This is a genomic window from Streptomyces sp. CC0208 (genome assembly GCF_003443735.1).
Taxonomy (GTDB): Bacteria; Actinomycetota; Actinomycetes; order Streptomycetales; family Streptomycetaceae; genus Streptomyces; species Streptomyces sviceus.
In genome coordinates, this window is the sequence record NZ_CP031969.1 from 8,612,879 (window position 1) to 8,727,497 (window position 114,619).

Annotated in this window: 98 protein-coding genes and 9 pseudogenes (1 of these 107 only partly in view); 62 read left to right on the plus strand and 45 right to left on the minus strand. The window is 71.0% G+C overall.

Features of this window, described 5'->3' with window-relative positions:
* Positions 1-55, minus strand: the start of a protein-coding gene (locus D1369_RS39565) for a hypothetical protein (RefSeq protein ID WP_346426747.1). Its footprint begins 509 nt before the window's first position; 55 of the gene's 564 nt are visible here — the first part of the coding sequence; its start codon is at positions 53-55; its stop codon lies off the left edge, out of view.
* 476 nt (positions 56-531) lie between these two features.
* Between D1369_RS39565 and D1369_RS39570 the strand changes: the two genes are divergently transcribed.
* The 7 genes and pseudogenes from D1369_RS39570 (at position 532) to D1369_RS39600 (ending at position 7,393) form a co-directional block, all read left to right on the plus strand.
* A complete protein-coding gene (locus D1369_RS39570; RefSeq protein WP_007379618.1) occupies positions 532-2,250 on the plus strand; it encodes a SpoIIE family protein phosphatase in 1,719 nt (572 codons plus the stop codon).
* Between the two features lie 154 nt (positions 2,251-2,404).
* Entirely contained in the window at positions 2,405-3,526 is a 1,122-nt protein-coding gene (locus D1369_RS39575; protein ID WP_037898710.1) for a DUF475 domain-containing protein, read from the plus strand.
* A gap of 89 nt (positions 3,527-3,615) precedes the next feature.
* On the plus strand, positions 3,616-4,371 hold the full coding sequence (locus D1369_RS39580) for a DUF4097 family beta strand repeat-containing protein (RefSeq protein ID WP_106433578.1): 756 nt from the start codon (positions 3,616-3,618) through the stop codon (positions 4,369-4,371).
* A gap of 227 nt (positions 4,372-4,598) precedes the next feature.
* Positions 4,599-4,829: a DUF5133 domain-containing protein gene (locus D1369_RS39585; protein ID WP_007379615.1), complete on the plus strand. Its 231-nt coding sequence runs from the start codon at positions 4,599-4,601 to the stop codon at positions 4,827-4,829.
* 118 nt (positions 4,830-4,947) lie between these two features.
* Positions 4,948-5,301, plus strand: a pseudogene (locus D1369_RS39590) (catalase); the annotation flags it as partial.
* A gap of 144 nt (positions 5,302-5,445) precedes the next feature.
* Positions 5,446-6,795 carry a diacylglycerol kinase family protein gene (locus tag D1369_RS39595; protein WP_118083017.1) on the plus strand — a complete coding sequence of 450 codons (1,350 nt, stop codon included), beginning with the start codon at positions 5,446-5,448 and terminating at the stop codon, positions 6,793-6,795.
* Entirely contained in the window at positions 6,788-7,393 is a 606-nt protein-coding gene (locus D1369_RS39600) for a phosphatase PAP2 family protein (protein WP_118083019.1), read from the plus strand. Before D1369_RS39595 ends, D1369_RS39600 begins: the two co-directional genes overlap by 8 nt.
* Positions 7,394-7,411: 18 nt before the next feature.
* Here D1369_RS39600 and D1369_RS39605 read toward each other — a convergent pair whose 3' ends face one another.
* A complete protein-coding gene (locus tag D1369_RS39605; RefSeq protein WP_037898703.1) occupies positions 7,412-8,035 on the minus strand; it encodes a hypothetical protein in 624 nt (207 codons plus the stop codon).
* Between the two features lie 241 nt (positions 8,036-8,276).
* Between D1369_RS39605 and D1369_RS39610 the strand changes: the two genes are divergently transcribed.
* The 5 genes from D1369_RS39610 to D1369_RS39630 all read left to right on the plus strand — a co-directional run bounded on the left by D1369_RS39610 (position 8,277) and on the right by D1369_RS39630 (position 15,139).
* On the plus strand, positions 8,277-9,263 hold the full coding sequence (locus D1369_RS39610) for a Rieske (2Fe-2S) protein (protein WP_007379611.1): 987 nt from the start codon (positions 8,277-8,279) through the stop codon (positions 9,261-9,263).
* A complete protein-coding gene (locus tag D1369_RS39615) occupies positions 9,247-9,789 on the plus strand; it encodes a DUF1360 domain-containing protein (protein WP_007379610.1) in 543 nt (180 codons plus the stop codon). Before D1369_RS39610 ends, D1369_RS39615 begins: the two co-directional genes overlap by 17 nt.
* Positions 9,790-9,926: 137 nt before the next feature.
* Positions 9,927-11,099: a glutamate--cysteine ligase gene (locus D1369_RS39620; protein ID WP_118083021.1), complete on the plus strand. Its 1,173-nt coding sequence runs from the start codon at positions 9,927-9,929 to the stop codon at positions 11,097-11,099.
* Between the two features lie 177 nt (positions 11,100-11,276).
* A complete protein-coding gene (locus D1369_RS39625; RefSeq protein ID WP_118083022.1) occupies positions 11,277-13,061 on the plus strand; it encodes an N-acetylglutaminylglutamine amidotransferase in 1,785 nt (594 codons plus the stop codon).
* Positions 13,034-15,139 carry an alpha/beta fold hydrolase gene (locus D1369_RS39630; protein WP_118083023.1) on the plus strand — a complete coding sequence of 702 codons (2,106 nt, stop codon included), beginning with the start codon at positions 13,034-13,036 and terminating at the stop codon, positions 15,137-15,139. The genes D1369_RS39625 and D1369_RS39630 overlap by 28 nt, the downstream gene beginning before the upstream one ends.
* 10 nt (positions 15,140-15,149) lie before the next feature.
* On the opposite strand, the gene D1369_RS39635 is transcribed toward D1369_RS39630, so the two are convergent.
* The 4 genes from D1369_RS39635 to D1369_RS39650 form a co-directional block, all read right to left on the minus strand.
* Complete coding sequence (locus tag D1369_RS39635) at positions 15,150-16,811, minus strand: RecQ family ATP-dependent DNA helicase (RefSeq protein WP_118083024.1); 1,662 nt, start codon at positions 16,809-16,811, stop codon at positions 15,150-15,152.
* A 135-nt stretch (positions 16,812-16,946) separates the two neighbouring features.
* Positions 16,947-19,322 (minus strand): SpoIIE family protein phosphatase, encoded by a 2,376-nt coding sequence (locus D1369_RS39640; protein ID WP_240436196.1) that lies wholly within the window; start codon positions 19,320-19,322, stop codon positions 16,947-16,949.
* Between the two features lie 100 nt (positions 19,323-19,422).
* On the minus strand, positions 19,423-23,697 hold the full coding sequence (locus D1369_RS39645; protein ID WP_007379605.1) for a HAMP domain-containing protein: 4,275 nt from the start codon (positions 23,695-23,697) through the stop codon (positions 19,423-19,425).
* Between the two features lie 244 nt (positions 23,698-23,941).
* Positions 23,942-24,277 (minus strand): STAS domain-containing protein, encoded by a 336-nt coding sequence (locus D1369_RS39650; RefSeq protein ID WP_106433461.1) that lies wholly within the window; start codon positions 24,275-24,277, stop codon positions 23,942-23,944.
* A 262-nt stretch (positions 24,278-24,539) separates the two neighbouring features.
* On the opposite strand from D1369_RS39650, the gene D1369_RS39655 reads away from it, so the two are divergent.
* The gene (locus D1369_RS39655; RefSeq protein ID WP_237557585.1) at positions 24,540-24,959 is read left to right on the plus strand and encodes an ATP-binding protein; all 420 of its coding nucleotides are present in this window, start codon (positions 24,540-24,542) and stop codon (positions 24,957-24,959) included.
* Between the two features lie 34 nt (positions 24,960-24,993).
* On the opposite strand, the gene D1369_RS39660 is transcribed toward D1369_RS39655, so the two are convergent.
* Entirely contained in the window at positions 24,994-25,452 is a 459-nt protein-coding gene (locus tag D1369_RS39660; protein ID WP_007379602.1) for an SRPBCC family protein, read from the minus strand.
* 280 nt (positions 25,453-25,732) lie between these two features.
* Here D1369_RS39660 and D1369_RS39665 point away from each other — a divergent pair, with 280 nt between their 5' ends.
* The 4 genes from D1369_RS39665 (at position 25,733) to D1369_RS43235 (ending at position 28,587) form a co-directional block, all read left to right on the plus strand.
* Positions 25,733-26,233, plus strand: coding sequence for an SRPBCC family protein (locus tag D1369_RS39665; RefSeq protein WP_082319544.1), 501 nt, complete (start codon positions 25,733-25,735; stop codon positions 26,231-26,233).
* Positions 26,226-27,845 (plus strand): NAD(P)/FAD-dependent oxidoreductase, encoded by a 1,620-nt coding sequence (locus tag D1369_RS39670; protein WP_118083026.1) that lies wholly within the window; start codon positions 26,226-26,228, stop codon positions 27,843-27,845. The genes D1369_RS39665 and D1369_RS39670 overlap by 8 nt, the downstream gene beginning before the upstream one ends.
* A gap of 29 nt (positions 27,846-27,874) precedes the next feature.
* Entirely contained in the window at positions 27,875-28,354 is a 480-nt protein-coding gene (locus D1369_RS39675; RefSeq protein WP_118083027.1) for a hypothetical protein, read from the plus strand.
* A 65-nt stretch (positions 28,355-28,419) separates the two neighbouring features.
* Entirely contained in the window at positions 28,420-28,587 is a 168-nt protein-coding gene (locus D1369_RS43235; protein ID WP_240436131.1) for a hypothetical protein, read from the plus strand.
* A 170-nt stretch (positions 28,588-28,757) separates the two neighbouring features.
* Here D1369_RS43235 and D1369_RS39685 read toward each other — a convergent pair whose 3' ends face one another.
* Complete coding sequence (locus D1369_RS39685) at positions 28,758-29,684, minus strand: hypothetical protein (protein ID WP_118083028.1); 927 nt, start codon at positions 29,682-29,684, stop codon at positions 28,758-28,760.
* A gap of 231 nt (positions 29,685-29,915) precedes the next feature.
* Positions 29,916-30,104 (minus strand): annotated as a pseudogene (locus D1369_RS39690) (transposase); the annotation flags it as partial.
* Between the two features lie 639 nt (positions 30,105-30,743).
* Here D1369_RS39690 and D1369_RS39695 point away from each other — a divergent pair.
* The 4 genes from D1369_RS39695 to D1369_RS39710 all read left to right on the plus strand — a co-directional run bounded on the left by D1369_RS39695 (position 30,744) and on the right by D1369_RS39710 (position 35,599).
* Positions 30,744-32,882 (plus strand): MMPL family transporter, encoded by a 2,139-nt coding sequence (locus D1369_RS39695; protein WP_118083029.1) that lies wholly within the window; start codon positions 30,744-30,746, stop codon positions 32,880-32,882.
* Positions 32,883-33,116: 234 nt separating this feature from the next.
* A complete protein-coding gene (locus D1369_RS39700) occupies positions 33,117-34,382 on the plus strand; it encodes a histidine kinase (RefSeq protein ID WP_106433577.1) in 1,266 nt (421 codons plus the stop codon).
* Positions 34,379-35,050: a response regulator transcription factor gene (locus D1369_RS39705; RefSeq protein ID WP_007379596.1), complete on the plus strand. Its 672-nt coding sequence runs from the start codon at positions 34,379-34,381 to the stop codon at positions 35,048-35,050. The genes D1369_RS39700 and D1369_RS39705 overlap by 4 nt, the downstream gene beginning before the upstream one ends.
* 168 nt (positions 35,051-35,218) lie before the next feature.
* Positions 35,219-35,599 (plus strand): AQJ64_40280 family protein, encoded by a 381-nt coding sequence (locus D1369_RS39710; protein WP_007379595.1) that lies wholly within the window; start codon positions 35,219-35,221, stop codon positions 35,597-35,599.
* A 62-nt stretch (positions 35,600-35,661) separates the two neighbouring features.
* Here D1369_RS39710 and D1369_RS39715 read toward each other — a convergent pair whose 3' ends face one another.
* Entirely contained in the window at positions 35,662-36,750 is a 1,089-nt protein-coding gene (locus tag D1369_RS39715) for an alcohol dehydrogenase catalytic domain-containing protein (protein WP_162951049.1), read from the minus strand.
* Positions 36,751-36,852: 102 nt separating this feature from the next.
* Between D1369_RS39715 and D1369_RS39720 the strand changes: the two genes are divergently transcribed.
* The 7 genes and pseudogenes from D1369_RS39720 (at position 36,853) to D1369_RS39750 (ending at position 42,739) form a co-directional block, all read left to right on the plus strand.
* On the plus strand, positions 36,853-37,746 hold the full coding sequence (locus D1369_RS39720; RefSeq protein ID WP_007379592.1) for a LysR family transcriptional regulator: 894 nt from the start codon (positions 36,853-36,855) through the stop codon (positions 37,744-37,746).
* A gap of 249 nt (positions 37,747-37,995) precedes the next feature.
* A pseudogene (locus tag D1369_RS39725) lies at positions 37,996-39,326 on the plus strand (IS1380 family transposase).
* A gap of 644 nt (positions 39,327-39,970) precedes the next feature.
* The gene (locus D1369_RS39730) at positions 39,971-41,107 is read left to right on the plus strand and encodes an amidohydrolase family protein (RefSeq protein ID WP_050789660.1); all 1,137 of its coding nucleotides are present in this window, start codon (positions 39,971-39,973) and stop codon (positions 41,105-41,107) included.
* Between the two features lie 182 nt (positions 41,108-41,289).
* Positions 41,290-41,717: pseudogene (locus D1369_RS39735) on the plus strand (transposase family protein); the annotation flags it as partial.
* Positions 41,718-42,022: 305 nt separating this feature from the next.
* Positions 42,023-42,340 carry a hypothetical protein gene (locus D1369_RS39745; RefSeq protein ID WP_007379586.1) on the plus strand — a complete coding sequence of 106 codons (318 nt, stop codon included), beginning with the start codon at positions 42,023-42,025 and terminating at the stop codon, positions 42,338-42,340.
* 25 nt (positions 42,341-42,365) lie between these two features.
* Positions 42,366-42,497, plus strand: coding sequence for a hypothetical protein (locus D1369_RS44635; protein ID WP_272920809.1), 132 nt, complete (start codon positions 42,366-42,368; stop codon positions 42,495-42,497).
* Between the two features lie 20 nt (positions 42,498-42,517).
* Entirely contained in the window at positions 42,518-42,739 is a 222-nt protein-coding gene (locus tag D1369_RS39750; RefSeq protein WP_007379584.1) for a helix-turn-helix domain-containing protein, read from the plus strand.
* A 439-nt stretch (positions 42,740-43,178) separates the two neighbouring features.
* Here the strand turns inward: D1369_RS39750 and D1369_RS43240 are convergent, their stop codons facing one another.
* Complete coding sequence (locus D1369_RS43240; RefSeq protein ID WP_158680102.1) at positions 43,179-43,328, minus strand: hypothetical protein; 150 nt, start codon at positions 43,326-43,328, stop codon at positions 43,179-43,181.
* A gap of 368 nt (positions 43,329-43,696) precedes the next feature.
* Between D1369_RS43240 and D1369_RS39755 the strand changes: the two genes are divergently transcribed.
* Positions 43,697-43,954: a hypothetical protein gene (locus tag D1369_RS39755; RefSeq protein WP_007379583.1), complete on the plus strand. Its 258-nt coding sequence runs from the start codon at positions 43,697-43,699 to the stop codon at positions 43,952-43,954.
* A pseudogene (locus tag D1369_RS39760) lies at positions 43,945-44,494 on the plus strand (NAD-dependent epimerase); the annotation flags it as partial. The gene D1369_RS39755 and the pseudogene D1369_RS39760, both read left to right, overlap by 10 nt.
* A 35-nt stretch (positions 44,495-44,529) precedes the next feature.
* On the opposite strand, the gene D1369_RS39765 reads toward D1369_RS39760, so the two are convergent.
* Genes D1369_RS39765 through D1369_RS39780 form a run of 4 tightly spaced genes read right to left on the minus strand, consistent with a single transcriptional unit; the run spans position 44,530 to position 49,392 of the window.
* Positions 44,530-45,543 (minus strand): DUF5914 domain-containing protein, encoded by a 1,014-nt coding sequence (locus D1369_RS39765; protein ID WP_118083031.1) that lies wholly within the window; start codon positions 45,541-45,543, stop codon positions 44,530-44,532.
* Positions 45,540-46,547 (minus strand): phytoene/squalene synthase family protein, encoded by a 1,008-nt coding sequence (locus tag D1369_RS39770; RefSeq protein WP_037898687.1) that lies wholly within the window; start codon positions 46,545-46,547, stop codon positions 45,540-45,542. The genes D1369_RS39765 and D1369_RS39770 overlap by 4 nt, the downstream gene beginning before the upstream one ends.
* Positions 46,544-48,082: a phytoene desaturase gene (locus D1369_RS39775; RefSeq protein ID WP_118083032.1), complete on the minus strand. Its 1,539-nt coding sequence runs from the start codon at positions 48,080-48,082 to the stop codon at positions 46,544-46,546. Before D1369_RS39775 ends, D1369_RS39770 begins: the two co-directional genes overlap by 4 nt.
* A complete protein-coding gene (locus D1369_RS39780; protein WP_118083033.1) occupies positions 48,079-49,392 on the minus strand; it encodes a polyprenyl synthetase family protein in 1,314 nt (437 codons plus the stop codon). Before D1369_RS39780 ends, D1369_RS39775 begins: the two co-directional genes overlap by 4 nt.
* A gap of 259 nt (positions 49,393-49,651) precedes the next feature.
* On the opposite strand from D1369_RS39780, the gene D1369_RS39785 reads away from it, so the two are divergent.
* From D1369_RS39785 to D1369_RS39815, 7 genes are all read left to right on the plus strand, one after another.
* Entirely contained in the window at positions 49,652-50,239 is a 588-nt protein-coding gene (locus tag D1369_RS39785) for a sigma-70 family RNA polymerase sigma factor (protein ID WP_118083034.1), read from the plus strand.
* Between the two features lie 142 nt (positions 50,240-50,381).
* Positions 50,382-51,575 carry a lycopene cyclase family protein gene (locus tag D1369_RS39790; protein WP_037898679.1) on the plus strand — a complete coding sequence of 398 codons (1,194 nt, stop codon included), beginning with the start codon at positions 50,382-50,384 and terminating at the stop codon, positions 51,573-51,575.
* 55 nt (positions 51,576-51,630) lie between these two features.
* Positions 51,631-52,362: a methyltransferase domain-containing protein gene (locus D1369_RS39795; RefSeq protein WP_007379577.1), complete on the plus strand. Its 732-nt coding sequence runs from the start codon at positions 51,631-51,633 to the stop codon at positions 52,360-52,362.
* A 124-nt stretch (positions 52,363-52,486) separates the two neighbouring features.
* On the plus strand, positions 52,487-54,046 hold the full coding sequence (locus D1369_RS39800; protein ID WP_205574503.1) for an FAD-dependent oxidoreductase: 1,560 nt from the start codon (positions 52,487-52,489) through the stop codon (positions 54,044-54,046).
* A gap of 57 nt (positions 54,047-54,103) precedes the next feature.
* Positions 54,104-54,904, plus strand: coding sequence for an alpha/beta hydrolase (locus tag D1369_RS39805; RefSeq protein ID WP_007379575.1), 801 nt, complete (start codon positions 54,104-54,106; stop codon positions 54,902-54,904).
* A 2-nt stretch (positions 54,905-54,906) separates the two neighbouring features.
* On the plus strand, positions 54,907-56,196 hold the full coding sequence (locus D1369_RS39810) for a SpoIIE family protein phosphatase (protein ID WP_007379574.1): 1,290 nt from the start codon (positions 54,907-54,909) through the stop codon (positions 56,194-56,196).
* A complete protein-coding gene (locus D1369_RS39815; RefSeq protein WP_007379573.1) occupies positions 56,193-56,531 on the plus strand; it encodes an STAS domain-containing protein in 339 nt (112 codons plus the stop codon). The genes D1369_RS39810 and D1369_RS39815 overlap by 4 nt, the downstream gene beginning before the upstream one ends.
* 57 nt (positions 56,532-56,588) lie before the next feature.
* On the opposite strand, the gene rph is transcribed toward D1369_RS39815, so the two are convergent.
* Positions 56,589-59,186, minus strand: a complete 2,598-nt coding sequence (rph, locus tag D1369_RS39820) for a rifamycin-inactivating phosphotransferase (protein WP_205574546.1) — start codon at positions 59,184-59,186, stop codon at positions 56,589-56,591.
* Positions 59,187-59,442: 256 nt separating this feature from the next.
* Between rph and D1369_RS39825 the strand changes: the two genes are divergently transcribed.
* The gene (locus D1369_RS39825; RefSeq protein ID WP_007379571.1) at positions 59,443-59,946 is read left to right on the plus strand and encodes a MarR family transcriptional regulator; all 504 of its coding nucleotides are present in this window, start codon (positions 59,443-59,445) and stop codon (positions 59,944-59,946) included.
* 8 nt (positions 59,947-59,954) lie between these two features.
* Here the strand turns inward: D1369_RS39825 and D1369_RS39830 are convergent, their stop codons facing one another.
* The 7 genes from D1369_RS39830 to D1369_RS39860 all read right to left on the minus strand — a co-directional run bounded on the left by D1369_RS39830 (position 59,955) and on the right by D1369_RS39860 (position 67,121).
* A complete protein-coding gene (locus tag D1369_RS39830) occupies positions 59,955-61,142 on the minus strand; it encodes a PP2C family protein-serine/threonine phosphatase (RefSeq protein ID WP_007379570.1) in 1,188 nt (395 codons plus the stop codon).
* Positions 61,120-62,982: a GAF domain-containing SpoIIE family protein phosphatase gene (locus D1369_RS39835; protein WP_118083035.1), complete on the minus strand. Its 1,863-nt coding sequence runs from the start codon at positions 62,980-62,982 to the stop codon at positions 61,120-61,122. The genes D1369_RS39830 and D1369_RS39835 overlap by 23 nt, the downstream gene beginning before the upstream one ends.
* Positions 62,966-64,051: a SpoIIE family protein phosphatase gene (locus D1369_RS39840; RefSeq protein ID WP_118083036.1), complete on the minus strand. Its 1,086-nt coding sequence runs from the start codon at positions 64,049-64,051 to the stop codon at positions 62,966-62,968. Before D1369_RS39840 ends, D1369_RS39835 begins: the two co-directional genes overlap by 17 nt.
* Complete coding sequence (locus tag D1369_RS39845) at positions 64,048-64,491, minus strand: anti-sigma regulatory factor (protein WP_007379567.1); 444 nt, start codon at positions 64,489-64,491, stop codon at positions 64,048-64,050. Before D1369_RS39845 ends, D1369_RS39840 begins: the two co-directional genes overlap by 4 nt.
* The gene (locus D1369_RS39850) at positions 64,492-64,917 is read right to left on the minus strand and encodes an STAS domain-containing protein (protein ID WP_007379566.1); all 426 of its coding nucleotides are present in this window, start codon (positions 64,915-64,917) and stop codon (positions 64,492-64,494) included. It abuts the gene before it with no gap.
* A complete protein-coding gene (locus tag D1369_RS39855; protein ID WP_007379565.1) occupies positions 64,914-65,810 on the minus strand; it encodes an STAS domain-containing protein in 897 nt (298 codons plus the stop codon). The genes D1369_RS39850 and D1369_RS39855 overlap by 4 nt, the downstream gene beginning before the upstream one ends.
* A gap of 138 nt (positions 65,811-65,948) precedes the next feature.
* Complete coding sequence (locus D1369_RS39860; RefSeq protein ID WP_118083037.1) at positions 65,949-67,121, minus strand: PP2C family protein-serine/threonine phosphatase; 1,173 nt, start codon at positions 67,119-67,121, stop codon at positions 65,949-65,951.
* Between the two features lie 184 nt (positions 67,122-67,305).
* Between D1369_RS39860 and D1369_RS39865 the strand changes: the two genes are divergently transcribed.
* Positions 67,306-67,740 carry a MarR family transcriptional regulator gene (locus tag D1369_RS39865; protein ID WP_037898673.1) on the plus strand — a complete coding sequence of 145 codons (435 nt, stop codon included), beginning with the start codon at positions 67,306-67,308 and terminating at the stop codon, positions 67,738-67,740.
* Between the two features lie 315 nt (positions 67,741-68,055).
* On the opposite strand, the gene D1369_RS39870 is transcribed toward D1369_RS39865, so the two are convergent.
* The 5 genes from D1369_RS39870 to D1369_RS39890 form a co-directional block, all read right to left on the minus strand.
* Entirely contained in the window at positions 68,056-69,171 is a 1,116-nt protein-coding gene (locus tag D1369_RS39870) for a hypothetical protein (protein WP_118083038.1), read from the minus strand.
* A gap of 2 nt (positions 69,172-69,173) precedes the next feature.
* Complete coding sequence (locus tag D1369_RS39875; RefSeq protein WP_118083039.1) at positions 69,174-70,241, minus strand: hypothetical protein; 1,068 nt, start codon at positions 70,239-70,241, stop codon at positions 69,174-69,176.
* A 179-nt stretch (positions 70,242-70,420) separates the two neighbouring features.
* Positions 70,421-72,754: an FdhF/YdeP family oxidoreductase gene (locus D1369_RS39880; RefSeq protein WP_007379560.1), complete on the minus strand. Its 2,334-nt coding sequence runs from the start codon at positions 72,752-72,754 to the stop codon at positions 70,421-70,423.
* 63 nt (positions 72,755-72,817) lie between these two features.
* Positions 72,818-73,438 (minus strand): SRPBCC family protein, encoded by a 621-nt coding sequence (locus D1369_RS39885; RefSeq protein ID WP_007379559.1) that lies wholly within the window; start codon positions 73,436-73,438, stop codon positions 72,818-72,820.
* 258 nt (positions 73,439-73,696) lie between these two features.
* Positions 73,697-74,614, minus strand: a complete 918-nt coding sequence (locus D1369_RS39890) for an NAD(P)-dependent oxidoreductase (protein ID WP_037898671.1) — start codon at positions 74,612-74,614, stop codon at positions 73,697-73,699.
* Between the two features lie 130 nt (positions 74,615-74,744).
* Here D1369_RS39890 and D1369_RS39895 point away from each other — a divergent pair, with 130 nt between their 5' ends.
* The gene (locus tag D1369_RS39895) at positions 74,745-75,341 is read left to right on the plus strand and encodes a TetR/AcrR family transcriptional regulator (RefSeq protein ID WP_118083040.1); all 597 of its coding nucleotides are present in this window, start codon (positions 74,745-74,747) and stop codon (positions 75,339-75,341) included.
* A gap of 31 nt (positions 75,342-75,372) precedes the next feature.
* On the opposite strand, the pseudogene D1369_RS44245 reads toward D1369_RS39895, so the two are convergent.
* Both D1369_RS44245 and D1369_RS39905 read right to left on the minus strand, forming a co-directional pair.
* Positions 75,373-75,775: pseudogene (locus tag D1369_RS44245) on the minus strand (GNAT family N-acetyltransferase); the annotation flags it as partial.
* Positions 75,776-75,888: 113 nt separating this feature from the next.
* A complete protein-coding gene (locus D1369_RS39905; protein WP_007379555.1) occupies positions 75,889-76,440 on the minus strand; it encodes a TetR/AcrR family transcriptional regulator in 552 nt (183 codons plus the stop codon).
* Positions 76,441-76,552: 112 nt separating this feature from the next.
* Here D1369_RS39905 and D1369_RS39910 point away from each other — a divergent pair, with 112 nt between their 5' ends.
* The 6 genes and pseudogenes from D1369_RS39910 to D1369_RS39930 all read left to right on the plus strand — a co-directional run bounded on the left by D1369_RS39910 (position 76,553) and on the right by D1369_RS39930 (position 79,991).
* Entirely contained in the window at positions 76,553-77,575 is a 1,023-nt protein-coding gene (locus D1369_RS39910) for an NADP-dependent oxidoreductase (protein ID WP_007379554.1), read from the plus strand.
* A gap of 100 nt (positions 77,576-77,675) precedes the next feature.
* Positions 77,676-77,918 carry a DUF5302 domain-containing protein gene (locus D1369_RS39915; protein WP_118083183.1) on the plus strand — a complete coding sequence of 81 codons (243 nt, stop codon included), beginning with the start codon at positions 77,676-77,678 and terminating at the stop codon, positions 77,916-77,918.
* 204 nt (positions 77,919-78,122) lie between these two features.
* Positions 78,123-78,242: pseudogene (locus tag D1369_RS44250) on the plus strand (NAD(P)-dependent alcohol dehydrogenase); the annotation flags it as partial.
* 53 nt (positions 78,243-78,295) lie between these two features.
* Positions 78,296-79,174 carry an LLM class flavin-dependent oxidoreductase gene (locus tag D1369_RS39925; protein WP_007379553.1) on the plus strand — a complete coding sequence of 293 codons (879 nt, stop codon included), beginning with the start codon at positions 78,296-78,298 and terminating at the stop codon, positions 79,172-79,174.
* 309 nt (positions 79,175-79,483) lie between these two features.
* A complete protein-coding gene (locus D1369_RS43245) occupies positions 79,484-79,660 on the plus strand; it encodes a hypothetical protein (RefSeq protein WP_007379552.1) in 177 nt (58 codons plus the stop codon).
* A gap of 10 nt (positions 79,661-79,670) precedes the next feature.
* Positions 79,671-79,991 carry a hypothetical protein gene (locus tag D1369_RS39930; RefSeq protein WP_007379551.1) on the plus strand — a complete coding sequence of 107 codons (321 nt, stop codon included), beginning with the start codon at positions 79,671-79,673 and terminating at the stop codon, positions 79,989-79,991.
* A gap of 69 nt (positions 79,992-80,060) precedes the next feature.
* Here D1369_RS39930 and D1369_RS39935 read toward each other — a convergent pair whose 3' ends face one another.
* The 3 genes from D1369_RS39935 to D1369_RS39945 form a co-directional block, all read right to left on the minus strand.
* Complete coding sequence (locus tag D1369_RS39935) at positions 80,061-82,715, minus strand: glycosyl hydrolase (RefSeq protein WP_118083041.1); 2,655 nt, start codon at positions 82,713-82,715, stop codon at positions 80,061-80,063.
* A gap of 350 nt (positions 82,716-83,065) precedes the next feature.
* On the minus strand, positions 83,066-83,374 hold the full coding sequence (locus D1369_RS44810; RefSeq protein ID WP_162951050.1) for a hypothetical protein: 309 nt from the start codon (positions 83,372-83,374) through the stop codon (positions 83,066-83,068).
* Positions 83,375-83,709: 335 nt separating this feature from the next.
* A complete protein-coding gene (locus tag D1369_RS39945) occupies positions 83,710-84,198 on the minus strand; it encodes a TetR/AcrR family transcriptional regulator (RefSeq protein ID WP_037898669.1) in 489 nt (162 codons plus the stop codon).
* Positions 84,199-84,394: 196 nt separating this feature from the next.
* Between D1369_RS39945 and D1369_RS39950 the strand changes: the two genes are divergently transcribed.
* Both D1369_RS39950 and D1369_RS39955 read left to right on the plus strand, forming a co-directional pair.
* Positions 84,395-85,939 carry an MDR family MFS transporter gene (locus D1369_RS39950; RefSeq protein WP_118083042.1) on the plus strand — a complete coding sequence of 515 codons (1,545 nt, stop codon included), beginning with the start codon at positions 84,395-84,397 and terminating at the stop codon, positions 85,937-85,939.
* Positions 85,940-86,469: 530 nt separating this feature from the next.
* The gene (locus D1369_RS39955; protein ID WP_037898667.1) at positions 86,470-87,270 is read left to right on the plus strand and encodes a GNAT family N-acetyltransferase; all 801 of its coding nucleotides are present in this window, start codon (positions 86,470-86,472) and stop codon (positions 87,268-87,270) included.
* Positions 87,271-87,418: 148 nt separating this feature from the next.
* Here D1369_RS39955 and D1369_RS39960 read toward each other — a convergent pair whose 3' ends face one another.
* The gene (locus tag D1369_RS39960) at positions 87,419-88,279 is read right to left on the minus strand and encodes an alpha/beta hydrolase (RefSeq protein ID WP_037898666.1); all 861 of its coding nucleotides are present in this window, start codon (positions 88,277-88,279) and stop codon (positions 87,419-87,421) included.
* A 282-nt stretch (positions 88,280-88,561) separates the two neighbouring features.
* Positions 88,562-89,638 carry an alpha/beta hydrolase gene (locus D1369_RS39965; RefSeq protein WP_007379545.1) on the minus strand — a complete coding sequence of 359 codons (1,077 nt, stop codon included), beginning with the start codon at positions 89,636-89,638 and terminating at the stop codon, positions 88,562-88,564.
* 292 nt (positions 89,639-89,930) lie between these two features.
* On the opposite strand from D1369_RS39965, the gene D1369_RS39970 reads away from it, so the two are divergent.
* From D1369_RS39970 to D1369_RS39990, 5 genes are all read left to right on the plus strand, one after another.
* On the plus strand, positions 89,931-91,373 hold the full coding sequence (locus D1369_RS39970; protein ID WP_007379544.1) for an aldehyde dehydrogenase: 1,443 nt from the start codon (positions 89,931-89,933) through the stop codon (positions 91,371-91,373).
* A gap of 357 nt (positions 91,374-91,730) precedes the next feature.
* Positions 91,731-91,928: a hypothetical protein gene (locus D1369_RS39975; protein WP_007379543.1), complete on the plus strand. Its 198-nt coding sequence runs from the start codon at positions 91,731-91,733 to the stop codon at positions 91,926-91,928.
* 76 nt (positions 91,929-92,004) lie between these two features.
* Positions 92,005-92,355, plus strand: coding sequence for an Ohr family peroxiredoxin (locus D1369_RS39980; RefSeq protein WP_007379542.1), 351 nt, complete (start codon positions 92,005-92,007; stop codon positions 92,353-92,355).
* Positions 92,356-92,415: 60 nt separating this feature from the next.
* Positions 92,416-92,613 (plus strand): hypothetical protein, encoded by a 198-nt coding sequence (locus tag D1369_RS39985; protein ID WP_007379541.1) that lies wholly within the window; start codon positions 92,416-92,418, stop codon positions 92,611-92,613.
* Between the two features lie 90 nt (positions 92,614-92,703).
* Positions 92,704-93,150, plus strand: a complete 447-nt coding sequence (locus D1369_RS39990) for a VOC family protein (protein WP_037898665.1) — start codon at positions 92,704-92,706, stop codon at positions 93,148-93,150.
* Positions 93,151-93,335: 185 nt separating this feature from the next.
* Here D1369_RS39990 and D1369_RS39995 read toward each other — a convergent pair whose 3' ends face one another.
* From D1369_RS39995 to abc-f, 4 genes are all read right to left on the minus strand, one after another.
* The gene (locus tag D1369_RS39995; protein WP_007379539.1) at positions 93,336-93,899 is read right to left on the minus strand and encodes a hypothetical protein; all 564 of its coding nucleotides are present in this window, start codon (positions 93,897-93,899) and stop codon (positions 93,336-93,338) included.
* Positions 93,900-94,214: 315 nt separating this feature from the next.
* On the minus strand, positions 94,215-94,778 hold the full coding sequence (locus D1369_RS40000; protein WP_118083043.1) for a CGNR zinc finger domain-containing protein: 564 nt from the start codon (positions 94,776-94,778) through the stop codon (positions 94,215-94,217).
* Positions 94,779-94,889: 111 nt separating this feature from the next.
* The gene (locus D1369_RS40005; RefSeq protein ID WP_118083184.1) at positions 94,890-96,584 is read right to left on the minus strand and encodes an ABC-F family ATP-binding cassette domain-containing protein; all 1,695 of its coding nucleotides are present in this window, start codon (positions 96,582-96,584) and stop codon (positions 94,890-94,892) included.
* Between the two features lie 95 nt (positions 96,585-96,679).
* The gene (gene abc-f / locus D1369_RS40010; protein ID WP_007379536.1) at positions 96,680-98,314 is read right to left on the minus strand and encodes a ribosomal protection-like ABC-F family protein; all 1,635 of its coding nucleotides are present in this window, start codon (positions 98,312-98,314) and stop codon (positions 96,680-96,682) included.
* Positions 98,315-98,716: 402 nt separating this feature from the next.
* Between abc-f and D1369_RS40015 the strand changes: the two genes are divergently transcribed.
* The 4 genes and pseudogenes from D1369_RS40015 to D1369_RS40035 form a co-directional block, all read left to right on the plus strand.
* Positions 98,717-99,445, plus strand: coding sequence for a molybdopterin-dependent oxidoreductase (locus tag D1369_RS40015; RefSeq protein ID WP_205574504.1), 729 nt, complete (start codon positions 98,717-98,719; stop codon positions 99,443-99,445).
* On the plus strand, positions 99,393-100,127 hold the full coding sequence (locus tag D1369_RS40020; protein ID WP_082319345.1) for a cytochrome b/b6 domain-containing protein: 735 nt from the start codon (positions 99,393-99,395) through the stop codon (positions 100,125-100,127). Before D1369_RS40015 ends, D1369_RS40020 begins: the two co-directional genes overlap by 53 nt.
* A 169-nt stretch (positions 100,128-100,296) precedes the next feature.
* On the plus strand, positions 100,297-101,919 hold the full coding sequence (locus tag D1369_RS40025) for a tannase/feruloyl esterase family alpha/beta hydrolase (protein ID WP_118083044.1): 1,623 nt from the start codon (positions 100,297-100,299) through the stop codon (positions 101,917-101,919).
* Between the two features lie 335 nt (positions 101,920-102,254).
* Positions 102,255-102,778, plus strand: a pseudogene (locus D1369_RS40035) (alpha/beta hydrolase); the annotation flags it as partial.
* A 106-nt stretch (positions 102,779-102,884) separates the two neighbouring features.
* Here D1369_RS40035 and D1369_RS40040 read toward each other — a convergent pair.
* Positions 102,885-103,313: a hypothetical protein gene (locus tag D1369_RS40040; RefSeq protein ID WP_007379533.1), complete on the minus strand. Its 429-nt coding sequence runs from the start codon at positions 103,311-103,313 to the stop codon at positions 102,885-102,887.
* A 212-nt stretch (positions 103,314-103,525) separates the two neighbouring features.
* Positions 103,526-103,793 (minus strand): annotated as a pseudogene (locus D1369_RS40045) (transposase); the annotation flags it as partial.
* A 208-nt stretch (positions 103,794-104,001) separates the two neighbouring features.
* On the opposite strand from D1369_RS40045, the gene D1369_RS40050 reads away from it, so the two are divergent.
* The 3 genes from D1369_RS40050 to D1369_RS40060 all read left to right on the plus strand — a co-directional run bounded on the left by D1369_RS40050 (position 104,002) and on the right by D1369_RS40060 (position 108,310).
* The gene (locus D1369_RS40050; RefSeq protein WP_007379532.1) at positions 104,002-105,450 is read left to right on the plus strand and encodes an MFS transporter; all 1,449 of its coding nucleotides are present in this window, start codon (positions 104,002-104,004) and stop codon (positions 105,448-105,450) included.
* Complete coding sequence (locus tag D1369_RS40055; protein ID WP_007379531.1) at positions 105,440-106,441, plus strand: RNA polymerase subunit sigma-70; 1,002 nt, start codon at positions 105,440-105,442, stop codon at positions 106,439-106,441. Before D1369_RS40050 ends, D1369_RS40055 begins: the two co-directional genes overlap by 11 nt.
* A 156-nt stretch (positions 106,442-106,597) precedes the next feature.
* On the plus strand, positions 106,598-108,310 hold the full coding sequence (locus D1369_RS40060; protein WP_007379530.1) for a glycosyltransferase: 1,713 nt from the start codon (positions 106,598-106,600) through the stop codon (positions 108,308-108,310).
* Positions 108,311-108,463: 153 nt separating this feature from the next.
* On the opposite strand, the gene D1369_RS40065 is transcribed toward D1369_RS40060, so the two are convergent.
* Positions 108,464-109,453, minus strand: a complete 990-nt coding sequence (locus D1369_RS40065; RefSeq protein ID WP_007379529.1) for an ornithine cyclodeaminase family protein — start codon at positions 109,451-109,453, stop codon at positions 108,464-108,466.
* Between the two features lie 340 nt (positions 109,454-109,793).
* On the opposite strand from D1369_RS40065, the gene D1369_RS40070 reads away from it, so the two are divergent.
* Positions 109,794-110,246, plus strand: a complete 453-nt coding sequence (locus tag D1369_RS40070) for a peptidoglycan-binding domain-containing protein (RefSeq protein WP_037898664.1) — start codon at positions 109,794-109,796, stop codon at positions 110,244-110,246.
* Positions 110,247-110,371: 125 nt separating this feature from the next.
* Here D1369_RS40070 and D1369_RS40075 read toward each other — a convergent pair whose 3' ends face one another.
* From D1369_RS40075 to D1369_RS40085, 3 genes are all read right to left on the minus strand, one after another.
* Positions 110,372-110,785 (minus strand): VOC family protein, encoded by a 414-nt coding sequence (locus tag D1369_RS40075; RefSeq protein WP_007379527.1) that lies wholly within the window; start codon positions 110,783-110,785, stop codon positions 110,372-110,374.
* Positions 110,782-111,366, minus strand: coding sequence for a dihydrofolate reductase family protein (locus D1369_RS40080; protein WP_007379526.1), 585 nt, complete (start codon positions 111,364-111,366; stop codon positions 110,782-110,784). The genes D1369_RS40075 and D1369_RS40080 overlap by 4 nt, the downstream gene beginning before the upstream one ends.
* A 475-nt stretch (positions 111,367-111,841) precedes the next feature.
* On the minus strand, positions 111,842-112,660 hold the full coding sequence (locus D1369_RS40085) for an SAM-dependent methyltransferase (RefSeq protein WP_037902916.1): 819 nt from the start codon (positions 112,658-112,660) through the stop codon (positions 111,842-111,844).
* 375 nt (positions 112,661-113,035) lie between these two features.
* On the opposite strand from D1369_RS40085, the gene D1369_RS43255 reads away from it, so the two are divergent.
* Positions 113,036-113,191, plus strand: coding sequence for a DUF6131 family protein (locus tag D1369_RS43255; RefSeq protein WP_086023186.1), 156 nt, complete (start codon positions 113,036-113,038; stop codon positions 113,189-113,191).
* Positions 113,192-114,619 lie beyond the last annotated feature (1,428 nt).

The window sequence follows — 114,619 nt, forward strand, 5'->3', positions numbered from 1 at the left end:
GCACGGCCGCCACCGCGCACACGGCCACCAGGACACCCGTGAAGGCGGGCAGCACGTCGCGGAGTCTGGGGCCGTAGCGTCCCTGGTCCCGCAGCGCGCGCACCGCGTGCCGTTTGCGCGATCGGCGCGACGGGGAAGGGCCGGACGTCCACGATAGGCGTGCCACAGCCCCAGCCCTCCCCATGCCGCCGGTCCGCACCCGTCACTTCACGGATACCCAGCGCGCCGCCAAGTCCCGTGCGGGCAGGGCGAATTCGGCCACGTTCACCCAGCGCACGGAAGCGTCAGAGGGCGCGTCGGAAAACGCCAGGACGCCCCCGGTCCCCGAGCGCCACGGCCTCCCACGGACCGCTCCGCAGGCAGGGCCGTGTCACGGCCCGGCGCCCGCTCTGTGCCGACCCGGTTGCGAGTGCTCGCTCACAGGCGAGGCTGGATACATGGGCACCGGGGCACACGGGAAGGACAGGACGGCCGAGCGAACACGCCAGGGACCGGCAGCGAGCGTCGGCCGACCGGCGAGGAGAGGAAGCCATGGCAGGGGCGGACGACACGGGGACCGTCGGGAGACGACCCCCGGCTGCACCCGCGGCGGGACTCACCGCGGCGCTGGAGGCCATCGGGACCGCGGCGTACGTCGTGGACGAAGAAGGCCACGTCATCGCCGTGAACACCCGCGCCGAAGAGTTGCTGGTCCGCCCCGCCGAGGAGTTCTTCGGCCGCGACGCGCACGACCTGCTGCACCGGGACGCCCACGGCCACGTCCTGCCGCGCAGCCGGTGCCGCATGCGGCAGGCCTTCCACGCCGGGCGCACCGCCCAGGCCGAGGGGGACCACTTCGAGTGCGGCGACGGCTCCCTGCTGCCGGTCTCGTGGCTGATCACGCCGTACGACGTGGACGGCCGGCAAGTCGGCACGCTCGTGCTCGTCCACGCCCAGTCCCCGCCGGAGACCGAGGGGCCGCCCGAGACGGCTGCCGAGTCGATGCCGGAACTCGAGCGGCTCGCCCTGCTGGCCGAGACCACCACCCGTCTGACGTCCACGCTCGACTTCGAGGAGACGCTGCGGCGACTGGTGGCCCTGGTGGTGCCCCGGCTCGCGGACTGGGCCGTCGTCGACCTGATCACCGAGCGCGACGAGGTGTGGCGCACCGCGGTCGTCCACGCGGAGGGCGACGGCCTGGTGCGTCACGAGGACCTTCAGGGACCGATGCCGCCGATCCCGGAAGAGTCGCCGATGCCGCTGTCCAGGGCGCTGCGCGGGGTCGCCTCCACCCTGGCCGGCCCTCAGACCTACGAGCGGGACCCGGATTCCGGCATAGCGGTGGAACAGCGCCGCCTGTTCGAGGTGACCGGCATCCGCTCCGCCGCCATCGCCCCGATCCGCAGCACCCGCGCCGTCCTGGGCGCCCTGACCCTGGGCCGGGCCAAGGACCCGGTGGACTTCACCACCGTAGATCTCCCGCTGATCGAGGACATCGCCCGCCGGGCCGGCCTGGCCCTGGACAACGCGCGCCTCTACCAGCGCCAGCGCAAGGTCGCCGAGACCATGCAGAACCACCTGCTGCCCCAGATGCCCCGGGTGCCCGGGCTGCAGATGACGGCCCGCTACCTGCCCGCTCCCGACGCCTCACAGGTCGGCGGCGACTGGTACGACGCCTTCACCCTCTCCGACGGCGCCACCGCGCTGGCGGTCGGAGACGTCGTCGGGCACGACCTGGAGGCCGCGGCGGGCATGGCACAACTGCGCAACATGCTGCGCGCCTACGCCTGGGCCCACCAGGAACCGCCGAGCCGGATCGTCGCCCGGCTCGACGCTGCGGTCATGCACATCACCGACGTCACCATGGCCACCATGATCTTCGCCCGGATCGAGGAGCGGGACGACGGACACTGGGAACTGACCTGGACCAATGCCGGCCATCCGCCACCCCTCCTGATCAGCCACGACGGCCTGGCCCACTACCTCACCGACGGCCACGGCATCCTCCTGGGCACCGGCGTGCGCACACCCCGCACCGACGCGACCGCCCTGCTGCCGCCCGGCTCCACGCTGCTGCTGTACACCGACGGCCTGATCGAGGCAGCCGGCCGTTCCCTCGACGAGGGGCTTGGGCATCTGCGCCGGCACGCCGCCGCCCTCGCCCACCGTCCACTGGCCTCCTTCACCGACCAGGTGCTGCGCCGGGTGCGGCACGTCCGCAACGACGACGACGTGGCCCTGCTCGCGGTACGGGCGCCCGGCAGATCGTGACCCGGACCACCGGCCCGGCGCTCGGACAAGGCGCCGCCCGTCAACCCCCCGCGCCACTTCGGCGTCCCCTGACCGTGATAGACAACGCCCGTGGGCCCACGGGCCGTGTGCGCCCGCCATCCGGGCGTCCGCTCGACAACAGGACTTGGTGCCAGTGATTCTGAAGACCTTTCGCTGGGCGTTCGCGGTCACCGCGCTCGGCCTGGCCGCAGGAGTGCTCTACGACGGCTGGGCGGCGTTCGGCATCGTGGCGATCCTGGCCGTGCTGGAGATCTCGCTGTCGTTCGACAACGCGGTGGTCAACGCCGGAATCCTGAAGAAGATGAACACCTTCTGGCAGAAGATCTTCCTCACGGTCGGCGTCCTGATCGCCGTGTTCGGCATGCGGCTGGTCTTCCCGGTCGTGATCGTCGCGATCACCGCGAAGCTCAATCCGTACGACGCCGTCCAGCTCGCCCTGACCGACAAGGACCGCTATCAGCAGCTGGTCACCGACGCGCACCCGGCGATCGCCGCATTCGGTGGCATGTTCCTGCTGATGATCTTCCTGGACTTCATCTTCGAGGACCGCGACATCAAGTGGCTGGCCTGGCTGGAACGGCCGCTGGCCAAGCTCGGCAAGGTCGACATGCTGTCGGTCTGCATCGCCCTGGTCGTCCTGTTGATCACCGCCTTCACCTTCGCGACCCACGCCCACCAGCACGGCGGCGCCCACGCCGACAAGGCGCAGACCGTCCTGATCTCCGGCGTCGCGGGCCTGATCACCTACCTGGTCGTCGGCGGCCTCTCCGGGTACTTCGAGAACAGGCTCGAGGACGAGGAGGAACGCGAGGAAGAAGCCCAACAGTCCGGCGGGACCGGCTCCCCGGTCAAACTGGCAGGGCAGGCCGCGTTCTTCATGTTCCTCTACCTGGAGGTCCTGGACGCCTCGTTCTCCTTCGACGGTGTGATCGGCGCGTTCGCCATCACCAACGACATCGTCCTGATGGCCCTGGGCCTGGGCATCGGCGCGATGTACGTCCGGTCCCTGACCGTGTACCTGGTCCGCCAGGGCACCCTCGACGACTACGTCTACCTGGAGCACGGCGCCCACTACGCGATCGGCGCCCTCGCCGTGATCCTCATGGTCACCATCCAGTACCAGATCAACGAGATCATCACCGGCCTCGTCGGAGTGATCCTGATCGGCTGGTCCTTCTGGTCCTCCGTGCGCCGCAACAAGCAGCTCGCGGCGACCGAGGGGGCGACGGAGACGGACTCGGTCCCCGTGCCGTAGCCCCGAAGGGTCCGCCCCCGCCCTCGGCCCCGCCGTGCGCCTCTGCCATGCCCACGGCGAACCGGGGCATCCGACGGGGTATGAAGGCGATGCCGACACGGCGCGTGACGCGTCTGATGGTGGTGCTGGCGCTGCTGCCCCTCGCCGGGGCGTGCAGCGACGATCACGACGGGGCGTCCGGCGGTCCGTCGGTGGCGGGAACACTCCGCGTCGCGGGCTCCGGCGAACAGGTGGTGATCGCCACCGACAACGGCCTGCGGCTGCGCCCGGCCGACGGCCGCGGCGTCACCGTCGACGACCGCGTCGACGAGCACTGGTCCCACCACGGGAAGGTGTGGACGCTCGACCTGTCGTGCGCCCACCGGACCACGGGCGACGGGGCCTGTCCCCGGATGCCGTACGTGGAGATCCCCGACGGCGTGAGCGTCACGGCCACCGCCCGCAACGCCGGCGTCGACGTGGCGGGCGTCGCCGCCGCCCTGGACATCACGACCGTCAACGGCGATGTGACGGTGACCCGTTCCGGACGCGACGACGCCGACGTACGGCTGTCCACCCGCAACGGCTCGGTGCGCGCGACGAGCGTCGAGGCGCGGCAGGTGCACGCGGCCACCACGAACGGTGACGTCGTCATCGGATGTGCCGCGGTCCCGTCGGGCGTCAGCGCCGCGACCGTCAACGGCTCGGTCGACGTCACCGTGCCCCACGACAGCCCGCCCTACCGGGTCGGCGCCTCCACCGACAACGGCCGCGCCACCGTGGCCGTCCCCGTACGCGGGGCCGACCGGGCCCACAGCATGACGCTGACCACGGTCAACGGGGACGTCGACGCCCGCCGGGACTGACCCTCCGCCGGTCACGGAGGCCAGGCGAATGTGGAAGATGTCAGCACTGGTTTGAGCTTGTTCCGCCAGGGCAGACGGCGGGTCAGGTGCTTGGGATCACAGGCCCACCGCGGAAGCGGCCGATTGCGGCTCTCCTTGGTGCGTGCCGCCGAGGCCTCTCCCGCGACAGTCCGAGTGACGTGGCGGATGCGGACCGCCCTCACTCCCACTGCGTAGAGGAGCGAATCATGCTGATGGCCCACCCCGCCCTTCTCACCGACCTGCTCGAGCGCTACGAGGCTCTGCACGTCCTGCACGCGGAGGACGGCAGCGCCGGAGCGCGTCAGCGCCTTGAGGACGTGTCCTACACCCTGTGCATCGCCACGGGCACCCGCGACATCGAATCCGCCCTGGCAGCGGCCCGCCGTCAGGTGTCCGGCGCCCGCCCCAAGGACGACTCACTGGTGGCGGGCGCATGACGTGAGTGGCGGGACCCGATCGGGTACTCGGGTCAGCCGCCGAACACCGGCCGGAGGCGGTCCGCTGTGCCAGGGGCCGCCCCCGCCGGGAACCCGAGACCCTGAGGAGTCCCTGAACATGACGGACGTGTCCGGCACCGGTCCCGCTCCGGCGGACGACCGCAAGGCGCTCACCAACCGCCAGGGCCACCCGGTCCACGACAACCAGAACCAGCGCACGGTCGGCGCACGCGGGCCCGCCACCCTGGAGAACTACCAGTTCCTGGAGAAGATCAGCCACTTCGACCGGGAGCGCATCCCCGAGCGTGTCGTGCACGCGCGCGGCGTGACCGCCTACGGCTGGTTCGAGTCGTACGGCGCCTGGGGCGACGAACCGATCAGCAGGTTCACCCGGGCCAAACTGTTCCAGGAGCGCGGCAAGCGCACCGACCTCGCCGTCCGCTTCTCCACCGTCATCGGCGGGCGCGACTCCTCCTGGGCCTGACCATGACCCACTCTGTGCCGGACGAACGGCACGTCGTGACCCGCTGAACCAGCGTGCACCAGGCCGGCACCGACGGCGACAACGACGGCATGAGATCGTTGGGCCACCGATCCGTGAGAGGCGACCCGAACGATGAATGAGGTGGAGCCCGACGGCTCCGGCACCGCGCCGCGGACGCTGGCCCGGCTGGCTCTGCTCTGCCTGGCGGGAGTGGTCGCGGCGGTGGTGGCCGCGGGTCAGTGGCTGCTTCCGCTGCTGGGCCTCGTGGGCCTCGGCCTGGCGGGTGCGGGCATCTGGTGGGCGCTGGCCCACCGGGGCCTGGCGCGGCTGTGCGGTGCCCTGCTGGCGGTGGCCGCGCCGGTCGCTGTCCTGGTCCTGTACGCGGTCTCCGGCCTGTGGCCGTTCGCGGCCTCGGCCCTGGGCCTGTGGGCGGCGGCACTGGCCTGTGCCAGAAGCGCCCTGCGCCGCCTGCGGGCACCGCGCGCCACGCACTCGCGTCCGGTCCGGCCGCCCCGCAGGCCGGTCCTGATCATGAATCCGCTGTCCGGCGGCGGCAAGGTCGTCCAGCACGCGCTGGTGGAGCGCGCCGAGGCGCTGGGCGCCCGGGTGGTCCTGCTCGACGTGGACAACAGCCCCGATCCGGCGGCGCTGGCCCGCCAGGCCCTCGCGGAGGGCGCGGACCTGCTCGGCGTGGCGGGCGGGGACGGCACCCAGGCCCTGGTGGCGGGCGTGGCCGCGGACCACGACGTGCCGTTCATGGTCCTCGCCGCCGGGACCCGCAATCACTTCGCGATGGACCTGGGCCTGGACCGCGACGATCCGGCAAGCGGCCTCGACGCTCTCACGCACGGCGTGGAGATCCGCGTCGATCTGGGCGACGTGGCGGGCCGGCCCTTCGTGAACACGGTCTCGTTCGGGACCTACGCGGAGATCGTGCAGAGCCCCGAATACCGCGATGCCAAGGCGTCCACCACGCTGGACCTGCTGCCGGACCTGCTGGTCGGCGGGGCCGGGGCACAGCTGACCGCCACGGCGGACGGCCGGCGGCTCGACGCCCCGCACGCGCTGCTGGTGAGCAACAATCCCTACGCGCAGGCCGGCCCGCTGGGTGTCGGACGCAGGTCGCGCCTCGACGGCGGCCGACTCGGTGTGATCAGCCTGCGGATCGAGGGCGCGGCACAGGCCGCCGAACTCGCGCTGCTGGGGGAGCGGGCCAGCGGGATCACTTCGTCGACCTCGCGCCGGGTGACCGTCACGGCCGACGCGGAGACGATCCCGGTGGCCGTGGACGGCGAAGCGCTGCTGCTGCCCCAGCCGGTCGTGTGCACCGTACGACCCAAGGCCCTGCGGGTGCGGGTACCGAGAAACCGTCCCGGCGCGCCGTACACTGCCCCGTCCGTGGACTGGCGCCGTGTGGTGCGCCTCGCCCTCGAACGGACTCCCCTTCCGGCCGTCAAGAACCAGGAGCAGAGCGATGCTTGACCGACCGCAGCCCGAACAGCCGACCTCCCGAGAGCTGTTGCGGGACCTCGCCGCCCTCGACCAGGCGCTGTACGAGGCCGTCACGGTCACGAAGACACCGGCCCTGGACCACGCCCTGCGGCGGCTGTCGGCCGCGGCGGACCACTCCAAGATCTCGTTCACGATCGCCGGACTGCTCGCCCTGTGCCCCGGCCGGCCGCGGCGCGCCGCGGCCCTCGGAGTCGCGGCCATCGGTGTCGCCTCCGCGACCGCGAACATGCTCGGCAAGCGCCTGGTGCGCCGGCCGCGCCCGCACCGCGCCGAGGACTCGCCGTTTCCGGGGCGGCATGTGCCGATGCCCGAGTCCGCGTCCTTCCCCTCGGGGCACACGGCGTCCGCGGTCGCCTTCGCGGCGGCGGTCGGACCCGCGCTGCCGGTCGCCACGGTGCCGCTGGGCCTGTTGGCCTGCGCGGTGGGCTACTCACGGATCCACACCGGGGTGCACTACCCGGGCGACGTGGTCGCCGGTGCCGTCCTCGGCACCGGAGCGGCCGCCGCGGTCCTCGCGGCCGCCGGACGGAACGGAAACGGTCTCCGTCCCTCACGGCGGGCCGGCTGAACAAGCCCTGGGCGAGCGTCAGTCCGACTGCGGGGAGCTGTCCTCGGAGCGCGCGGCAGGTTCGCCCGCGTCGGGCGTGGTGTAGAAGACCGAGGTTCCCTGCTTGGTGCGCTGGGCCTGGTTCCTCGCCACGAGTCCTTCGAGCGTGGTGCGAACGACGGTGGCCTTGATCGTGCGGTCGGGGTGCTGCCTGCCGAGGGCGGTGGAGACCTCGGCCGCTGAGCGGGGTTCCTTCTGCTCGGCCAGATGGTCCCGGACGAGGTCGACGAGGGTGGGCCCGGACCGTGCGGCCGACGCCTTGGACGCGGCCTTCTTTCCGGTCGGCTTCGCGGCCTGCTTTCCGGCCGGTGCGGCGGATTTCCGGGTGCCCGGCCGCTCCTGCGAGGCGGCCTTCTTGCGCGGAGCGGGCACCGACGCGGTGGGCGAGGTGGTGGACGAGACGGCTGCCGCCTGAGTGCCCAGGACCTGCTGGATGTTCAGCAGGACGGTGTGGTCGTGCCGCAGGGCGTCCAACTGGCCTTGGAGCGCCTCGATTTCCCCGCTGAGGCGCTCTTGTTCCTTGAGGTTGCGTTCGAGGTCACCGGCCACCTGGGTGCTGTACTGCGAGGTCAACTCGGTGGTGGCGGGGGCGGATTCGGACATGGGCTGGCACCTCTTCCTGGGGCATGGGCGTGCTGGGTCGCCTGCTTCCGGATGCGCGGTGACCAACTCCTGCCGCACGCCTATGTCGTAGTGATACTACGCAGGACACCTGTCTTGTTCTGTTCTTGTGCGGCACCTGTACGTCTGAGTGTGCTGACCTTGCCTGGACCTCCCGTCGACGAGCTCCCGTTCGGCCCTGGTGCCTCGTTTGCCGCACCTGCTCGGGGAGACCCGGTGGCGCATGAGCGTGCGACGACGTCATCCCCGTACACGAGAGAACCGGGTCCTGCGGCTGTTGGCCCGTCTGGAGCGGGAACCGCGGCAGGACCCGGTGATCGACGGGCTGCGGGCGGGCATACGGTCCCTGCCGCTGGGACGCGGCCGGGACCTGCTGCACGGCACGTGGCTGGGGCATCCCGTCCACCCGCTCCTGGTGCAGGTGCCGATCGGCAGCTGGCTGTCCGCCGCCGTCCTGGACGTCACGAAGGGCCGCCCTCGTGAGGCGGGCCTGCTGGTGGGCGTCGGCCTGGCCGCGGCCGGTCCCGCCGCACTGACGGGTGCCGTGGACTGGGCGGAGCTGCAGCGCCCGCAGTCGCGTGTCGGGCTGGTGCACGCGGTGTCCAACACGGTGGCCGTCGGCCTGTACACGGCGTCGCTCGTCTGCCGCCTCACCGGCCGTACGCGCGCGGGCCGGACCCTCGGCTTCCTGGGACTCGCGGCGGTGGGATCAGGGGGCATGCTGGGCGGTCACCTGGCCTACCGGCAGGCCGCCGGCGTCAACCACGCCGAGGCCGTACCCCATGTCGTCCGGGACCGCTGGCACCGGATCGGCGCGGTGGACGAGTTCCCGCCCGGGCGGCCGGTGCGGCGCGGTGTGGACGACGTGCCGGTCGTGGTGGTGCGCGAGGCCGACGGGTCGATCCACGCGCTGGCCGACCGATGCAGCCATCTGGCGGGGCCGCTGTCCGAGGGGACGGTCTCCGACGGATGCGTGCGGTGCCCCTGGCACGGCAGCGTCTTCCGCCTCTCGGACGGTCTGAACGTCCGCGGCCCGGCCCTCGCCCCGCAGCCGGCCTTCGACGTACGGGTCACCGACGGACAGGTCGAGCTGCGACTGGTTCGGCGCGACGGGCAGGACGGACGAGAACAGCGAGCCGGAGACGGCCGGGGACCGGATCGGCATCGGAACGAGGCAGGACGGGGATCCGCTCATGACCGCACCCACTGACCACCGCATCGGACGACGGGCCCAGGCCTTCCTGCGGCGCACGGGCCGCGACTACGCGGGCACGGAGGACCGGCCTCTGCGCGGCTACCTCGCGGCGATGGCGGCGTTCGGCGCGTACACGGCGGGGTGGGCAACCGCGGTACGGCTTCGGGGGCGCCAGCTGCCCGACCGGCCGGAACCCTGGGACGTCCTCCTGACCTCGGTGGCCACGTTCCGGCTCAGCCGGCTGATCAGCAAGGCGTCGGTGACCAGCCCGTTGCGCGCCCCCTTCACGACCTACGTGGGACCGCAGGGCCCCGCCGAACTGCACGAGGAGGCGCAGCCCGAGAGCGGCAAGGAGACCGTGGGCGAGCTGATGACCTGCCCGTTCTGCATGAGCGTCTGGGTGGCGTCGACCCTGACCGCCGGTCAGCTGCTGTGGCCGCGGGCGACGCGCGCCGCGATGGGCGCGCTGGCGGCGCTGGCCGGGGCGGACGCGTTGCAGCTGGCCTATGGTGCGCTGGTCGACAGGACCGCCGACGGCTGACCCGACGCCCTGCTCATCTGTGGAGTAACCGCTCAAACGTGCGCAAAGCCACGCTTATCTGTCGTGCTCCTGGGCACTTGGAGGTCACCCTGGAGACAGGGGGACCGTCGGCACCACCCCGAGGAGCGACTGTGGACATGCGCATGGGAGTAGAGGAGGAGTTCCACATCCTGGAAGTGGAAAGCGGACTGCTCGTGCCACGTGCCGACGCGGTCCTGCGACGGCTTCCCCGGCGCACCTTCACCCGGGAGCTCCACCAGTCCACCGTGGAGTCGAACAGCGGGGTGCACGCCTCCCTGGCCGGTCTGTACGCCGACCTCACCAGAACCAGACGGCGGCTCGACGCGGCCGCCTCCTCGCTGGGACTCGCGGTCGCGGCGGCGGGCACCGCACCCCTCGCCCCCGGCGTCTGTGGACACCCCACCGCCGACGCACGCTATCGCCACATGGTCGAGGAGTACCGCCAGGTGGCCGACGAGCAGCTCATCTGCGGCGCCCAGGTCCACGTGGACATACCCGACCGCGACACGGCCGTAGGGGTGATGTGCGCGGTCTCGCCCTGGCTGCCGGTGCTGCTGGCGCTGTCCGCCAGCTCACCGTTCTGGCAGGGCACCGACACCGGCTACGCCAGCTGGCGCACGCTGCTCTGGCAGCGCTGGCCCACCGCGGGCCCCGTCGGCTGCTTCGCCGACGCGGCCGACTACGACGCCGCCGTGGACGACATGGTCCGTACCGGCGTCATCAGCGACCCGGGGATGATCTATTACGACATTCGCCCCTCCGCGCACCTGCCCACGCTGGAACTCCGTATCTGCGACGCCTGTCCGCGGGCGGAGACCGTGGTGCTCGTCGCGGGCCTGTTCCGTGCCCTGGTGACCGAGGCCCTCGAACTGCGAGCGGCCGGTGCGGCGGTGTGCGACGGCCGCCACGAATGGCTGCGCGGCGCCTCCTGGCGAGCTGCCAGGTCCGGCCTGGAGGGTGCCCTGGTCGATCCCGTGACGCACCGGGAGGCTCCCGCCGCCGACGTCGTACGCGGGCTGCTCGCCCGGTTGCGTCCCGCGCTGGAGGCCCACGGCGACTGGGAGACGGTCAGCGATCTGACCGGGGCGGCCCTGGCGGAGGGCAGCGCCGCCGAGCGTATGCGTCGCACAGCGCGGGAAGAGGATCTGCTGGCCTGCACCGACCTGCTGATCGCGGAAACCCGCGGCGAGCGGCGGCGTCGCGGGCAGGCTCCCGTCGCCCGCGGGAAGGTCCCGCGCTTCGTCGCGGGCACGGCGGGTTCCGGTGCACCGGAGGTCCTGGGCAGCTGACCCGATTCCGCGCGGCGCGCGTCCGGGCCGCCCACCCGTCCGTCCTTCACCCGACAAGCCCCGAGGAGAGGTTTCGTCCATGTCCAGCAATTCCGCCCGGGTCGCGACCGGCAGGCGCGACCCGGGGTCCCCGTCCCGAATCGTGGCCGACGGCTCCTGGGAAGGGGGCGGCGCGTCATGTGCGGTCTGAGTGGTGAGATCCGCTTCGACGGCAGCCGACCCGACCTGGCGGCCGTCGGGCGCATGACCGACCGGCTCGCCGCCCGCGGACCCGACGGCCAGGGCATCTGGACACAGGGCGCGGTGGCGCTGGGACACCGACGGCTGAAGATCATCGACCTGTCCGACCTCGGCGCCCAGCCGATGACCGACGCCGACGGCGAGATCACCGGCGTCTTCAACGGCTGCGTCTACAACTACCAGGAGCTGCGCGAGGAACTCCGGCGCCTCGGGCACCGCTTCAGGTCGACGTCCGACACGGAGGTCGTGCTCCACGCCTACCGGCAGTGGGGAACCGCGTGCGTGGAGCACTTCCACGGCATGTTCGCCTTCGCGCTCGTCGAGCACCGCACCGGCCGTCTCGTGCTGGGCCGCGACCGGCTGGGGATCAAGCCGCTGTATCTGGCGCCGACGCCGGACCGGCTGCGGTTCGCCTCCTCCCTGCCCGCCCTCCTGGCCGCCGGGGACGTGGACACCTCCGTCGATCCGGTAGCCGTCCACCAGTACCTGAGCTGGCACGCCACGGTCGCCCCGCCGCGCACCGTCCTGACCGGGGTGCGCAAACTGCCGCCGGCCACCGTACGGGTCGTCGAACCGGACGGCAGCCACCGCGACCACCGCTACTGGCAGCCGTCCTACACGCGGCGGCCCGAGTACGCGGACATGGGGCCCGACGAGTGGCGGGACGCCGTGCTGGAGGCGCTGCGCACGGCCGTACGCCGCCGGATGGTCTCCGACGTGCCGGTCGGCGTCCTGCTCTCCGGCGGCCTGGACTCCAGCCTGATCGTCGCGCTGCTCGCCGAGGAGGGCCAGCGCGGCCTGAAGACGTTCAGCGTGGGGTTCGAGGCCGAGGGCGGCGAGCAGGGCGACGAGTTCCGCTACTCGGACCTGGTCGCCCGGGAGTTCGGCACCGACCACCGCCGGATGATGGTGCCCTCGGACCGGGTCTCGACCGCCCTGGACGACGCCGTCGCCGCGATGAGCGAGCCGATGATCAGCCACGACGTGGTCGCCTTCCACCTGCTGTCCGAGCAGGTGTCCAAGGAAGTGAAGGTCGTGCAGAGCGGGCAGGGCGCCGACGAGGTGTTCGCCGGCTATCACTGGTACCCGGAGCTGGCCGCGGTCGGGCGCGAGGAGGAGCCGCAGAGGTACGCCGAGACGTACTTCGACCGCCCCCACGCCGACCTCGAGGGGATCCTCCAGCCGCACATGCTGCCCGAGGACGACGTGTCGGGCCGTTTCGTCAGGGATCACATGGCACGTCCCGGCGCGCAGACCGCCCTGGACGCGGCGCTGCGGCTGGACACGCACGTCATGCTCGTCGACGACCCGGTGAAGCGGGTCGACAACATGACCATGGCCTGGGGACTGGAAGCTCGCGTGCCGTTCCTCGACCACGAACTGGTGGAGCTGGCCGCGGCCTGCCCACCGGAGCTCAAACTCGCCGACGACGGCAAGGGCATACTGAAGGAAGTCGGCCGCAAGCTCCTGCCGCGGGAGATCGTCGACCGGCCCAAGGGCTACTTCCCGGTCCCCGCCATCCGGCACATGGCCGGGCCCGTCCTGGACCGGGTGCGCGAGGCGCTCGCCGCGCCCGAGGCGAAGAAGCGGGGGATCTTCCAGGAGTCGTATGTGGCCGAACTCCTGGCGGCACCCGACGAGCACCGGACCAAACGCGGCGCCAACGCCCTGTGGCAGGTGGCACTTCTGGAGATATGGCTGCAGACGCACGGAATCACGTGACCGGCGAGCCCTCCACCCGGCCTCCGCACGCGGCGGCGCCCGCAGCGGCGCGGGCCCCCGCCCAGGCCGCGGCACCCGCCCCGATGGCGCTGCCCGAGGCAGAAGGCCCCCGGGACGCCGTGACCCGGCTGCGCGCGCACGGCTGCTGGTATCCCTCCGCCGATCCCGACGGCACCCGGGTGGCCTTCATCTGTGACCGGGGCGGCGTCCCCCAGCTGTGGGCCGGACCCGTGGACGGGGAGGGGATCCGGCTGCTCGACGCCTCCCCGGATCCCGTGAAGGAGGTGTCCTGGTCACCCGACGGCCGCTGGATCGCGTACACCACCGCACCGGGCGGCGGAGAGCACTCACGGGTGCTGTGCGTGCGCCCCGACGGCACCGGTCGCCGCCTGCTGGCCGGTGCCGACCCGGAGAGCTCCGCCTACCTCGGCTGCTGGGCCCACGACGGCTCGGCCGTCGCCGTCACGCTCGCCGCACCGGCCACCGCCCGGAGTGACGGTCTGTGGCGGTCGGCGGACGGGGCCCCGGCCCACTGGACGGCCCGGGACGGCCCGGCGACCCTCCTCGGCGCCACCGCGTACGCCGAGGGGCCGGGCGGGACACCCGTCACCCGGCCCGGCGGCGGCCTGTCCGCCTACCTGGTCGACCCCGACGGTCTGGCCTCTCCCGTGCTGCTCGGGAACGAACCGGACGCCCCCACGCTGCGGGTGTGCGACCTCAGCCGCGACGGCCGGCTCGCGCTGCTGCGCCGGGGGCCGCGCGGACGGCGGGAGGCGGTCGTCCGGCGCCTCTCCGACGCGGTGACGACCTTCACCCTGCGGGTCGCCGACGGGGACCCGTGGATCGGCCGTTTCTCCCCCGACGGGCGGACGCTGTGGCTGCGCAGCGACGCCGACCGGGAGTACGCGGCGCTGTTCGCCGTCGCTCTCGACGCCGACGGCACGCCGCGCGCCAGGACCGTCGTGGCGGAACGCGAGGACAGCGACCTCGAACTGCTGGCGATGGCGCACGACGGCCGGACGGCCGTGCTCGCCTGGAACATGCGGGGCGCCGGCGACCTCGAGATCGTCGAGACCTCCCCGTGGCACGGAGCCCCGGACACCGCCGGACCCGCGCGGCCGGTACCGCTGCCCCACGAGGTCGTCACGCGGATCACGGCGGCCGGGACGGGGCGACTGCTGCTGGCGCTGTCCGGTTCCCAACGCCGCCCCGGCGTGTGGTGGGCCCACGAAGGCGTGTCCCTGCTGCGCACGCCGTGGTCCTCCCGGGACGAGGACGCCGTCCCGCCGGGCCGCCCGCCGGTACGGCCCGTCCTCTCACGCCTCGCCGCCCGGGACGGCCTGCCCCTCAGCGGCTGGTACTACCGCGCCCCGGGACGTGCCCCGAACGAGCCCGCGCCCTGTGTGATCCACCTGCACGGCGGCCCCGAGGACCAGGAACGCCCGGTGTTCGACCCGCTGTACCACGAGCTGCTCGGGCGCGGACTGGACGTCTTCGCCCCCGACGTCCGCGGCTCCGGCGGACACGGCCGGTCCTTCGTCGACGCCGACCTGGGCACCGGCCGCTTCGCCGCCCTCGACGACGTCGCGGACTGCGCGGCGCACGCGGTCACGGCGGGCCCCGCGGACCCGACCCGGCTGGCGGTGATGGGGCGTTCGTACGGCGGCTACCTGACCTTCGCCTCCCTCGTGCGGCACCCGGACCTGTTCCGTACCGGCGTCGCCGTCTGCGGCATGTCCGACCTGCTGACCTTCTTCGCCGGTACCGAGCCCTGGATCGCGGAATCGGCGGCGCACAAGTACGGCCACCCGGAGCGCGACCGCGAGCTGCTGCACGCCCTGTCGCCGATGAGCCGGATCGACGCGCTGCGGGTCCCGCTGCTCGCCGTCCACGGCGAGCACGACACCAACGTGCCGCTGGGGGAGTCGGAACAGTTCGTACGGGCCGCGCGGGAGCGCGGTGTCCCCGCCGAACTCCTCGTCCTGCGTGACGAGGGGCACGACTTCCTGCGCGCGGACAACAGGCGCCTGTTCCGCCGGGCCGCCGCGGACTGGATGGAACGGCACCTGCATCCCTGAGGACGGCATGTCAGGACACTGCGGGTGGTGGCGCGGCGCTGAGGAGGCCCTTGCCGGTGATCGCGGCCAGGGACAGCGTCCGGTATCCCATGGACTCGAACAGCACGGTGATGCGGTCACCCTCCTCGCTCATCACCGTGCCCTCTCCCCACTCCGTGTGCAGCACGCGCGTACCCGCCGGAAAGGGAATGTCCCCGGACTTGGAGGACTTGGAGGACTCGCGGGCCGCGCACATGTCGCAGGCCCCGCACGGGTCGTCGTACGGCTCCCCGAAGTAGCCGAGCAGGAAGCGGCGTCGGCAGCCCGTGGTCTCGGCGTACCCCAGCATCATGGCCAGCCTCGACTGCTCCAGCCGTCTGCGTGACTCGGCCTCCTCGGCCGCGCGTGCGGCCGCCTCCCCGGCCGTCGTGCCGGCCACGGCACGCACCCGGCCGTCGTCCTCGGTGTCCACCGCCCCGGCCTGGGCCAGGAGGTTGACAGCCGCCGTCACGCGTCGGCGCGTGAGCCCCGTGTCCTTCGCGAGGGCGTCCGGCTCGACGGGCGCGTCGCGCTCGTGGATGTGCTCCGCGACCGTGCCGAGGGTGTCCTCGTCCGGCGCGCGCGTGGCGAACATGCGCTGCAACCCGCTGTCCTCCGCTCGGTAGTGCAGGACGGCGACCGCGGGCCCCCCGTCGCGGCCCGCCCGGCCGATCTCCTGGTAGTAGGCGTCCAGCGAGCCGGGTACGGACGCGTGCAGCACGAACCGTACGTCCTCCTTGTCGATGCCCATGCCGAAGGCGGAGGTGGCGACCACGACGTCGAGCTCCCCGGCCAGGAACGCGTCGTGCGCCCGGGAGCGCTCACCGGCTGTCAGCCCGGCGTGGTAGGCGGCGGCCGACAGACCCAGCTCGGCGAGGTCGGCGGCGTACGCCTCGGCGTCCCGGCGGGTGGCGGTGTACACGATGCCCGGCTTGGGCTCCGCCGCGGCACGCTCCACGACCACCCGGCGCTTGTCCGTGTCGTCCAGGAAGCGGCGCACCTCCAACGCGATGTTCGGCCGGTCGAAGCCGGCTACGACCAGCGCCGGATCCTCCAGGCCGAGCCGCTCCACGATCTCCTCGCGCACCGGTGGGGCGGCCGTGGCGGTCAGGGCGAGGATCGTGGGCCGGCCCACCCGCCGAGCCGCCTGGGCCAGGCGGAGGTAGTCGGGGCGGAAGTCGTGGCCCCAGGCGGCCACGCACTGGGCCTCGTCGACGACGAACAGCGAGGGCGCGGCACGGGCCAGCCGCTCGACCACCTCGTCCTTGGCGAGCTGCTCGGGGGAGAGGAACAGGAACTCGGCGTCACCGTGCCGGACCGCGTCCCAGGCGGCCTGTGTCTCTCCGGCCGCCTGGGCGGAGTTGACCGCGACGGCGTCCGGGGCGTCGGCGTGGCTGAGCAGGCCGGCGATCTGGTCCCGCTGGAGGGCGATGAGCGGGGAGACCACGACTGTGGGCCCGGGAAGCAGCAGCCCGGGCACCTGGTACACCGCCGACTTGCCGGCGCCGGTGGGCATCACGGCCAGCGTGTCCCGGCCCCGCATGACCGCTTCCATCGCGGTCAGCTGCCCCGGCCGCAGCTCGCTCCAGCCGAACACGTCGTCGGCGGTGCGCGCCAACCGCTCCACAACGCCGGGCCTCTTCCTGCCGGGCATACCTGGCTCCCTCCCCCGGACTCCGGGACGGCGTCGGACCAGCCGCTCTCCTCGGCCGGGCACCGTACGGGCACCGCGTTCCCCGTCTGCTGGGACACAAGCCCCGGCCCGCCGCCCCCGGGGACCGGCCGTCCCTCAGGCCACGCGGATCCCCACGATGCAGGTGTCGTCGTCCGTGTCGGACCTGCTGTGCGTGAGCAGACGGTCCAACTGCTGGTCCAGCGTGGGCGGGACCGCCCGCGCCACCGTCAGGAACTGCGCCAGGGACTCCTCCACGGACCGGTCCCTGCGTTCGATCAGACCGTCCGTGTACATCAGCAGCGTGTCGTCGACGGCGAGCTGGACCTCGTGCTCCTCGTACGTCGCCTCCGGTACGGCGCCCAGCAGCAGCCCCGTGACCAGCGGCAGCGGTGCCGCCTCCGAGTCGCGTACCAGGACCGGCGGCAGATGTCCGGCCCGCGCCCAGCGCAGGGTGTGGTTCTCGGGGTCGTACAGGCCGCAGACCGCGGTGGCGGTGACGGCACCGGTCAGGTGGTGGGCCACCATGTTGAGCCAGGACAGCAGCTGGCCGGGCCCGGCGCCGGTCACGGCGAGCCCGCGCAGCGCGTTGCGCAGCACGACCATGCTGGTGGCCGCCTCTATGCCGTGGCCCGCGACGTCGCCCACGCACAGCAGCACCAGCCGGGACGGCAGCACGACCGCGTCGTACCAGTCGCCACCGACCAGATGCTGGGTCTCCGCCGGCCGGTAGCGCACCGCCACGTCCAGCCCGGGAACCTCCAGCGGCGCCCGCGTCGGGGGCATGATGGCGTGCTGCAGTTGGAGGGTCAGCCGGTTGCGTTCGCTGGCCTGCTGCTCGCTGTGCGCGAGCTGGTCCCGGGTGGCGGCGAGGGCGACCTCGGTCCAGTGGTGCGCGGAGATGTCCTGGTAGGCGCCGCGCAGCATATAGAGCTGACCGGCGGAGTCCAGAACCGGCTCCGCCACGACCCGGATGTGGCGGGTGACCCCGTCGGGGCGTTGCAGCCGGAACGCGGTGGACGCGGGACGGCGCTGATGGAGCACGGTGCGCAGGAACCGGCCGATGGCGACGCCGTCGTCGGGGTGGGCGTGGGCGGGCAGCTCCTCCAGCGGCACGGGGGCGTCGGAGAGGGGCCTGCCGTAGAGGTTGTAGAGCTGGCCGTTCCAGGTGATCTCGCCCGTCAGCAGGTTCTCCTCGAAACCGCCGATGCGGCCCAGCCGCTGGGCGTGCTGGAGCAGGCTCGCCAGCCGGGCCGTCTCGTCCTCGATCCGCCAGATCAACAGGACACTGTCCCCGTGCCGGCTGACGTTGACGTCGGCGACCGCCGCGAGCGGGACGTCATCCACCAGGGCGGTCAGCCGCATGCGGTGGGCGCGGAAGGGCTCGCCGGTGGCGTACACGCGCTCCACCCGCTCGAACAGTTCGCTGTGGCCCGCGGCCATCGGGTACGCCTCCAGCAGCATCGCGCCGTTGACGGCGCCCCGCGGGCGGCCGGCCGGGTCGAGGAAGCGGCTGTTGACGTGGTGGATGCGGAAGTCGACGAGGTGCCCGTCGGAGCCCCGGTGCGGCACCAGCACCAGGGCGGGATCGTGGAGCCCGTCGGCCAGGTCCATCAGTTCGGCGACGTCCGGCAGGACGCGCGGGCTCTGGATGTCGTCGGGGTGCTGGGGCGCGTTCGTCTCCAGGGTGTGCGCGCACAGCTCGGCCAGCGCCTCGATCTGGCGGACGATCGCCGCGGGAGGGGGCTCCAGCGGCGTGGACCAGACGATCTCCAGTACGCCGTGGATGCGCCCGCCGGTCTCGGCCGGTACGGCGACCCGGCCCCCGTCGGGGTGGTGGTGCTGCCCGATGGACGGCAGGCCGGTCTCGGACAGACTGCGGATCCATTCCCCCGCGCGCTCGGTGAGCCCGCGGCGTGCCACGGTCGTCACGCCCGGCGGCACATGGCGCCAGCGTCCGGCCTCGGCCGTGGAGAACCCCGCGCTGCCCGCCAGCGCGAGGGACCCGTCGGCTCCCAGGGCCCAGATGGCGACCGCCTCCGCGCCCAGCGGGGTGAGCGCGTGCTCCAGCAGGGAGTCGGCGACCGCCTGGGTGTCGTCGGCGGCCAGCGCCCCACTCTCCGCGGCACGCAGTCGTACGGCGGAGGAGTGCCCGTCGGGCGGGTCGGCGGAGGCGGTGGCTTCGAGGAAGGCGTTGGTCACCTCCGACAGCTTGTCGCGCGAGGCCTGGTTGATGACCTCGACGGCGAACTCCAGCGAAGTCACGCCCGCCTGCGCCGCGAGCTCGGCGAGCTGCCGGGAGGCCTGCGCCGGACCACAGCGCAGCCGCTCGACCAGGATGCCCTTGGCCAGTTCGATCAGGGCCCGCCCGTCCGCCTCGGCCTGCGCCGCCCGCACCTCCCGGCGCAGCCGCTCGACGGTCGCCGCCAGCCGGCCGACGGGAGAGGACTCCCCGTCACGGTCGTCGCCGTCGACGGCGGACCGGTTGTCCACGGGGGCACTCTGGGGTTCGGACGGCTGACGGAGATCACTCACGGTGGGCCTGTTCCTCGGCTTGGACGTCACGCGGTCGGCTGGGGGGCGCTGCGTGCGCTCACCCCGGCAGCCACCGTCGGACGCGGGCGATGAGGTCGCCGGTGTCGACGGGCTTGGTGACGTAGTCGTTGGCACCGGACGCCAGGCTCTTCTCCTGATCGCCCGGCATGGCCTTCGCGGTGACCGCGATGATGGGCAGATCCGCGTACTGCGGCATCGCACGGATCTCCGCGGTGGCGGCGTAACCGTCCATCTCCGGCATCATCACGTCCATCAGGACCACCGAGATGTCGGGGTGGGCGAGCAGCATCTCGATGCCCTTGCGGCCGTTGTCCGCGTGCAGCACACGGAAGCCGTGCAGCTCCAGCACCCCGCTGAGCGCGAACAGGTTGCGCGCGTCGTCGTCGACCACGAGGACCGTCCGGCCGAGGAAGGAGTCGTCCACCACCTGCGCCACCGGACGCTGCGGATCGTCCGAACGCACCAGCGACAGCACGTCGCCCGGCTGCTCGGCGGACAGGTGCAGGGTGATGCGCTCGCGCAGGTCGTCCAGGCTGGACAGGAAGTCCAGCGGACGGTCGCCCGCCAGGGCCCGCAGGCCCTGTTCCTGGACGAGGTCCACGCGGTGTCCGGTGTGGATCAGGACCGGCACGCTGTCCAGCGCCGAGTCGCCGCGCATCGCCTCCAGGAAGTCGGCGCCCTCGTCGTGCCGCATGCCGAGTTCGAGGACGACACAGTGGCAGGGGTCGGCCGCCAGCGTGCTCGCCGCCTCCTGCGCCCCCACCGCCGTGATGATGTCGATCCCCCCGTGCGGATCGTCGGAGTCGTAGGCGAGGTCCGCCACTGCCCGCTCGGCGACCAACGTGAGCAGACCACGCGGGCGCTCCTCGATGACCAGCAGCCGGCGCCGGCGGTGCTCGGGGGAGGGCGCGGGAGCGACGAGCTGCCGGGGCCCGGACACCTCCCCGGCGGCGGAGATCTCGTACGGCTGCTCCGCCGACCGTCCGCCGCTCTCCATCAGTTCCTCGAAGTCGGGCCGCGCGACGGGCAGGTACAGCGTGAACGTGCTGCCCTGCCCGGGAGTGCTGTCGACGGTGACCGCGCCGCCCAGCAGATGGGCGATCTCCCGGGTGATGGACAGTCCGAGCCCGGTGCCGCCGTACTTGCGGCTGGTCGTCCCGTCGGCCTGCTGGAACGCCCCGAAGATCGTCTCCAGCTGCTGCTGCGGAATCCCGATACCGGTGTCCTTGACCCGGAACGCCACGATCGGACCGCCGCGGTGCACGCCCGACGGCACCTCCCGGTCGGCGGCGGGTTCGATCCGCAGCTCCACGCCGCCCTGCTCGGTGAACTTCACCGCGTTCGACAGCAGGTTGCGCAGGATCTGCCGCAGCCGGGAGTCGTCGGTGAGCAGGTCGGCCGGGGTGCCGGGCGCGGTGGCGACCGTGAACTCCAGGCTCTTCTGCGTCGTCATCGGCCGGAACGTCGCCTCGACGTACTCCAGGAGCTGGCGCAGCGGCACCCGCTCGGGCGCGACGTCCATCTTGCCCGCCTCGACCTTGGACAGGTCGAGGATGTCGTTGATCAGCTGGAGCAGGTCCGAGCCCGCAGAGTGGATGATGCCCGCGTACTCGACCTGCTTCGGAGTGAGGTTGCGGGAGGGGTTCTGCGCCAGCAACTGGGCCAGGATCAGCAGGCTGTTGAGCGGGGTGCGCAGCTCGTGGCTCATGTTGGCCAGGAACTCCGACTTGTACTTGGAGGCCAGCGACAACTGCTGCGCGCGGGTCTCCAGCTCCTGCCGGGCCTGTTCGATCTGGAGGTTCTTGGCCTCGATGTCCCGGTTCTGCGAGGCCAGCAGGGAGGCCTTCTCCTCCAGCTCCGCGTTGGAGCGCTGGAGTTCGTCCTGCTGGACCTGCAACTCCTCGGAACGGGCCTGGAGTTCGGCGGTCAGCCGCTGGGACTCGTCAAGGAGCTCGTCGGTGCGGACGTTGGCGACGATGGTGTTGAGGTTGACGCCGATGGTCGGCATCAGCTGCGCCAGGAAGTCCTGGTGGATCTTCCTGAAGCGGCTGACGGAGGCCAGCTCGATCACGCCGAGGACCTGCTCCTCGACCACGATCGGCAGCACCACCAGAGCGGTGGGCGCGGCGTGCCCGAGACCCGAGGAGATGCTGACGTACCCCTCGGGGAGCTCTTCCACGGTGACGCTACGGCGGTTGCGTGCGGCCTGCCCGACCAGCGAGCGCCCGACCGGGATGCGGGTGGGCCGCTCTTCGTCGTCGGGATAGCCGTACGAGCCCACCAGCCGCAGTTCGTGCCCGCGCTGGGTGTCCTCCGCCAGGTAGAAGGCGCCGTACTGGGCGGCGACCAGCGGGGTGAGCTCGTCCATGATGAGCTCGGCGACCACGGGCAGGTCACGGTGGCCCTGCATCAGGCTGGAGATCCGGGCCAGGTTGGTCTTGAGCCAGTCCTGCTCCTGGTTGGCCCGGGTGGTCTCGCGCAGGGACTCCACCATGGAGTTGATGTTGTCCTTGAGCTCGGCCACCTCGCCGGAGGCCTCCACGTTGATCGAGCGGGTCAGGTCGCCCTCGGCGACGGCGCTGGCCACCTCGGCGATCGCGCGGACCTGCCGGGTGAGGTTCCCGGCCAGCTCGTTGACGTTCTCGGTGAGCCGCTTCCAGGTGCCCTCGACGCCCTCCACCTCGGCCTGTCCGCCGAGGCGTCCCTCACTGCCGACCTCGCGGGCGACACGGGTGACCTCGGCGGCGAAGGACGACAGCTGGTCGACCATCGTGTTGATGGTCGTCTTCAGCTCCAGGATCTCGCCCCGGGCGTCGACGTCGATCTTCTTCGACAGGTCGCCGTTGGCCACCGCGGTCGTCACCAGGGCGATGTTGCGCACCTGCCCGGTGAGGTTGTTGGCCATCGAGTTGACGTTGTCCGTCAGGTCCTTCCAGGTGCCGGCCACGTTCGGCACGTGCGCCTGACCGCCCAGCCGTCCCTCGGTGCCCACCTCGCGGGCCACCCGGGTGACCTCGTCGGCGAACGCGGAGAGCGTGTCGACCATCGTGTTGATCACGTCCGCCAGGGCGGCGACCTCGCCCTTGGCCTCGACGGTGATCTTCTGCGAGAGGTCGCCGCGGGCGACGGCGGTGGCGACCTGGGCGATCGAACGGACCTGCCCGGTCAGGTTGGAGGCCATCACGTTGACGTTGTCGGTGAGGTCCTTCCAGGTTCCCGACACGCCCCGCACGATCGCCTGCCCGCCGAGGTTGCCCTCGGTGCCGACCTCGCGGGCGACGCGGGTGACTTCGTCGGCGAAGGCGGAGAGCTGGTCGACCATCGTGTTGATGGTGTTCTTGAGTTCGAGGATCTCGCCGCGGGCGTCGACGGTGATCTTCTGGGAGAGGTCGCCCTGCGCCACCGCAGTGGCCACCTGGGCGACGTTGCGGACCTGCGCGGTGAGGTTGCCGCCCATGAAGTTCACGGAGTCCGTGAGGTCGCGCCAGGTGCCCTTGACGCCCTTGACGTCGGCCTGTCCGCCGAGCCGTCCCTCGGTGCCGACTTCTCGGGCGACGCGGGTGACTTCGTCGGCGAAGGCGGAGAGCTGGTCGACCATCGTGTTGATGGTGTTCTTGAGTTCGAGGATCTCGCCGCGGGCGTCGACGGTGATCTTCTGGGAGAGGTCGCCCTGCGCCACCGCCGTCGTCACCTGGGCGACGTTGCGGACCTGGGAGGTGAGGTTTCCCGCCATGAAGTTGACCGAATCGGTGAGGTCGCGCCAGACGCCGCCCACCCCGGGCACCTGCGCCTGTCCGCCGAGGCGTCCCTCGCTGCCGACCTCGCGGGCGACGCGGGTGACCTCGTCGGCGAAGGCCGACAGCTGGTCGACCATCGTGTTGACGGTCTCCTTCAGCTGAAGGATCTCCCCGCGCGCGGGCACGTCGATCTTCTGGGACAGGTCGCCCTTGGCCACCGCGGTCGCCACCTGGGCGATGTCACGGACCTGGGTGGTCAGGTTGCCCGCCATGGCGTTGACGGAGTCGGTCAGGTCCGCCCAGGTGCCGGAGACGCCGGGCACCTCCGCCTGGCCGCCCAGCGTGCCCTCGGTGCCCACCTCGCGGGCCACCCGGGTGACCTCCGACGTGAACACGGACAGCTGGTCGACCATGCCGTTGAAGACGGTGGCGATGTCGCCCAGCAGACCCTCTCCGTCGGACGGCAGCCGGGTGCCGAAGTCGCCGTCGCGTACGGCGGTCAGCCCGGCCAGCAACTGCCGTAGTTCCTGCTCGCCCGGGGCCTGTTCGCGGTCCTCCGTCGACGTGCTGGTCATGCGCACCCTCGTTCCGCTCCCCAAGAGCCCCCGCACCGGGGACTCGGAACCGTGCCGGGCTCTGGAAGGGCCCGCTCACCAGCGACAATCCCGCACCCCACGGAGCTGCCCGATGAGAAATCCGTCGAAGATTAACCCAGGTCCGGAGCAGCGACAAAAGGTTGGCGGAAGGGTTGTGACATGGCGAAAAAAGACCCCATGAAGGTGGCATGAGGTGCGTGACCCCGGGTACTCGTTTCCTTTTTCACGAGTCCCGAGGTGAGGCCAGGGCGTCCTCCAGGGTCTCGTGAAAGGGGATGACGGTGTCCAGTCCCACGAGCTGCAGAGTGCGCAGCACAGTGCCCCGCACCACCACGAGCCGCAGCCATCCCCCCACGGCCTGGGCGGACTGGAAAGCGGCGATCAGGGCGTTGACACCGCTGGAGTCCATGAACGTGACCCGGCTCAGATCGATGACGACCCGTCGGCCCACGGCGGCGTCCGCCCGAGCCAGGGCCCGCGTCAGGCCGCCCACGCTCTGGTGGTCGATCTCTCCGTCGAGGCCGAGCACGGTGATGCCGTCGGCGTCGGTCCGGGCCACGGACAATGTGCCGTGACCCGCTGCTTCCCGGTTCTCTGCCACTTGCGTCCTCTGCGCACTCGATGGGGGCTGTCACGTCCTTGGTGCCACCGCTGCCCCGGAAGTCCTCCCACGATGCATGAGAGGGCCCTTCAGTTCGTCGGCAGCACAGGAACAGCGCGGCACAGGCGTAAGGCGCGCATCACGGGGTATGCGCGCGCTCATGAACGGGGTACTGGAGATGGTCGGCGGGGCTCGGGTCCTGCCTGAGGAGTGTTCGCGGATGCCGGAAGCCGCACCTGCCGAGGTGACCGTGGCCCTGGACGGAGCGGACGGCTGTATCGCCGACGCCCGGGCCCAGACCTCCAAGTTTCTGACGCGGGTGCAGGCGGAGTACGGGCTGCCGGTGTCGGCCCGCACCATGGACCTGGGGCAACTGGTGGTCAGCGAACTGGTCACCAACGCGCTGAAATACGCGCCCGGGCCGGTGCTGCTGCACCTGCGCATCGCCGACGGCATGCTGGAGATCGAGGTCTGGGACACCGACCCGACCCTTCCGCTGGCTCGCGCCGCCGACGCGGGGCGGGTGGGTCAGCACGGTCTGGAGATCGTGATGGCGGTCGTCCAGGGAATCGAGGCGCGCCGGGAGCCGGTCGGCAAGTGCGTCACGGCCCGGCTCACCTTGTTCGACGAGTCGCAGTAGGACGTCCCGGGCTCGCGGGCTGCCCCCGCAGACGTCATTCGGCAACGATCGCCTTCTCGGCGGCCGTCCTGATCCGGGTGCCGAAGGCGGGGGCGTCCTTGCGGGCCGCGGCCAGCGCCAGGCCGACCAGCAGTCTGCCCAGACCGTGACCTTCCAGGACGTTGAAGATGCTCACGCGAGTCCTGCCGTCGGCCAAGGGCTCCAGATCGTAGCCACCCTCGCGCACCGTCACGCTGTTCTTGGACACCTCGGTCCAGCGGATCCTCACCGGCGCTTCGAGTTCGGTGATGCGGAACTCACGGGCGGTCTTCATGCCGGCGTCCTTGACGGTGCTCCGGAAGACCGTGCCCACGGTGGTCGGGGTGTCCGGGACCCTCTCGATCCTGAGGACCCGGGGACTGAACTGAGGATCGTTGCGCCCGTCGGCGAGGTAGGCGAACACCTCCTGCACCGGCCGGTCGATCGCCACCACCGCTTTGAACTCTCCGGACATGGGCACTCCTCATCGGTCGGGCCGCAGCGGGTGCGCGCCTTTCCTCACCGGACGGGTGGCGGACCCCGCGCCGGCTCGCGTCCGCGGCTCGGCCGACCTGTGACCCGGCCGTGGGGCCCCTGTTGCCTGCGGCACCGCGACCCTACGGGAGGACCGGACATCACGCGAGACCAACGGTGACCGCGGCAGCGCCCGGACCGGGCAGGGCCGGCCGGAACCGGTGCATCCGGCCGGGGGGTCACGACAGAAGCTCTCCGTACACACACTCCTGGAGGTGTCCGTGGCTCGTCGCCATCGTCTGATCCGAGTCAGTCCGAGTGCCGTGTGGGACGTCCTGGCCGACGGTCACCGCTATGCGGAGTGGGTCGTGGGGACCGCGCGGTCCGAGCCGGTCCGGGGGCACTGGCCGCACAAGGACGCCGCGATCCGTTTTCAGGTCCGGCTCGGCCCGCTGCGACTGGAGAACGAGACGGTCGTACGCCACTGCGAGGAAGGCGTCGAACTGGAGCTGGAGGCCCACGCCGGCGCGCTGGGCACGGCCCGCATCGCCGTCGAACTGCGGCCGTGGGGCGAGCACTGCCTGGTCCTCGTGGACGAGCACCCGTTGCAGGGAGCCGGTGGCCGGCTGCACAACGTCGGCTTCGACGCGCTGATCCAGCTGCGTCACCGCACCATGCTCGCCCGACTGGCCCGGCTGTGCGAGAGCACGGCCCCCGACGCCCCGCACCTGGCGCCCGTCCCTTCGGCGGTACCGGGTGTGGAGGGAACGGGCCATGCCTGACGCCGTGGTGATCGGCGCGGGCCCCAACGGTCTGGTCGCCGCCAACGTGCTGGCGGACGCCGGCTGGAGCGTCGACGTCCTGGAGGAACAGCCGGAGCCGGGCGGCGCGGTGCGCCACGACCGCGGGGTCGACCCCGCCTTCGTCAACGACCTCTTCAGCTCCTTCTACCCGCTGGCGGCCGCCTCCCCGGTCCTGGCCGCACTGCGCCTGGAGGACCACGGACTGCGGTGGAGCAACGCGCCGAGCGTGCTCGCGCACCCCCTCACCGACGGCAGCTGCGCCCTCCTGGACCGCGATCTCGACACCACCGCCCAGTCCCTCGACACCTTCGCGCCGGGCGACGGGGACGCGTGGCGGCGGCTGCACGACGTGTGGCTGAGCCTGGGCCCCGACCTCCTGGACGCACTGTTCACCCCCTTCCCGCCGGTCCGCGCGTCGGCCCGCCTGGCGTGGCGGCTGCGGGCCGCGGGCGGGCTGCGGATGGCCCGGACGCTGGTCCTTCCGGTACGGCGGCTGGGGGAGGAGGAGTTCCGCGGGCAGGGCGGCCGGCTGCTGCTGGCGGGAAACGCCCTGCACGCCGACCTTGCCCCGGAATCCGCGGGCAGCGGCGGCTTCGGCTGGCTGATGGCCATGCTGGGGCAGACGTACGGCTTCCCCGTCCCCGTCGGCGGCTCCGGCGCCCTGACGCAGGCCCTGGCCCGCCGGCTGCGGGCCCGGGGCGGGCAGGTGCGCTGTGGTCAGCGCGTCGAGGAGGTCGTCGTCCGCGGCGGCCGGGCCGTCGGCGTCCGTACGGCGGCCGGCGACGCGGTACCGGCTCGCCGGGCGGTGCTGGCGGACGTGTCGGTACCCGCGCTGTACGGGAGCCTCGTCGCCCCCGAGCACCTGCCCTCGCAGCTCCTGGAGGACCTGCGCCGGTTCCAGTGGGACTTCGCCACGTTCAAGGTCGACTGGGCGCTCGACGGCCCGGTGCCCTGGCGGGCCGAGCAGGCGTCCCGGGCCGGCACCGTCCACCTCGCCGACGGCGTCGACGAGCTCACGCGCTTCGCAGCGCAGCTGGCCATGCGGCAGGTCCCGGACCGCCCCTTCCTGCTGTTCGGGCAGATGACCACCGCCGACGCCACCCGTTCCCCGCAGGGCACGGAATCGGCCTGGGCCTACACCCACGTCCCGCACGAGATCGGGGCCGACGCCGGGGACGAGGGCATCACCGGTGACTGGGACACCAAGGACCAGGAGCTCATGGCCGACCGGGTCGAACAGCAGGTGGAACGGTTCGCGCCAGGATTCCGCGGTCTTGTCCGCGGCCGCCGCATCCTGGCGCCCCCGACCCTCCAGGCCCTGGACGCCAACCTGGGCGGCGGCGCCATCAACGGGGGCACCACCGCCCTCCACCAGCAGCTCGTCTTCCGCCCCGTGCCCGGCACCGGGCGCCCGGAGACCCCCGTCCCCGGGCTCTACCTGGCCTCCTCCGGCGCCCACCCGGGCGGGGGCGTGCACGGAGCGCCGGGTGCCAACGCCGCGCGGGCCGCCCTGCACCGCCACCGGCCACCCGGGCTCGCGCGCGCCCAACGGCTCCTGACCGGCCGCGACCGCACCGGAAACAGACGCTGACCCACGACGCCGCCCGCCGGGGCGGCCGTATGTGTCGAGGAGGACCAGTGAACGCACCCGAGGAAGCCCTCGGCGGCCCCGACCGCGACCATCGGCGCCCCGCAGGGGTCGACGACACGACCGTCGAGGCTCTCGGGGCGCTGTCCAAGGCGCTGGAGACGACCGAGCGGGCCAGGGGCCGGCTGTACGACTTCCACCAGCTGACCGGCACCGCCGACCTTCAACTCGACCGTGCCGTCCGGCTGTTGGAGGAGGCGGGCCACCCAGAATGGGCCGCGAAGGTCCGCTCGGAGATCCTCGGACGCAATGTCATCCCCGGGCACTGGACCTTTCAGATCGTCGAGGCCTACAACGCCACCTACTACCGGCCCTTCCAGCGGTTGGAGACGAGCGCGGTGCAGGAACTCGCGCGCGGCCGTGACCACTTGTACGAGGCGGAGATGAAGGAGGAGCGCCGCACTGCCGGACACCCCGACCACGCCGCGCGCCCGCCGGTCTGCGAGAGCTGAGCCCGGGCGTACCAGCAGTCCGCTCGACGGCCGGACGGTGGTCGTCACCGGAGCCGCCCGGGGGCTTGGGCGCGGCCCTGGCCCGCGAGAGGACTCTCCTGGAAGCGGTCGCCGCATCCCTGCCGGGACCGGCCCTGGCCGTCGAGGTCGACGTCACCGACCCGGACGCGCCGGCCTGGCTGCGCCTGACCCAACCCGTGCGCGGCCGACCGCGGCTGCGTTGCGAGAACTGAACCGGCACGAGGCCGCGGCATGGCCATCTCCCCGTGACCGTTCGCCCCCACCTGTTGCGCCGCAACGGCGGTTTCGCCCCGGGCCTTGGCCGACCGGGTGGTCGGTGTCCGGTGTCCGGGGCGAAACCGCCGGGTGCCTCACCGCGTGGCGGTGTCGGCGGCGGTCCTGGTCAGGAACGCCGTGCGCGGCGGGTGCCGTAGAGGGCGGCGGCACCGAGGGCGATCACCGTGGCCGCGCCGCCGGCTATCAGGCCGACCGGCGCGCTGGAACCGGTCTCGGCCAGCGGCGGGGTGCTCTCGCTGGGCGAGGGCGCCGGGCCGGTGGGGGGCGTCGACTCCAGCGGAGGGACGTCCGGGGTGGTGGGCGGAGTGCTGGAGGTGGGGGGCGGGGTCGTGGACGTGGCCGGGGGAGTGGTCTCGTCCGCGGGCGGCCGGCTGGCGGGCGGGCTGCTCGGGCTGTCCGGCGTGGACGGAGAGGCCGGCGGCGTGGGGGAGTTCGGCTGCTCGGGGGTGCACGACTTGTCGCCCCCGTTCCACGCGGCGATCAGGTGGTACGGCGTGACGACGTTGTCGGGCTGGTAGGGCGCGGGTCCGTGCCCCTCGCCCGACCCGCCGTCGTAGACGACGTCGTCGCCGTACAGGTCGATCTGCCCGTAGCAGTCCGGGGCCTTGACCGTGAGCTTCTGCCAGGTCTGCTTGGCCTCGTCGGCGCCGGGAAGGTCCTTGGCGCTGAGGTAGACCGTGGCGTGGTCGACGAGTGTCTGGAGACCGGAGGTGTACCAGTTGGGACCCTCGGTGGTGTACTCGGCCAGCGAAACCGGGTACTTGCAGCCCTCGCCGACCGTCTGCCCCGGAGCCAGCCGGACCTCGACGGTGCCGGGGGCGGCGGACCACTGGTGGAAGCCGCCCTGTGAGGTCCAGTCGGCATCGACCGGCTTTCCGGCGGAGTCGACGAGACGGTACTGAACGGTGGCCGTCTGGCAGCCGCCCGCGGGGGTGGCGCTGGCTGTGGCCGCCCCGAACAGGGGAGTGGCCGTGGCGATGAAGGCGGTCGCGGCGATGGCGGCCGACGTTCTGGAGCGTGAGAGACGCGTCAAGATATGTCCTGGCGGTTCGAGAATGTGGGAGGTGGTGAACGCGAGCAGCGGCGGCAGGCGGCGAGTGGGAAATGCAAGCCGTGGCAGAGCCACTCGTGTCACTTCGCTCGCTTCAGTCACAGCGAGTGAGCCGCATTCTTGTCTCTCTTCACAACCCCCGTCAATCTTTCACGAGTTCCGCACGTAAGGGCGTCCTGGCTTGCGTGTTCTGCCCTGATATCACGTGGAGGATCCGAGTTCCTGCGGCAGGTGTTCCCAGGCGATCCCGGTGTGCAGGACGAACAGGATGCCCTGGAACACCAGCCGGTCCGGATGCCGCTTGCGTCCCGGATGCCGGGACCGACACTCAACCTTGGGAAGCAGCGGCTCGATCACCGCCCACAGCTCGTCATCCACTTCCCACGGCTTCGGCCGCGCCACCCCGCACCCCCGGATCATCGGTCCTGGAGTGATCCAACCATCTCGAAGATCATTTCGTTAGGACTTCTAAGCCCGCGGCAATGGCGAAGTACAGGTCGGCTTGTGCTGGTTGATTCAGCCGGAGGCGGGCAAGGCGGTGCGCTGGACGCTGTCAGGGCGTCGTCGCCGATGGGAGAGCAGACTGGGCCCTGGGTGGTGAACCGATGCTTTAGGGCTCGCAGAGAATCAACATGCTGATTTGATCTCCGTGGGGCTGCTGTTCGCGAGGAACGCGGTGACGTCAGCAGGCGCGCGGAACCTGGCTGTCGAGGGAGGAATGGTGTGGCCGCGCTCGGCCACCCGAGCATGATCTGGCGAGATCATGAACGCGATCCTGTACGTGGACCGCAGCTTCGTCGAGCACGCCGCAGCCCTCGAGCGAGAACACCGTCTCCTGGCGCGACCCGACATCACCGGATCAAATCTGCATACCGGGATGAAACAACGGGAGAAAACGACCTCCTACTCCCCAGGGAGTAATCCGCAGCCGCCGTCACCCCCGGCAGTACGCGTCACCTCGCCCTCCCGCCCGACGAAAGCCGTGGTTCTCACCGGAAGTCTGGGGACCGAAGCAGACGTCACCCGGAGGGAGATCGGTCGATGAGGGCCGGAGAGACAACCGCTGCGACGAGGCTGGGGCCGGGGCGCGGGCGAGCCGTTCCATGGGCGGTGCTCGGGCTGTGGATTGCGGTGATCGCACTCGTCGGGCCGTTCGCGGCGAAGCTCGCCGATGTGCAGCACGACAAGGTCACCGACTACCTGCCGGCGAGCGCGGACTCGACACAAGCGGCGAAGATCGAGGAGAAGTTGCCCGGTGGCGAGACCACCGAGATGGTGCTCGTCTACCACCGGGACGGCGGGCTCAGCGCCGCCGACCGGGAGACCGCGGCCGGGCAGGTCGCGGAGATCGCCCGGGAGCACAGGCTGATCGACGGTGTTCCCGACGGGATTCCGTCCAAGGACGGCACGACCCTGATGTACCCGGTCGCCAGCAACGATCCCGGGGCGGACGAGGAGAAGCAGGACAAGCTCGTCACCGATGTCCGCGAAGTCGCCCAGGGCGAAGGCGGGTTGAGCGTCGATGTGGGCGGCACCGGCGCGCTGGGCACCGACTCAGGCGCGGTCTACGACTCGCTCGGCGGACCGCTGCTCTACACCACCATCGCCGTCGTCGCCATACTGCTGATCCTGATCTACCGCAGCCCCGTGCTGTGGCTCGTGCCCCTCGTCGTCGCCGGGATCGCCGACTACATGTCGATGGGCGTCGCCTACGGCCTCAACCAGGCCTTCGGCACGACCGTCTCGGGGCAGAGTTCGGGTGTGATGACGATCCTCGTGTTCGGGGCGGGCACGGACTACGCGCTGCTGCTCATCTCGCGCTACCGGGAGGAGCTGCGGCGCATCGAGCGACCGTACGAGGCCATGGTCGCCGCCCTGCGCGGCTGCGGGCCCGCCGTGCTCGCCTCCTCCGGCACCGTCGCCGCCGGACTGCTGTGCCTGCTCGCCGCCGACCTCAACAGCAGCCGGGGCATGGGCCCGCTCGGCGCCGTCGGCGTGCTGTGCGCGCTGATCGCGATGCTGACCCTGCTCCCCGCCGTCCTCGTACTGGTCGGACGGCGGGTGTTCTGGCCGCTCGTGCCCGCCTTCGGGAGCACGCCCAAGCAGCGGCGGAGCCTGTTCTCGGCGATGGGCAGCTCTGCCGGACGCAGGCCGCTGACCGTACTCGCGAGCGGTGCCGTACTGCTCGGCGCCCTCGCCCTCGGCTCACTCAACCTGCCGGGACCGCTCAAGCAGGAGGACTCCTTCGTCAAGAAGCCGGAGGCCGTCGTCGCGATGGAGACCGTTGCCAAGGCCTATCCCGGGCAGGGCAGCCAGCCCATCGACGTGATCACCCCGCAGGGGCGCGCCGACGAGACCCTCGCGACCGTCCGCGGCACACCGGGCGTCGGCAGCGCGGAGAAGGGGCGTACGGGAAACGGCTGGACCGAGATCGCCGTCTTCGCGAAGAGCGCACCCCAGTCGGCGGAGGAGACCGCCACCATCAAGTCCCTGCGGAACGAACTGAAGGGCTCCTACGTCGGCGGGGACAGCGCCCAGCAGATCGACCTGGAGGTCACCAACGCCCGGGACACGAAGATCGTCGTACCGCTCGTCCTCGTCTTCGTGATGCTCATCCTGATCGGGCTGCTGCGGAGTCTGGTCGCACCGCTGCTCCTGGTGGTCGCGGTCGTCGCGGTGTGGGGCGCCTCCCTCGGGATCGGCGGACTGGTCTTCGAACCGCTCCTCGGCCTCAAGGGCACCGATCCGGGGCTCGGACTGCTGTCCTTCGTGTTCCTGGTCGCCCTCGGCGTCGACTACGGCATCTTCCTCATGCACCGGATGAGGGAGGAGTCCCTGGCGGGAGCGGAACCCGCCACGGCGGCGCTCACCGCACTGCGCACCACCGGCGGCGTCATCGCCTCCGCCGGACTCGTCCTCGCCGCGACCTTCGCCGTGCTGACGAACATGGGCCTGGTGCAGCTGGTCCAGCTCGGCTTCGTGATCGCCGTCGGCGTCCTGCTCGACACCTTCCTCGTACGGACGTATCTGGTGACCAGTGCCAGCGTCGCCCTGGGCCGGAAGGTGTGGTGGCCGGGCGGGCTCTCACGGCAGCCCGGGCCGGCCGAACCGGCCGGGTCGAGCGGAAGGGGCGGACCGGCCGAGCCGCCCCGGCAGCCGGAAACCGTCAGTGCACCCTGAGCCCGCAGACCGAAGGCCTCGATCGAACGCTCTGATTCGAACACGCTGACCGTGCGCCTTGATCCGGCGGGCCCGCCTGGGCGCCTCTCCTTGAAGAGGGGCGCCCAGGCCCCCGCACGACTACCGGAAGATGGAGCAGTGGAAGAACGGGGAACGACCACAGGGGTACGCGACCGGTCGGCGGCGGAGACGGCGGCCGGTGGCGGCGGGCGGTCCCGTCTCGCCGAGCGCATCATGTCCGCCGTCAACCGCGAACCGCTGACCGCACCGCACCGCACCCGCAATGACGCGATCCTCGCGCTGGGAGTCGCCGTGCTCGCCCTGGCCATCACCCTGACGGGCGGCGAAGGGACCCGGCCCGACCATCTCAGCTGGATGCTGCTGCTCGCCGGGCACGTGCCCCTCGTATGGCGGCGGCGCAGTCCGTTGGTGGCCCTGCTCGGGGTGGTGGCCTGCATGGCTCCGTACTACGCCTTCGACTACAACCCTGCCCTGCCCGCCCCCGCGATCGTCCTGGCGCTCTACACCGTGGCGGCGACCGGCACCATACGCCGCACGCTGCTCACCGGTGTCGCCGTCCTCGTCCCGACACTGATCAGCAACGGCCTCACCAACTCGGACGGGGCGCTGGATGCCCTGGAGATCTCCGGCTGGATCATCGCGGTCCTGTTCGTCGGTATCGCCGTCCGCTACTACCGCCTGTACGTCGCCTCCATCGTCGAGCGGGCCGAACGGGCGGAGCGCACCCGGGAGGAGGAGGCCAGGCGCCGCGTCGCCGAGGAACGGCTGCGGGTCGCTCGTGACCTGCACGACCTGCTCGCCCACAGCATCACGCTCATCGGCGTGCAGACGTCCGTGGCGGCCCACGTCCTCACCGCCGACCCCGAACGCCTCGACCGCAAGGCCGTCGCCCAGGCACTGGACGACATCGCGGGGACCTGCCGGACCGCCCGGGGGGAACTGCGTACGACGCTGGAGGTGCTGCGGGCGCATGACACGGTCGTGGGAGTGGGTGCGGATCCGGGGCCCGCTTCCGTGTCCGGTTCTGTTTCCGGGGCCGAGGACATGCGGGGGCCGCTGCCCGGGATCGACGGACTGGCCGATCTCGCGGAGACCGGCCGGGTGGCCGGGGCCAAGGTCGAACTGTCCGTCCGCGCGGACGACATCCCGCCCTCCGTGGGCGCCGCCGCGTACCGGATCGTGCAGGAGGCGCTCACCAACGCCGTACGTCACGGCGGCCGCGAGGACCTCACCGTGCGAGTGGGTCTGTGGACCGCGGACGGCGCACTGCGGGTGAGTGTCAGGGACGACGGGACGGGCGGGGAGGACGGCCCGGGCGGCGGAGCGGGCCCGTCCGACGGCACGCCGGGGTTCGGGCTCATCGGGATGCGGGAGCGTGCCCGTAGCGTGGGCGGCACACTGGACGCCGGCCCGGGACCCGCCGAGGGCTTCGAGGTGACCGCCACACTGCCGCTGTCCCGGGAGGACGAGGTTCGATGACCATCCGCGTACTGCTGGCCGACGACCAGAACCTCGTACGGACCTCCTTCGCGATGCTCGTCTCGTCGGCAGGCGACATGGAGGTCGTCGCAGAGGCGGGCACCGGGCGGGAGGCCGTGGAGCTGGCCCGGTCGGCGCGGGCCGATCTCATCGTGATGGACATCCGCATGCCCGACCTCGACGGGATCGAGGCGACCCGGCTCATCGCCGCCGACGAGGATCTCGCGGGGGTGAAGGTGCTCGTCCTGACGACGTACGAGACCGACGAGCACATCGTCGAGGCACTGAGGGCCGGGGCGTCCGGCTTCCTCGTGAAGGACATCAGGCCGGCCGAACTCCTCGACGCCATCCGGACGGTGGCCGCGGGGGAGTCCCTCCTCTCGCCCGGCCCCACCTCGCGGCTGATCGCCCGCTTTCTGCTCGCGCCGAACACCGCGCCGAAACCCGCGCTGGGCGGGCCGAGCGAGCTGTCCGAACGGGAACGGCAGGTGCTCGCGCTGGTCGCGCGCGGTCTCAACAACGCGGAGATCGCCGACGCGTTGGGACTCAGTCCGCTGACCGCGAAGACCCATGTCAGCCGGATCATGGGCAAGTTGGGGGCGCGGGACCGGGCGCAACTGGTGATCGTGGCGTACGAGTCGGGGCTTGTGATACCTGGGACTGTCTGAGTTCAGGCCGACTTCGGGGCGGGTCCAGGTTGCGTTCAGGGGGAGGGCAGACAGTCGGAAGTGTTCGGTCCGCGTTCGTTCCGGCTCACTCAACCTGCGCAAGCGCTGGGCAGTCTTACCGGATGCCGAGATCGGAACAGGCATCCGACCGCTCGACCGAGGAGAGGGATGGCGAATCTGAACACGCAGACGATCTGGATTGACGCACGTGAACGACTGCCGCGGGAGGGTGTACCGGTGGCGGCGGCGATCACGGGCCGGTACCCGGCTGACAGCGCCGAGTCCGAGAACCCGGTGGAGGAGGCGTTCTGGCTGGTGAGGCCGATGTACTTCACGACTCGGCACTTCAGTGAGGACGGAACGGAACACAGGGACTGCTTCGTCGACTCTGACGGATATGTCCGTCTGCCCTACGGTCTTGCCGACGATGACACGGTGACTCACTGGGCTGAGCTGCCCACCCTGCCGGGCAGGACGACACACCTCGTTCTCGGGGACGACGTGCAGCCGGCGCTCCAGGATGCGTGGCGTGCTCGCCCTGGCACCTGACACACGTCCTGTTTCGGATGCGGAGTCGCTTGAACTGGTGCAGCCAGGCGAAGGCGCGCTTGTCAGCGAGCCCGTGGGGTAAGAGCCGTGCGGTCGAACGGGCCACCATGTGAGGCGGCGTACGTGACGGCCTCGTTGACGGCGTTGAGGCCGAACGACCGGACCCGTTCGGTGGCGAGGTCCAGGGTGCCCGAGGCAAGGAGCCGGATGATGCCGACATTCGCTGTACGCGGGTACATCCACTGGCCGCGCACGGTGATCGAGTTGCGCATGATCCATGGGTACGGGAGGGCGAGGTCGTCGCCGCCGAGCATGCCGACGCCGCCCATGAGAACGACGCGGCCGTATTCGCGCACGGTCATGGCTGCCGTGCGCGCTGCCGAGCTGGGTGCGCTCGGCGGTAGCAGGTCGATCACCATGTCGATCGGGCCGTCGGCCGCCGCAGACATCGCCGCGCGGTCGCCGGCCTCGTCCCCGGTGAGCGGAACCGGGCGCACGAGCGGACCGAACCGGTCGGCGAGGAGGTCGAGCGCGGCCTGGTTGCGGCCTGGGGCGACCACGCGGCCCGCCCCCATGGCAAGCGCCACCGCGACCGCACTGCTGCCGAGGTTGCCGGTGGCCCCGCTGACGAGCAGCGTCTCACCGGCTGCGAGCCCGCCGGCCAGCAGCCCGCCGTAAGGGATGACGTGCACGCCGAGCGCGGCCCAGCGGGCCGGGTCGTCCCCCGCCGCTGCGGGGAGCGGGAAGACGTTCTCCGTCGGGACCCGCATGAGCTCGGCGAACGACCCGTCGTGCAGGTACCGGGCGAGGCGCGCGCCGCCCTCGCCGCGGGAACTCCAGCCCTGGAGCGTGATGTCGGGCGTCAGGGCGTCATCCCGCGAGCGCACCGTCGAGTCGCACCACACCAGGTCGCCGGGGCGCAGCCGGGTGGCGTCGGGGCCCACGTGGACGACCCGCCCGACGCCGCCGACCCCAGGCACGACGGGAGGGAGCAGGGGGTAGTTCCGCTCGCCGCTGAAGACCTCAGCCGCGTAGGGCGCCACGCAGGCGGCGAGGACCTCGACCACCACCTCGCCGCCGCCGACCTCGGGGTCGGGGACCTCCCGCACCGTGAGCGGGGCCCCGAACTGCGTCAGAACTGCTGCTCGCACGTAATGACCTCCGTGTTCGTCCGTGTTCGTCGGGATCGACACTAGGAACCCGGCGGGCATGCGGGAAGCGACGATCCAGCATCTGTGGTATGCGTATCTCGCATGGACATCTCCAGCACAGGCCTACGAGTCCTGCGGCAGATCGCCGAGTCCGGCAGCTTCACCGCAGCAGCCACCCGGCTCGGCTACACACAGTCGGCGGTCTCACGCCAGGCCGCCGCCCTCGAACGAAGCGCGGGCACCGCCCTGTTCGAACGCCGCCCTGACGGAGTGCGGCTCACCCCCGCGGGCCTGACTCTGCTGCGCCACGCTCGCACGATCCTGGACTGTCTGACGGCGGCCGAGCGCGACCTCACCGGCACCGTCCCGCGTACCGAACTGGTGCGGCTCGGACTGTTCCTGAGCGCGGGCGCGGCCATCCTGCCGCTCTCGCTCACCCGCCTCGCGGCGACCGACCCGCAGATCACGGTCACGACTACCGAGGGCACCACGCCCTCCCTGGTCCGGGCACTGCGCGCGGGCTCGATCGACCTTGCCGTGCTGACGTCCCGCCCGCCTCACCGGCCTTTGGACGGCGAGTCGCCGCGCCTGCACGCCGAGACCGTCATGGACACCGAACTTGTCGTGGCGGTGCCTTCGACAGGAGAGTTCGCCGGCCGCACCGCGGTGCACGTCGACGAATTGATCGACGTCCCGTGGATTGCCGCCCCGGCGACGAACGCCGAGCCACTGCTCGGCGTCTGGCCTGGCCTGCCCGGACGGCCGGACGTCGTCCACTGCGCGCGCGACTGGATGACGAAGCTTCAGCTGGTCGCCGGTGGCTTCGGGGTGACGACGGTACCCTCGCGACTCTCGCCAATGCTGCCGCCCGGGGTGAGCCTGCTGCACGTCGAAGGCGCACCTCCCGAGATCCGCCGGGTTCTCGTGGCGCGGCTCCCCGGCCGCCCCACACCGGCGATCACGGCCGTCACCCGAGCAATTGCCTCGACCACCTGACCCGTGCCGCCGGCCGTCAGATTCGGTGCCGTAGCCCGCCGAGGGCGCGCACTATCGCCTGTACGTCGGCATTGGCCTCCGCGTTTCACTTGCGGTGGCGTCCGGATCTTGATCGGAAACGCGAAAGTGCCTCCTGAACTGGGATAATGAGGCTTGTCCAGGGCTTCTGTCACCACAGCGAGAAGGTACTTCTGACTCCACACCACCGGGTCGCGTCCCAAGCTTGTCGTCTCGGCCGACGGCCGCGGGGTGGTCAGCCACGATGGATCCCGCCTGCTGGCCGATCTCGCCGATGGCATCGGCCCGACCGGCGCGTTCACGGACGGGCTGCGCAGGCTGCGACCGCGCGGTACCGGGCGCGACCCCGGGCGGTCGCGGTCGATCTGGCGGTGATGCTCGCCGACGGTGGCGAAGCACTAGCGGACCTGACCCTGCTGCGGGAACCAGATAGAGGTTTTTGGCCCGGTCGCCTCCACTGCGACCGCCTGGCGCGTACTCGCGGACATCGGTCCGGCCGCACTCACTCGCCTGCGCTCGGCGAGAGCCGTCGCCCGGGAGATCGCCTGGCTCCAGGCCGCTGAGACCACCGGCGGCATACCCGCAGCCCGCGCCGGTGGCCGCGACCTGCCGAGCCTGGTCCTGGACCTCGACGCCACCCTCGTCACCTGCCACTCGGAGAAGAACAGGCAGCGCCGACCTACAAATGTGGCTACGGCTACCACCCGCTGCTGTGCTTCCCGGACATCACCGGCGAAGCCCTGGCCGGGGTACTGCGGCCGGTCATTGCCGGCGCCGACACCGCCGCCGACCACATCGCAGTCCTGGACGCTGCCTTGGCCCAGATCCCCGACGCCCACCGCCACGGCACCGACATCCTCATCCGCGCCGACAGCGCCGGAGGCGCGAAAGTCTTCCTCGCACACGTTCGAGCACTGCGCGAGCGGGGAATCCACACCTTCTTCTCCGTCGGATACGCCGTCACCGAACCAGTCCGCCGCGCAATCCGTGCCCTGCCCGACCGCCTGTGGCACCCCGCGCTGGAGCAGGACGGCACCCTGCGCACCGGCGCCGAAGTGGCAGAACTGACCGGAACGGTGGACCTGGCCGACCACCCGGACGGCACCCGGATCATCGTCCGGCGCGAGCGCCCACATCCCGGCGCCCAGTTGTCCTTGTTCGATCTCGACGAGGGCATGCGCCACCAGGTCTTCCTCACCGCCCCCCACGGCGAAGGCTCCCTGCAGCATCTGGAGGTCCGCCACCGTGCGCACGCCCGCGTCGAGGACCGCATCCGCTGCGGCAACAACACTGGTCTCGGCCGCTTCCCCTCCCGCCACTTCGCCATCAACGCTGCCTGGCTGGAGCTTGCTCTGACCGCCGTCGACCTGCTCGCCTGGACCCAAGTTCTGCTACTGAACGGCGAATTGGTCTCCGTCGAGCCGAAGAAGCTCCGCTATCGGCTGCTGCACGCAGCCGCCCGCATCACCCGCGGCGGGCGCCGCCCTTACCTGCGGATCTCCACTACCTGGCCCTGGTGGAGCACCCGACCCGAGCGTCGGGCCTCAGCCATGCTCGCCTGACGGCAAGCGGCCAACAACCACGGTTCGCCGCGATCAGCCCGGCTGATCACTCCCAACCGAAACGCGGAGGCTAGTGCTGGCAGTCGACGCAGCACCCGGGGAAAGCGCAGGGCACCCGCACCACAAACCTCATTAAGTCACGACCGTCTCACTGGACTTGAAATCCTCCGGCAGCCCCCGGACTTCGGGCCCGGTTGCGACGGGTCTTGATTCTCGTGCGGGTGTCGAACGGTGCTCCGGAGAGTACTCCCGTCGAAGTAACGTCGTACCGCCTGTCTCCCGAGGGATGACGACCGCAGTATGACGAAACAGCACAGAATCGGGCCTAGCGTTGGGGCTATGCCGGAGCTTGATAGTCCACTGCGGAGGTTCGGGGTGGCCACCAGGGCGCTGGCGACGGCGTTCCCTGTCGCCGCATGCGGGGTCACACGCCGACAACAGTGCGGGGCCCGCTGCGGCCAGCCCGCACAGCGCGCACGCGGGCGGTTGTCCGCTCCACCACAGCCGCTGCGCACCGGCGAGCGGTTCCTCGCCCCGAGCGCTGCAGCGGTGGGCGAGCAGGGCGCGAAGACCCCCTGAAGCATCTCGCAGACGGATGCCGTAGGGATACCTCACCACACAAACGCCTGAAGAGAGGGACTGACATGAAGCCCATGGGACGCCGCGGCTTTCTCACCGCCAGCACGGCACTTGGCATTGGTGCCGGCTTGTCCACGCACGCCATTCTCTCGGAAGCGAGCGAGAACGAGACTTCGGACAAGACTTCGGACATTTTACGGCGGGACCAGGACCTGCCCTTCATCGGCACGGAGGAGACCTTTTCGACTCCCACGTTGTTGAAGCTGAACTCCATCAATCAGGATCACATAGCGTTCCTTGAGGAAATTGGTCTTTCGGATCTAGGTCAACGCCGCATCGGCGATATGGATGCGGGGGGACTCAACGTTCAAATCCTCTCTGCTCATACACCCTCCGTGCAAAATGTCCCTGGACAGAGGGGCATCGACCTTGCCCATCGTCTTAACCGGCAACTCGTAGACGGGCCAATCGCCAAATATCCGGACCGCTTCAAGGCTTTCGCCACCTTGCCCTTGCAGAGCCCGGAGGCAGCGGCGGACGAACTGGAACGCTCGGTTCGGGAAGATGGCTTCTTGGGCGCACTGACCAACGGACACATTGCGAAGAAGTATCTCGATCATCCCGATTTCGAGCCTGTGCTGGCACGTGCCGTTGCTCTCGATGTGCCGATCTACCTGCATCCCGGCTATCCAGCTGACGAGGTCTTCAAGATCTACTACAGCACCACGCGGTCTGAATACACGGAAGAGTACCAAGACTACATTTTCAGTGGGTCTGGATATGGCTGGCACCAGGAGGTGTTGATCCAATGCATTCGGATGATCGCGTACGGGGTTTTCGACAGATTCCCCAAACTGAAAATCATCATCGGCCACATGGGTGAAGGTCTTCCCTTCTACTACGAGCGGATCGTGAATGACATGGGCGAGCCGACCAAAGGCTCGCTCGAGAAGCCCATCGGGCAATACTTCCAGGACAACTTCTGGGTCACAACCAGCGCATTCCCCCAGACCGAACTGCTCGATCTCCTGCTGAAGTACATAAGCGTGGATCGAGTGATGTTCGCAACCGACTACCCGTTCGCGGACGTAAAGGAGCAGACCGACTGGTTTCGCGGAGTCGATTTGCCGCGCGAAGACAAGGAAAAGATTGCATTCCGAAATGCAGAGAAACTGTTCAGAATGAAAGTGCCCGTGAAGTGATACGCCGATGTCGGGCCGGAGTGAAAGAATGCTTTTCTGTAAGGCGAGAGTATGTACGGCCGAAGTATGCGGTGCGCGGCTGCCCCATAACGCGGTCTCATACAGGCTCTTCTAAAGGGTGTTGCACAAGGCTCTGAACTGGGCATCTCCCTTGTATGGCTGGGGTTGGCAACGGCACGCTGCAGGGCCGGCCGTGGTCGCTGCCGTTGGCCGAGCGGGTGCTGATGGTGCGGTCTACTACCGCACCAACCTGACAATGCGGCAGCTGGGTCCGCTGTTCGGGGTCTCGTCCTCCACGGTCTGCCGTGTCGTCCAGCGGTTTGGCCCGCTGCTGGCACTGGAGCCGGTCTCCCGTCCGGCTGAGGTGGCCGACCGGTTGTGGATCGTGGACGGCACCCTGGTCCCGGTCCGCGACCGAAACGTCGGCTCCTCGTCACGCAACTACCGGTTCTCCGCAAATGTGCAGGTCATCGCGGATGCTGACACTCGTCTGGTGATCGCCGCGGCCCGGCCGGTGCCGGGCACCACCGCGGACGCCCATGCCTGGCGCGCCTCCGGCCTGGCCGAGCACTGCCAGGACGTGACTGTGCTGGGCGACGGCGCCTACCTCAACTAACCGACATCACGAGTGCAAGTTCAGTACGACGACACGCACGACGCCGCGTCCTGCTCGGTTCCGAAGGCGTAGTCCGCTTCCCTGAGGCCCTCGGCGTCCTGCCACGAGCAGCCATCACCATCAGGGCCGGCACCCATCCTCTCGGCGCGATCTGGGCGATCGAAAGCCCCGACGGCATCGGCGCCGACGGAGAACGAGCTCTGATCGACTGTGCACGACTGGCCGCACTGCACATTCTCCGCAACCGCAACGCGAGCGAACTCGAACTCCAGAAGCGCGAGAGCGCGCTCCTGGGCGCGTTGGAGGGCCTGTGGCCCACCCACGAGACCAGCTTCCGTCTGTCCATCCCGCCAGGAGCCGAACTCGGCCTTCTCGGATTCGCGGCCTCCGCCGACGTCAGGGGTCTCCTCGCCCTGACAGCCCACCTGGGGCACGCCCTGACCCGCTCCGTCGTGCCCGTCCGCCCCGACGCGAGCATCGCCACGACATCCCGCGCCGTCTACGTCCTGCTGCCCGGAGGAGGCTCCGCGGCCGCGACCCGCCTCGCCAAAGGCGCGCTCACCTCGATCCGCAGCTCGTTCGGCGACTTTGCTACGCGCGGCGATCGCCCCTGCTGACACGGATCCGGCAAGTCTGCCCGCGATGCGCCGCGAGACGGACGACATTCTCAGGGTGACCACCGCCCATCCGGACGCACCACCCGTCGCCACCCTCGACGACGTGCGCGTACGGCTCCTGCTGGCCCGCGTCGGCGACGAACTCAGCCACGCCTGAGACACCCCGGTGTCGCCGCGATGGTCGCTCATGACTCCGAGAACGGAACGGACTTCGTCGTCTCGGTCCTCGCCTGGCTGGAAGCGGTGGGCAACGTCGCCGTAGCCGCGGCACGCCTGTGCGTGCACACGAACACCCTCCGCTACCGCCTGCGACGCACCGCCGAACTCTTCGGCCTGCCCCTGGAACAGCCCGACGACCGACTCGCGGTGTGGCTCCAACTGCGCCTTCTCCAGCGCTGAGCCGACCACCCCACGACGCGCGGCGCACTGGACGGATGTCGAAAGTGAACCGCTCCGGGTGTGATGGAGGCTCGGGCCTGTACCGAGTTGCGTGGAGTCGGGATAGCCGATTTCACGCTACAGGTGTTGCACGCAGTTCGTACTCGACGGGCGTGAGCATCTCCAGCGCGGAGTGTCTGCGTTGTCGGTTGTGGAAGATGTCATTCCGTGCGGCGGGCCTGCCGGGTGCCGCATGTCGCGGAGTCCAGGTTGTGCGTTGGAGGTGGCGTCGGGTGGCCGGGTACGCCTCGTACGTGCATCAGCGGGAGTTCGCCCTGCAGGGCGGGGCGGATTTGGCGGGCGCCATGGGAGCGCGCAGGGTATCTGGCACCTTCGCGCCCGCAGGGCGGCCACTGGGGCCATTGTGGTCAGTGGCCGCCCTGCCGGGGACCGCTACCCCTCAGTCGACGTCAGTCAGGAGTTCGACGCGGCTGCCGGTACCGCCCCCTGCCGATCGTCGCCGCTGCTCGGGGGTGAGTGGGGGCGCCTGGTCGGCCAGTTCCTGGGCGTAGCGCCGAATGTCGGCGATCTCCGCAGCGGTCAACGCCATCAGGTCACCTTCTGAGCGCCACGCCGCGATCGTCGGAAGAGTCGTGTTCGAACATGTCGCCCGCCTTGTTCAGAGTGAACCGAATGCCTATCGGCCTTTATTGAAAATAGAAACGCGACTCGGAATGCCGCTCAATGGCCAGTCGACTGCGACTTGATGTGCGTCACTGCACGGGGCGGCCGCTGTACGGGCTGTGATGGCGAGGCTGACCTGAACCTCTTCGTGGAGGTGCGCCTCCTCTGGCGCTCAGTCTCAGCCCGAAAGAGCGCGGATGGTGCCGCTCCCGGGGCCCGTCACGGGTCTGTGTGACGACGGCCGAGAGCTATGTGACAACCCGCCTGGAGGCCGCGCCAGCGAGCCTATGATCGATGCATGCCGTCGTCCCTTCTCGCGGCCTTGCTGGGTCCGACGCCATCACTCACTACCGTCAGCTGCGCGAGCTGACCGTGGATGAGCTGGCCTGTGTGCTCGAGATGCTCGATCATCCAGTCTCGGCCGACGGTCGTGCGGAGATGGAGCGAGATGCCCGTCCTGTGACCGTCGATGACCTCGTCGCGATCTCCTGTGCGCTCGACGCGGCCCCCGTACTGCTGCTGTCGCACATCGGTACCGCACCCAGAAGCTGATGTGCGAGCAGCTGATCGCGGACTGCACCCGACGCGGCTTCGTCGACGGGCGGGTCGCCCGGCTGATGACGGTGGCGGTACGCCCGGGAAAACCCAACGCGGCCGCCTCCGGCTTCCTGTCCGGCATCGTCCGTGAACCGCTGGCGGGCCTGCCCGCCGTCTGCCCGGTCGATCCCGGTCTGGAAGTGGCCCTCTCCTCACCCCGGCGCACTCTGGAGGGAATCCTCCGCGTCGCCGAGGCCGAACGCGGCTCCGGACCGGGCCGCCTGGAGGGCCCGCTGCCGGTCAATCTGCCCGGCCTGACCGTCTCGGTCGCCGACATGCTCGCGACCCTGCGGCAGGTGGGCCGGTGATGCGGTCGCCGACCGGGTCACCCTCGCTCCCGACCCGGCGGTCGAGGCGATCGTCGGCTCATGGCCGGCCGTCTTCGACCACCGTCGCGCCGCCGCCCTGGGACTCGCCCCCGACCCGAGCTTCCGGTCGCTGCTCCTGGACTACCTCACCGATCACCCCGACGCCGTCGCCGCCCCGATCCACTGAACTGCGCCACCCGGTCCTTCGCGTCTGGGGTTCGGTCAGCCGGGGAAGCGTCCCGTGGACCGCAGCAGCCAGCGGCGTTCGGCGTAGGCCAGGTCGTCGCGCCACAACCGCGCCGCCCCGGCCCTCATCAGGCGGCGCACCACGGGGGCCGCCGCGCGGGCCGCGGCGAAGCCGGGACGCGCGGAGGAGGCCACGACCGCCTCGACGACGGCGGTGCGCGGCCGGCCCAGCTCGTCCGGACCGAGCGGGGTCGCGTGCGTCTCGACCACGGAGCCCCGGCCCTCGCCCTCGGTGATGCGCATGAGCACCGTCCGCGGTCCGGGCGTGGTGAAGACGGCCCGCACCGGCACGACGAACCGCCCGGCGACCTTGAAGGAGACGTCCACCGTGAACCCGTCCTCACCCGCCCCCTCGGCGACGGGAGTGCCGACCACGGTCAGGTCGACGAAGGAGTACGGATGGAACCAGGCCCCGTGCCAGGGGTCCAGCCGGTTCGCCACCACGTCCTCCGGCTCGCAGATCCCCACCCCGGTGTAGACGGCGGCGACCGAGCGCGACAACTGCGGCCGGGGCGGGACGACCGGCGCCGGTGTCGGCGGTTCACCGCCCACCTGGTCCAGGCGGACCCACACCAGCACACCGTCGTCGTGCACGGGCAGCGGCTCCCAGCCGGCGAACGGCCCGCCGTCCAGGGCCAGTCCGTGCCAGTGGCACACGAGGGTCCCGCAGCGCACGGGACTGTCGGCGAGCGGTGCTCCCAGGTGCGGGCAGATGCCGGGACCCGCCACCGGCCGCCCGTCGGCGGTGCGCCACACCACCAGTTCCTGTCCGGCCACCGTGGCGGACAGCGGTCGGTCGGCGCGAACCTCCCGGCTTGCACCGACGGCGTACCAGTTGCCGGACGGCCGGGCCTGGGCCCGCTTCAGCGCCTCGGCGATCAGAGCAGGCCGGGCCTGCCGCCATGTCGGTTGCTGCTTGTCCCACCGCACAGGCCGGCGTCGCAGGGAAAGCGCGTGGCGGGCACGGCCCGCAGGTCGCCGCGGCTTCATGCGATCCTCCGCATAGGTGATGACATGTCGGTGGCCGTGCCCGGCGAAGGGGCTGCCCGGTCCCCGGCCGTCCCGTGCCGCAGTCGCGCCGCGGCCACCCGGACCAGGCCGTCGAGGGCCACGGCAGCACGGCGGTGTCCCGGGACCACGGCTCGGCGCTGCACCGAGCGGTACCCGTCGGCGGCGACCGCGTCCAGGATCGCGCCGTACAGGACGAACGCGGTGCGGATGCACGGGCGCGAGACCGGGTCGAGCATGGCCAGCCCCGGGGCGGCCTCACGGTAGAGCGCGCGCGTGAGCCGCTCGAACTCCCGCAGGGCGGCGGTGATCCGGCGGTCGGGGCGTCCGGTGGCCCGGCTCCAGCGCAGCAGCCGCCGGTCGACGCCGTGTGCGTCCAGCAGGTCGGCGGGCAGGTAGACGCGGCCGCGGTCGAGGTCCTCGCCCACGTCCCGCAGGAAGTTGGTCAGCTGGAACGCCACACCCAGGGCCGCCGCGTGCGGTGCGGCCTCCTCGCGCGGGACGACCGTGCCGAGCACCGGCAGCATCTGCAGGCCGATCACCTCCGCCGAACCGTAGGTGTAGGTGCGCAGGTCGGCGTAGGTGGCATAGCCCGTGATGTCGAGGTCGGCGCGCATCGCGGTCATGAAGTCGGCGAAGTGGCGGTGGTCGATGGCGTAGCGCAGCGCGGTGTCGGCCAGGGCGCGGACGACCGGTTCGGCGCTGTCGCCGGTGCGCAGTCCCGCCTCCAACTGGTGCTGAAGCAGGGTCAGTTGTTCGGCCCGCTCGGCAGTGGTGATCGTACCGTCGAGGGTGTCGACGATGTCGTCGGCCCAGCGGGCGAAACCGTACAGGGCGTGCACGGCCGGCCGGCGGGCCACCGGGAGCAGTCGGGTGGCGAGAAAGTACGTCTTGCCGTGCCGGGCGTTCAGCCGCCGGCACCGGGTGTACGCCTGCCGCAGCGCCGGATCGGTGACGCCGGCCGCGTCGAGTTCACGGTCGGTCATACCGGCCTCCCTTCCCGGGATGCGCGTACGGCGGGGCGCGGCCGGCCGGGGCGGGCACCGCCGGTGATGCGGGCCGCGGCGAGCTTGCCCGACAGCAGGACGGTCGGCACGCCGACGCCGGGGGTGGTGCCGCACCCGGCGAGCACCGCGTTGACCGTGCCGCGCACCAGGTTGCGCGGCCGGAACGGCCCGGTCTGCGCGAAGGTGTGGGCGGCGGAGAAGGGCGAGCCGGCCGCATGGCCCTGGGCCTGCCAGTCGGCCGGAGTGACCAGGCACTCCTCCTCGACGGCGGCGGCGAGGCCGTCGAGGCCGCGCCGTTCCAGTTCCGTGAGCAGGCTGTCGCGGTAGCGCGGGCCCAGTTCGCTCCAGTCGGCCGCGTCGGGGCCGAGGGAGGTGTTCGGGCAGGGGGCGAGGATGTAGTGCAGGTGGCGTCCGGGCGGGGCGAGGCTCGGATCGGTGGCGGTGGGGCGCGTGACGAGCAGGGACGGGTCGCTCATCAGGCGGCCGCTCTCCGTCAGTTCGCGGAACGTCCGCCGCCATGCCGCGCCGAACGAGATGGTGTGGTGGGCCAGCCCGGGCCAGGTGCGGTCGGTGCCCACGTGCAGGATCACGGCGGACGGCGAGAACCGCAGACCCACCGGCCGCCTCGGGGCGCGGCCCAGCAGCCGGTAGGTGACGGGCAGGTCGGGGGTGAGGACGACGGCGTCGCAGGCGATCCGGTCGGTGTCGGTGACCACGGCCGTGATCCGTTCCCCGGAGCGCTCCAGGCGCGTGACCGGCTGCCCGAAGCGCAGGTCGGCCCCCGCGTCCGCGGCGGCGTCCGCCATCGCCCGGGGCAGGGCGTGCATGCCCCCGCGCGGGAACCAGACGCCGGCCACCGTGTCCATGTACGCGATGACGGCGTACGCGGCCAGGGCGCGTTCCGGTGCCACACCCGCGTACAGGGACTGGAAGGAGAAGACGCGCCGCAGCCGCTCGTCGTGCAGGAAGCGTCCGATACGCGCGTCCAGACGCCCGAACCCGCCGAGGGCGGCCAGGCGTGCGAGGTCGGGATGGAGCAGTTGCAGGGGCGAGTCGAAGTCGGCGTCGATGAAGCGCCGCATCTGGACCCGGTAGAGCCGTTCCAGCCAGGCGCGCAGCCGACGGTATCCGGCGGCCTCGCGGGCCCCGGCGAAGCGCTCGATCTCCGCCTCCATAGCCGCGGCGCCGGTGTGGACGTCCAGCGTGCTGGCGTCGGCGAACCGGGCCCGGTAGGCCGGGTGCAGCGGCACCAGCTCGACCCGGGCGTCCAGGCTGTCGCCCACGGCGGCGAACGCCTCGTCCGCCAGGTGGGGCATGGTCAGTACCGTGGGTCCGGTGTCGAGGTGGTAGCCGCCGCGGACCGTCCGCCCGGCACGTCCACCGGGTGACGCCTCGCGCTCCACCAAGGTCACCCGGCGTCCGGCGCCGAGCAGATGCAGGGCGGCCGACAGTCCGGACAGGCCGGCGCCGACCACCACCACATGGTCGGTGCGCCCGGGAACGGTACGGGTCATCGGCCGGCCCCCTCGCCGGTGGTCGGCACGGACCGGGAGAGGGGGGCCGCGTCGGCGGCCACGCCGCTCGCGGAGCGCAGCAGCATGCGCAACTGCCTCGTGGGCTCGGGTTCGAGGGCCGCCGTGTCCAGATGGCGCACTCCCTGGACCATCAGCCGGTGGATCTTCTCCTCCACGGTGTCGCGTGCGCCGGTGGACACGAACACCTCGCGCACCGCGGCGAGTTCGGCGTCGGAGGCATCCGCACGGCCGAGTGTGTCGCGCAGCAGGTCCTGGGCGTGTCGGTCGCCCGAGGTGTCGGCCCGCACCTGTGCGACGGCGGCCAGGTAGGTGGGTTTGCCGCCGCGGATGTCGCCGCCCGCGGGCTTGCCGGTGTCGCGCGGATCCCCGAAGGCGTCGAGGAGGTCGTCGCGCAGCTGGAAGGCCAGCCCGACGCAGCCGCCCGCCGAGCACAGGGCCCGAGTGGCGGCCGGCCCGGCGTCGGCCAGCGCCGCCCCCAGCGCGAGCGGGCGTTCCACGGAGTACCGGGCGCTCTTGAGGCGGGCGGCGCGGATCGCCCGGGCCGGAGAACGCGCCGAGGTGGCCTCACCCTGCACGTCCAGGTACTGCCCGGCCACCATCTCCATGCGCAGGGCACTCCACAGGTCTCGGACGTGCCGCGCGGTGGGGCGCGGCATCTCGGTGTCCGCCACCACGTCGTCCGCCCAGGCCAGGGCCAGGTCACCGGCGAGGATCGCGGCGGCCTCGCCGAGGCGCTCGCCGCGCCGCGCGCCGCACGCAGCCGCGTACTGGGCCGCCACGTCGACATGCAACGACGGTCGTCCGCGGCGCAGTCGCGCGCCGTCCATCACGTCGTCATGGACCAGGGCACAGGTCTGGATGAGCTCCAGGGCGGCTCCGATCCGCAGCGCGGCGTGCGTCCGCCAGGGCTCGGCGCCGCCGCAGGCCCGCAGCGCCCACCACACGAGGCGGGAGCGGCCGAGTCCGCCGCCGCTCCGCGTGAAGCCGGCGACCCGTGCGGCCAGCTCCTCCCCGAAGAGCGGGTCGACGGCCTCCGCCGCGGCCAGGCGCTGGTCGAGCAGGTCGCCGAGCACGCTGCGCACCGCGTGGGTCACGTCCGCGTCCACGGCGCGCGGATCCTCGCCGTACGCCGAACGGGTGTCCGGCGGGGAGGCGCGTTGATGATCACCCCGGCCGCGGTCCGTCCCCTCGGCCGTCCGGCGGGCGGGAGCGGGGGAGACCTGCTCGGCGGTCGGGTGCGCGCAGGGACTCCGGTCCGCGCGGTGGTCCTTTGCCACGGTGGAGCTCATGCCGTTCCCCTCGTCGAGATCCTCGAGATCCTCGAGATCCTCGTGATCAGAGCTGGCGTCGTCATGACCGGTTCGCCTCGGGTGGCGAAGACGGATGCGGGGCGGCACGGTGAGGTCTGGATCCCGCGGGTGTGTGACCCACCCCTCCCGGGCCAATTCGATGCGAAGTCGATGCAAGTTGCCACCCCTGCGTGGAATCCGCACGGTGGAAGGGCCGCGGTCGCTCTCGGCGACCACCAGGCTCAGTGGAGGAGTGACGATGACGACCGCACAGCGAACCGGCGGAGACATCGACGACAGCGATCTCGTGGCCGGCTTCCTCAAGGGGGACGAGGCCTGCCTCACGGCCGTCCACCATCGGTGGGGTCCGCTCGTCCACGCCCTCGCCAGGCGCTCCCTCGGGGACGCGAGGGAGGCGGAGGACATCACCCAACTGGTGTTCCTCGCCGCGTGGCGGGGCCGCGCCGGATTCGCCCCGGACCGCGGCACCCTGCCCGGCTGGCTCACGGGCATCGCCCGCCGGAAGATCGCCGACGCGCTCGCCGCCCGCACCCGGCGCAACGAACTCGTCGCCGCCGCGGGCGCCCAGCTGCTCCTGCGGGCCGAGGACGAGGCCGCGCTGCCGGAGGCCGCCCTCGACCGTGTCCTGCTCGCCGAGGAGATGTCGCAGCTCCCGGCACCGCAGCGCCGGGTGCTCAACCTCGCCTTCTACGACGACCTCACCCAGACCCAGATCGCCGAACTCACCGGCTGGCCGCTGGGCACGGTCAAGAGCCACGCGCGCCGGGGCCTGCGCCGCCTCGCCGGGCGGCTCCGCCAGGACGCACTGGTCGAGTGCGCCGCGTGACAACGACGCAGAACCGATGCATCTCATCGTCGCGACCGGTGTCACCCGCCGCACCGAACAGGTGACATCCGCATCCGGACGGGTACTGCGACCGGAATGTCGCCGCGGGGCACGGCGAAGGCGCGGAGGGAGGGACCCGGACATGCACGAGGCGGACGTCGCCATCATCGGAGCGGGAGCCGCGGGGCTGTCCCTGGCCCACCGCCTCTCCCGCCCCGCCCCCGGCGCGCGGCGCCCGTCCGTCGTCCTCGTGGACGCCCCGCCAGGACCGCTGCGGCCGCCCCGGCGCACCTGGTGCTTCTGGGAGAGCGGCCGCGGATCCTACGACGCCGCGGTCACCCGGTCGTGGCAGCGCCTGCGCGTCCACGGGCCCACGGGGGAGCCGATCGAGCACGACATCTCGCCCCTGCGCTACAAGATGATCCATTCGGACGACTTCGAGTCCCTGATCGAGCACGACCTCGACCGGAGCGGACAGGTCCGACGCATCGAGGCGACCGTCGAGAGCGTCGAAGGGCTCTCGCAGGGTGCGCGGATCGACGTTCGCACGGCGGACGGGCACCGCGAGTTCGTGCGGGCCCGCTGGGTGTTCGACTCCCGGCCGCTGGGCAGCCTGCCCGCGGCCCGTACGACGCTGCTCCAGCACTTCCACGGCTGGTTCGTCCGCACCGGCCGCCCGGTCTTCGACCCGGCCCGCGTGGAGTTCATGGACCTGCGCACCCCCCAGCCCGCCAGGGGCCTCTCCTTCGGCTACGTCCTGCCCACCCGCCCGGACCAGGCCCTGGTGGAGTACACGGAGTTCTCGCCGGCCGTCCTCTCCCCGGACGCGTACGACCGGGCGCTGGACCACTACACCGGCACCGTGCTCGGCCTGGAGGACTTCGAGGTGACCGCCACCGAGACCGGGGTCATCCCGATGACCGACGCCAGGTTCGCCCGGCAGACGGGTGCGTCGGTCTTCCGTATCGGGGCGGCAGGCGGAGCCACCCGGCCCGCCACCGGCTACACCTTCGCCGGCGTGCAGCGCCAGACCGCGGCCGTCGCGGCAGCCCTGCGTCAAGGCCGACGGCCCGTGCCCCCCTCGCCCCACTCGCCCCGCGCCCGCGCCATGGACGCGGTCCTGCTGCACGCCCTCGACAGTGGCCTCGTGGACGGCGCGGACTTCTTCGCGCGGCTGTTCACGAGGATCCCCATGACCCGGCTCCTGCGCTTCCTGGACGGCGGAACACGCCCGCACGAAGAACTCGCCATCGGTCTGCGCACCCCCGTCCTGCCCATGCTGCGAGCCGCCGCGCAAGTGCCCCGGCTTCCCCGACGCCCCTTCCCCGGACCCTGACCCGCGGTGCGGCCCGCGATCCCCGACTTCCCGACGACCCGTACCAGGAGGCAGCGTGACCGTGCTGCGTGACGCGGACCTGGCCGCCGCATTCGACCATGCGGCGCACCGCTACGACACACTCGTGGCCGCCAACCCCGGCTACCACGCCCATCTGCGCCGCTCGGCACGCCGACTGGGCCTGCCCCACCCGGGCACCGGGCTGCGCGTCCTGGACCTCGGCTGCGGGACCGGCGCCTCCACCGCCGCGCTCGCCCGCGTGCTGCCCGACGCCGAGATCACAGCCGTGGACGCCTCCGCCGGGATGCTGGACCGTGCCATGGCCAAGCCGTGGCGGGGCAGGGTCAGGTTCGTGTGCGCCCCGGCGGAGGCGCTCGCCGAGGCGGGCGTGGAGGGGCCCTTCGACGCGGTGTTCGCCGCCTACCTCTTCCGCAACGTCGCCGACCCCGACGCCGTGCTGGACGCCGTCCACGACCTGTTGGCCCCGCACGGCCGGCTCGCCGTGCACGAGTACACCCTCAGCGGGCGCCCGCTCGACCGTGCCGTCTGGAGCGCCGTGTGCCGCGGCCTGGTGCTGCCCGTCGCCACCGCTCTCGGCGACGGCGACCTGTACCGCCATCTCTGGCGCAGCGTCGTCGACTTCGACACCGTCGACCGCTTCACGGACCGCGTCCGGACCTGCGGATTCGACCACGTACGCGCTCTGCCCCTGCCCGGCTGGCAGACCGGCATCACCCACACCCTCGTGGCCCGCCGCGCCGCCCGTCCCGGCGGGAGCGGACGGTGACCGCGATGGCGGTGGGTCCCGGCCGGGATCGGTGCGTCGTCCTCCTGCCTGGGCCGTCCAGGCAGGACGGCGTCACCCATCCGGTCGTGGTCCGCCGTGCCGTCCGGCCCGCCGGGAGCGGGCAGTGACCGCCACGACGGCGGGTCCCGGCCGGGACCGGCGTGCCGTTCTGCTGCCTCCGTCGCCGGGGGCGACCCGGGTCGGTGGGCGGGCGCGCAGCACCGCCGTCGTCGGTGGTGGCATCGCCGGGCTCGCCGCCGCCACGGCGCTCGCCGAACGCGGCGTCGACGTGACGGTCTACGAACGCGAGGCCTACCTCGGCGGCCGTGTGGGCGGCTGGAGCACCGGCCTGTCCGACGGGACCAGCGCGACCATGAGCCGCGGCTTCCACGCCTTCTTCCGCCAGTACTACAACCTGCGCAGCCTGCTGAGCCGTACCGATTCCCCTCCGGGGCGCCTCACCGGCCTCCCCGACTACCCGCTGCGGCACCGCGACGGACACCACGACAGCTTCCGCAGAGTGCCGCGTACGCCGCCGCTGAGCACCCTGGGCTTTGTGGCGCTGAGCCCGTCCTTCCGCTGGCGGGACCTGGTGCGGATGCGCCCCGCCGCGGCCCTTCCCCTGCTGGACGTCCGCGTCCCGGACGTCTACGACCGACTGGACGGTGTCAGCGCGTACGACTTCCTCGAGTCCCTGCGCTTCCCTCCGGCCGCACGTCACCTGGCCTTCGAGGTCTTCTCCCGCAGCTTCTTCGCCGACCCCCGCGACCTCTCGGCCGCCGAGATGGTCCTGATGTTCCACATCTACTTCCTCGGCAGCTCCGAGGGGCTTCTCTTCGACGTGCCCGACGACCCCTTCCCGACAGCCCTGTGGGACCCCCTGGCCAAACACCTGACCCACCACGGAGCCGACCTGCGCCTGTCCACCTCCGTCGAGAACGTCTCGCCCACCGCGGACGGCGCCTTCACCGTCGCCACGGACCGCGAGGAGAGGCGGTACGACACCGTCGTCCTGGCCCTCGACACCCTCGGCCTGCGCTCCCTGGTCGGCCGCTCGCCGCGGCTCGCCGACGCGGCCTGGCGTGAACGCATCGGCCGGCTGCGCACCGCCCCGCCCTTCCTCGTCTCCAGACTCTGGCTGGAGAGCCCGGTCGACGCCGACCGGCCAGGATTCCTGGGCACGGCCGGATACGGCTCGCTGGACAACGTCAGCGTTCTGGAACGCTGGGAGCAGGAGGCCGCACGATGGTCCGCCCGCACCGGCGGTTCCGTGGTCGAACTCCACGGTTACGCGCTGCCGGAGCAGGCCGACCCCGACGCGGAGGCCCGGCACCTGATGGCACAGCTGCGGAACGTCTACCCCGAGACCCGCGAAGCGCGCGTCCTCGACGCCCGGCACGAATGGCGCCAGGACTGCCCCCTGTTCCCCGTCGGCGGATACCGGGACCGCCCCGGCGTACGCACCCCCCAGCCCGGCCTGGTGCTGGCGGGCGACCTGGTGCGTACGGACCTCCCGGTCGCCCTGATGGAACGGGCCGCCACCAGCGGCTTCCTCGCCGCCAACGCCCTCCTGCAGTCCTGGGCGGTACGGGGCCACCCGCTGTGGACCGTGCCCAACGGCGGCCGCAACCCCCTGCTCCGGGCCCTGGCGGGCGGCCGCGCACGAGCACGAACGAGGTCCTGAGGCGACTGGTGGAGGGGGTGTCAGGGCAGGCGGACGTGACTTGAGAGACTGGCGGGTATGGACATCGCGAGCAGGAACCATGTGACCGTCACCGGCAACGCGCAGGGACCGACAGTGGTGCTGGCGCACGGATTCGGCTGCGACCAGAACATGTGGCGGCTGACGGTGCCCGCCCTGGTCGACGACTACCGCGTGGTGCTGTTCGACTACGTGGGCTCGGGCCGCTCGGAGGCGTCCGCGTTCTCGCCGGAGCGGTACGCCTCTCTGGACGGCTACGCCCGGGACGTCGTCGAGGTGTGCGAGGCGCTCGACCTGCGCGACGCGGTCTTCGTGGGGCACTCGGTCAGCGCGATGATCGGCGTACTGGCGGCCGGCATGGCTCCGCAGCGGATCGGCGCGCTGGTGATGGTCGCCCCGTCCCCGCGGTACATCGACGACGAGGGATACCGCGGCGGGTTCAGCGCCGAGGACATCGACGAACTGCTGGCGTCGCTGGAGGCGAACTACCTCGGCTGGTCGGCGGCCATGGCCCCGGTGATCATGGGCAACGCCGATCGGCCCGAGCTGGGCGACGAGCTCAAGAACAGCTTCTGCGCCACCGACCCGGACATGGCGCGCGTCTTCGCCCGGACCACGTTCCTGTCGGATTCCAGGGACGACCTCAAGGGCGTGAGCGTGCCGACGCTGGTGCTGGAATGCACCCAGGACGTGATCGCCCCTCGTGAGGTCGGAGCCTTCGTGCACCAGGCGATCCCCGGCTCGACCCTGGTCACTCTCGACGCCACCGGCCACTGCCCGCACCTGTCCGCGCCCGAGGCGACCAACCAGGCGATCGTCGACTTCCTCGCGAGCCTGTGATGATGTGCCGCGCCGACCAGCAGCCCGACCCGCAGGACGCCGACGCCGAGCGGACCGCGGACGCCGTGTTCGCCGCACTGCTGGAGGACAGCGCCGAGGACCTCTACGAGAACGCCCCCTGCGGTTACCTCTCCACGCTGATGGACGGGACCATCGCGAGGATCAACGGCACCCTGCTGGACTGGCTCGATCTTGAGCGGGAGGCGGTGGTCGGCCGGAAGCGGTTCACCGACCTGCTGACCGTCGGCGGGAAGCTGTATCACGAGACGCATTTCGCCCCGCTGCTGCGCATGCAGAGCGAGATCAGCGGAATCGCGCTGGAGATGAAGCGGACCGGCGGCGGCCGGATACCCGTGCTGGTCTCGTCGGCCGTCAAACACGGCACCACCGGGCAGCCCCTGCTGATCCGCACCACGGTCTTCGACGCCCGGGACCGCCGCGCCTACGAAGAGGAACTCCTGCGCCGCCGTGAAGCGGCAGAGGAAGCACGGCGGCAGGCGGAGGCCGACCGCGCCCGGCTGCAGGAGGCGCTCGCCGTGCTCCAGCAGTCGCTGCTCCCGGACACCCTCCCGCCGGTACCCGGCGTGCAGACGGCCACCCACTACCACACGGCCTCACCCGACCGGCTGGGCGGCGACTTCTACGACGTCTTCGCCCTCGACGGCAAACGCTTCGGGTTCTTCCTCGGCGATGTGTGCGGCAAGGGACCCCAGGCCGCCGCAGTCACCTCGCTGACCCGCTACACCCTGCGCGCCGCCGCTCTGCACGACCCCGACCCCGTCTCCGCCCTGACCACCCTCAACACCGTGCTCCACGAGCGCTACGCCGGCAGCGGCGACCCGCGCTACTGCACCGCGGTCTACGGCACCCTCGAACCCGATCCCGCAACCGGACAGCTGGCCGTCCACCTCGCCGCGGGCGGCCACCCGCCGGCCATCGTGCTGCGCGCGGACGGCACCGCCGACTTCCTGCCCACTCCCGGCGGCCTTCTCGTCGGCATCCTGCCCTCCGCGCCCTTCACCGACGCCAAAACCGTTCTCGGCCCCGGCGACACGCTTCTTCTCTACACGGACGGCCTCACCGAAGCCCGCACCGGCCACGGCCGCGCGGGTCTCTACGGTGACGAGGCCTTGCTCGCCTTCGTCACCGCTCATGCGGGCAAGCCACCGCATGCCGTCGTCCAGGCCCTCACCGGGCTCCTGGACAGCTTCGGTGACGGTCTCGACGACGACACCGCCCTGCTCGCCATCGGTGTCCCCGCCTCCGACCCACAGACGGGAAACGAACGATGAGCCCGCTGAAGATCACCGCCCGAGATGCCGCGACCGGTCCCGTTCTGGAGCTGTCCGGTGAACTCGACTACGCCAACGTCGCCGAACTGCACGAAGTGCTCGACGGCCGGGCCCTCCGGGCGGGCCGGTGCCTGGTCCTGGACATGAGCGGGCTGGAATTCTGCGACTCCAGCGGCATCACGGCTCTGATCGCCGCGCGCAGCAACGCGCAGGCCGTCCAGGCGGACGTCGCCCTGGCGGCCGTACCGCCGAACATCCTGCGCGTCCTGCGCATCGTCGGCCTGGACCAGATCTTCACCATCCACCCGGACATCGAGAGCGCCACTCGTTCCTGAGCCGGGCTCCGTGTGCCCGGGAGGGAACCGGGACCCGGTTCCCTCCCTGACGGACGGTCAGGACAGGATCTCGATGTACCCGTCCGTTCCGTGCACGCGGATCCGCTGTCCGTCCCGGATCCGCCGGGTGGCCTGCTCCACGCCCACGACGGCCGGCAGGCCGTACTCCCGGGCGATCACCGCGCCGTGGGTCATCAGGCCGCCCACCTCCGTCACCAGGCCCGCGACGGCGACGAACAGCGGTGACCAGCTGGGGTCCGTGAAGGTGGTGACCAGGATGTCGCCCGCTTCGAGATCGGCCTCCGCCATGTCGAGGATGACGCGGGCCCTTCCCTCGACCGTCCCGGTGGAGACCGGCAGGCCGATCAGTGCGCCGTCCGGTACGTCGTCGCGCCGGTACGCCCCTGTCAGAGCCTCGCCGTCCGAGGTGAGGACCCGGGGCGGGGTGAGCGCCTGGTACGCGCGGAACGCGTCCTTGCGCTGCCGGACGAGCCGGTCGTCGATCTGCCGCGTGCGCACGACGTCGTGGAACTCCTCGAAGGTGAGGTAGAAGACGTCCTCCTTCTCGGCGAGCACGCCCGCCTGCGCGAGGCGCTCGGCCTCCGCCATCAGGGCCTGCTTGTAGACGAAGTAGCGGCTGATGATGTCGTACTTCGGGTACTCCCGGTATCCGATGAAGGTGCGGACCCGGTCGATCATGCCCTTGGTCTCGTCGGCCTTGCGCTCCCCGTCCGGCAGGGCCCGCAGCCGGGACAGCACCTCCTGCTCCTTCTTCCGCGCCTGCTGGAGCCCCTGCTCGAAGCGCCGCCGGGCCGCGCCCGGTTCGAAGTTGCGGACGTTGTCGAGGATCACGGGAACGAGCGTGCCGGGGCGCTCGCTCCACCGCGGCCTCGTGATGTCGATCTCGCCGACGCAGCGCATGCCGTACCGGTCGAGGTAGGCCTCGATGGCGTCGCGGGCCTCGGTCCCGCCCGGGACCTTCGCCAGCTCGTCGAGGAAGTCGTCGTCCTCGACGCCCGCCAGGAACTCGACCACCTGCGGATGCGGGCGGATCACGTCGGCGACGTCGAGCAGCGCGAGTCCCATCTCCGACGTGACGTTGCCGGGGGCGGACAGCGTGAGCGTGTCCGCCGCGTTCTTCTCGCCGAGCCACTCCTCCAGCTTGTCGTTGAGCCACCACGTGGCCTCCATGCCCGCCATGATCGCCTTGAAGTTCAGCGGATCGGTGAGGACGCGTTTGTGCTCCTCGAAGGCCGTCGGCAGGAAGTCGAACAGCTCCGGCCCCGTCTTCGTGAGGACATCGCGCCGCAGGGCGGCGAGGGACGCCTGGCTGCGCTCGATCAGCCCGGTGACGACCGCCGGGTCGGTGGCGACCGGCTCGGGGGCCGCGCCGGCGCGCGGTCCGGCGGGCGGAGCGTCCGGGAGCGACGGGACGAAGTCCTCGCGGTCGAGGACGGTCTCCAACGCGTCCCTGACCAGCGGGTCGCCCCTGCCCATGAGGTCCAGCAGGCCGGCCCGGCTCGCGGGCGCGGCCAGACGCTGGGTGACGTCGACGAACAGCCTTCCGCCGGCCTCGTGCATCCGCACCATGGCCGTCTGCTGCCACATGGACAGGCCCAGCGGCTTCATGGGGTCGGTCATCATCTGCTGATGTCCGACGGAGACGTAGACGTGGTTCTCCTGGTCGGCGCTCTCGGGGACGGGGAACAGCGTCGTGATCGGCCGGCTCTGCACGATGTGGAAGTCGTCGTCGACCAGGCACCATTCGATGTCCTGCGGGCGGCCGAAACGCGCTTCGATCCGTCGCCCGAGCTCCACGAGCCGGACCGCCTGCGCATCCGTCAGCGCCGGCTGCTGCTGCCGCTGCGCGTCGATCGGCACTTCCCGCGTGCCTCCGGCCAGCAGGGCGTGCACCTCCCGCTGCTTGGCGGAGATCGTCCTGGCGACGACCTCGCCGTGGCGCACCTTGAAGACGTCCGGGTTCACCAGCCCGGACACCAGGGCCTCGCCGAGACCGAAGCCGGCGTCCACGGTGGCGACCGTCCGGTTGCCCGAGACGGGGTCGGCCGTGAACAGGATGCCGGACGCGTGCGGGAAGACCATCTGCTGCACGACGACGGCCATACGGACCGTACGGTCGTCGATGCCGTTGCGCCGGCGGTAGGTCACGGCTCGTTCGGTGAACAGTGACGCCCAGCATCTGCTGATGTGCCGCAGGATCGCCGCCGGACCGACGACGTTCAGGTAGGTGTCCTGCTGCCCGGCGAACGAGGCCGTCGGCAGGTCCTCGGCCGTGGCGCTCGACCGGACGGCGTAAGCGGTCCGCTCGCCCGACCGGGCGAGCGCACGGGTGATCGCCCCTGCCAGATCGTCCGGGACGGCGATCTCCTCCACCGTCCGGCGGATCTCCGCGCTGAGCGTGCGGATCGCCTCCTGGTCGTCCGGGCTCACACGCGACAGCTCCTCCAGCTGTGCGTCGAGCGACGGTGACTGCGCCACGACCCGCCGGTAGGCGTCCGTCGTCACGCAGAAGCCCGCCGGTACACGGATGCCCTCGATCCGCGACAGGCTGCCCAGGTGCGCCCCCTTGCCGCCGACGACGGCGACCTGACTCTCGTCGATCTCCTGAAGGTCCAGCACGTACCGCTCGGTCACGTTGTTCAACGACAACGTCGTTCCCCCATTTCCGCAGGTTGTGGCCTCGGCCGACGATTCTGCGCCCTGACCGGGGGCTTGCCGCAAGGCCCCCTCCGCGCTATAACTTGAAGAGAGGCAAGGAGAGTTCTCTCCTTGCCTTTTGCTTTTGCCGTCCTCCGGAGCCGCCGGGTGCTTGGTCGCCGTCTCATCGGGTACCGCGTTTGAATGAGGGTGGTATCTGTATGGCGAAGCGATTATTGAAAGCGATGGGTGTGTGACTCGTCTCAGTGGCTCGGGGGACGACCAGTCGGGCGGACCGGGTGACGACCCCCTCTCCGTCGCGCTGGAGGTCGCCGACGCCGTGGACGGTCTCGCGAACCTCTGGTCGGTGGCCGCCCAGGGAGCGAGCCTGAGGCTGTCGCCGCACCAGCTGAGAGCTCTGCGGATCCTGGAGTCGGAGCCGGGGCTCAACCTCACCACCCTGGCGGAGAACATGGAGATAGGGCCGCCGACCGCCAGCCGGCTGTGCGACCGCCTGGAGGCGGCCGGTCTGCTGGAGCGCCTGCTGCACCCGCACCGGCGCCGTGAGGTGCAGCTCGTTCTCACCGGGCGCGGCCGGCATGTGCTGGACGAGGTGGACGCGCGCAGATCGCAGGCGCTCGCCGTGGTCCTCGCGGCCATGGAACCCGGCGAGCGGGCGGCCCTGAGCGGGGGGCTGCGGGCCTTCCTGACCGCTCAGAGCGACACCGGCAAGGAGACCGACGACCCCGGACGCTGACCGGACGGTCAGCCCTGGCGGCCGTTCCAGTCGAGGCAGACCACGGCGGCGTCGGACAGCAGTTCCTTGCTGCCGAAGTGCTCGATCAGGCCGGCGACGACCGCGCGTGCCGTCTCGTGCGGCGCCGTCGAACGGGTGGCGCCGAGGACCTGGCGCAGGACCCGCTCGCCGAACAGGTCGCCCGTCGCGGAGCGGGTGCCGTGGACACCGCTGCTGACCGCGATGAGCCGGTCGCCGGGCTCGACCCGGAAGGTCTGCTCCGCGTAGAGGGTCTCCTCGAACATGCCGAGCGGCAGCTGCGCCTCCAGCTCGACCCGCTCGGTACGCCCGCCACGCTGCCGGAACAGTTGGGGGGAGCCCGCGTCGACGGCCTGCACGAGGCCCGTGGCCAGCTCGAAGCGCAGCAGCAGTGTGGAGGTGTACGCCTTGCCGCCGTACTGGGCGTAGACGGCCTGGTCGGCGAGGCATGCCTGGTCGGCGAGGCCTATGCCGGCGCGGCGGGCGTTGCGCAGGGCGCCGGTCGTGAGACTGGCGAGCAGGGAGGCGTCGATGCCCTGTCCCATGCCGTCGGTGATGGTCAGGAACAGGTGGTCGGCGCCGGTGGACCAGTCGAAGGTGTCGCCGCCGATGGAGTAGGCGGGTTCGAGGTGGGCGCCGATGACGTACTCCTCGCGCGCGCAGCCCCGGCCGGGCAGGAGCTGCCACTGCATCTCGGCGGCGAGGGTCAGCCGACGGGTACGGCGGGCCTGGAGGTAGAGGTCGGTGTCGCGGCCGGCGGTGGTGACCTCATGGCCGAGGGCCGTGGCGAAGTCGCCGAGCTGGAGCACGGTGTGCGGGTCGACGGCCCCTGCGGGCAGCTGGACGGACAGGACGCCGAGACGGTCGCCGCGCACGGTGATGGGCAGATGGGCCAGGTTGCCGACCGGGTCGTGGAGGACCTCCAACACCGGCTTCTGGGTGAGGAAGGCGCTGCCCGCGGGCCCCTCCTGGGCGGAGACCGGGGGACCGGTGTGCGGCAGGTGCGTCACCGGTTGCAGGACGTCCAGGCCGTAGTCGGCGAGGAGGAGGGTCACCTCCTGGGCGTCCACCCGCTCGGCCAGCAGACGGCGGGCGGTGGCGACCAGTGTGTGCGGCGCGGCCGCGCGGAGTTGGGCCTCCGCGGACGGCTGCGGTTCAGAGGCTTTCACGACATCCACCCTCTCGCCTTGTGTCCTTCACGCTACCGCGAGCGGGCGGGCCGCCAGGAGGTTCGGAGCCGGAGGGGAATCGGTCCGCCTTCAGGGACCGCTCCGGCGCAGTCGGCGTCACGGTGTGGCACAGCAGCAGGCAGACGTCGTCGTCCCGTTCGGAGTCGTACAGGAGGGGCTTGAGCAGGGCGTCCGCGGCCGCGTCCAGGTCCTGTTCCAGCTCCGGGGTGTTCAACGCCTCCAGGGCGCGGGCCAGGCGACCGATGCCCGGGTCGATACCCTGCCCCCGGCGTTCGACCAGGCCGTCGGTGTACAGCACGAGGGACGAGCCGGGAGGCAGGTCGGCCCGGTGATCCTTGTACACGTAGGGCAGCGGGATGCCCAGCATCACGCCGGGCTTGGCCTCCAGCACCCGTACGGTCCCGTCGGCGCCGCGCACGACGGCGGGCGGGTGGCCGGCCGAGGCCCAGACCACCTCCGGCTCGCCCGGCCGGAAGCGGGCGATCAGCGCGGTGGCGTACAGGTCCGGCTGGAGGTGGCCGAGCATGCGGTGCAGCCGCGTGAGGATCTCGCCGGGGGTGGCGTTCTCGACGGCGTAGGCGCGCAGGGCTGTGCGCAACTGACCCATGACGACGGCGGCGTGCAGTCCGTGGCCGGTGACATCCCCTATGACGGCCAGCAGGCTGCCGTCGGGCTGGAGGAAGGCGTCGTACCAGTCGCCGCCGATGTTCATGCCCCAGGTGGCGGGAAGGTACCGCGCGGCGAGCAGCAGACCCGGCGGGGTGGGCAGGTCGGTGAGCTGGGCCCGCTGGAGGGCTTCGGCGGTGTTGCGGGACTGCTGGTATCGGTGGGCGTGGTCCAGCGCGACGCCGACGCGGCGGGCCAGCTCGACCAGCATCACGGAGGTGTCCTCGTCGAAGCGGGGGCCAGGCGCGGTCAGGGTGAGGACGCCCAGCAGGCGCTGCGCGACGAGGGGGATGGCCAGCAGCGGCCGCTCGGGGGACAGGGCGGAGGGCGGGAGGTCGTCGACGCCGGGCAGGGCGCCGGGGTGGGCGGCGGCGTGCTGGGGGCGCCCCGTGCGGGCGGCGGCCACGGCGGCGGCCGAGTGCTCCCGGACGCGCTGCGCGCGCTCGTCGTCGTGGTCCTCGTACTCCTCCTCGTCGAAGAGCCAGACGTCGAGACGCTCCGCGTACTCCGGCACCAGCATGTCGGAGAGGCGGCGCAGGATGGCCGTATGGCTGAGGGACGATGTGATGGCGGCGCTCGCGTCACCGAGAAAGGTCAGCAGGCGCCGGGCCCGCTCCGTCGCGGCGCGTGCGGTCCGCTCGGCTTCGAGGAGCTCGCGCTGGGCGCGGGCCCCGGCCTCCAGGTCGGCGTGCAGCGCCAGAACGCCCTGGTTGGTGTGGTGCAGTTCCTCCCGGTGCAGCCGGACCAGGTCTTCCTGCTCGTCGAGGAGGCTCAGCACCGCCGCGGTGTTCTCGTCCGCGGCCAGCAGGGCCTGCGGCAGCGAGGTCGCGGCTCGGCGACTCTTCCGGGCCGGCTGGTGCGGCAGGGAGCAGGTGAGCAAGGGTGTTTCGTCCTGCGCGCCCGGCTCGCGGTCGCCGACCGGGCGCAGCGTCACCTCGAGACGGGCGGGCTGCTCGGTGGCGGACTGCCGGACGTGGAGCCGGAGTTCCCACTCACCGCCGCGGCTGAGGCAGTGGCGCAGGCGTGCCGTCAGCGACGTTAGGAAGCGGACCCGCTCCAGCGTCGGCGTCCCGCCGTCCGTGGCGACATGGTCGACGGCTGCACGGGCCCGGGCGGCATCGGCGACCGACGCGATCTTCCAGACGTCAGGGGGTGCGGTCATGCGGGTCCGTCCGGGGTTCAGGGGCCAGTACGGCCACGCAGGCGTCGTCACGCAGAGGCCGGGCGGCGCTGCCGGCGTCCCTGAGGACGACCGCGGCCACCACGGCGGGGTCATGGGCGCCGAACAAGGGGTCGCCGGGGGGTACCCAGCGGCTGGGGAGCCCGTCGCTGTGCAGGACGAGCAGACTGTCCGGCGTCCAGGTGTTCTCGCGCAGGGGCACGGAGGCGGGGAAATGGGCGCCGACGATGCCCGGGTGGGAGATGAGGGGATGCCACGCGCCGCCGGTGCGCAGCCTGGCGCCGATGTTGCCGACCCCGGCGAACGAGACCTTTTCGGTGCCCTCGTCGAGCTGGGCGACACCGACGGCCGCGCCGCGCGTGGCCCGCAGTGCGGTGTGCAGCCGCCGCAGGATCTCGGCCGGCGGCAGCTCGGCGCATCGGCGCAGTTCCTCCACGGCGGCTGTGGACGCGTCGGCCGCCTTGTCCCCGTGGCCGAGCCCGTCCACCAGCATCAGCGTGACGCGTGGACCGGAGCGCACCCAGGTGAAGGCGTCTCCGGAGTGCTCGGCATGGGCGAGGGAGCTGGTGATGCCGCCGGCCCGGGTCCCCGTACGGGAACGCACCTCCCGGGGGCGCGGTCCGCCCGGTGCTCTCGCCGGGGTGATGCGTGCCACCGCGACGGTGCCCTGACCCGGTCTGCTGTGCACGTCGAACTCGCTGGAGATGCGCCGGCAGGTGCCCAGGCCCGCACCGAGGGAGGAGGAGGCGGTCGTGTGACCGTCCCGCATCGCCGCGGGGACGTTGTCGATGCCCGGTCCGTGATCGAGCGAGGTGATCTGCACACAGGGCACGTCCTCGGCGAACGTGTCGGAGAGGGCGGCCAGGTTGACGAGGACACGGCCGCCCCCGGCGTGCTTGACGAGGTTGGTGCCCAACTCGGTGGCCACCAGCGCCGCGACGGCTGTGGCATGTGCGTCCAGCCCCGCTCGGGCGCAGGCGGCTTCGGCGGCGACACGTACGTCCCGGACGCGGGTGCTGTCCTGGACCGGGATGTCCCACACCCTGCTCACGGCGCACCCGTACGGGGCGCGGGCAGGCCGGAGACCCAGTCGGTGACGGTGACGGTGGTGCCCTGGCCGGGGCGGGTGTCGAGAGTGAACTCCTTGACGAGCCGCTTGGCCCCGCTCAGCCCCATGCCCAGGCCGTTTCCGGTGGTGTAACCGTCGGTCATGGCGAGTTCGACGTCCCGGATGCCGGGGCCCGCGTCGACGAAGGACAGTCGCAGTCCGTGGTGGGCGCCCTCCGTCAGCACCGTCATCTCCATGTGTCCGCCGCCGCCGTGGACGAGGGCGTTGCGCGCCAGTTCACTGGCCGCGGTCACCAGCTTCGTCTGCTGGACCAGGTTGAATCCGAGACCGGCAGCGGTCTGGCGCACTTGTTGGCGTACCCAGGCCAGGTCGGCGTCCGAGCCGATGGGCAGGCGCGTGGTCGAGGCGCTGGGGGCATGCATTCATGCACCCTCTTCCAGGTGTGCGGTCGGAGCAGCCGAGGTCGCGCGGCCCAGCAGGGACAGGGCACTCTCGACGTTCAGCGCCGTCCCCAGGCCGGGCAGGGTGAGACCCATCTCGACGAGGGTGATGGCGACGGCCGGACGCATGCCGGCCAGTACGGTCCGCGCGGCCAGCAGGCGCGAGCTCGCGGCGATCTCGGCCAGGACGCGCCCGAGGAAGGAGTCGACGATCTCCACGCCGGAGATGTCGATCACGACACCGTTCACCGGCGTGGCACTGGAGGCGATCCGCTGGGCGATGTCGTGCTGCAGCTGTTCGGCCGCGCCGTCGTGCAGCTCGCCCTGCAGCGTGACCAGCAGGACGTCTCCCAGCGCCAGGACCGGCACCGGGCCCGGGCCGGAGTGCGGGGCGACGAAGCCGGTCACCGCGGACTCGCTCCCGTCGCCGGGCGTGCGGAGACGACGATGCCCTGCTGGGTGAGGGCGTACGCCAACGCGTCGGCGAGGCCGGCCCGCGTGATGATCGATCCGAGGTCGATACCGAGGTGGACGATGGTCTGCGCGATGGCGGGACGGATGCCGGAGACGATGCACTCCGCGCCCATCAGCCGGGCCGCGGCGACCGTCTTCATCAGATGCTGGGCCACGAGCGAGTCCACGGTCGGCACGCCGGTGATGTCGAGGATCGCGTAGGCGGCCCGCTGGTCCACGATGGCCTCCAGCAGGCTCTCCATCACGACCTGGCTGCGGGCGCTGTCCAGCGTTCCTATCAGCGGTACGGCGACCACGCCGTCCCACAGCTTGATGACCGGGGTGGCCACCTCCAGCAGCTGCTGACGCTGGCGCTCGATGAGCTCCTCGCCCGCGCTCACCGTCGTCTCCATGATCACCAGGCGGAGTGTGGCCGTCAGGACCGCCAGCGCCTGCCCGCACGCGTGTGCCCGCACGCCGTCGGCGTCCTGGAACTCGGTCCGCAGCAGTGCGGTCATCGGTTCGCGCAGATCCGCGACCTCGCCGGCGATCTGCACGGGTGTGAACCCGGCCCGGGCCCGAGCCGCGGCCATCCGGCCGAGCTGGTCCCGCACGGCGTCGAAACCCGGAGCGTCGACATCCTCCAGCCGTCCGGAGCGGGCCACGTCGGCCAGGGCGTCCACGACGGATTTGCCCGCCTCGACCGCCTCGTCCCGGGAGACGGTGAAGACGGTGCGGAACAGGGCGGCGTCCGCCCAGCGCTGGGCGATCTGCTCACGGCGCCGCTCCAGGAAGGCACCCAGCTCCTTCGCTGTGTCGGGGGCCGTGTCGTGCTCCGCCACCTGCATCGTCTCCCTGTCTGCGAGGCCGTTCGGCCCGTCGAGCGGTCAGGCCATGCAGCAATTATTGCCGCATGGCAAACGTTAACGCGTGCGGGTACGCCGGACAACAATGCCCCTGCTGCCGCCGCCTGGCGGACTCGCGGATCAGTCCGACGGTCGCCTGCCGTGCCAGTCCAGACACACGATCAGCGCGTCGTCGTCCGGCATCGCCTCGCCGCGGTGGCCGGTCAGCTCCCGCAGGACGGCGCGCGGCACCTCCGCGGCGGGCAGCAGACGGGTGGAGTGGATGGCCCGGGCGAGAGCCTCTTCCCCGTACGCCTCGCCCCTGGGCGAGGCCACGGCGTGGACTCCGTCGCTGACGAAGATGAGCCGGTCACCGGGCTCGGCCTGGAAGTCCTGCGCGATGTAGTCGGTCTCCTCGAACATCCCCAGCGGAAGCTGGGCGTCGAAGGCGACCCGTTCCACGCTGCCGCCGCGCAGCCGCAGCAGCTGGGGGGAGCCGGCGTCCACGACGCTCGCCCGGCCGGTGGCCAGGTCGAAGTCGAACATGAGGACGGACAAGTAGTAGTGCCCCCGGTAGTGGGCGTAGACCGCCTGATCGGCCAGGGCCGCCTGGTCGGCGAGGGACAGTCCGGCGCGCCGGGCGTTGCGCAGGGCGTTGATGGCCAGGTTCGTCAGCAGCGACGCCTCTATGCCCTCGCCCATGCCGTTGGTGACGTACAGCATCAGGTGGTCGGCGGTCGCGGACCAGTCGAAGTTGTCGCCGAAGATCGCGTAGGCCGGCTCCAGCTGGGCCCCCAGCTCGTACTCGGGGCGGGAGCAGGCGCGGCCGGGCAGCAGTTGCCACTGCATCTCGGCGGCCAGGGTCAGCCGGTCCTTGCGCCGCGCCTGGAGGTACAGGTCCGTGTCGCGTTCCGCCACGACCAGCTCGTGCCCCAGTACGCCGGCGACGTCGGCCAGTTCGGACTCCCACCGCTGCGTGGCGTCGACGTCGGACAGGGTCACGGACAGCACGCCAAGCCGGTCGCCGCGCACACTGACCGGCAGATGCAGACGTGTTCGCCCGCCGGGCCCCTTCTCCCGGTACGGCTTCTGCGAACCGAAGGCCCGGCCGGCCGGGCTGCTGTGCACCGACACCGGCTCCAGCGTGTGCGGCAGCACCGACACCGGCTGGAGCACGCGCAGGCTGTAGTCGGCCATGAACAGCTCGACGTCCTCCGCGCCGTACTCCTCGATCACTACGGCGCGGATGGCGTCGAGCAACTCGTGGGGGGCCGCTGTGCGCAGAGCGCGTTCAGCGGCCAGAAATCTCTTCATGATGGAAAAACACCTGTCCTTCACCGGACGACGTACGGGTCCCACTCACTGGGCCGCTCGGTGCGACCGTTGCGGTCCTGTGTGGTCAGCGCGCGCCTAGTACGCTGACAGGCACCCCAGTGCCTGCGAGAGTGTGATCGTGACTGCCTTCCGCCGCCGCTCAGAGCCTGATGAGGTGGCCCGCGTGACCACCACGGCCGTCGAGCTGCTGGAGGTCGTGTGGGGCCGGGCCTCGACCGCGCCCACCTCCGCGTCGCAGCTTCGGGTGCTGCACATCCTCGAGCACCACGACGGCATCAACCTGCGCACCCTCGCCGAGTGCCTGGCCTCGACCCCGCCGTCCACGAGTCGGCTGTGCGACCGGCTGGTGGCGGCCGGGTTCGTCGACCGGGCCGTGAGCGAGGAGAACAGACGTGAGGTGCGGCTGCACCTCAGTGGCCCGGGGCGCGCGTTCCTCGTCGACCTGCGCGCCCGCAGGGAGAGGGAGTTGCAGACCGTGCTGGCGGACATGCCTGCCGCCAAGCGGGTCGCGCTGCTGGAAGGGCTCGAAGCGTTCTGCGCCGCCGCGGCGGAACAGCCGCACGGCGACGCGGCGGGCTCCGGCAGCCGGACCGCCTGAGGCGCCGAGCGCACCGTCGACGTCTTCGTCACCTCTCGACACACGTGACCAGCACACGGAGTGGTCTCCGCCCACCGGAGCATTCCAGGTCCTTCCCCATACGTCCGACACGGTTACTGTGTTGCTTGCCTGGCTTTTGTTGTCAAACGGCAACAGTGCGTCTGACGCCCTTACCTGAACTCGGTTACCCCGTCGCGCCGCGTTGTTCGGGGGGTGTGCCGTATGTCTCTCGATCGAGGGAAGCCGCGCATGTGCGGAGCCATCCGGGGAAAGAGGAAGGGATTTCCGCTCGGACTCCGCTGTGCTGTCCACCTCTCAGCCGAAGCGCAGGATGCGCGGGGCGAAGGTGCCCTCGGGGCCGTCGGCGCGGCCGACCGACCACACCGTCTCCGTGCCCGGTACCGGCGCCGGCCGCAGCGTTCGGGAGTCGCCCTCTCCGGCCACCGCGGGTTCGCTGTACTCGGTGAACGACTGCCCGTTCCAGGCGAGGAAGTCCGGCCCGGGGACGAGGGGCGGGGTGCTGCCCGGCGGGCCCCACTTCTGCGAGCGGGCCACCGAGACCCAGGCCAGCGTGCCCGAGGGGGAGGCGGCCAGCGAACTGACCGAACCGAAGTCGGCGGGCACCGTCACCCGGCTCCACGTCTGTCCGTCGAAGCGGACCAGCAGCGGGGGAATCGGCCTCCCCGGGGGACCGCCGACGAACCCGGCCGTGCCGCCCGCCCACACCTCGGTCGGGGAGACCGCCAGCACACTGCCCACGGCGGACCGCGGGAAGCCGTCCACGATCGTCTGCTGCCACGCCTGCCCGTCCCAGTGGGAGACGGCCGCACCCGAGTCGGTGGCGCCCGCGGCCCAGACGTCGTCGGCGGCCTTGACGTGCAGGCCGTACACCGATCCCGGCGGCACGGGCACGTCCTGCCAGCCGTTCCCGTCCCGGCGCAGCAGTACCTGGGCGCCGTCCCGCGACCCGATCAGCCAGGTCTCACCGCCTCCGGCAACGACCTGGGTCAGCGCCGCACCGGAGGGCGGCCGGCTCTCGGACCACGCGGTGCCGTCGAAGCGGAGCAGCCGGGTGCCGCCCGCCGCGTCGCGGCCAACCGCCCAGACCGCGGTGGGTGAGGTCGCCGCGACGGACAGCAGTTCCCCCTGCCAGCCGATCCCGGGCAGGCTCTGGGTGTGCCACTCGGTTCCGTCCCAGCGCAGCACCAGCGGGAAGCCCGGCGCCTCGCGACCGACGGCGTCAACGCCCACCGCCCACGCCCGGTCCGGGCCGAACGCCACGGCCTCGTTGAGCGCTGCCTGGGGGCGCACCCGGTCCGGGACCGGAACGTGGTGCCAGGACAAGGGGTCCGTCGCGGCCCTCGCTGTCGTCAGGGCGGCGAGGAGAGTCACGACGACAGCGAGGGCCGCGACGAGAAGTCTGCGTGCCATGGTCAGCCTCCCAGCCGCTCACTCATCAGGTTCGGTTTCGAGCCGTAGATCTCGACCGTGCCGAAGGACAGCAGCGCCGACCCGGCCCTCGCCAGCGCACGCGGTTTGACGTCGATCGCGTTCGTGCGCTCCGGGCCGTAGGAGAAGGTGGTGCGAGGGCCGTCCACCCGCGCGTACTTCGACTGGAACGCGCGGTCGCTGCGCACCGGGAGCCACAGCGCGCCGTCCGGGCCGCGCACCATGGCCTCGGTGTAGGTGTCGCCCAGCGGCGGGTAGGCGGTGCGCCAGGTGTGCCCGTTGAAGGTCATCAGATAGGTGCGGGCCACGCCGTCGGTGTACTGGCTGCCGCCGATCGTGATCCGGCCGGACGGTTCGAGCAGGAGGGTGTGCACATTGCTGTTCGGCGGCAGTGGCACCTTCGCGTCCCGCCACGCCGTGCCGTCCCAGCGCAGGACGCTCGTCCCGGTGCTGGTGTCCGCCCAGGCCCAGGCGTCGGTGGCGGTCCGCGCGGTGATCCCCATCAGGTACAGCACGCCGTCCGGGGTGGCCTGCGTGGTCCAGCGGGAGCCGGCGTAGTGCAGCACCTTCAGCCCGGTGTCGTCCTCACCGACCACCCACGCGGCCCCCGGCACCGCGGCGAAGTCCTGGTAGGTCCACAGGGTCCGGGGGAGCGGGACGGCACTCCAGCCTCCCGCCGACCGGCGCAGGAGCTCGCCTGCGCCCGCGCGGTTGTGGAGGATCCACACCTGCGTACCGACGAACTGCACCTTGCCGAGCCATCCCGGCTCGTCGGCGCCGGGGAAGGAGGTGTCCCGGCTCCACGCCGTGCCGTTCCAGCGGTACAGCATCGGCCGCATTCCGTCGGTGGCCTGCTCGTAGCCGGTTGCCCACGCCTCACCCGGCCGGCGCGCGGCAAGGTCGGACACGGTCACGGGCGGGACCGCCGGCGGCACCGGCAGCGCCGACCAGCTCGGCGTCGCGGCCGGGTCCGGTGTCCCGGCCGCAGCCGGTGACACCACCGCTGCACACGCGATCACAAGGCTGACGACGACCGCACGGAGACCGTTCACGAGACCTCCCAGAGCGCGCTGGCCGCACAGGCTATTGGCCGTCACCGGCCCGTGGACAGACGGCATCCGGCCGATCGTGGCCTCTGGGAGCACGGTTCCTCCGGCGGGCCGGAGGGTGGGGAGTCGAGCCGGGGCCACGAGATCTCCCGCGCCCTCCTCGCCCTCCTACGGCGTGGTGTTCACCGCCATGCGGGCGAGACGGACGAGGTGGAGGTCGTCGCCCGGCTCGATGTCGGCTCCAGGCGGACGACGATGCCCTTCGACGTCGGCTGGTTGCTGATGTCGGCGACGCTGTCCAGCGGCACCAGGACGTTGGTCTCGGGGTAGTAGGCGGCGGCGGAACCCTGCGCGGCCGGATAGGGGACGACCTCGAAGTTCCGGGCGCGGCGCTCGGTCCCGTCCGCCCAGACGCTGACCAGGTCCACCTGGTCGCCCTGGGAGAGGCCGAGCCCGGCGAGGTCGGCCGGGTTGACGAGCACGACGTGGCGGCTGCCGTGGATCCCGCGGTACCGGTCGTCGAGCGAATAGGGGATGGTGTTCCACTGGTCGTGCGAACGCAGGGTCTGCAACAGCAGATGGCCCTCGGGCGCCTTCGGGACCACCCGCTCGTTGCGGGTGAACAGCGCCTTGCCGACCGACGTGTTGAACACGCCCTCGTTGACCGGGTTGGGCAGTTGGAAGCCACCGGGGCGCGTCACACGCGCGTTGAAGTCGTGGAATCCCGGCACGATACGGGAGATGTGGTCACGGATCGTGTGGTAGTCCCCCTCGAACCGGTCCCAGGGGATGTCCGGCTTGCCGCCGAGGGTACGGCGGGCGAGCCGGCACAGGATCGCGACTTCGCTGAGCAGCAGGTGCGAAGCCGGTTCGAGGCGCCCCTGGGAGGTGTGCACCTCGCTCATGGAGTTCTCCACCGTGACGAACTGCTCCCCGTCGGCCTGGACGTCCCGTTCGGTACGGCCGAGCGTCGGAAGGATCAACGCAGTGTCACCGCACACGGTGTGCGACCGGTTCAGCTTGGTGGAGATGTGGGCGGTCAGCCGGCACGAACGCATCGCCTCCTCGGTGACCTCGCTGTCGGGAGCGGCGCGCACGAAGTTGCCGGCCAGGGCGAGGAACACCTTGACGCGGCCTTCACGCATCGCCTTGATCGAGTTCACCGAGTCGAGCCCGTGCGGGCGCGGCGGGTCGAAGCCGAACTCCTCCCGCAGCGCGTCGAGGAACGAGTCCGGCATCTGCTCCCAGATGCCCATGGTGCGGTCGCCCTGGACGTTGGAGTGCCCGCGCACCGGGCAGACGCCGGTGCCGGCCCGCCCCAGGTTGCCGCGCAGCAGCATGAAGTTGACGATCTCCCGGATGGTGGGCACACCGTGCTTGTGCTGGGTGATGCCCATCGCCCAGCAGACGACGACGCGGTCGCTGCGCAGGACCTCGTCGCGGACCTTCTCGATCTCCTCGCGGGTCAGTCCGGTCGCCGCGCGGACGTCGTCCCAGTCGACGGTGCGCGCGTGCTGGGCGAACTCCTCGAAGCCCGACGTGTGCGCGTCGATGAAGTCGTGGTCCAGGACGGTGCCGGGCCGGGCGTCCTCGGCTTCCAGCAGCAGACGGTTCAGGGCCTGGAAGAGGGCGAGGTCACCGCCGGGCTTGATGTGCAGGAAGCGGTCGGCGATCTGGGTGCCGCGTCCGATGAGCCCGCTCGGCTTCTGCGGGTTCTTGAAGCGTCGTAGCCCCGCCTCGGGCAGCGGGTTGACCGCCACGATACGGGCGCCGTTGCGCTTGGCCTCCTCCAGGGCGGAGAGCTGGCGCGGATGGTTGGTGCCGGGGTTCTGACCGACCAGGAAGATCAGGTCGGCGTGGTGGAGGTCGTCGAGGCTGACGGTGCCCTTGCCGGTGCCGAGTGTCTCGCTCAGGGCGAAGCCGCTGGACTCGTGGCACATGTTGCTGCAGTCGGGCAGGTTGTTGGTGCCGTAGGCGCGGGCGAAGAGCTGGAGGAGGAAGGCGGCCTCGTTGCTGGCCCGGCCCGAGGTGTAGAAGACGGCCTCGTCGGGGGAGGAGAGCGAGGTGAGTTCCCCGGCGAGCACGCCCAGGGCGTCGTTCCAGCCGATGGGCTCGTAGTGGTCGGAGCCCTGCCGCTTGATCATCGGCTCGGTGAGCCGGCCCTGCTGGTTGAGCCACATGTCGGAGCGGCCGGCGAGGTCGGAGACGCTGTGCTCACGGAAGAAGTCGGCGGTGATCCGGCGTTTCGTCGCCTCGTCGTTGATGTGCTTGGCGCCGTTCTCGCAGTACTCGTTGCGATGACGCTGCCCCGGGGCCGGATCCGCCCAGGCGCAGCCGGGACAGTCGATCCCGCCCACCTGGTTCATGGCCAGCAGGTCCACTCCGGTCCTGCGCGGGGACGTCTGCTCCAGGGAGTACTCCAGCGCGTGCACGACGGCGGGGACCCCGGCCGCCCACTTCTTCGGCGGTGTCACGGAGAGATTCGTCTCCGGCTCCTCACCCGGCGGGTTCTGCATCGCATCGCCTTTCTCTTGCCGCGACTCGTTCGCCGCGGTGTCCTGCCGCGTCCTGGTCACAGGTCAGCCGACGGGCCACTGGGCCACACGGCTCCTCGGCGGCTCCGGGTGGTCGTGCTGTACCCGGCCGTTGCGGATGGTGCCGCGCCAGGCCCCGCCCTCCTGGCCCAGCCCCTCGATGAACTGCTTGAAGTTCTGGAGTTCGCGGCGCACCAGCCGGGTGGTCACCTGCGTGACCTTGGACGATCCGGTGAGCCGTTTCGCGACTCCGCGCGGCTCGAGGAGCATCCGGACGGTGATGGCCGTGCCGCCCGAGTCCGTCGGCCTGAACTCCACCTCGCCCTGGTGGGAGGGGCGCTGCTCCAGGGCGCGCCAGGCCAGGTAGGCGTCCGGGTCCTGCTCCACGATCTCCACCGCGAAGCGACGGCGCAGCGGCCCGTAGCCGATGGTCCAGGCCGTCACGGTGGGCCTGACCTGCTCCACGCCGTGCACCACGGCGGAGAACCGGGGGAAGGTCTTGAACTGCGTCCACTGGTTGTACGCCGTCCGTACCGGCACCGCGACCTCGACCGTCTCCTCGACGTGCCGCCGCCGCAGCGGCCGACGGCGCGTGACGCCGTCGCTGTCGGGCCGCATCCCCGGAGTGTTCGGGACGGCCTGCTGGGAGTCGTGTTCACGCGCCATCGTGGCCTCTCCTCCGGTGCGGGCGCCGGGGCGTCGCGCCACCCGGCCCCCTCGTGCGTCGGGCTTCTCTCCCGGTTCCCCCATCGGAGTTTTCGACTCGTCTTCGTGCGCTGGGCTTCCCGCTCGCTACCGGCCGCGGGATCCCCGAGTACCCGCGCGGCTCGCAGACCCGGCCGGCCCACGGTCCGACCGAGAACTCGGTCAACGAGCAGTACGCACTGATCCTCTCCGGCAGTGCGTCAGCGGTGCCTCGTCGGCTCATGACCGCCTCGCGTGGTCCTCCGGCCGTCGGACGGAGGCGGGGGTGCCGTCGGTGCGGGATTCCAGTGCGTGCAGGACGGCCACCATGTCCTCGGCGCCGTGGCCCTGTTCGACGGCCTCGCCGTACAGGGCGTGGCAGGCGTCGAGGAGCGGGGAGGCCAGGCCGGCCTTGCGGGCGGCCTCGGCGATCAGACGGTTGTTCTCCAGGACGTTGGTTGCGGCGGCCTGCACGGTGAAGTCGCGGGCCAGCAGCTTGGGGCCCTTCACCCGCGAGACGGCACTGGCCATCGGGCCCGCGTCCAGGACGTCCCGCAGCAGGCGCTGGTCGAGGCCGTGCCGGTCGGCGAAGTGGAACGCCTCGGCCAGCCCGGTGACGAGGGTGATCAGGAAGAGGTTCACCGAGAACTTCATCAGCAGCGCGCCAGGGACCGCGCCGCAGTCGAACGTCTCCCGGCACATGGCGGCCAGCAGGGGGCGTACGGCGGCGACGGCCTCGTCGTCACCCGCCGTCATTCCCACCAGCTCGGCCCGCTCGGCGGGGATGCGGGAGCCGGAGACGGGAGCCTCGACATACTGTCCGCCCGCCGCCCGGACGGCATCCTGCAGACCGGCCGAGTACTCGGCCGAAGTGGTGCCCATGTGGACGACGGTCCGTCCGGCCACGAGATCGGCGAAGTCCGGGGTGCCGCGCCCCAGGACGGTGTTCACGGCGGCCTCGTCGGCCAGCATGAGGATCACGGTCCCGGCCCGGGCGAAGACCTCGGCAGGGCTCGCGGCGACCTCGGCTCCGGCGGTGCGCGGGGCCTCGCACCGGTCGGGAGTGCGGTTCCACACGATGAGCGGTGTCCCGGCCCGGGCGAGGTTGAGGGCCATGGGCCGGCCCATGGTTCCGAGGCCGATGAATCCCACGTACACGAGGCACCGCCGTTTCCGGCCCATGCCGAAGCCGGGCCGTTGCCGCACACTATGACAGCGGTCATAGTACGCGCGGCTATGACGGTGGTCATAGAGTGAGCCGGTACGAAACCAGACGTGGAGGGCGGCGATGGCGGTGTCCGAGAGGGGAGCTCGGGAGCGGATGGTCTTCAGCGCGGCCCAGCTCATCCGGCGCGAGGGGGTCGCCTCGACCGGCATGCGCGAGGTCGCCGCGCACGCCGGCGCGCCGCGCGGTTCACTCCAGCACTACTTCCCCGGCGGCAAGGAGCAACTGGTCAACGAGGCGGTGGAGTGGGCGGGCCGGTACGCGGGCAATCGCGTGGCCCGTTTCCTCGCCGCCCTGCCCGAGCCGACACCGAGCGGGCTGTTCGCCGCGATGGTGCGCCAGTGGACCGAGGAGTACGAGAGCGTCGGCTTCGCCGGTGGCTGCCCGGTCGCCGCCGCCACGGTGGACTGGGCGGAGTCGACCGCGTCCACGCGGGCGGCCGCGGCGGAGGCGTTCGCGACCTGGACCGGCCCGGTGGCCCGCGCGCTGACCGACATGGGCGTGCCCGAGGAACGGGCGAGCGCGCTGGCCACCCTCATGGTGAGTGCCCTGGAAGGGGCGATTCTCATGGCCCGGGCGGAGCGGGACGTACGTCCGCTGACGACCGTGGCCCATGAACTCGGCCCTCTCCTCGACGCGGCGGTGCGCCGGGAGGACTGACCGGTTCTGCTGCGGCGGACCGGGAGCGGCCTCAGGGGTGGTGCGGGGCCGGCGACATCGAGGGTGTTAGTCGGCGCGGGGGGCGGCCGGAGTCCTTCAGCTCGGTGAACCCCGGTTTCGTCGCGAGCCGCATCGAGCGGCTGTTGGCGGTCTGGGTGCAGAGCACGACGGGCACCCCGGACACGCGGCGGCGAACCAGTCGAGTGCCGCCGTGCACGCCTCGGCGGCGTACCTGCACCCCATGCCTGCGGCGGGTCCCGTGCCTGCGGCGGGGCCTAATGTCATCTGATCTCGACGGTGCCGATCATCGCTCCGTCGAGGTCGACCACGAAGTGGCCAGGTCGCCGCCCCGGTGTCCCGGGTACCGAGGGCTCGAGCTCGTCCCGCGGTTGCGGGCCACCGAGGTAGGTGTTCCGATCGGGCCAACTGGCCAGGCCACGGCGTCGAGTTCGGTCATGGGGGGCACCGTATCGGGCGGCTCACAAAGGCTTCGATCTTGGCCGGGTGCCGGGTGCCGGGTGCCGGGGACGGCGTTGCCCTGTCGTCGTTACTCGCCGGGTCTCAGGATGGCGCTCACGACCACGTCGAAGAGGTGATCGGTGCGTGCGGCGAGTGACGGCTGATCGCTGAGCCACGCCAGCGAACCGGCCAGCGCGAACAGGTCGGTGCCGTCGATGTCGGTGCGTGCCAGGCCCTGCGCCTGGGCGCGGGTGAGGAGTTGGGTGCCGGCAGCGCGCATCGCGACGCACGAGGCGTGCAGCGCGGACTGTGGGTCCTCGATGGCTGTGACCATCAGTGCCACGACGCCGCGGTAGTTGTGCGCGCAGGCGACGAAGTCGCGCAGCCACGAGGCCAGCGCGTCGTCGGGCTCCTTCGATGTTTCGAGGGCCGCCGCCTTCACCGCCAGTTCGTCGAAGCTCGTGCGGAGCAGGGCTTCGAGCAGCGCCTCGCGGGTGGGGAAGTGACGGATCAGCGTGGCGAGTCCCACCTCGGCCCTGCGTGCGATGTCGCGCAGCGACGCGTCGACGCCCTGCTCGGTGATGACGGCGCCCGCAACGGCGAGGAGGTGGTCGTGGTTCTTCCTGGCGTCGGCCCGCATCTGCTCCCCTTGACTATCCGGATCAGCGATCCATATATTCGGATCAGTGGTCCGGATACCCGGATCGCTGATCCGGATAAGCGTATCCCGCAGTGCGGGCAGGAGAAAAATGATGTCGACAGACACGATGAGGGCCGTCCGTCTGCACGAGTTCGGCGGCCCTGAGGTGCTGCGTTACGAGGAGGTGCCGGTCCCCGCACCGGGCCCCGGAGAGGTGCTGGTGCGCGTGCACGCGGTGGGCCTCAATCCTCCCGACTGGTACGCCCGTGAGGGGATGCCCGACGTACCGCCCGAGCTCAAGCCCCCGTTCGACCTCCCCCTGATCCCGGGGACCGACGTCTCGGGCGTCGTGGAAGCCGTCGCCACCGACGTCGACGCCTTCACCGTGGGAGAAGAGGTGTTCGGTCTTGTGCGGTTCCCCGCCGCGCTTCAGGGCGGCGCGTACGCCGAGTACGTCACGGCGCCGGCCTCCGACCTCGCGCGCAAGCCGACTTCCGTCGACCATGTCCACGCCGCCGGTCTGCCCATGTCGGGGTTGACGGCGTGGCAGTTCCTGATCGAGCTCGGGCACGACCATCCCTCACCGTTCCAGGCCGCGCAGCACCGCCCGATGGCGCTCGGTGCCGAGACCGCGGTGCTCGTCAACGGCGCTGCCGGTGGCGTGGGGCATCTCGCGCTCCAGCTGGCCAAGTGGAAGGGGGCCCACGTCATCGCCGTGGCCTCGGGCGCCCACGAGACGTTCCTGCGCGAACTCGGCGCCGACGAGTTCATCGACTACACCAAGGACCGCCCGGAAGAGGTCGCCCGGGACGTCGATCTCGTCCTGGACGCCGTCGGGGGCCCCGGCAGCAGGCGCTTCCTGCGGACCGTCAAGCGCGGCGGGGCCCTCTACCCGGTGTACTTCGGAGAGTTCGACGACGAGGAGAACGAGAAGCTGGGTGTCACCGTCACGGCCACCCAGGTCCGCTCGAACGGCGCGCAGCTCGCCGAACTGGCGAACCTGCTCGAGGCGGGCACCGTCCGCGTCGCGACAGACAGCACCTTTGCGCTCGCGGACGCCCGGGCGGCGCACGAACGGGCCGCCCGGGGGCACATCCGGGGCAAGATCGTGCTCACGGTCGCTCAGGACTCCTGAGGAACGAGCCCTGGCCCGTGACCTCAGCGGAATAGCGGCGCCCGTACCGCGTCCGGCATGACAAGCTGTGCTTCCCACTGTCCGGACCCAGGAGGTCACGATGACCGCAGAAGCTGCATCCCCAGAAGGTTCGGAGCCGGCTGAGCCCGAGGCGTCCGCGCTCGCGCCCGACAGCGACGGCAACTACGACCTCAAACGAAAGTTCCGAGAAGCCTTGGCCCGCAAGCGCGGTGCGGAGGCGGACGCCGCCGACCTCGCCTCCAACCCCCACGCGTCAAAGATCCGCGGGACCCACGGCCCGGCTTCGAGCCAGCGGTCGTTCCGGCGCAAGAGCGGGGGCTGAGCCGGAGCGGTCCCGGACTCCGACCGCCCCGACCCCGCGCGAGGACCCCTGTGTCGTAGTCCGGGCCCGGCCCTCGGCAGACGGGGGCGGCGCGGGGCGGTGGAGTGGCCCCGCCGGATCTCCGGGCGCCCGGGGCGCTCGACGTCGCCGTGACCGCTTCCGGGCACCTCGCACCCCTGCCGGCTGAGGTGCCCGGACTTTTCCGACCGGTTCGACGTCGTCATCGGCACCGTCTCGGCACCGCACCACCTCGTCCCCTACCTGCGCCTGGTCGCCATGGACGGGACGCCCAGCCACCTCGGGCATCTCGGATTCGTCACCGTGCGGCTGCGGATACGCCGTTGAACGACGGGTCACCGCCGCATAGGTTCCGGCGTATGACGAACGTACGGATCGGTGTGATGTACGACCGCGACTGGGCCCCGGAAGGGCTGCCCGAGTTCGCGCGGCAGGCCGAGGCGATCGGCCTGGACGACCTGTGGGTGGTCGAGGACCTCGGGTGGAACGGCGGGGTGTCGGCGGCGGCCGTGGCGCTGGGAGCCACGCAACACATCAGGGTCGGCATCGGCATCGCGCCCGCCCCGCTGCGCAGCCCGGCGCTCCTGGCGATGGAACTGGCCACGCTGGCACGGGTGTTCCCCGGGCGGCTGGTGGCCGGGATCGGGCACGGAGTGCAGGAGTGGATGGCCCAGGTGGGCGCCGCGGCCCGCTCTCCGCTGGCCCTGCTGGACGAGACCATCACCTCGGTGCGCGCGCTGCTGCGCGGAGAACGGGTGGAACTGAAGGGCCGCGAAGTCCGCCTGGACGGTGTCCAGTTGACACACCCCCCGGCCGAGGCCCCGCCGGTGGTCGCGGGCGTGGTGCGCCCGCGCTCCCTGGAGCTGTCCGGACGGGTCGCGGACGGCACCGTGATCACTGAGGGCCACGGCCCGCACGACCTGGAGAACGCCCGCGAGCTGATCGCCAAGGGCGGCGCCGCCTCCGACCACACCCTGACGGTCTTCGCCTTCGCCTGCGTAGGTGACGACGTCGACGAGGTGACCCGCGCCCTGCACCCGCACATCGAGGGCCACGCCGCCTGGCTCGGCCGTCCGCCGCACGAGGTGTTCACCGTCTCGGGTCCCGCCACCCAGGCCGCCGGGCACATCCGCGAACTGGCGGCGGCCGGCGCGGACACGGTCGTCCTGCGGATCGCCGGCCCGGATCCGCTGCGGCAGCTGAAGGCCGTACTGGAGGCGGTCGGGCAGCAGAACTGAAGGCCGGGGATCGCGGTCCGTCACGGAGTCCCCTGAACACGCGCTTCTCGGTGATGCCGGGATCCGCGTCGAGGTACTGGGGTGTCACCGCCTCGCACCCCTGTCTCGGGCTGCCGCCGACGCACGGGCCTCTCCAGCATGGCCGTGATCCGCGTGCCGCAGGGGGCACGGGGCGGAGCGCCGACGGCACCGCCCGTTCGGCGCGGCGCGGTGGGGCATGCTGGTATCCATGGGCGTCGGGCCGGGAGGTGCACGGATGCGAGGGTGGGCCGGGGGGTGGGTGATCGCGGGGGCGGTCGTCCTGGTGGCGTGCGGCGGCTCCTCCGAAGGACCGTCCGGGGGCGGCTCTCCGCCGCCGTCGGCCGGTGCGTCGACGTCCGCGTCCGGGGCACCCTCCACCAGCTCGTCCGCGACACCGAGCGCGAGCCCGACCGGGCGAAGCCCGTCCGCTTCAGCCTCCGTACCCTCATCCCCGAAGAGCTGTGACAGCGGGCAGGTGGAGGTCACCGTGGCCCCCGGTGATCCGGTCCGGCAGCAGGTGTGCGTGCGCCCCGGGACCGTGGTGTCGCTTGTCCTGCGCCCTCGCACGGACGGCAAACGGTGGACCGCCCTGCGCAGCTCCGCGCCGGTCTTCGTCCTGCCGTCCGGCTGGCAGCTGGGCGCGGACGGCACCGCGCGGGCCTCGCTGCGCTGCGCGGGGACGCGAGGCGGTGTTGCCGACATCACCGTCCTGGCGAAGGAACCGGACCTGGCGGGCGCGGGCAGTGTGGCCTTCACGTTGCAGGTGAACGTGGTGCCGCACACGACGGCGGGGTGACCCCGGAAACCGGGATCACCCCTTCACCGCGACCATCGCGACACCGCTGGTGTCTCAGTCGCTGGTGTCTCAGTCGCAGTCGCGCACCCTGATCGTGTAGATGCCGCGGCCGTGGGTGGCCGCGTACAGCGTGCGCCCGTCGGGGCTCAGCTTCACCTGGAGCACGGCGACGGCCGGCAGCGAGCCGACGCGCTGCCAACTCGTACGGCCGGGCGCGCGATAGACGACGCCGAGGTCGGTGCCGACGACGAGGCCGCCGTTCGGCGTGACGACCGCGGAGTCGGCCGGCACGTCGGGGAAGTTCTTCGAGATGTCCTTCCAGGTCGTGCCGCCGTCCTTGGACTCGAAGACGTGGCCGACGCCGGCACCCGGGCCCTCGGTCCACTGCCGGGAGAACCCGTTGACCGTGAGGTAGACGTGGGCGGCGTTCTTCGGGTCGATGGCGAAGCCGCTGAGGTAGCGGTTGGGTACGGTGCCGTCCGCGCCGGTGGCCGGCAGGGCGATGTCGTGCCAGCCGGTGCCGTCGGCGTTCCCGACGGAGATGCCGCGGGCGAAGCCCTGGTTGTTGCAGGGACCGCACCAGGCCGCGTACACCTTGCCACCCGAGGCGGCGACGGCGGTCGCGGTGTGGCCGGCGCCGAGGTCGTACACGCTCTTCCACTCGTCTCCGCTGCGGATGGCGTAGCCGTGGGTCTGCACCCAGACGTGACGGCCGCCGGCGATCCAGGTGGAGCTGTTCTTCGCGTCGGCCGCGAGCGGTGCGATGAAGCGTGCCTCGCCGGTGGCGTTGTCGGGCGGGGCGACGCCGTACGACGTGGCCTTGCTCGGGTCGTCGATCCAACTGCCGTCGTTGACGGCGCAGTTCTGGGTCACCTGGATGGCGAGATAGACGTACTCCTCGGCGATGTTGCAGCCGTTGGCGGGGTCAGTGAGGGTGTCGCCGCCGTCGCCGCCGAAGTTGGAGCCCATCACCTTGTCGTTGCTGCGCAGGACGGACTGGCCGTTGTCCTGCAGACCGCCGGTGACGGAGACGCCGCCGTGGTCCAGGTCCTTGCCGACACCGACCGAGTAGTACTGAAGGGTGTCGATGGTGCCGTCGTTGAGCGAGGTCCAGTCGGTGGCGTGCCCGGAGGAGTCCTGGGAGCCGTTGACAGGGCGCTTGTAGACGCCTCCGTCGTTGCCCGCGTACACGAAGCTCTTGCCGTGGTAGCGGCCGATCGCGACGCCGTGCTGGTCGGAGTGGGTGGTCGGGTTGCAGTCACCGCTCTGCTTGGCCGGGTCGATGCTCCAGCAGGGGAAACCGAAGTTCCAGTACGGGCCGACGGTCGACCAGCTGGCCCCGCCGTTCTTGGTCTCGTAGACCTCCTCCAGGCCCGCGTACACGTGCTCGGGGTCGGCCGGGTCGACGGTGAGGAACTGGTTGTACCAGGCCTGCACGCCGGGCATGTAACCCGGGGAGGTCAGCGCCGAGCCGGAGGCGGCCAGGCCCTGGTAGTCGGCGATCTTCGTCCAGGGGCCGCCGGGAGAGCCGGACTTGGAGACGTAGATGCCCTCCAGACCGCTGTCAGGGTTGGTGTTCAGCTGCTCCGGCGACTGGTCGATGGCGTAGTAGCGCGAGCCGTCGGCGGAGCGGGCGAAGGTGACGCTGCCGACGTTGTCCGCGTCGGTCGGCAGGTCACCGAAGCCGCTGGTGATCCTGGTCCAGGTGCCGTTCACCTTGGTGTAGAAGCCGTTGTATTCGTCACCGCTGCGCCAGCCGACCGCGAGCACCACCTTGGCGGGGTTCTTCGGGTCGATCGCGATGTCGTTGGTGATGTTCTTGTACGCGGCGTCGGGGTCGTCGGCCTTCGAACCGCCGGGAAGATAGTCGGGGTTGGGCGCGTACTCCAGCTTCCAGGCGCCGCTGAGCTTCTTCGTGGAGTGACTCCACACGCCCTCGCTGGTCGCCGCCCACACCTTGCCGCCGCCGAAGCGCAGCTGGCGGATGGTGGTGGACTCCAGTTCGTGGCCGCCGACCCGGCTGCGTGTGGAGAACGTGCCGTGGTGCGGGTCGGACAGGACATAGACACCGCTGCCGAGGTAGGCGTCCGCGTTGGTGGTCGCTTCGCCGGTACCCAGCCACAGCCGTCCGCCGCTGTCGAGCGTGAGCGCGCCGGTCGACTGTGAGGGAAGCCGGTCGCTGATGGGCTGCCAGTGTCCACCGCCGCTGCGGGACCGCCACACCCCGCCACCGGCGCTGCCCGCGTACACGTACCCGTCGTCATCGGCGGCCACCGCGGCCATCCGGCCGGTGACATTGCCCGAGCCACCGCTGGAGTTGGAGTCGATGTCGCGATAGCGCGGGTCGTCGGAGTTGTACGGCAGGTCGGTGACGTTGCGCCAACTGCCGCCGGTCCTGGGCAGTTTGGTGAGGCTGCTCCATGCGGCCCCGTACGCCCCCGGGGCGACGATGCCGGGCGAGGTGCGGGCCTCGGCGTACTGGTCCGCGCCCTCGGCGATCTCGTCGGCCTCGTTGCCGTCGTCGCCGTCGTCCTCCTTCGTCTTCGGGCTCATGGCACCCACCGACTGCTGCCGCTCAGCGGCGAGTTGGGCGAGGGCGCGAGCCCCGAAGGGGCTGCTGTCGTGTCGGCCGGGCGCGGCGCTCGCGGGTAGCGCGATGAGCCCGGCGGTTGCGGTGATGGCGCAGGTCGTGAGCCATCGTCTTCTGCGAGTTGGTGCTGACACCAGGTCCTCCCGAGCGGGCGGTGATACAGCCGTCGGTGGAGACCCGACCACGCGCGGGACGGAGCATTCGGGGGTTTGGCAAGTCTTTGACCAGAACCTGCCACTTGCGTGCGCAGCTGGAGCGTCGGGGCTTTTCCATGCTGCTGTACGTCGACCGCTCCTTGCACAGGGTGTCGAAGTCCGTGGCCCGTAGCGGCTGTTCGGCAGAGGACACCGGCGGTCCGCGGCACGGGCGGGAGTCCCCGACGGACGCCGGCAAAGTCGATGGGCGCGCGGAACTGGCCCAGTCGCCACTGTCCGGCGGACTGCCAGCGCATCCTGCAACTCTCGCCGGAGCGGAACCGGCTCGGTCAAGGACCCTTGACGTGCCAGGAGATGGCCGCCTGTTTCGGCCTGGACCGCGCGCCGTGAAAGGCCCGAGCGCTGCGGTCGAGGCGAAGCGCCTGGTGGTCCGGGGCAGGTTGGTCGAGTCGGCGTCGGGCCGGTTCACGCTCGCGCAGGACGCTGCCGGGCAAGGCGGCGGTCATGAGCGTCGTCATCGACCGGTAGACGATCGCCTCGGCACCGGCTGTGGAGCGCTCGACCAGGTCGAGGAATCCGTCGCGGAGTCGGCCGAGTCGGCCGGGACGGCCAGGAAGACGACCGCGTCCGCGCAGCACGCGGCCCAGTCGGCAGCCCGCTCGGCGCAGGCCGCGCAGCACTCCGCCGGGGTCGCGCGTGGGTGCGCCGCGCAGGCGGACCAGTCCGCCTCCCAGGCGAAGCGGGCCGCGACCCCTCCGCCCTGCGCATGGCGCTCCGTGTCAACCCCCGGCTGACCGGCGCGAGGACCGAGCCGGGCGGCCGGATGCCCGCAGCGGGCACCCTCGCCCAGTACGTCGACTACGCGCGGGCCGCCGTGGATGCGGGCGCACGGGCGTGCGGGCGCGCACGAGCTGTTCGTGGACTGCGGGCGGACAGTCGTCTCCCTTGCCGAACGGGTCGGCCCGCCGGTCTGTCATGAAGTCCCGAGGCCGTTGAGGAGGGTGTCGACGACGACGTCCGCCCCCTGTCCCGCGCTCAGTTCCGGCAGTTGGCGGGAGACCAGGTGCATGAGCTGGGGGAGCAGCACGCTCGCCCAGCCCTGCGGCAGACCGGAGCGCAGCAGGCCTTCGTCCGTGGCACGTCGCAGGAAGGTGTCGACCTCCTCGACGGCCGCATCGCGCCGGGCGTGGACGCTGTGGTCGGTGAGCATGCGGGCGAGGTCGACCGGCCAGGTGCGGTTGACGGTGATGATGTTCTCGACGTAGCGGTGCAGGGCGACGGCGACGGGTGCCTCGCGGAGCCGCGCGTCTTCGATGGCGTGCTCGATGGCGGTGAGACGGGCTTCGTAGATGGCCGCCAGGAGGTCTTCGCGGGAGGCGAAGCGGCGGTAGACGGTCCGCCGGTCGACCCCCGCTTCGGCCGCGATGCTCGCGATGCTCGCGCCGGGGTCGGCGGCGAGCATGCGGGCGCCTGTGGTCAGGACGGCTTCGAGATTGCGCGCTGCATCGGCTCTCACCGCACTGATTCTAGTGGCGAGATGTGATGCCTGAGACATCTAGCGCCTCTCGGGAGTAGAAGGCTCCTCTCTAAGTGCTACATTCTAGTGACAGAAAGATCTGTTAGTGCCAGATTGATGAGTCTCTAGAAGGGTGCTTCCGATGACGAAGGCAGACAACTCCTCCTCACCCAGGGCGGGTGGTGTCGCCGCCGCGATGAGCGCGCTGGTCCTGGCGGTCCTGCTCGCGGCCCTGGACCAGACGATCGTCTCGACCGCGTTGCCCCGGATAGCCGAGGACCTCAACGGTTTCGACGACATCGCATGGGTCAGCGCCGCCTACCTCCTCGCGTCGACCGCGGTCACACCTCTGTGGGGCAAGCTGGGCGACATGTTCGGCCGCAGGCCGCTGTATCTGGCCTCGACCTCGGTCTTCCTGATCGCCTCCGTGGCCTGCGGCCTGGCACAGAACCTGGCCGAACTGGTCGGCGCCCGTGTGCTGCAGGGTGTGGGCGGCGGCGGCATGATCGTGCTGACCTTCGCCCTCGTCGGCGACATCGTCGCCCCGAGTGAACGTGGCCGCTACCAGGGCATGTTCGGCTCGGTCTACGGTGTCGCCAGCATCGTCGGCCCCCTGCTGGGCGGCGTCTTCACCGATCAACTGTCCTGGCGCTGGGCCTTCCTGATCAACCTGCCGGTCGGCATCGTCGCCCTGGCCATCGCCGCCCGGGCGCTGCCCGCCGCCACTCGGGGTACCCGGGCCCGCGTCGACTACCTCGGCGCCACCGTGCTGGCCGCCCTCGCCACCGGCCTGGTGCTCGTCACCTCCTTCGGGGAGCGCTGGGGCTGGGGCTCGCCGGCCATCGTCGGTCTGATCGCCGCCACCATCGTGCTGGCCGTGCTGCTGGTGCCGGTGGAGCGTCACGCCGCCGCCCCGGTCCTGCCGCCGGCCATGTTCGCCTCCCGGACCGTGGTGTTCTCCTCGCTGATCGCCTTCTTCGCCAACGCCGCGATGTTCTCCGTGCTGGTCTACCTGCCGACCTACCTCCAGATCGTCCACGGAGTCTCGGCCACTCTCTCCGGCGTTCACATGCTGCCTCTGGTCGCCGGTCTGGTCGTCAGCCAGTCCCTGGCCGGACGCTGGGCCGCACAAGTCGGTCGGCTGCGGACGATCCTCCTGGCGGGCCTGGTCGCCAACCTTGCCGGGCTGCTCCTGCTGGGCACCATCGGCGCGGCCACCAACGCCCTCGTACTGAGCGTCTACTTCCTGATCACCGGTGTCGGCATCGGCATGGTGCCCATGGTCGTGCTGACCACCGTCCAGAACAGCGTGCCCGCCGCCGACCTCGGCGCCGCCAGCGCCGTCGTCACCTTCGCCCGCTCCATCGGCGCCGCCTTCGGGGTCGCCGTTTTCGGCACCCTCCTCAACACCGGCTTCGCCGACCGCACAAGCGGCCTGCCGACCGCCGGCGGCTTCGACGCAGCCCGTCCCGACACCATCGGCCGGCTGCCAGGTGCCCTGCGTGACTCCGCACTGGACGCCTTCGCCCACGCCACGGCCGGCGGCTATCTCTGGATCGCGCCCGCCCTCGCCGTCGGGGTTCTCCTCGCCCTGTTCCTGAAGCCGGCACTCAGGACCGGCGAGACCGCCGCCCTTGACCACTCGGACCCCGCGCCTGCCAAGGATTCCGTCCAGGCCGCCGCCTGACCCGGCGGCTCCCATGCCCCTGACCGGCCGACACCCCACCGGGTGCCGGCCGACGGAGCGCTCCGGGCGCCCACGACGCGGGCCAGGCGTCGCTGTCCTGTCCTGCGGAGTCGCCTCCGAAAGCCGCTTGAGCTGGGTGTCCTACAACGAGTGCAGTCGGTGCGCCCACAGCGGGGCCGACGCCGTCAAAGACCTGGCGGTGGGCCCGTGGACCACGTTTCTCGGCCACCACATGGGTGCCGTGCCGTGCCGTCCGCCACCGGAGTGCGCAGCCGGGCCTGGTACAGGTGCACCTCCGGCCTTGCGGCCGTCGACGCGGAGTGGCCGCCGGCCCGCCGCTCCGCCGCGGCCCGTGTCACTCAGGGCTCGGCGCCCAGGCGTTGATCGAGGGCTGGCCGAGCTGCGGTTCGGGGCTGTCCGGAACTGGACGCTCTCTGACGTGAACAGCGGTGTCGCCGCACCCCGGAAGGCAAAGATCGTCGTACCCGGTGCAGAACATTCCGCAGGACACGACGAAACGAGGGACTGCTGTGAGCAACCTGACCGCCGCGATCGAATCCGTGTCCCAGCTGACCACCGGCTGGCGTGCCATGGTGCTCGACCGGGACGAACAGGCCGACGTACGGGATCTGCCAGGGCTCGCCGTCCGCTGGGCCGACTGCCGTTTCGCCTTCTGGAACGCGGTCACCCTGACCGAGACGGGGACCGACGCGACGCTCCTGGAGAAGCGGCTGCGACAGGCGGCGGACATCATGGGGTCCAAACGGCAACCGGGCTTCCTGTGGCTGTTCGAGGATCTGCTCGCCGACGACGCACGCGCGGCCCTGGAAGAGGCCGCGGAACGCGCGGGCCTGGCCTACGCCTTCCCCGGCACCGGTATGGCCGGCGACCTGCTGCCCATCCCTGAACCCCACCACCCGGACCTGACGTTCGAGCGGGTCACCACCGACGAACACCTCCTGGCCTACGCGGACCTCAATTCACGCGCCTACGGCTTCCCCCTGGAGGACGGCCGCGACGGACTGGCCGGCTCCGCCCTGTGGAAGCAGGAGGTGTACGCGTACCTGGCGCTGCGGGACGGCACACCGGTCGCCTGCGCCGCCACCGTCGAGGCCCAGGGCAGGCTCTTCGTCGTGCTCGTCGCCACCGACCCCGGCTGGCAGCGCCGCGGTTACGGCGAGGCGGTGACCCGCAAGGCGCTGTACGAGGGTGCCCGCGCCACCGGCCTCACGAGGGCAACCCTGCACGCGACCGCCGCCGGGGCACCGGTGTATCCGCGCATCGGTTTCGAGCCCAACTCCCCGATGCGCTTCTATGCGCTCAAGGGCTGAGACCAGGCCACCCTGAGGGACCTCTCGCTCCCGGGCGTGGCGCATGGTCTGTCTGTACACGACGGCCTGCGGGTTCAGGGGACGAGGTCCGGCGTGCTGCCCGAGGGCGGCGGGACCCTTGGCCGGTCCCGCCGCCCTCCTAGGGGTGTCAGCGGACAGTTGCGCGGGCAGCGCGCTCGATCACGGCGGCCACCAGATGTGGGTGTGAGACGGCGACGGAGTGGGACGCGGCGACCTCGGTGGTGTGCGCGTGGGCGCGCTTGGCCATGAAGCGCTGCACGGCCGGGGGGATGTTGAGGTCTTCGGTGGTGATGATGTCCCAGCTGGGCTTGGTCTTCCAGGCCGCGGTGGTGGCCTTCTCCTCCAGGGCTGCCTGGGCGATGGGACGTTGCTCGGCGGCCATCAGGGCTGCCTGCCCGGCCGGTACGTCGGCGGCGAACTGGTGGTGGAACTTGTCCTGCTGGATGTACAGGTCGGTGGCGGTGGAGCCGTCGGCCTGCTGGTAGGTGACCGGGTCGAGGGCGGCGGGGAGCGTGGAGCCCGGGTACTTGTTCGTGAGCTCCAGGGCGCTCTCGCCGGGGGCGGGCAGGAAGGCGGCCACGTAGACCAGAGCCTTGACCTCGGGTGCGGCTGTGGCGGCCGCGCTGATGACGTTGCCGCCGTAGGAGTGGCCGACGACGATCTTCGGTCCCTTGACGTGGTCGAGGACCGTGCGCAGGGCGGCGGCGTCGGAGGCCGGGCCGCGCAGTGGGTTGGCGGCGGCGACGACCGGGTAGCCGTCGGCGCGCAGGTCGGCGATGACGCCGTTCCAACTGGATCCGTCGGCGAAGGCTCCGTGCTCCAGGATGATGGTGGGCTTGGCGTGCTTGGCCGCTCCGGCAGCATCGGCCGTCTCGGTCGCGCCGTTGGCGGTGCCGCTGAGGGCGAACGCGCCGAGCGCGAGCCCCGCTGCGGCCGTCGCGACCGCCCCCGTCAACAGCCGCTTGCGTCCACCCTTGATACTCACCACGACAAACCCCTCTCAGGAAATTCTTCTCGGTACTTACGGTGTTCGGTCTCGCCGGATCCAGTCACCGCTTTGACTGGTGATGAATCTGGCATGCAGATCAGCATGCAGATCGGCTCCGGGCGGAGCGGATCACGGACGCCGGTTGCCAGGCAGCAGCGCGTGCAACGTGGACAGGCTGTCCCCGCCGGTGGGTGATTGAGGGCCGGGCCGCTCGGTGGCCGCGACGGGATGTACCTGCGCCCCCACACCTGAAGGCTGCCGGCGCTCGGAACTGGCCGCCCCTCAGAGGCGGTCGGCGTCGACCACGGCCTGGGCGAAGACGGTGGGTGCTTCCTGTGGCAGGTTGTGACCGATGTTCGCGATCGTCCGGTGCAGGTAGGGCCCGGTGAAGTGGCTGCGGTAACCGGACCCGTCGCCCGGTGCGGTGAACGGGTCGAGGGCGGCGTCGAGGGTGACGGTGGGGACCCCGATGGAGGGCTGTGCGGCCAACTGCTTCTCGTAACGGTCGTAGCGCCGGTCGCCGTCGATCAGGCTGATGCGCCAGCGGTAGTTGTAGAGGACGATCGCGGCGTAGTCGGGGTTCCTGAAGGCATCGGCCGTGCGCGCGAAGGTGGCGTCGGAGAAGTTCCAGTTGGGGGAGACGAGGGTCCACACGTAGCGGCACAGCGCGATGCGCTCGTCGACGTTCTCCATGGCCTTCACGCCGCGGTCGGTGGCGAAGTACCACTGGTACCACCAGTTGTGTTCCACGCCCGCAGCGGCGGGCTCCAGCTGCATCTTGCGGTCGGTGATGAGGTAACCGCTGGTGGACACAAGGGACTTGACGCGCTCGGGCCACAGGGCGGCGATGATGTCGGCGGTGCGCGAGCCCCAGTCGAAACCGGCGAGGACGGCCTTCTCGATCTTCAGGGCGTCCATGAAGGCGATGATGTCCAACGCGATCGCGGACTGCTCGGCGGTGCGCGGGGTGTGGCGGGACAGGAAGCGGGTGCTGCCGTGGCCGCGCAGGTACGGGACGAGGACGCGGTAGCCCAGGTCGGCCAGGAGCGGGGCGACGTCGACGAAGCTGTGGATGTCGTACGGCCAGCCGTGCAGGAGGACGACGACCGGGCCGTGCTGGGGGCCGACCTCGGCGTAACCGATGTCCAGGACACCCGCCTTGACGTGCTTGAGCGTGCCGAACTCGGTGTGGGTGCCGGGGGTGATGCTGGGCACCGCGGGCGTGGGGCCGCCGCCCGGCTCGTCCAAGGCGGTCGTGGCGGTCGTGGCGGCAGCGTTGGTTTGCAGGCCTGCCAGCGAGACCGCGGCCGCGCCGGTGCCCAGGCCGACGGCCTTGCTGAAGGTACGCCTGTTGATCATGTCTGGTCCTCCGTCGTGCGATTCCGATGACCCGGCCCGTGCTTGGTAAGCCTGCGGCGAGGCGACCCTCGCACAGTGCTCGTCACCTGTCAAACAGGTGACGAGCATGGCAGGTGTTCCAACCTCTCGCCCGCTCTCATCTCTCAACAGCGCCTGTGGTGCGGAAGAAGGTCCAGCTTTGTGAGACACCTTGAGAATATAGATGCCTGAAGTGCTACATTGAAGTGACAATTAGAGGGAGCGGTCAAGGAACTGCACCTGAAGTACCTGAGGCACGGGAAGAGAGAAGCGCATGATCACCTACGACCGGCTCTTCGTCGGAGGCAGCTGGGTCGAGCCGAGCGACCCGGAACCGCTCGACATCCCCTCGCCGCACGACCGGTCAGTGATCGGCCGTGCGGTACAGGCGCGACCGGCGGACGTGGACCAGGCGGTAGCCGCGGCACGAGCCTCATTCGAGGAGGGTGTGTGGCGCCTGACTCCGCCCGCGGAGCGCATCGCCGCCCTACGGCGGTTCAACGCGCTGCGTGAGGAGAACGCGGAGCGTGTCGCGCGGCTGATCTCACTGGAGAACGGTTCGGCGGGCTGGTTCACCCGGGCCGGCCAGCCGGGCCTGACCCGGCAGGCGAACGCCTATCTGAGGGCGGCGGAGGAGTTCGCCTGGGAGGAGACGCTCGCGCCCTCCGACCCCCAGTCCCCGGTGCGCAGTGTGGTGCGCCGGGAGGCGGTCGGCGTCGTGGCCGCGGTGATTCCGTGGAACTCGCCGTTCTCATCGGCCACTTCGAAGATCATCCCCGCTCTGCTCGCCGGTAACTCCGTGATTCTCAAGGTGTCTCCGGAGAACTCGCTCAGCATGGGTTTCCTGGCCGAGTTGCTGGAGCGGGTCGGCCTGCCCGAGGGCGTGATCAGCGTGCTGCCCGCCGACCGGGAGACCAGCGAGTACCTGGTCTCCCACGGGGATGTCGACAAGATCGCCTTCACCGGCTCGACGCGGGCCGGCCGCCGTATCGCCGCGATCGCGGGCGAGCAGCTCAAGCGGGTCAGTCTGGAGCTGGGCGGCAAGTCCGCCGCCGTCATCCTGCCGGACGCCGACATCGACAGGGCCGTGGCGGGCCTGAAGTTCGGTTCGCTGCTCAACAACGGTGAGTCCTGCATCGCCCAGACCCGCATCCTGGCCCCGCGCAGCCGGTACGAGGAGGTGGTGGCCGCCCTGAAGGAGCTGGTCGAGTCGTTGAAGGTCGGCGACCCGAACGAGCCCGACACCTTCATCGGCCCGATGATCCGCCCCGACCAGCAGGAACGGGTGCGCGGCTACATCCAACTCGGCATCGAGGAGGGCGCCCGCCTGGTCACCGGTGGCCCTCAGGTCCCCGAGGACCTGGAGAAGGGCAACTACGTCACCCCGACCGTCTTCGCCGACGTCGACAACTCCATGCGGATCGCGCAGGAGGAGATCTTCGGCCCGGTCCTGGTGGTCATCGCCTACGACGACGAGGACGACGCCGTCCGGATCGCCAACGACTCGGAGTACGGCCTGTCCGGCGGCGTCTGGTCCGCCGACGAGGAGCACGCCCTGGCGGTGGCCCGTCGTATCCGTACCGGCACTGTGACGGTCAACGGCGCCTCCGTCGCCTTCGACGGCCCGTTCGGCGGCTTCAAGGCGAGCGGGATCGGCCGGGAGTACGGGGCAGTCGGCCTCGGCACCTACACCGAGTACAAGACCATCACCGTCTGACCCCGAACCGTACGCACCGGAAGGCTTGACGCCGACACGCCTCTGGTCGTCAGTGCCCAGCACCAGCCAGTGGGGAGCCAATCTCACCCGTGCAGTGCTGCCCGGGGGCTCCTTCGGTACCACCGGGAGGACCTATGCGACCTGGGGGAGCGGCCGTTGGGGCAGCTGAAGGGTACTGCCCGCGCGGTCACCTCTGGACGGACAGGCTGACGTGCGGTGCTCGAGGGCCGACGCCATGGTGTGGCGACTCACATCCTCCTTCGTCACCGGCTTGACGGGTGACGCATGGAGGGGCATGCTGAGATCTGTCCAGGGCAAGCGGGACGCCGTCCGCGATCGACGAAGTGGAGCACGGTCATGAACAAGGGACTCACCACGGAAGCTGCCGAGGCGGCGGTTCGACACGCGCGCTTCGGCAAGCTTCCCGAGCGCATACGTTTCGACGACATGACCGAAGCGGTCGAAGCCGATCCGGCCGGCAGGGCGAACGGATCGTACGACCCCGAAGGCTCGTGGAAGTTCTACTCATGCCTCGCCCTCGACCTGGGGCTGTAGGCGCACGAGTCGAGTCGTAGACATTCGGCTCAACCGGAGTCCGAAGACCTTCCGGCCCAGATGGTGAGCATCAGCCATGGCAGTCAGCTACACCGCCGTTGTCGACGTCGACGGAGAAGGCCGCAACGGCGGCCAGGTCCGCTCCTCCGTGGCCGCCGGCTGGGCCGCCTGCTTCCTCGGCGCCCTGCGCCGCGCGGCCACCACTCGCAGGATCCGCCTTACCAGTACGGCCATCACCGCCGAGATAACGCTCACCCACGGCGACGACGGCGGGTTCTCCCTCTCCGCGGTCCTCAACCCCGTCCTCGGCGGCGTCGACCAGGCCACCGCCCAGGAGCTCGCCGAGGCCGCCCACCAGATCTGCCCGTACTCCAAGGCCACACGCGACAACATCCCAGTCACCGTCAACGCCGGCGTCGCCGCCTGAAACCTTCCCCCCCAATCCGTATCTGCATCCGCACCGCCGGTCGAAGAGCGAGGACAGGACATGGCCGCCACGACACACACCTACGTACGGATCGCCCCTCGCCCCCGCTCGGATGGCGCCGGTGTCACCGGCGAGCGGCCGTCCCGAAACGCGGTGAGGCCGCAGGACCGGGACTGGCCGACCGACACCCGGGTGTGGAACTGGACGGAGAGCGCGGCCCTCTGGGGGTACGGCCCGTCTCCCTCCGCCTTCCTCTGACCGGCGCCATGACCGCCTGGTCGGCAACTGAGTACCCGACGCAGAACCGGGTCCCGGACAAACACACCACCCGAAAGCGAGAGCACAGCCGTGGACATGAAGCTCGAAGTCGTCATCCTGCCCGTCTCCGACGTGGAGCGGGCCAAGGGCTTCTACGTGGAGCAGCTCGGGTGGCGCCTGGACGCCGACTTCCCGATCAACGACGGCTACCGGATCGTTCAGGTCACCCCGCCCGGGTCCGCATGCTCGGTGATCTTCGGCAAGGGCCTCACCGAGCAGGAGGCCGGCACGCTCCATGGCCTTCAGCTGACCGTCACCGACATCCTCAAGGCCAAGGAGGAGTTGACCTCCAGCGGTGTGGAGGTCGTCGGCCCCTTCCGCGACGAGACCGGCGCCTTCCACCACGCCGGTGACACCCATCGGGTGCCCGGCGTGCACCCCGAGCGAGCCAGCTACGGCACCTTCGCCGCTTTCAAGGACCTCGACGGCAACGAGTGGTTCCTTCAGGAGATCACCGAGCGCGCCCCGGGCCGCTGAGCCCGTCCGCCCGCACCCCACCGGCCGCTGAACGGCGAGGCAGTCATCGCGCACCAATCGCATGTCCGCCGACTGGAACGACGACGCGTCGAGCTGGAGCGCCCACCCCGTCCCGGCGGACTCACCGGAAGGGGCGCACCGACGGGGGTTCGCGCCCTGTGGGCAAGGTTCACACCTTGCCGGTGTCAGTCGGTGTCCGTCCCGCCCTGCTTGACCAGGGTGTACATGACGGAACGCTGTTGCTTGTGGCGGCGGATACGGCCCTTGGCGACCAGGGACTCAAGGGTGTTGCGCACCACCTGCGGGGTGGGACTGCGGTCCGGGTGCTTGGCCAGGAGTTCGTCCCGCAGCTCCTTCGCGGGACGTGGCTCCTTGTACTGGCCGAGCAGCTCCGCCAACAGATCACCGAGCAGCGGCTGGTGCGACTTGGCCTTCGCTCCGTCCTTCGCCGTCTTGGTGGCCGGGGCGGACTTGGCCGACGCCGAGCGCCGTGCGGTGGTACCGGCGGGAGCCCGCTTCGCCTTTGCGACGGGCGGCTCGTCCTGCGACTGCTCCGGCACACGGGACGCGTCCGCGAAACTCGCGTACCGCTCGGCGAGGTTGAGGATGTCCGAGAGAAGGGCTTCCTCCTGCTTCAGGACGTTGATCCTCTCCGCCAGCTCCTGTTGCCGCCGACGGTTCTCCTCCAGGTCCGATGCGGCTTGCGCTACGTACCGCGACCGGAGCGTGGCGGCTGATTGGCTGGTCACAACCGTTCACTCCCTGGGTATGACTGACATGTGCGCATGGTACCCACGCCCGAGGGCCGCGTGTGGACGAGTGCCAGCGCCAGATGGCTCGCGCCCTTCGTAGGTACTGTCCGGTAAGTGTGTCCTAGAAGCATGTATGCGCGCTGGGCCCCCCACTGCGCCACCTGAGGTGTGTTGCCGCGTCGTGAACCGAGGCCCAGCCGTCGGTGTGCTGATCTCGACGGCTGCCGCTGAACAGGTTGCGCGGGACCCTGAAGACCGTGGCCGCGCGCGGAGCCCCGCGTTCGCCAGGACCGCGGGCGCTCGGGTGAGGGGTCAGCGGGCGGCGGCCGCGGGTGCCGACTTCTTGCGGGCCCGGTACGCGGCGGCCTTGATCTTGTTGCCGCAGGACTCCATGCCGCACCACTGGCGCCGCATGCCCCGGGAACGGTCGATGTAGACCCGGGTGCACTCGGGGTTGCCGCATTCCTTCATCAGTGGCACGTCGGGGCCGCTGAGCAGCTCGACGGCCTGCCGGGCGACGGTGGCCAGGGCCTGCTCCGGTGTCGCGTCGGTGTGCCGGCCCGACAGGGTGAGCTGGGGCGTCGCAGGCGTCTTGCGTGCGGCGGCGTTGAGGACGCCGAGCGCCTCCCGGTTGAACTCATCGCCGAGCCTGCGGTCGGTGACGAGCCGGTAGACGGCCTCACGCACGGTCGTGGCCTCGCGGACGTCGTCCTCCCCGCCGGGAGTGACCGTGTCCACCAGCCCGGACTCCAGGTACCAGGCGTTCAGCCGCTCCGGCGTCACGAACATCTCGAACCGGGCCGAGCGTCGGGCCCGGAGCGTGGCCGCGAAGTCGAGAGCCGGGTGCCCGCATACGAAGACATGGTCAAGATTCACATCACCATCTTGACAGGTGACGTGTGGGGATGCAAGAACCGTCACCGCTTCAGACGGTTCAGACCGGCGGCGCCCCTCGCGATCGTACGACAGCAGATACGGCCCTGCAGGTCAACTGCCCTGCAGGTCAGAGTCCTCGACGGGGCGGCCGACGAGGGACGGGCCCGCCTCCTCCCGGGCCCCGGCTCCGCGCTCCAGGCGCACTGCGCGGCCCTGCCATCGGCGGCGCAGCCAGCGGTCGTGGCTGGCGACGACGATCGCGCCGGGTCCCGGCCCCAGGGCGGCTTCCAGCTCGTCGCACAGCCGTGGGGAAAGGTGGTTGGTGGGCTCGTCGAGGAGGAGGAGCTGGGGCGGGCGTGCGGCCAGGAGGGCCAGGGCGAGACGCCGACGCTGGCCCACGGACAGGTGGCCGACCGGTTTGTCCAGGTCCGCCTCGTGCATCAGGCCGAGCGAGCTCAGCGGCACCTGCTCGGCCCGTCGGGCCCCCAGCGTCTGCTCATAGGTATCGCGGGCCGTGCGATCGGGTTGCTCGAAATCCGTGTCCTGAGTGAGCAACCCCACCGTCAGCCCGCGCCGCCGACGCACCTCGCCCTCGGCCGGGAGGTGGCCGGCGAGCACGGCGAGGAGCGTCGACTTGCCCGCGCCGTTGGCGCCCGTGACCAGCAGCCGGTCGGTTGGTGAGATCTCCAGGCAGCCCAGTGTGAGCCGGCCCGGCACCCGGATGCCGTGCAGCGAGAGCAGGGGACCGGAGTCCTCCTCGCGGTGCGCGGCCATGTCCCCGGCTGCGAACCGCAGCGGCCGCGGTGGCTCCGCGACCTGGGCGCGCTCCAGGTCCTCCAGTCGCCGGGTGGCATTGCGGACCCGGCGGGAGATCTGATTCTGCACCCGCCCGGCCCGGTGGCCGTAGCCCATCTTCTCGTTGTCGGTGCGGCCCCGGTCCGGCGCGACCCGGTGCGCGGTCACTCCCACTGCCTTTCGCAGCTCCGCCAGTTCCTCCTGCTCCTCGGCGTAACGCCGCTCCCAGCGCTCCCGCTCGGCGCGCTTGTACGACAGGTAGGCGCTGTAGTTGCCGCCGTAGCGGACCGGCCCGTCGACCGCCGGGTCGAGGTCGATCACGTCGGTGCAGACGGCGTCGAGGAACGCCCGGTCGTGGCTGGCGAGGACCACGGTTCCGGGCAGGGCGCGGATCTGCTCCTCCAGGAAGGCGGCCGCGCCGTCGTCGAGGTGATTGGTCGGCTCGTCCAACAGCAGCGCCGACGGACGGCGTACGAGCAGGGCGGCCAGGGCGAGACGGCCGCGCTGACCGCCGGAGAGGGAACCGAGGGTCCGTTCGTGCCCGAACGCGCCGAGGCCGAGACCGTCCAGGACCAGGGCCGCGCGACGGTCGGCGTCCCAGGACTCGCGGTCCTGAGCCTGCTCCAGACGCCTGCCGTAGGCGTCGAGGAGGTCCTGGTGGCCGGGATCGTCCTCCGGGAGCAAAGCGAGTTCCGCGCCGAGCCGGTCCAGCTCGGCGAGGTCCTCGCGGGCCTCGCGCAGCGCCTCGTCCAGCACTACGGCGATGGTGGAGCAGGCGTCGTAGGGCATCTCCTGGTGAAGGAACCCCAGGTCGGCGGGGCGGGTGACGCTGCCCGCGTCGGGCTCGTCCGTGCCGGCGAGGACGCGCAGCAGGGTGGACTTGCCGACGCCGTTCTCCCCGATCAGGCCGATGCGGTGGCCGGGCGAGGCGGTCAGGGAGATGCCGTCGAGAACGCGTCGTCCGCCCAGGGTGCGGACGAGGTCGAGGGCGAGCAGGGCGGGCTGGGGCAGGGGGGACTGAGGCACAGGGGGACCGTCCAATGTGATCGGTGTTCGGCCCGCGGGGCATGTCGCCTCGGACGCGGGCCACGTCACACGTCGGTGGATCACACCTCGGGAGCTCCCGTCTCCTTGAGTGCCCCGTCGGCCAGCCGCAGCCAGCGGTTCACGCCGATCGCGGCGAGGAACCGCTCGTCGTGACTGACCACCATGAAGGCGCCCTGGTAGGAGTTGAGCGCGCTCTCCAGTTGGCCGGCGCTGACCAGGTCGAGGTTGTTGGTCGGCTCGTCGAGCAGCAGCAGGTGCGGAGCCGGTTCGGCGCACAGTACGCAGGCCAGGGTGGCGCGCAGCCGTTCGCCGCCGGAGAGCACCCCGACCGGAAGGTGGGCCCGCGCGCCTCGGAAGAGGAAGCGCGCGAGCAGGTTCATGCGCTCCGCCTCGGGCCGCTCGGGGGCGAAGGCGGCGAAGTTCTCGGCGACCGTGTGGTCCGACTTCAGCAGGTCCAGGCGCTGGGAGAGGTAGGCGACGCGGCCGTCGTTGCGTTTGATCTCCCCGCTGTCCGGGGCGAGTTCGCCGGTGATCAGGCGCATGAGGGTGGTCTTTCCGGCGCCGTTGGGGCCGGTCAGGGCGATGTGTTCGGGGCCGCGGACGGTCAGGTCGACGCCGCCTTCGGCGAACACGTTCCGGTTCCCGAGGCGGACCTGCATGTCCTTGCCGAGGAAGAGATTGCGGCCTGCGGGCACCTGGGTGTCGGGCAGTTCCAGGGTGAGCCGCTGCTCGTCGCGCAGGGCGCGTCCGGCCTCGTCGAGGCGGGCCTTGGCCTCGCCGACGCGGGAGGCGTGCATCGTGCCGGACCTGCCCGCCGCCTCCTGCGCGCCGCGCTTCATGTTGCCGGCGAAGATCTTGGGCAGCCCGGCGTGCTTCAGGTTCTTGGAGGCGTTGCTCATCCGGCGCTCGGCGCGTTCGCGGGCCTGCTGCATCTCCCGTTTCTCGCGCTTCAGTTCCTGTTCGGCGTTGCGGACGTTCTTCTCGGCGACCTCCTGCTCGGCGCGCACGGCCTCCTCGTAGGCGGTGAAGTTGCCGCCGTACAGGCGCAGTTCGTCGCTGCCGAGCTCGGCGATGCGTTCCATGCGGTCGAGCAGCGCGCGGTCGTGACTGACCAGCAGCAGGCAGCCGGTGAAGTCGGAGAGGACGTCGTAGAGCTTGTGCCGGGCCTCGACGTCGAGGTTGTTGGTGGGCTCGTCGAGCAGCAGGACGTCGGGGCGCTTGAGCAGTTGGGCGGCGAGGCCGAGGGAGACGACCTGGCCACCGCTGAGCGTGCTCAGGCTGCGGTCCAGGGTGAGGCCGGCCAGGCCCAGGCGGTCGAGCTGGGCGCGGGTGCGTTCCTCGATGTCCCAGTCGTCGCCGATGGTGGCGAAGTGCTTCTCGTCGACGTCGCCGGACTCCACGGCGTCCAGGGCGCGGATCACCGTGGCCACGCCGAGCACCTCGGCGACGGTGAGGTCACCGGTCAGGGGCAGGCTCTGCGGGAGGTGGCCAAGGGTGCCGCTCACGGACACCGAGCCGGTGGCGGGCTCCAGTTCACCGGCGATCAGCTTGAGCAGGGTGCTCTTGCCGGAGCCGTTGGGGGCGACCAGGCCGGTGCGGCCGGTGGGCACGGTGAAGGACAGGTCCTGGAAGACCGGGGTGTCGTCGGGCCAGGCGAAGGAGAGATTCGAGCAGACGATCGCGGCGTCGGACATGGAGGTGACCTCGAAAGGACTGAGGGCAGAGCTGTTTACCTGCCCTGGGCAGACGGGGAAAGGGGTACGACGAAACGGACCACCTCGGCAGCGCTCCTCAGCGCCCGCCGGTGGCCGTCAGATCCGGATCTCACCCGGAGATGTCGTCTTCACCCACCACGTCTGTGACTCCTCGATCGACGGTCAACGTCCCCGGGAGTCTAACATCCGCCGTCTCGTTCGCAGGCGGTGTTGCCGTCGGCCGAGCTCATACGTGTGCATGGACGGCACGGCCTGCGTTGACAGCCCCGTGGCAGCATGGCAGCATCGTCACCAGTTAAACCGGTGACGATGTGGCATGGCCGGGCAAAAGTCAGTTGCGTGGCCAGGCAAAGGTCACATGTGCCGGAAGGGGCGCACACCATGGTGGAGAAGCCGAAAGCCCAGCCCAGGGCCGGGGGTGCACCGGTCGGGCGGCGGGCGATGCTGGGCATGCTCGGCGCGGGCGCGGCCGGACTGGCCGCCGCGCCGTACCTCCAGCGCGGCTGGGAGGGGTTCCTCGCCGCGGCCTCGGAGGTCGACGCCACCGGCCTGACCGGCCTGCTGCCCGACCCGGGCGGCTTTCGGTACTACAGCGTCGTCGGTTCGGTCCCGCACAAGGGCGAGACCGACTACATGTTGCGGGTCGACGGACTGGTCGACCGGCCGAAGACGTACACGCTCGACCAGCTGCGTGCGATGCCCCAGACCCGGGTCGTCCACGATGTCGTGTGCACTGACGGCTGGCGCGTGGCCAAGACCCCCTGGGAGGGGGTGAGGCTGGCGGACATCCTCGACGACGCCGGGGTGCGTTCGCCGAGCGCTGCAATCCGGTTCACCTGCTTCGACGGCGCCTACACCGAGAGCCTCACCCTCGAACAGGCCCGCCGCTCGGACGTCCTGGTGGCACTGAACATGCAGGACAAACCCATCACCCACGCGCACGGCGGCCCGGTCCGCCTGTACGTGGCCCCCATGTACTTCTACAAGTCGGCCAAGTGGCTGTCCGGTGTCTCCGTCACCGACAAGGTCGTTCCCGGCTACTGGGAGGAGCGCGGTTATGCGGTCGACGGCTGGCTCGACGAAGCCGACCGGAACAGCGACGCGGCCTGAACGCGAGGGCCGGGTACGTCGTTTCAGCACCGCTGAGCGCTTGGTCCACCGGGCCACCGGATATCTGATGCTGCTGTGCCTGGTCTCCGCCGCCTGTCTCTATCTCGGGCCACTGGCCCAACTCGTCGGCCGGCGCCACCTGATGGTCACGGTCCACGAATGGTCCGGCATCTCGCTGCCGCTGCCCGTCCTGCTGGGGCTCCTCTCACCCGCCTTCCGTGCGGACCTGCGCAGGCTGAACCGGTTCGCGGTGTACGACCGGCAGTGGCTGCGTGCCGTCCGCAGGCGCCGTACCTCGCCCGAAGCGCGCCCGGCCGGCAAGTTCAACGCGGGTCAGAAGCTCTACGCGGGCTGGATCGCCGGTGCCGTGCTGGTGATGATGTTCACCGGCCTGCTGATGTGGTTCATGGGGCTGCTGCCCTTCATCTCCCGCACCAGCGCGATTTTCGTGCACGACATTCTGGCCTGGGCGATCACCTTCGTCCTCCTGGGGCACATGCGCAGGGCGTTCGAGGACCCCGAGGCGCGGTCGGGGATGCGTACCGGGTACGTCAGCCTCTCGTGGGCGCAGCGGTACCACTCGCGGTGGTTGCCTGAGGAACGGGTGGGCGACGGTGCCGAGGATGCGAAGGTCCGTCGAATGACCCCACGTGCCCCCGGCAGGCCCGGCCGACAGTCATAGGTACAGGCCGTCAACTGACTGTGGGTGTTCCTTCTCGAATGGCGACCCACACCCCCTAGTCACCGTTTTAACCGGTGAAAACATATAGATCAACAACCGGCCCACCTCATGCGCTGTGCACATGTGTCGCCGAGGCCGGACGCACACCTACTTTCTGGATGGGAAACCCATGAGACGACGACTGCTTGCTGTCCTCGCGGCCAGTGTTCCGCTGGCTGCGGTGGTGTACCTGCCGACTGCCTCGGCGGAAACCAAGGACGCCTCCGCTGCCACCCCGTTCACCTGCATGGCACCGTCCGTGAAGGCGCCGGCCGGCACCAGGGTGGAGTCCGTGACCGCGATCGGCCAGGAGGGCGGCACCATCGCCGGCACCGGAGCCCTCGGCGGTTCGGTCTCCGGCGTCCCGGCCTACTGCGAGGTGACGGTCACCCTCACCCACCCCGGCGGCAACGACCACGCCAAAGTCCGCACCTGGCTGCCCGTCAGCGGCTGGAACGGCCGCTTCCAAGGGCTCGGCGGTGCCGCCTACCTGGCCGGCGACAACAACGTCGGTCTGGGCACCGCGGTGAAGAACGGCTATGCCGCCGTCTCCACCGACGCCGGTGTCGGCGACGCCCTGGACACCAGCTGGGCCCTGAACGGCGAGGGTCAGGTCAACACCGCGCTGCTGAAGAACTTCGCCTCCCGCTCCCAGCACGAGGCAGCCGTCGTCGGCAAGGAGGTCGTCGACGCGCTCTACGGCGAGCGTCCCGCGTACTCGTACTTCATCGGCTGCTCCACCGGCGGTCGTCAGGGCTACATGGAGGCCCAGCGCCACCCCGGCGACTACGACGGCATCCTCGCCGACGCTCCGGCCGTCAACTGGGACGAGTTCGAGGTCGCCACCCTGTGGCCGCAGGTGGTCATGAACAACGAGAAGACCTACCCGTCCCAGTGTGAGTTCGCCGCCTTCACCAAGGCCGCCGTCAAGGCCTGCGACCCCCTCGACGGCGTCAGGGACGGCCTGGTCAACGACGCCTCACGCTGCGACTACGACCCGCGTCGGCTGGTCGGCACCAAGGTCGTGTGCGACGGCAGGGAACTGACCGTCACCGCCGCCGACGCGGCCGTGGTCCGCAAGATCTGGGACGGTCCACGCACCGCCACCGGCAAGAAGCTGTGGTACGGCGTCCCCGTCGGCGCCGACATCTGGTCCCTGGCCGCGCACACCGACCCCGACGCCGACGGAAACGTCGTCGGCACGCCCTTCCCGGTCCCGGCCGCCTGGGTCAAACTCTGGGTGGCGAAGGCCCCGTCCCTCGACCTCTCGAAGATCACCTACAGCCGGTTCACGCAGCTGTTCAAGCAGTCCCAGGCCGAGTACGACAAGGTCATCGGCACCGACGACCCGGACCTGTCGGCGTTCCGCGAGTCCGGCGGCAAGCTGCTGACCTGGCACGGTGAAGCCGACCAGTTCATCCCCGCGCAGGGCACCGTGCAGTACCGCCAGAAGGTCGAGCGGGAGCTGGGCGGCACCAAGAAGGTGGACGACTTCTACCGTCTCTTCCTCGCCCCTGGCACCAACCACTGCGGTCTCAACGGCCTCGACGGCTCGGCGGACGGCCTCGCCGCACTGACCGCCTGGGTCGAGCACGGCAAGGCGCCCAGGACCCTGCCCGCCACGCTGGTCAACGCCCAGGGGCAGAGCGTCTCCCGCGACCTTTGCAGGTACCCGCAGGTGTCCCGCTACAAGGGCCACGGCGACCCGGCCGCCGCCTCCAGCTTCACGTGCGTCTCCCCGCGCCGGCACTGACCTGACCGCCGACCACCCGGGACCGACGGCGTGGCGGCGGTGCGCCATGTGTTCGGCGCCTGGGCCGTCGTCTCCGGGGCCGCCCAGCTGACCGTCGCTGGAAATCCCGCCGACTGCGCGCCCGGACCGTGGGACACGCTCGCCCTCGCGCATCGGAACCGCGCATCGACCCGTGGCCTTCGAGGCCGTGGGTCGATGCGCCTGCGCAGGAGATCCACGTGCGGGAAAGCTCCAGCAGCGAGGGATGCGGTACAGCGTTCGTCGGCCCCTCCTCGGCAACGGCACACCGAGTACGCCCCACTCGGGACTGGTGGCAGCCGGACTCCCACGACCATCCTCGTCCGGCGCTGGTGGTCGGACATCCCGGCAGCGGGGTGAAGGAGCAGACCTCCGGCACCTACGCCCAGCTGCTGGCCGAGCGTGGATTCGTCACTCTCGCCTTCGACGGCGCTCACCAGGGCGAGTCCTGCGGTCTGCCCCGCGGGCTGCCGCCGTCTCGTACCTCACCACCCGCGAGGAGGTCGACCCCGACCGCGTCGGTCTGCTGTGCATTTGCGCCTCCGCCGGCTACTCGCTGGCTGCCACCAGCCGCGACCACCGCGTCAAGGCCGTCGCGACCGTCTCCGCCGCCGAATCCGCCCGCCAGTTCCGCTTCGGCGCCGACGGCTCCCCGTACCCGGCGGTCTTCCAGGCCCTCCCGGACACCGCCGAGGAGGCGTGGGCCCTGGGCGACGAGCACGGTATCGAGGGCAAGGAGTGCTACTGCGGCGCCCGTGGCTGTCACGAGCGCTCCGCGAAGCACCTCACTTGGGACAGCGTCGACAAGATGGCCTCCAGCGACGTCATCCGCGCCGTCCCCCGCATCCCCGGCGCCGGCTAGGTCGACCTACTGAGTTCACGTAGGGGGCACATGGGGGAGGGGCCGACAGCGCACGCTGCCGGCCCCTCCCCCATGTGAGGGCGCGTCACTTCGCCTGCAGCGGCCCCGCGAAGGACTTGCGCAGCGACTGGGGAGCGACCAGGGGCAGGAGCACGGCGAGCATCTTGCCCTTGACCGTGCTCGGCTCCCGCGTCAGCTCGACGTCGACCCGGGTGCCGCCGTCCTCGGGGGTCATCCGGAAGACCCAGCCGCCGCCGGCCCCGAAGAGCTTGGAGTCCAGCGTGGTGACGACGACCGTGTCACCGGAGGGCTCCCACTCGTAGCGCGCCCGCTCCCAGGCGGCCGCGGTCCCTTCGGTGACCTCGGCCCAGGTGTCGCCGAGGTCGTGCACCTCGAAGTGGTCGGCGTCGATCGTGGGCCAGGCCTGGGCACGGGAGGGGCCGAAGTCGGTCAGCACTCCCAGCACGTCCTTGGGGCCGAGCTGGGAGACGAGGTGGAAGCGTACGACTGCCATGGGGTGTCCTCACCGCGAAGTAACCGTTCTGAGTGGTGACGAGAGGTTCCCATGCGATAGCGTCACCAGTCAAGACGGTTACTCTGGGGGTGGGTGTATATCCGGCAGGAGATCCACGTGAGGCATGTGTTTCCGTGCGGACGCCCAAAACGGCGGGCGCCGAGAGCGATTTGGGCGGATGAGGCGACATGGGCTGTCGGCTGTAGGCGCCGGGCCGCTGTGAGGCCGAGGAAGGCCAGGCAGTTGCGCGGATGTTGCTCGTTACACGGTGACAGGCGGCGGTAGCCGGTCAGCCAGGAGATCGTGCGCTCGATGACCCACCGGCGGCGGCCCAGCCGTTCGCTTGAGTCGATTCCCTCGCGGGCGATGCGGACGCCGATCCGCTGGCGGTGCAGCCATCGCCGCAGTTCAGGGGCGTCGTACGCTCTGTCCGACCATCGGATTCAGCCCGAGGCTGTCGTGAGTGTTCGCCGCCGAGAGCGCCGCCCCCGCCCTGCGGCCGCACCCGGTATGAGGCGGCGAACCGCCGTGTACGACGGTGACGGTGATCCCGCCGGTGAACCCGGGGCTTCTGTGCTGGTGGAAGTGAGTCGGGCGGTCTTCGCCGTCCTCCTCGTCCGTCCCGGCCCGGTGAAACGGCGACCGCCGACAGGTCTGTATCACCAAGACCTGATCGGAAGGACCGAACATGACCCTCGCCCCGCCCCACAAGGCACCGGCATCACTGCCGTGGGTACTGCTGCTGACCGCGGTCGCCGCCCTCGTGGTGGCACTCGACCAACTGGTGGTCGCCACCGCGCTCCGAACGATCCACCACGACCTGGGCGCCTCGATGACGAGCCTGGAGTGGACCGTCAACGCCTTCAGTCTCAGCTTCGCCGCGCTCATGATCCCCGGCGCCGAACTCGGCGACCGGATCGGCCGCAAGCGGACGTACATCCTCGGCCTGGTCGTCTTCGCGCTCGCCTCGGCCGCATGCGCCCTGGCGCCGAACATCGGACTGCTGATCGCCGCCCGCGTCCTCCAGGGCGCGGGCGGCGCCATGATCTCGCCTGCCGCACTGGCGCTCCTGACCGCGGCCGCGCCGCCGCACAAACGCGGCGCCGTCATGGGCATCTACGCTGCCGTGATGGGCCTCGCCGTCGTCGGCGGCCCGCTCGTCGGAGGGGCCGTCACGCAGGGCCTGGCCTGGCAGTGGATCTTCTGGATCAATGTGCCGGTCATCGTCGCGGTCATTCCGTTCGCCGCGGTCAAGCTCACCGAGATGAACGGGAAGCCGGTCGCCGTCGACTACCTGGGCATCCTTCTTGTCGCGGCCTCGATGTTCGGCCTCGTGTGGGCGCTGGTCCGCTCGGGCCCGGCGGGTTGGGGCAGCGGGGAGGTCCTCGGCTCCCTGGTGGGCGGTCTCGTCCTGCTTGCCGCGTTCGTCGGCTGGGAGCGGCGGGCCACGGAGCCGATGCTTCCGATGAGCCTGTTCCGCGTCCCCGCTTTCGCCGCCGGCAACCTCTCGACACTCCTGCTGACCGCGTCCCTGTTCAGCACGGTCTTCTTCCTGGCCCAGTACCTCCAGATCTCGCTCGGCTACTCCCCGCTGGGCGCCGGGATCAGGTTCCTGCCGTGGACCGTGCCGCTCTTCTTCGTCGCGCCCCTCGCCGGCCGGCTGCAGGACCGCATCGGCCCGCGCTGGCTGATCTCGTCCGGGCTGTTCCTCCAAGGTGCGGGACTGGTGTGGCTGGGCGTCAACGCCCACCACCACGACTCCTACGGGTCCTCCGTCGCCGCACTGATCATCTCGGGCATCGGGACGTCGATGGCCATGCCGGCCCAGCAGAGCGCGGTGATGACGTCGGTGCCGCCGCAGTCGATGGGCAAGGCCGGCGGCACCTTCAGCACGGTGCGCCAACTCGGCGGCGCCCTGGGCATCGCCGTCCTCGCCGCGGTCTTCGCGGCCCACGGCAGCGACCGGTCGCCGGAGCAGTTCGCGGACGGCTTCTCGGCGGCCATCATCACGTCCGCGGTGCTCGCGTTCGTCGGGGCCGCCTCGGGGATCCTCGCCCCGGGCCGCACACCCGCCGCGCGGCGGGCTGCGCAGCACCCGGCCGCTCAGACCGCACAGGAGGAACTCGGTGTCCGTTGAGAGCCACCGCACGGACGACGAGTTCACCCGGCTCGCCGACCCGTACCAGCAGGAGCTGCTCGCGCACTGCTACCGCATGCTCGGGTCGTTCCAGGACGCCGAGGATCTCGTGCAGGAGACGCTGATCCGGGCCTGGCGCGGATACGACAAGTTCGACGAACGATCGTCACTGCGCACCTGGCTGTACCGGATCGCGACCAACGCCTGCCTGACCGCCCTGCGGAGCAGCCACCGCCGTGTCCTGCCCTCCGGTCTGGGCGCCGCGACGGAGAGCCCGGAGACGGCCGACCTGTCGAGGGCGGATTCGCTGCCGTGGCTGGAGCCGATGCCCACGCACCGTCCCGGGGATCCGCAGGACGACCCCGCCGGCATCGCGGCGCTCCGCGACAGCACCCGGCTCGCACTCATCGCCGCCTTCCAGCGCCTGCCCGCCCGGCAGCGCGCCGTCCTGATCCTCGTCGACGTGGTCGCCTTCCGTCCCGCTGAGGCGGCCGACTTCCTCGGGATCACCGTCACTGCCGCCCGCAGTCTTCTTCAGCGTGCCCGCGAGACGCTGGCCCAGGACGTCCCCGACGAGGAGGAGATGAGGTCGGGCTCCGCGGCCGACATGGCACTCGACGAGAAAGTCGTGCGGCAGTACCTGCGCGCCTTCGAGACGTCGGACACCGCCGCTCTGGCGGAGCTGCTGCGCTCGGACATCGAGTACGAGATGCCGCCGATCCCCACCTGGTTCCTCGGCCGCGCGGCCGTCGTCGACCACCTGAGGCGCCGGGCGTTCGCCCAACCGCACCGGTCCCTCGCCACCTCCGCCAACGGCTGCCCGGCGGTGGCGACCTACAGCCTGGCGCCGGACGGCTCGTTCGTCCCGCACGGCATCCATGTGCTGGAGATCCGCGACGGATTGATCGCACGGATCGTGGTCTTCCTCGACGGCGGGCTGTTCCCTTCGTTCGGCCTTCCCACCTCACTCCCCGGTTCCGCGGCGCCATGAGCGGCCCGCCGTCGCGCAGGCACCGGCTCGAGAGTCCCTGCGATGGCGCTTTCTGGAGACAACCGTTTGACTGCTTCGGGTTAGACAACCTTTGCCAGAGTCTGAACGTCCAAAGAACAACAGGAGACGCGCCGTCTCCGTTGAGGGGGAACGTTCATGCTCAAGGTGAGCATCGTGGTGCCCGTGTACAACGCGGGCCGCTACATCGACATGTGTGCGCCGTCGCTCTTACGTCAGACCTTGGGGGAGGATGCGTACGAGATCATCTACGTCGACGACGGTTCGACCGACGACTCCGCACGGCGGCTCGACGCGTTGGCCGACGAGCACGCGCATGTGCGGGTGATCCACCAGGAGAACTCCGGCTGGCCCGGCAAACCCCGTAACGTCGGCATCCGGGAGGCGCGCGGCGAGTACGTCCAATTCGTCGACCAGGACGACGAGTTGACTCCGGGGGCTCTGGAGCACCTGCACCGGTTGGCCGTCCGCAACAACTCCGACATCGTCCTGGGCAAGGTCATCGGCACCATGGCGGGCCCGAGCAACGTCTTCAAACGCACCGTGGAGCGCTGCACGGTCGAGGACGCGCCCCTCATGGAGAGCCTCACCCCGCACAAGATGTTCCGCCGCGAGTTCCTGCTCAGCCACGACCTCCGGTTCCCCGAGGGCCCGGTGCGCCTGGAGGACCAGCTCTTCATGGTCCGCGCCTACCTGCGTGCCAAGACGGTCTCGATCCTCGCCGACCAGCCCTGCTACGTGTGGAAGCGCCGCGACGACGGCGGCAACACCAGCAGCCGGGCCACCACCCCGGAGGACTACTACGGTCATCTGCGCACGGTCGTGGAGGCCATCAAGCAGGACACCCAACCCGGCCCGCTGCAAAACCACCTGCTCCGCCGCTCCTACCGCGTCGAACTGCTGCGTCCGGTGAACGAACCGCGCGTCCTGCAGCGCACCGGCAACAACCTCCAGCGCCACTTCGACGTCGTACGCCGCATGGCCCTGGAGGCCTACCCGCCCGGTGTCCGCGACGGCCTGCCCGCCCTGACCCGGCTGCGCGCGCACCTGCTGGAGGAGGGTCATCTGGACTCCCTCGTCGAACTCGCCCGCCGCACCCGGCGCATCAGGCCCGAGGTCACCGTCGACGACATCCGCTGGCGGGACGGAAAACTCCACGTCACCACCACGATCGGTATGCGCCGCGCCGACGGTGAGCCCCTCGCCCTCGTCGAACGCTACGGCCGGATGCTCCTGGACCCCGACCTGCTGGACGGCATCAAGGGCGCCGAGGGCTGGGAAGCCCCGCATCCCCTGGGCCACGCCCACGGCGAACTCCTGGTCCACGACACGGCCCGGGACCTGTGGTGGTTCCCGGACGCCGACCTGACCCCGCGCACCCAGCCACTCGGCGGGCACCGCCACCGCGTCGTACTCACCGGCGACACAGCCATCGACCCCCTCACCCTGGCCGGCGGCCAGGCCATGGAACCCGGCACACACGTGGTGTGGGCCAGCGCCCAACTCCTCGGCGTGGGCCGCAGAGCAAGGGTGACCCGCCCCGACGCCGAGACGCGCGGTGCCGCTCCCGACCTCGGTCTCGGCGCGGGCCTCGGACTCGGCTTCGGCTCCGTCAGAGTGGGAAACCCACCCCACCTGGTGATCCCGGCCTGGAGCGGCCCCACCGGCCAACTCCGCCTCTCCGTACGCCCACCGAGCCAGGCCACGCTCCCGCACCGTCTCTACCTGCGCACCACATCCGTCCCGCCCATCCGCCGGGCAGCCCGCACAGTCCTCCACCGTCTGCCCCCGGACGTCCGAGGCCGGGCAAAGAAGCTGGCGCGCAGGGCGGACCCCTGGAGCGGCACCTGAGAAGGGCCAAGGCACCAGACGACGTTCGCCTCGTCTGGTGCCTGGCAGTGGTGGGCTGGGCTGAACCGGGGTGCGTCACCGGCACGGTGTTGACGCACGCCGGCCTCCTGGCCGCCGGGCAAGGAGAAGAAGTACGGCATCCAGGCGGCGGCATCACAACAGCGTGGTCTCCTCGCCGACCGACCGCTCGCGGGCTGCGGCAACGACCAGCGCCGTCGCCGCGGCGTCCTGCACGGCCACGCCGACCGACTTGTAGAGGGTGATCTGGTCCGGTGTGGTGCGCCCCGGTCTGCTGCCGGCGATGAGTTCGCCCAGTTCGGCGTGCACGTGATCGGCGCTGATGAGGCCGTCGCGGATCGGCATGAGCAGGTCGTTGCTGCCGGCCGGAAGCGGGGCGAGCACGGCCTGCCGTGATTCGACGCACACCAGAGCCTCAGCCACGGTGGCGTCGTCGATCTCGCGGCCGGCCGGGTTGTACCCCACGGACGCGATGTGCACCCCGGGTGTCAGCCAGGAGCGGCGGATCACGGGTTCGACGGCGTGCGTCGTCGCGGCGGCGATGTCCGCGCCGTCCAGTGCCTCGGCGTAGCTGGACACGGCCTGGACCTCGCCCTCCAGTACGGACGAGAGTTCAGCGGCCAGGGCAGCGGCTTTCGCTGGATCCCGGCCCGCGACACGGATCTGCCGGATCGGGCGGACCCGACAGATCGCGCGGGCGTGGGACCGGGCCTGCACGCCGGTGCCCAGCACTGCCAGCACGGTCGCGTCCTCGCGGGCCAGCAGCCGCGCCGACAACGCGGAGCAGGCGCCGGTCCGCGCCGCGGTGATGGCCGTACCGTCCAGCAGGGCGGTGGGCTCACCGGTGTCCGGATCGAACGCCACGATCAGCGCCTGGTGTGTGGGCAGCCGTGCCGCGTCGTTGTGCGGGAAGAGTGACACCAGCTTGGTCATGAGCACCCCGGCCGACGGCAGGAAGCCCGGCATGGCCGCCAGGAATCCCTCACGTTCGGGCACCAGGGCGGCGACGCGGTCGGGAACCGAGGCGCGGCCCGCGCTGAGGTCTGCCATCGCAAGGGCCAGGGCATCGATCAGGGAGTCCACGTCGAGCAGGGCTTCGACCTGCGAGCGGCCCAGAACAAGCATGCGTCTCAACCTCCTGATATCGGTCATACGGCCGACGACCGCACAGCCGAAGCGTCGACCCCGACCCCTCACCGCCCCGGCTACGACACGCCGTTGCCCGCGAGGAGGTTCATCCGTACGCGGCTGAGTCCGTTCAGCATATTGGCTTGAATTCACCCGGCGCCCTGACGAAATTCCCTATGGACTGTGCCTGAAATGTGGCCTGAATGCGGTCATACGAAAAAGAGGATCGTATTTTTACAAGATTTGGGTGCGCGCTCCTGGCACGCTGGCGGCGGCGCAGACACCCCATGCGGGGCGTCACGTCAACGCCTTCGTAGTCGAGCGGAAAGAGGAAGCAATGCGATCTTCTCTGACCAGAGCACTCGTCGTCACGAGCGCCGTCGTCGGCATGGCGGCCGGAGGGCTTGCGGGTGCGAGTGCGAGCGTGGCGGCGCCTCAGCAGGCCGTCAGGACTACGGTCAGCAGCGCGCATGTCTCCCCCCTCGCGGTGAACAACCTCGGCCTGAACACAGCGCGGGCCAAGAACTGGCAGAGCTGCCTGAACGCCTGGGGCTTCAACGCCGGCACCGAGGACGGACAGCTGGGCACCAACAGCTGGAAGGCGGCCCAGAGGATGCTCAACGCCTGGGGCTACAACGCGGGCACCGTTGACGGGGTCGTCGGGAGCAACACGATCACGGCATTGCAGAAATTCCTGAACGCCGTCGGCGAAAACGCCGGAACTCCCGACGGGATCGCCGGACCGCAGACCCGGGCCGCGTTCTGGAATTACAACGCGACGGGCTGCTGAGCAATACCGCCTGTCGTGGTGGGCTGGTCGAGCGGGAAATTACCTGCTCGACCAGCCTTTTGCGATGACGTGGACGACGAGGAGCGGGAGGACCTGCATGGAAGCGCCGTTCCGTGGCCGCCGCCTCAGGCGAAGTCGGCCTCGGTGATGCCGTCAGGGTGTCCGGAGGGCCACTCCACCAACTCGATCCGATAGCCGTCAGGATCCGTGAGCCATGACGTCTTCGGGCCGTCAGGACCACCCGGGTACTGGAGGGGTTCGGGCCTCAGGCCGACTTCGGTCAGCGCCTCCAGAGTGCTGGCGAGCCTCTCCACCTGGATCGCGAGGTGGTCGAAACCGCTGCCCACGTCGACCGGCGCGTCGCCGGGGCGGTGGACCAGTTCGAGCGAGACCGCCGGTTCCTCGGGGAACTTGAGCAGCACGAGGCGAGCCCCGTCGCCGGCCTCGACCCTGCCCAGTTCGGCGTAGCCCAGTGCGGTGTAGAAACCGAGCGAGCGGGCCAGATCGGTGACGCGGTAGGAGACGAAGAGCGTCTTCACGCGGCCTCCCCGGTGCGACGCACCCGGTAACGGAGATGCGTGACGTCTCGGTCCTCGAGCCGTCGGACGAGGTCGAGTTCGATGTGATCGCCGCCCAGGTGGTCGAACAGCCGGCGCCCCTCCCCGAGGAGGACCGGGACCAGGTGGATCTCCATCTCGTCCAGCTGCCCGGCCCGGAGAAGCGCTTGGGCCGCCCCCGCCCCGTGGACCATGGCCGGCCGGTCGCCCGCGGCTGCGCGAGCCTGACGGGCGCAGTCCTCGACGTCGGTGACGAAACGCGCGTGGCCGGGTGGCACGTCCCCGTCAGCCACCTGGTGGGTGAGTACGAAGATGGGCACGCCGTCGTGGTGATCGCCCTGCCAGCGCCCGGCGAGTTCGAAGGTCCGACGGCCGGAGATCAGCGCTCCGGTCGCCAGCGCTTCGCGGTAGACCTGGCCGCTCGGACCGTCGGACTTTCGGTCGTCGAGCCAGTTGAAGAGGCGTCCGCCGTCGCGCCCGAGCTCCTGCCCCGGCCGATCGTCCGGGCCGGCGATATAGCCGTCGAGCGACATCGACATGTACAGCCGAATCGGATTGTTCATCCTGGCCTCTCCGTCTCTCCTCCACGACACCCGGATCCGGCGCTTCCTCAGCCGTCGGCGGGGTGGGCTGGTCACAAGGGAGACTGCTGGCAGCCGGCAAACTCATCGGCCCGGCGCGCCGGTCTCCAGCGTTCGAGGAGAGGACTGCGCTCGATGGTGAGCTCCGGCACGGGCCAGGGCGACGAGGCGCGATACCGCAGGCCGTCCGGCGCCCACTCCCGTGGCGGTGTGCTCACGGCCCGCCACCGCTGCTGGGGGACGGGACGGGCTTGACGACTGCGGCGGGTGCTTCTGCGACCCCGAGTTCCGTCCCGCGTCGGACGCCGACCGCGTCTGGGCTCCGCCAGGCGGGCTCCGCCAGGCGACCTGCGCTGGGCCGCCATGACCGCCGGGCAGGAACGAGCGTGGAGGCGATCGGAGGAGGCGTGGGCCGACCGCCGGAAACGGTTGAACGGGACAGGGACCGAGGCGGCGGTCAGGGCTTGCGGGCGAGGGTCGCCGCGATGAGATGTTCCCAGACCGTGAGTTGCCGTTCCCCGCTGTTGTTCCAGGGAGTCTCGGTCTGGTCCGGGCGCCAGAGGGGCGCGGGGACGATGCCGGGGTCGAGGATCTCCAGGCCGTCGAGGAGAGAGGCGATCTCCGCGTCGGTACGCCACCGGCCGCGGCCGAACGTCTGCTGGAGGACCTTCTCGGCCTCCTGCGTCTCCGGGTTGTCGCCGGAGCGGAAGTGGCTGACGAAGAAGTAGCTTCCGGAGGGCACGTTCTCGCGCCAGTAGCGGACGATGCCGGCCGGGTCCTCGTCGTCGTTCACGTGGTGAAGGATGGCGCTGAAGATGACGGCGACGGGCCGGGTGAAGTCGATCAAGCGCACGGTGTCGGGGTGGGTACGGATGCCTTCGGGGTTGCGCACATCCACCGCGACGACCCGGGTCTGGTCGTCCTTCTCCAGCAGCGCTCGACCGTGGACCAGGACTTGGGGGTCGATGTCGACATAGACGACCCGGGCCTCGGGGGCGTGCCGTTGCGCGACCTGGTGGACGTTGTCCGCGGTCGGCAGGCCGCTGCCCAGGTCGATGAACTGCTGAATGCCCGTGGTCCTCACGATCTCCCCGACCGCGCGGGTCAGCGCCGCGCGGTTGGCGAAGGCGATGGCCACCGAGCCGGGCAGGTCGCGTTTGAACACGTCGCCGATCTCCCGGTCCACGGCGTAGTTGTCCTTGCCGCCCAGCAGGTAGTCGTAGACGCGGGCGATGCTGGGCTTGGACGGGTCGATGGAAGAGCCTTCGTACGTCATGGCGATCATTTTCCCCGTAACGTCCCCTGCTGGCCACGGTTTTGGAATGCCCGGGCCGACTGATCAGGTCGTAGAGGCCCAGGGCGTCGTGGAACCCGTGGCTCTTGCCGACGGACTACCGCCTGCGCGAGCTGCGCACACTTTGCCGTCCGCCGCGATCACCCGCGGCTCCCGACACGTGCCCTCGGGTGGCGGACGATGATCAACCGATGCCGCACCGCCATGATCACCACGTGCGCTCGGCCACCCACCGGACCGGACCAGCGCGCCATCGCGTTCTACGAGCAATTGTTTCCCGATTGCTGGGGGTGGGGTGATGTTGCCGCTTCGGGGCATCCGGGAGGTAACAGGTCGGCTCGCACCAGGAGGTACGTCATGATCGCGCTCGGCATCATTCTGCTTGTCATCGGTTTCCTCACCGGCATATCGATCCTGTGGACCCTCGGGATCATCCTGGCCGTGGTGGGCGCCGTTTTCTGGATCATGGGATCCATGGGGCACGCGGTCGCCGGCCGACGTCACTACTGGTGACCGGGCTGTCCTCGCAGCACGTCCGGCTGAATGCCTGCCTTCAGGAGGGGGCCCGCTCACTGAGCGGGCCCCCTCCTCCTACGACCAGCCGGTGAAATGCGGGTGCGCTGCGCGCAGCGCGCTACTGATAGCAGGGATTCCCACACTGGACGGTGAACGTGCCGTCGTCTCCGTCTGCGACGGATGGCACGGATGACACGGATGGGACGGCAGGGACTACTGAGGCGCCTGGGATCTTGCTGGTTTCCCACGGCATCGGCGCCGCCATGGCAGGCGCGCCGAGGGCGCCCAGAGCGCTCGTCACCAGGAACACCACGGTGATCACTCGCCTGTACACGTTCATTTCCCCCATTGGTCGTCGGTCGGAGCTTGCCGGGAGATGCCCGCTAGCGCGCCCTGATCGTCACGTGCTGCACCGGTGCCGACCCCGCAGCCAGGACGGAGCACGAGCCCAGTACCAACAGTGCGATCAGCGCGGCCTTGACGGCACGCCCCATGTGACTCCCCTGGTCGTTCAACGATGGCAAAACAGTGCCACGCACCTGCACGGGCCGCTATGCCTTCGATCCTCTTTGAAGTGTCGTCCCCGTGCCGGCCAGCAGGTTGAGGGCGAGTGACGTCGCCGTGTGCGCGACGTGCTTCCCGTCTCTCCTGCTGACGACGAGTCCTGCCCCGCGCAGGACGCCTATCTGATAGCTCGCACTGGCCCCGTTCCTCGCCCGCTCGGGCGAGCTCGAGCGGCTGCTTCTTGACGGGGTAGACGAGGACCGGATCGAGGCCGGGATCAGCGAGCGCCATGGGTCTGCGCCAGCAGAAGTACGACGGTACGAGCATCAGACCCCGCCCTTCCAGCCGCAGTTCCCGGTCGACGGGATAGTCGACGTCCAGGTACGGCGGGTTCCAGTGGGCGAAGGGGCGCAGGCCCTCCAGGAGAGCAGCTTGAGCGAGGAGGCGGGCGGTTCGTGGGGGCCGCGCATCCAGCCACGCACCGGCCGTGTGCCGGCGAATCGCGTCAGTTCCGCGGCCAATCGGTCGCGGGGCGTCGCCCGTAGCTCTTCGAGACCCGCCTCCAGGCACTCGCCTGTGACGGGAGGTGTGAGGAAGTCGGGGATGTAACCGGAGGCAGGGATGACAGTGCGCAGGGTGCCCACGGCGTGTGAGGCCCGAGGGTCCCGCGACAGCCGCCGGCCTGCCTCGCGACGCCAGTGCCCGAACTCCACGAGCCCCTGACGCGTCTGAAGGCGGCAGACCGCGCACATCAACTCCCACAGAGGATCGGGCTGCTGAGCGATGGAGAGACAACGCAGGGCGTCAGAGCCACGGCACGATCCGGGCGAGCTGCCGTCGCGCGGGCCCGCGCCCTCGGAACTCTCGTCCTGGGCACGGGGGTTCGTGCCCCGGCGGGGCCTCGGTACCGCTTTCCTGAAA

Excerpts from the sequence above, each read along its gene's own strand:
- D1369_RS39570 (WP_007379618.1), top strand. The coding sequence starts at position 532 with ATGGCAGGGGCGGACGACACGGGGACCGTCGGGAGACGACCCCCGGCT.
- D1369_RS39580 (WP_106433578.1), top strand. The coding sequence starts at position 3,616 with ATGCCGACACGGCGCGTGACGCGTCTGATGGTGGTGCTGGCGCTGCTG.
- D1369_RS39585 (WP_007379615.1), top strand. The coding sequence starts at position 4,599 with ATGCTGATGGCCCACCCCGCCCTTCTCACCGACCTGCTCGAGCGCTAC.
- D1369_RS39595 (WP_118083017.1), top strand. The coding sequence starts at position 5,446 with ATGAATGAGGTGGAGCCCGACGGCTCCGGCACCGCGCCGCGGACGCTG.
- D1369_RS39600 (WP_118083019.1), top strand. The coding sequence starts at position 6,788 with ATGCTTGACCGACCGCAGCCCGAACAGCCGACCTCCCGAGAGCTGTTG.
- D1369_RS39605 (WP_037898703.1), bottom strand. The coding sequence starts at position 8,035 with ATGTCCGAATCCGCCCCCGCCACCACCGAGTTGACCTCGCAGTACAGC.
- D1369_RS39610 (WP_007379611.1), top strand. The coding sequence starts at position 8,277 with ATGAGCGTGCGACGACGTCATCCCCGTACACGAGAGAACCGGGTCCTG.
- D1369_RS39615 (WP_007379610.1), top strand. The coding sequence starts at position 9,247 with ATGACCGCACCCACTGACCACCGCATCGGACGACGGGCCCAGGCCTTC.
- D1369_RS39620 (WP_118083021.1), top strand. The coding sequence starts at position 9,927 with ATGCGCATGGGAGTAGAGGAGGAGTTCCACATCCTGGAAGTGGAAAGC.
- D1369_RS39625 (WP_118083022.1), top strand. The coding sequence starts at position 11,277 with ATGTGCGGTCTGAGTGGTGAGATCCGCTTCGACGGCAGCCGACCCGAC.
- D1369_RS39630 (WP_118083023.1), top strand. The coding sequence starts at position 13,034 with ATGGCTGCAGACGCACGGAATCACGTGACCGGCGAGCCCTCCACCCGG.
- D1369_RS39635 (WP_118083024.1), bottom strand. The coding sequence starts at position 16,811 with ATGCCCGGCAGGAAGAGGCCCGGCGTTGTGGAGCGGTTGGCGCGCACC.
- D1369_RS39645 (WP_007379605.1), bottom strand. The coding sequence starts at position 23,697 with ATGACCAGCACGTCGACGGAGGACCGCGAACAGGCCCCGGGCGAGCAG.
- D1369_RS39655 (WP_237557585.1), top strand. The coding sequence starts at position 24,540 with ATGCCGGAAGCCGCACCTGCCGAGGTGACCGTGGCCCTGGACGGAGCG.
- D1369_RS39660 (WP_007379602.1), bottom strand. The coding sequence starts at position 25,452 with ATGTCCGGAGAGTTCAAAGCGGTGGTGGCGATCGACCGGCCGGTGCAG.
- D1369_RS39670 (WP_118083026.1), top strand. The coding sequence starts at position 26,226 with ATGCCTGACGCCGTGGTGATCGGCGCGGGCCCCAACGGTCTGGTCGCC.
- D1369_RS39675 (WP_118083027.1), top strand. The coding sequence starts at position 27,875 with ATGTGTCGAGGAGGACCAGTGAACGCACCCGAGGAAGCCCTCGGCGGC.
- D1369_RS39695 (WP_118083029.1), top strand. The coding sequence starts at position 30,744 with ATGAGGGCCGGAGAGACAACCGCTGCGACGAGGCTGGGGCCGGGGCGC.
- D1369_RS39700 (WP_106433577.1), top strand. The coding sequence starts at position 33,117 with ATGTCCGCCGTCAACCGCGAACCGCTGACCGCACCGCACCGCACCCGC.
- D1369_RS39705 (WP_007379596.1), top strand. The coding sequence starts at position 34,379 with ATGACCATCCGCGTACTGCTGGCCGACGACCAGAACCTCGTACGGACC.
- D1369_RS39710 (WP_007379595.1), top strand. The coding sequence starts at position 35,219 with ATGGCGAATCTGAACACGCAGACGATCTGGATTGACGCACGTGAACGA.
- D1369_RS39720 (WP_007379592.1), top strand. The coding sequence starts at position 36,853 with ATGGACATCTCCAGCACAGGCCTACGAGTCCTGCGGCAGATCGCCGAG.
- D1369_RS39730 (WP_050789660.1), top strand. The coding sequence starts at position 39,971 with ATGAAGCCCATGGGACGCCGCGGCTTTCTCACCGCCAGCACGGCACTT.
- D1369_RS44635 (WP_272920809.1), top strand. The coding sequence starts at position 42,366 with ATGCGCCGCGAGACGGACGACATTCTCAGGGTGACCACCGCCCATCCG.
- D1369_RS39750 (WP_007379584.1), top strand. The coding sequence starts at position 42,518 with ATGGTCGCTCATGACTCCGAGAACGGAACGGACTTCGTCGTCTCGGTC.
- D1369_RS43240 (WP_158680102.1), bottom strand. The coding sequence starts at position 43,328 with ATGGCGTTGACCGCTGCGGAGATCGCCGACATTCGGCGCTACGCCCAG.
- D1369_RS39755 (WP_007379583.1), top strand. The coding sequence starts at position 43,697 with ATGCATGCCGTCGTCCCTTCTCGCGGCCTTGCTGGGTCCGACGCCATC.
- D1369_RS39765 (WP_118083031.1), bottom strand. The coding sequence starts at position 45,543 with ATGAAGCCGCGGCGACCTGCGGGCCGTGCCCGCCACGCGCTTTCCCTG.
- D1369_RS39770 (WP_037898687.1), bottom strand. The coding sequence starts at position 46,547 with ATGACCGACCGTGAACTCGACGCGGCCGGCGTCACCGATCCGGCGCTG.
- D1369_RS39775 (WP_118083032.1), bottom strand. The coding sequence starts at position 48,082 with ATGACCCGTACCGTTCCCGGGCGCACCGACCATGTGGTGGTGGTCGGC.
- D1369_RS39780 (WP_118083033.1), bottom strand. The coding sequence starts at position 49,392 with ATGAGCTCCACCGTGGCAAAGGACCACCGCGCGGACCGGAGTCCCTGC.
- D1369_RS39785 (WP_118083034.1), top strand. The coding sequence starts at position 49,652 with ATGACGACCGCACAGCGAACCGGCGGAGACATCGACGACAGCGATCTC.
- D1369_RS39790 (WP_037898679.1), top strand. The coding sequence starts at position 50,382 with ATGCACGAGGCGGACGTCGCCATCATCGGAGCGGGAGCCGCGGGGCTG.
- D1369_RS39805 (WP_007379575.1), top strand. The coding sequence starts at position 54,104 with ATGGACATCGCGAGCAGGAACCATGTGACCGTCACCGGCAACGCGCAG.
- D1369_RS39810 (WP_007379574.1), top strand. The coding sequence starts at position 54,907 with ATGTGCCGCGCCGACCAGCAGCCCGACCCGCAGGACGCCGACGCCGAG.
- D1369_RS39815 (WP_007379573.1), top strand. The coding sequence starts at position 56,193 with ATGAGCCCGCTGAAGATCACCGCCCGAGATGCCGCGACCGGTCCCGTT.
- D1369_RS39835 (WP_118083035.1), bottom strand. The coding sequence starts at position 62,982 with ATGACCGCACCCCCTGACGTCTGGAAGATCGCGTCGGTCGCCGATGCC.
- D1369_RS39845 (WP_007379567.1), bottom strand. The coding sequence starts at position 64,491 with ATGCATGCCCCCAGCGCCTCGACCACGCGCCTGCCCATCGGCTCGGAC.
- D1369_RS39855 (WP_007379565.1), bottom strand. The coding sequence starts at position 65,810 with ATGCAGGTGGCGGAGCACGACACGGCCCCCGACACAGCGAAGGAGCTG.
- D1369_RS39860 (WP_118083037.1), bottom strand. The coding sequence starts at position 67,121 with ATGAAGAGATTTCTGGCCGCTGAACGCGCTCTGCGCACAGCGGCCCCC.
- D1369_RS39870 (WP_118083038.1), bottom strand. The coding sequence starts at position 69,171 with ATGGCACGCAGACTTCTCGTCGCGGCCCTCGCTGTCGTCGTGACTCTC.
- D1369_RS39880 (WP_007379560.1), bottom strand. The coding sequence starts at position 72,754 with ATGCAGAACCCGCCGGGTGAGGAGCCGGAGACGAATCTCTCCGTGACA.
- D1369_RS39885 (WP_007379559.1), bottom strand. The coding sequence starts at position 73,438 with ATGGCGCGTGAACACGACTCCCAGCAGGCCGTCCCGAACACTCCGGGG.
- D1369_RS39895 (WP_118083040.1), top strand. The coding sequence starts at position 74,745 with ATGGCGGTGTCCGAGAGGGGAGCTCGGGAGCGGATGGTCTTCAGCGCG.
- D1369_RS39905 (WP_007379555.1), bottom strand. The coding sequence starts at position 76,440 with ATGCGGGCCGACGCCAGGAAGAACCACGACCACCTCCTCGCCGTTGCG.
- D1369_RS39910 (WP_007379554.1), top strand. The coding sequence starts at position 76,553 with ATGTCGACAGACACGATGAGGGCCGTCCGTCTGCACGAGTTCGGCGGC.
- D1369_RS39915 (WP_118083183.1), top strand. The coding sequence starts at position 77,676 with ATGACCGCAGAAGCTGCATCCCCAGAAGGTTCGGAGCCGGCTGAGCCC.
- D1369_RS39925 (WP_007379553.1), top strand. The coding sequence starts at position 78,296 with ATGACGAACGTACGGATCGGTGTGATGTACGACCGCGACTGGGCCCCG.
- D1369_RS39945 (WP_037898669.1), bottom strand. The coding sequence starts at position 84,198 with ATGCTCGCCGCCGACCCCGGCGCGAGCATCGCGAGCATCGCGGCCGAA.
- D1369_RS39950 (WP_118083042.1), top strand. The coding sequence starts at position 84,395 with ATGACGAAGGCAGACAACTCCTCCTCACCCAGGGCGGGTGGTGTCGCC.
- D1369_RS39965 (WP_007379545.1), bottom strand. The coding sequence starts at position 89,638 with ATGATCAACAGGCGTACCTTCAGCAAGGCCGTCGGCCTGGGCACCGGC.
- D1369_RS39970 (WP_007379544.1), top strand. The coding sequence starts at position 89,931 with ATGATCACCTACGACCGGCTCTTCGTCGGAGGCAGCTGGGTCGAGCCG.
- D1369_RS39975 (WP_007379543.1), top strand. The coding sequence starts at position 91,731 with ATGAACAAGGGACTCACCACGGAAGCTGCCGAGGCGGCGGTTCGACAC.
- D1369_RS39980 (WP_007379542.1), top strand. The coding sequence starts at position 92,005 with ATGGCAGTCAGCTACACCGCCGTTGTCGACGTCGACGGAGAAGGCCGC.
- D1369_RS39985 (WP_007379541.1), top strand. The coding sequence starts at position 92,416 with ATGGCCGCCACGACACACACCTACGTACGGATCGCCCCTCGCCCCCGC.
- abc-f (WP_007379536.1), bottom strand. The coding sequence starts at position 98,314 with ATGTCCGACGCCGCGATCGTCTGCTCGAATCTCTCCTTCGCCTGGCCC.
- D1369_RS40015 (WP_205574504.1), top strand. The coding sequence starts at position 98,717 with ATGGTGGAGAAGCCGAAAGCCCAGCCCAGGGCCGGGGGTGCACCGGTC.
- D1369_RS40020 (WP_082319345.1), top strand. The coding sequence starts at position 99,393 with ATGCGGTCGACGGCTGGCTCGACGAAGCCGACCGGAACAGCGACGCGG.
- D1369_RS40025 (WP_118083044.1), top strand. The coding sequence starts at position 100,297 with ATGAGACGACGACTGCTTGCTGTCCTCGCGGCCAGTGTTCCGCTGGCT.
- D1369_RS40040 (WP_007379533.1), bottom strand. The coding sequence starts at position 103,313 with ATGGCAGTCGTACGCTTCCACCTCGTCTCCCAGCTCGGCCCCAAGGAC.
- D1369_RS40050 (WP_007379532.1), top strand. The coding sequence starts at position 104,002 with ATGACCCTCGCCCCGCCCCACAAGGCACCGGCATCACTGCCGTGGGTA.
- D1369_RS40060 (WP_007379530.1), top strand. The coding sequence starts at position 106,598 with ATGCTCAAGGTGAGCATCGTGGTGCCCGTGTACAACGCGGGCCGCTAC.
- D1369_RS40065 (WP_007379529.1), bottom strand. The coding sequence starts at position 109,453 with ATGCTTGTTCTGGGCCGCTCGCAGGTCGAAGCCCTGCTCGACGTGGAC.
- D1369_RS40070 (WP_037898664.1), top strand. The coding sequence starts at position 109,794 with ATGCGATCTTCTCTGACCAGAGCACTCGTCGTCACGAGCGCCGTCGTC.
- D1369_RS40080 (WP_007379526.1), bottom strand. The coding sequence starts at position 111,366 with ATGAACAATCCGATTCGGCTGTACATGTCGATGTCGCTCGACGGCTAT.
- D1369_RS40085 (WP_037902916.1), bottom strand. The coding sequence starts at position 112,660 with ATGACGTACGAAGGCTCTTCCATCGACCCGTCCAAGCCCAGCATCGCC.
- D1369_RS43255 (WP_086023186.1), top strand. The coding sequence starts at position 113,036 with ATGATCGCGCTCGGCATCATTCTGCTTGTCATCGGTTTCCTCACCGGC.